This window comes from Pseudonocardia nematodicida (assembly GCF_040105385.1).
Taxonomy (GTDB): domain Bacteria; phylum Actinomycetota; class Actinomycetes; order Mycobacteriales; family Pseudonocardiaceae; genus Pseudonocardia; species Pseudonocardia nematodicida.
Genome location: NZ_JBEDNQ010000008.1, coordinates 1 through 115,343 on the forward strand (window position 1 = coordinate 1; position 115,343 = coordinate 115,343).

At 69.0% G+C, this 115,343-nt stretch carries 99 protein-coding genes and 4 pseudogenes (1 of these 103 running past the window's edge); 39 read left to right on the plus strand and 64 right to left on the minus strand.

What is annotated here, in order from left to right:
• Nucleotides 1-128 precede the first annotated feature (128 nt).
• Nucleotides 129-357, plus strand: a pseudogene (locus tag WIS52_RS19050) (transposase); the annotation flags it as partial.
• Between the two features lie 467 nt (nt 358-824).
• Here WIS52_RS19050 and WIS52_RS31720 read toward each other — a convergent pair.
• From WIS52_RS31720 to WIS52_RS31735, 8 genes are read right to left on the minus strand one after another with little or no spacing between them, the layout of a single operon-like run.
• The gene (locus WIS52_RS31720; RefSeq protein ID WP_379610614.1) at nt 825-1,352 is read right to left on the minus strand and encodes a MarR family winged helix-turn-helix transcriptional regulator; all 528 of its coding nucleotides are present in this window, start codon (nt 1,350-1,352) and stop codon (nt 825-827) included.
• 53 nt (nt 1,353-1,405) lie between these two features.
• Nucleotides 1,406-2,389 (minus strand): ornithine cyclodeaminase, encoded by a 984-nt coding sequence (locus tag WIS52_RS19055; protein WP_349299653.1) that lies wholly within the window; start codon nt 2,387-2,389, stop codon nt 1,406-1,408.
• An 8-nt stretch (nt 2,390-2,397) separates the two neighbouring features.
• Nucleotides 2,398-2,778, minus strand: a complete 381-nt coding sequence (locus tag WIS52_RS31725; RefSeq protein WP_379610616.1) for a Rid family hydrolase — start codon at nt 2,776-2,778, stop codon at nt 2,398-2,400.
• A 3-nt stretch (nt 2,779-2,781) separates the two neighbouring features.
• Complete coding sequence (locus WIS52_RS19060) at nt 2,782-3,693, minus strand: ornithine carbamoyltransferase (protein WP_349299654.1); 912 nt, start codon at nt 3,691-3,693, stop codon at nt 2,782-2,784.
• Entirely contained in the window at nt 3,693-4,616 is a 924-nt protein-coding gene (locus tag WIS52_RS19065) for a class I SAM-dependent methyltransferase (RefSeq protein WP_349299655.1), read from the minus strand. The genes WIS52_RS19060 and WIS52_RS19065 overlap by 1 nt, the downstream gene beginning before the upstream one ends.
• On the minus strand, nt 4,613-5,593 hold the full coding sequence (locus WIS52_RS31730) for a pyridoxal-phosphate dependent enzyme (RefSeq protein WP_379610619.1): 981 nt from the start codon (nt 5,591-5,593) through the stop codon (nt 4,613-4,615). Before WIS52_RS31730 ends, WIS52_RS19065 begins: the two co-directional genes overlap by 4 nt.
• Before the next feature lie 41 nt (nt 5,594-5,634).
• Nucleotides 5,635-6,444: a class I SAM-dependent methyltransferase gene (locus WIS52_RS19070; protein WP_349299656.1), complete on the minus strand. Its 810-nt coding sequence runs from the start codon at nt 6,442-6,444 to the stop codon at nt 5,635-5,637.
• 28 nt (nt 6,445-6,472) lie between these two features.
• Entirely contained in the window at nt 6,473-7,639 is a 1,167-nt protein-coding gene (locus WIS52_RS31735) for an MFS transporter (protein WP_379610621.1), read from the minus strand.
• Nucleotides 7,640-8,341: 702 nt separating this feature from the next.
• Here WIS52_RS31735 and WIS52_RS19075 point away from each other — a divergent pair.
• Nucleotides 8,342-9,088 carry a hypothetical protein gene (locus WIS52_RS19075; RefSeq protein ID WP_349299657.1) on the plus strand — a complete coding sequence of 249 codons (747 nt, stop codon included), beginning with the start codon at nt 8,342-8,344 and terminating at the stop codon, nt 9,086-9,088.
• Between the two features lie 27 nt (nt 9,089-9,115).
• Here the strand turns inward: WIS52_RS19075 and mobF are convergent, their stop codons facing one another.
• Nucleotides 9,116-13,501, minus strand: a complete 4,386-nt coding sequence (gene mobF, locus WIS52_RS19080; protein WP_349299658.1) for a MobF family relaxase — start codon at nt 13,499-13,501, stop codon at nt 9,116-9,118.
• 494 nt (nt 13,502-13,995) lie between these two features.
• Here mobF and WIS52_RS19085 point away from each other — a divergent pair, with 494 nt between their 5' ends.
• Together WIS52_RS19085 and WIS52_RS19090 are read left to right on the plus strand one after the other, a co-directional pair.
• A complete protein-coding gene (locus WIS52_RS19085; RefSeq protein ID WP_349299659.1) occupies nt 13,996-14,205 on the plus strand; it encodes a hypothetical protein in 210 nt (69 codons plus the stop codon).
• Nucleotides 14,206-14,455: 250 nt separating this feature from the next.
• Complete coding sequence (locus WIS52_RS19090) at nt 14,456-15,028, plus strand: hypothetical protein (RefSeq protein WP_349299660.1); 573 nt, start codon at nt 14,456-14,458, stop codon at nt 15,026-15,028.
• 228 nt (nt 15,029-15,256) lie between these two features.
• Here WIS52_RS19090 and WIS52_RS19095 read toward each other — a convergent pair whose 3' ends face one another.
• The 24 genes and pseudogenes from WIS52_RS19095 to WIS52_RS19205 form a co-directional block, all read right to left on the minus strand.
• Nucleotides 15,257-16,126 (minus strand): hypothetical protein, encoded by an 870-nt coding sequence (locus tag WIS52_RS19095; RefSeq protein WP_349299661.1) that lies wholly within the window; start codon nt 16,124-16,126, stop codon nt 15,257-15,259.
• A 475-nt stretch (nt 16,127-16,601) separates the two neighbouring features.
• On the minus strand, nt 16,602-16,796 hold the full coding sequence (locus WIS52_RS19100; RefSeq protein WP_349299662.1) for a hypothetical protein: 195 nt from the start codon (nt 16,794-16,796) through the stop codon (nt 16,602-16,604).
• Between the two features lie 71 nt (nt 16,797-16,867).
• Entirely contained in the window at nt 16,868-17,023 is a 156-nt protein-coding gene (locus WIS52_RS19105) for a hypothetical protein (protein WP_349299663.1), read from the minus strand.
• 570 nt (nt 17,024-17,593) lie between these two features.
• On the minus strand, nt 17,594-17,845 hold the full coding sequence (locus WIS52_RS19110; protein WP_349299664.1) for a hypothetical protein: 252 nt from the start codon (nt 17,843-17,845) through the stop codon (nt 17,594-17,596).
• A 185-nt stretch (nt 17,846-18,030) separates the two neighbouring features.
• Nucleotides 18,031-18,258, minus strand: coding sequence for a hypothetical protein (locus tag WIS52_RS19115; RefSeq protein WP_349299665.1), 228 nt, complete (start codon nt 18,256-18,258; stop codon nt 18,031-18,033).
• 186 nt (nt 18,259-18,444) lie between these two features.
• Nucleotides 18,445-18,627: a hypothetical protein gene (locus tag WIS52_RS19120; RefSeq protein WP_349299666.1), complete on the minus strand. Its 183-nt coding sequence runs from the start codon at nt 18,625-18,627 to the stop codon at nt 18,445-18,447.
• Nucleotides 18,628-19,054: 427 nt separating this feature from the next.
• A complete protein-coding gene (locus tag WIS52_RS19125) occupies nt 19,055-20,335 on the minus strand; it encodes a DUF1173 family protein (protein ID WP_349299667.1) in 1,281 nt (426 codons plus the stop codon).
• Between the two features lie 55 nt (nt 20,336-20,390).
• Nucleotides 20,391-21,344: a bifunctional DNA primase/polymerase gene (locus WIS52_RS19130; protein ID WP_349299668.1), complete on the minus strand. Its 954-nt coding sequence runs from the start codon at nt 21,342-21,344 to the stop codon at nt 20,391-20,393.
• 603 nt (nt 21,345-21,947) lie between these two features.
• A complete protein-coding gene (locus WIS52_RS19135; RefSeq protein WP_349299669.1) occupies nt 21,948-22,562 on the minus strand; it encodes a GNAT family N-acetyltransferase in 615 nt (204 codons plus the stop codon).
• Complete coding sequence (locus WIS52_RS19140; protein ID WP_349299670.1) at nt 22,559-23,323, minus strand: lasso peptide biosynthesis B2 protein; 765 nt, start codon at nt 23,321-23,323, stop codon at nt 22,559-22,561. Before WIS52_RS19140 ends, WIS52_RS19135 begins: the two co-directional genes overlap by 4 nt.
• Nucleotides 23,320-25,059, minus strand: a complete 1,740-nt coding sequence (locus tag WIS52_RS19145; protein WP_349299671.1) for an albusnodin/ikarugamycin family macrolactam cyclase — start codon at nt 25,057-25,059, stop codon at nt 23,320-23,322. Before WIS52_RS19145 ends, WIS52_RS19140 begins: the two co-directional genes overlap by 4 nt.
• 109 nt (nt 25,060-25,168) lie before the next feature.
• Nucleotides 25,169-25,276, minus strand: a complete 108-nt coding sequence (locus WIS52_RS19150) for an albusnodin family lasso peptide (protein ID WP_139319120.1) — start codon at nt 25,274-25,276, stop codon at nt 25,169-25,171.
• A gap of 447 nt (nt 25,277-25,723) precedes the next feature.
• A complete protein-coding gene (locus WIS52_RS19155) occupies nt 25,724-26,125 on the minus strand; it encodes a single-stranded DNA-binding protein (protein ID WP_349299672.1) in 402 nt (133 codons plus the stop codon).
• Nucleotides 26,126-26,511: 386 nt separating this feature from the next.
• Nucleotides 26,512-27,087 (minus strand): hypothetical protein, encoded by a 576-nt coding sequence (locus WIS52_RS19160; RefSeq protein WP_349299673.1) that lies wholly within the window; start codon nt 27,085-27,087, stop codon nt 26,512-26,514.
• A 77-nt stretch (nt 27,088-27,164) separates the two neighbouring features.
• Nucleotides 27,165-27,761, minus strand: coding sequence for a hypothetical protein (locus WIS52_RS19165; protein WP_349299674.1), 597 nt, complete (start codon nt 27,759-27,761; stop codon nt 27,165-27,167).
• A gap of 117 nt (nt 27,762-27,878) precedes the next feature.
• Nucleotides 27,879-28,352 (minus strand): hypothetical protein, encoded by a 474-nt coding sequence (locus WIS52_RS19170; protein ID WP_349299675.1) that lies wholly within the window; start codon nt 28,350-28,352, stop codon nt 27,879-27,881.
• 81 nt (nt 28,353-28,433) lie between these two features.
• Nucleotides 28,434-28,877 (minus strand): hypothetical protein, encoded by a 444-nt coding sequence (locus tag WIS52_RS19175; protein ID WP_349299676.1) that lies wholly within the window; start codon nt 28,875-28,877, stop codon nt 28,434-28,436.
• A gap of 293 nt (nt 28,878-29,170) precedes the next feature.
• Nucleotides 29,171-29,614, minus strand: a complete 444-nt coding sequence (locus tag WIS52_RS19180; protein WP_349299677.1) for a hypothetical protein — start codon at nt 29,612-29,614, stop codon at nt 29,171-29,173.
• A 100-nt stretch (nt 29,615-29,714) separates the two neighbouring features.
• Nucleotides 29,715-31,517, minus strand: coding sequence for a ParB N-terminal domain-containing protein (locus tag WIS52_RS19185; protein WP_349299678.1), 1,803 nt, complete (start codon nt 31,515-31,517; stop codon nt 29,715-29,717).
• A gap of 286 nt (nt 31,518-31,803) precedes the next feature.
• Nucleotides 31,804-32,061 carry a hypothetical protein gene (locus tag WIS52_RS19190; protein ID WP_349299679.1) on the minus strand — a complete coding sequence of 86 codons (258 nt, stop codon included), beginning with the start codon at nt 32,059-32,061 and terminating at the stop codon, nt 31,804-31,806.
• Nucleotide 32,062: 1 nt separating this feature from the next.
• Nucleotides 32,063-32,596, minus strand: coding sequence for a hypothetical protein (locus WIS52_RS19195; protein WP_349299680.1), 534 nt, complete (start codon nt 32,594-32,596; stop codon nt 32,063-32,065).
• Between the two features lie 1,147 nt (nt 32,597-33,743).
• Complete coding sequence (locus WIS52_RS19200; protein WP_349299681.1) at nt 33,744-34,949, minus strand: DUF932 domain-containing protein; 1,206 nt, start codon at nt 34,947-34,949, stop codon at nt 33,744-33,746.
• 291 nt (nt 34,950-35,240) lie between these two features.
• Nucleotides 35,241-35,603: a GNAT family N-acetyltransferase gene (locus WIS52_RS31740; RefSeq protein ID WP_379610630.1), complete on the minus strand. Its 363-nt coding sequence runs from the start codon at nt 35,601-35,603 to the stop codon at nt 35,241-35,243.
• Between the two features lie 502 nt (nt 35,604-36,105).
• Nucleotides 36,106-36,405 (minus strand): annotated as a pseudogene (locus WIS52_RS19205) (integrase core domain-containing protein); the annotation flags it as partial.
• Between the two features lie 185 nt (nt 36,406-36,590).
• Between WIS52_RS19205 and WIS52_RS19210 the strand changes: the two are divergent.
• Both WIS52_RS19210 and WIS52_RS19215 read left to right on the plus strand, forming a co-directional pair.
• Entirely contained in the window at nt 36,591-36,848 is a 258-nt protein-coding gene (locus tag WIS52_RS19210) for a type II toxin-antitoxin system Phd/YefM family antitoxin (RefSeq protein ID WP_349299682.1), read from the plus strand.
• Between the two features lie 3 nt (nt 36,849-36,851).
• The gene (locus WIS52_RS19215) at nt 36,852-37,136 is read left to right on the plus strand and encodes a type II toxin-antitoxin system RelE family toxin (protein ID WP_349299683.1); all 285 of its coding nucleotides are present in this window, start codon (nt 36,852-36,854) and stop codon (nt 37,134-37,136) included.
• 635 nt (nt 37,137-37,771) lie between these two features.
• Here WIS52_RS19215 and WIS52_RS19220 read toward each other — a convergent pair.
• The 10 genes from WIS52_RS19220 to istA form a co-directional block, all read right to left on the minus strand.
• Nucleotides 37,772-38,035: a hypothetical protein gene (locus WIS52_RS19220; protein WP_349299684.1), complete on the minus strand. Its 264-nt coding sequence runs from the start codon at nt 38,033-38,035 to the stop codon at nt 37,772-37,774.
• Nucleotides 38,036-40,124: 2,089 nt separating this feature from the next.
• Nucleotides 40,125-40,958: a hypothetical protein gene (locus WIS52_RS19225; protein ID WP_349299685.1), complete on the minus strand. Its 834-nt coding sequence runs from the start codon at nt 40,956-40,958 to the stop codon at nt 40,125-40,127.
• Nucleotides 40,959-43,960: 3,002 nt separating this feature from the next.
• Nucleotides 43,961-44,914, minus strand: a complete 954-nt coding sequence (locus WIS52_RS19230; RefSeq protein ID WP_349299686.1) for a ParB/RepB/Spo0J family partition protein — start codon at nt 44,912-44,914, stop codon at nt 43,961-43,963.
• Nucleotides 44,915-44,917: 3 nt separating this feature from the next.
• The gene (locus tag WIS52_RS19235) at nt 44,918-45,634 is read right to left on the minus strand and encodes a ParA family protein (protein WP_349299687.1); all 717 of its coding nucleotides are present in this window, start codon (nt 45,632-45,634) and stop codon (nt 44,918-44,920) included.
• Nucleotides 45,635-46,944: 1,310 nt separating this feature from the next.
• The gene (locus WIS52_RS19240; protein WP_349299688.1) at nt 46,945-47,355 is read right to left on the minus strand and encodes a DUF732 domain-containing protein; all 411 of its coding nucleotides are present in this window, start codon (nt 47,353-47,355) and stop codon (nt 46,945-46,947) included.
• 8 nt (nt 47,356-47,363) lie between these two features.
• A complete protein-coding gene (locus WIS52_RS19245) occupies nt 47,364-48,119 on the minus strand; it encodes a hypothetical protein (protein ID WP_349299689.1) in 756 nt (251 codons plus the stop codon).
• Between the two features lie 307 nt (nt 48,120-48,426).
• A complete protein-coding gene (locus tag WIS52_RS19250) occupies nt 48,427-48,630 on the minus strand; it encodes a hypothetical protein (RefSeq protein ID WP_349299690.1) in 204 nt (67 codons plus the stop codon).
• 23 nt (nt 48,631-48,653) lie between these two features.
• Nucleotides 48,654-48,815, minus strand: coding sequence for a hypothetical protein (locus WIS52_RS19255; RefSeq protein ID WP_349299691.1), 162 nt, complete (start codon nt 48,813-48,815; stop codon nt 48,654-48,656).
• A gap of 416 nt (nt 48,816-49,231) precedes the next feature.
• A complete protein-coding gene (gene istB / locus WIS52_RS19260) occupies nt 49,232-50,032 on the minus strand; it encodes an IS21-like element helper ATPase IstB (RefSeq protein ID WP_349299692.1) in 801 nt (266 codons plus the stop codon).
• The gene (gene istA / locus WIS52_RS19265) at nt 50,032-51,297 is read right to left on the minus strand and encodes an IS21 family transposase (RefSeq protein ID WP_349299693.1); all 1,266 of its coding nucleotides are present in this window, start codon (nt 51,295-51,297) and stop codon (nt 50,032-50,034) included. Before istA ends, istB begins: the two co-directional genes overlap by 1 nt.
• A gap of 2,197 nt (nt 51,298-53,494) precedes the next feature.
• Between istA and WIS52_RS19270 the strand changes: the two genes are divergently transcribed.
• Complete coding sequence (locus WIS52_RS19270; protein ID WP_349299694.1) at nt 53,495-54,442, plus strand: replication protein RepA; 948 nt, start codon at nt 53,495-53,497, stop codon at nt 54,440-54,442.
• Nucleotides 54,443-54,608: 166 nt separating this feature from the next.
• On the opposite strand, the gene WIS52_RS19275 is transcribed toward WIS52_RS19270, so the two are convergent.
• Both WIS52_RS19275 and WIS52_RS19280 read right to left on the minus strand, forming a co-directional pair.
• Complete coding sequence (locus tag WIS52_RS19275; RefSeq protein ID WP_349299695.1) at nt 54,609-54,743, minus strand: hypothetical protein; 135 nt, start codon at nt 54,741-54,743, stop codon at nt 54,609-54,611.
• A gap of 29 nt (nt 54,744-54,772) precedes the next feature.
• Nucleotides 54,773-55,921 carry an IS701 family transposase gene (locus WIS52_RS19280; RefSeq protein ID WP_349299953.1) on the minus strand — a complete coding sequence of 383 codons (1,149 nt, stop codon included), beginning with the start codon at nt 55,919-55,921 and terminating at the stop codon, nt 54,773-54,775.
• A 238-nt stretch (nt 55,922-56,159) separates the two neighbouring features.
• Here WIS52_RS19280 and WIS52_RS19285 point away from each other — a divergent pair.
• Together WIS52_RS19285 and WIS52_RS19290 are read left to right on the plus strand one after the other, a co-directional pair.
• A pseudogene (locus WIS52_RS19285) lies at nt 56,160-57,151 on the plus strand (IS481 family transposase).
• A 244-nt stretch (nt 57,152-57,395) separates the two neighbouring features.
• Nucleotides 57,396-58,118 (plus strand): FadR/GntR family transcriptional regulator, encoded by a 723-nt coding sequence (locus WIS52_RS19290; protein ID WP_349299696.1) that lies wholly within the window; start codon nt 57,396-57,398, stop codon nt 58,116-58,118.
• A gap of 73 nt (nt 58,119-58,191) precedes the next feature.
• Here the strand turns inward: WIS52_RS19290 and WIS52_RS19295 are convergent, their stop codons facing one another.
• The 3 genes from WIS52_RS19295 to WIS52_RS19305 all read right to left on the minus strand — a co-directional run bounded on the left by WIS52_RS19295 (nt 58,192) and on the right by WIS52_RS19305 (nt 61,099).
• Nucleotides 58,192-59,106, minus strand: a complete 915-nt coding sequence (locus tag WIS52_RS19295) for a dihydrodipicolinate synthase family protein (RefSeq protein WP_349299697.1) — start codon at nt 59,104-59,106, stop codon at nt 58,192-58,194.
• Nucleotides 59,107-59,116: 10 nt separating this feature from the next.
• Complete coding sequence (locus tag WIS52_RS19300; protein WP_349299698.1) at nt 59,117-59,902, minus strand: SDR family oxidoreductase; 786 nt, start codon at nt 59,900-59,902, stop codon at nt 59,117-59,119.
• A gap of 69 nt (nt 59,903-59,971) precedes the next feature.
• Entirely contained in the window at nt 59,972-61,099 is a 1,128-nt protein-coding gene (locus WIS52_RS19305; protein ID WP_349299699.1) for a mandelate racemase/muconate lactonizing enzyme family protein, read from the minus strand.
• Between the two features lie 240 nt (nt 61,100-61,339).
• On the opposite strand from WIS52_RS19305, the gene WIS52_RS19310 reads away from it, so the two are divergent.
• The gene (locus WIS52_RS19310; RefSeq protein ID WP_349299700.1) at nt 61,340-62,716 is read left to right on the plus strand and encodes a CitMHS family transporter; all 1,377 of its coding nucleotides are present in this window, start codon (nt 61,340-61,342) and stop codon (nt 62,714-62,716) included.
• The gene (locus WIS52_RS19315; RefSeq protein ID WP_349299701.1) at nt 62,713-63,117 is read left to right on the plus strand and encodes a nuclear transport factor 2 family protein; all 405 of its coding nucleotides are present in this window, start codon (nt 62,713-62,715) and stop codon (nt 63,115-63,117) included. Before WIS52_RS19310 ends, WIS52_RS19315 begins: the two co-directional genes overlap by 4 nt.
• A gap of 584 nt (nt 63,118-63,701) precedes the next feature.
• Here the strand turns inward: WIS52_RS19315 and WIS52_RS19320 are convergent.
• The 11 genes from WIS52_RS19320 to WIS52_RS19370 form a co-directional block, all read right to left on the minus strand.
• Nucleotides 63,702-64,766 (minus strand): Ldh family oxidoreductase, encoded by a 1,065-nt coding sequence (locus tag WIS52_RS19320; RefSeq protein ID WP_349299702.1) that lies wholly within the window; start codon nt 64,764-64,766, stop codon nt 63,702-63,704.
• A 52-nt stretch (nt 64,767-64,818) separates the two neighbouring features.
• The gene (locus tag WIS52_RS19325) at nt 64,819-65,073 is read right to left on the minus strand and encodes a hypothetical protein (protein WP_349299703.1); all 255 of its coding nucleotides are present in this window, start codon (nt 65,071-65,073) and stop codon (nt 64,819-64,821) included.
• A 5-nt stretch (nt 65,074-65,078) separates the two neighbouring features.
• A complete protein-coding gene (locus tag WIS52_RS19330; RefSeq protein WP_349299704.1) occupies nt 65,079-66,428 on the minus strand; it encodes a TRAP transporter large permease subunit in 1,350 nt (449 codons plus the stop codon).
• 84 nt (nt 66,429-66,512) lie between these two features.
• Entirely contained in the window at nt 66,513-68,015 is a 1,503-nt protein-coding gene (locus tag WIS52_RS19335; RefSeq protein WP_349299705.1) for a tripartite tricarboxylate transporter permease, read from the minus strand.
• Between the two features lies 1 nt (nt 68,016).
• Nucleotides 68,017-68,442: a tripartite tricarboxylate transporter TctB family protein gene (locus WIS52_RS19340; protein ID WP_349299706.1), complete on the minus strand. Its 426-nt coding sequence runs from the start codon at nt 68,440-68,442 to the stop codon at nt 68,017-68,019.
• 152 nt (nt 68,443-68,594) lie between these two features.
• Complete coding sequence (locus tag WIS52_RS19345) at nt 68,595-69,545, minus strand: tripartite tricarboxylate transporter substrate binding protein (RefSeq protein WP_349299707.1); 951 nt, start codon at nt 69,543-69,545, stop codon at nt 68,595-68,597.
• A 158-nt stretch (nt 69,546-69,703) separates the two neighbouring features.
• Nucleotides 69,704-70,888 carry an enolase C-terminal domain-like protein gene (locus WIS52_RS19350; RefSeq protein WP_349299708.1) on the minus strand — a complete coding sequence of 395 codons (1,185 nt, stop codon included), beginning with the start codon at nt 70,886-70,888 and terminating at the stop codon, nt 69,704-69,706.
• 88 nt (nt 70,889-70,976) lie between these two features.
• A complete protein-coding gene (locus WIS52_RS19355) occupies nt 70,977-72,473 on the minus strand; it encodes an aldehyde dehydrogenase (NADP(+)) (protein WP_349299709.1) in 1,497 nt (498 codons plus the stop codon).
• Nucleotides 72,470-73,375: a dihydrodipicolinate synthase family protein gene (locus WIS52_RS19360; RefSeq protein ID WP_349299710.1), complete on the minus strand. Its 906-nt coding sequence runs from the start codon at nt 73,373-73,375 to the stop codon at nt 72,470-72,472. Before WIS52_RS19360 ends, WIS52_RS19355 begins: the two co-directional genes overlap by 4 nt.
• Before the next feature lie 109 nt (nt 73,376-73,484).
• The gene (locus WIS52_RS19365; protein WP_349299954.1) at nt 73,485-74,216 is read right to left on the minus strand and encodes a GntR family transcriptional regulator; all 732 of its coding nucleotides are present in this window, start codon (nt 74,214-74,216) and stop codon (nt 73,485-73,487) included.
• A 1,340-nt stretch (nt 74,217-75,556) separates the two neighbouring features.
• Nucleotides 75,557-77,266 carry an IlvD/Edd family dehydratase gene (locus tag WIS52_RS19370; RefSeq protein ID WP_349299711.1) on the minus strand — a complete coding sequence of 570 codons (1,710 nt, stop codon included), beginning with the start codon at nt 77,264-77,266 and terminating at the stop codon, nt 75,557-75,559.
• A 50-nt stretch (nt 77,267-77,316) separates the two neighbouring features.
• Here WIS52_RS19370 and WIS52_RS19375 point away from each other — a divergent pair, with 50 nt between their 5' ends.
• From WIS52_RS19375 to WIS52_RS19400, 6 genes are all read left to right on the plus strand, one after another.
• On the plus strand, nt 77,317-78,153 hold the full coding sequence (locus tag WIS52_RS19375; protein ID WP_349299712.1) for an IclR family transcriptional regulator: 837 nt from the start codon (nt 77,317-77,319) through the stop codon (nt 78,151-78,153).
• Nucleotides 78,150-79,037 carry an SMP-30/gluconolactonase/LRE family protein gene (locus WIS52_RS19380; protein ID WP_349299713.1) on the plus strand — a complete coding sequence of 296 codons (888 nt, stop codon included), beginning with the start codon at nt 78,150-78,152 and terminating at the stop codon, nt 79,035-79,037. The genes WIS52_RS19375 and WIS52_RS19380 overlap by 4 nt, the downstream gene beginning before the upstream one ends.
• Nucleotides 79,038-79,070: 33 nt before the next feature.
• On the plus strand, nt 79,071-79,931 hold the full coding sequence (locus tag WIS52_RS19385; RefSeq protein WP_349299714.1) for a fumarylacetoacetate hydrolase family protein: 861 nt from the start codon (nt 79,071-79,073) through the stop codon (nt 79,929-79,931).
• 11 nt (nt 79,932-79,942) lie between these two features.
• Entirely contained in the window at nt 79,943-80,959 is a 1,017-nt protein-coding gene (locus WIS52_RS19390; protein ID WP_349299715.1) for a zinc-dependent alcohol dehydrogenase, read from the plus strand.
• Between the two features lie 11 nt (nt 80,960-80,970).
• Entirely contained in the window at nt 80,971-81,711 is a 741-nt protein-coding gene (locus WIS52_RS19395; protein WP_349299716.1) for an SDR family NAD(P)-dependent oxidoreductase, read from the plus strand.
• A 100-nt stretch (nt 81,712-81,811) separates the two neighbouring features.
• Nucleotides 81,812-82,435, plus strand: coding sequence for a TetR/AcrR family transcriptional regulator (locus tag WIS52_RS19400; RefSeq protein ID WP_349299717.1), 624 nt, complete (start codon nt 81,812-81,814; stop codon nt 82,433-82,435).
• 149 nt (nt 82,436-82,584) lie between these two features.
• Here the strand turns inward: WIS52_RS19400 and WIS52_RS19405 are convergent, their stop codons facing one another.
• Nucleotides 82,585-83,985 (minus strand): 4-hydroxyphenylacetate 3-hydroxylase N-terminal domain-containing protein, encoded by a 1,401-nt coding sequence (locus WIS52_RS19405; RefSeq protein WP_349299718.1) that lies wholly within the window; start codon nt 83,983-83,985, stop codon nt 82,585-82,587.
• A 760-nt stretch (nt 83,986-84,745) separates the two neighbouring features.
• Between WIS52_RS19405 and WIS52_RS19410 the strand changes: the two are divergent.
• From WIS52_RS19410 to WIS52_RS19460, 11 genes and pseudogenes are all read left to right on the plus strand, one after another.
• A pseudogene (locus WIS52_RS19410) lies at nt 84,746-85,882 on the plus strand (MFS transporter); the annotation flags it as partial.
• Nucleotides 85,883-85,935: 53 nt separating this feature from the next.
• Nucleotides 85,936-86,763 (plus strand): enoyl-CoA hydratase-related protein, encoded by an 828-nt coding sequence (locus WIS52_RS19415; protein WP_349299719.1) that lies wholly within the window; start codon nt 85,936-85,938, stop codon nt 86,761-86,763.
• Nucleotides 86,760-87,734: an NADPH:quinone oxidoreductase family protein gene (locus WIS52_RS19420; RefSeq protein WP_349299720.1), complete on the plus strand. Its 975-nt coding sequence runs from the start codon at nt 86,760-86,762 to the stop codon at nt 87,732-87,734. Before WIS52_RS19415 ends, WIS52_RS19420 begins: the two co-directional genes overlap by 4 nt.
• A gap of 16 nt (nt 87,735-87,750) precedes the next feature.
• Nucleotides 87,751-88,473: a nitroreductase gene (locus WIS52_RS19425; RefSeq protein WP_349299721.1), complete on the plus strand. Its 723-nt coding sequence runs from the start codon at nt 87,751-87,753 to the stop codon at nt 88,471-88,473.
• Between the two features lie 24 nt (nt 88,474-88,497).
• Complete coding sequence (locus WIS52_RS19430) at nt 88,498-89,649, plus strand: acyl-CoA dehydrogenase family protein (protein ID WP_349299722.1); 1,152 nt, start codon at nt 88,498-88,500, stop codon at nt 89,647-89,649.
• A 116-nt stretch (nt 89,650-89,765) separates the two neighbouring features.
• Nucleotides 89,766-91,337 (plus strand): acyl-CoA synthetase, encoded by a 1,572-nt coding sequence (locus WIS52_RS19435; RefSeq protein WP_349299723.1) that lies wholly within the window; start codon nt 89,766-89,768, stop codon nt 91,335-91,337.
• Nucleotides 91,334-92,113: an enoyl-CoA hydratase/isomerase family protein gene (locus tag WIS52_RS19440; protein ID WP_349299724.1), complete on the plus strand. Its 780-nt coding sequence runs from the start codon at nt 91,334-91,336 to the stop codon at nt 92,111-92,113. The genes WIS52_RS19435 and WIS52_RS19440 overlap by 4 nt, the downstream gene beginning before the upstream one ends.
• Before the next feature lie 23 nt (nt 92,114-92,136).
• Nucleotides 92,137-93,273 carry a CaiB/BaiF CoA transferase family protein gene (locus tag WIS52_RS19445; protein ID WP_349299725.1) on the plus strand — a complete coding sequence of 379 codons (1,137 nt, stop codon included), beginning with the start codon at nt 92,137-92,139 and terminating at the stop codon, nt 93,271-93,273.
• Between the two features lies 1 nt (nt 93,274).
• Nucleotides 93,275-94,096, plus strand: coding sequence for an SDR family oxidoreductase (locus WIS52_RS19450; RefSeq protein ID WP_349299726.1), 822 nt, complete (start codon nt 93,275-93,277; stop codon nt 94,094-94,096).
• A gap of 103 nt (nt 94,097-94,199) precedes the next feature.
• Nucleotides 94,200-95,348, plus strand: a complete 1,149-nt coding sequence (locus WIS52_RS19455) for a thiolase family protein (protein ID WP_349299727.1) — start codon at nt 94,200-94,202, stop codon at nt 95,346-95,348.
• A gap of 30 nt (nt 95,349-95,378) precedes the next feature.
• Entirely contained in the window at nt 95,379-96,140 is a 762-nt protein-coding gene (locus WIS52_RS19460; protein ID WP_349299728.1) for an SDR family NAD(P)-dependent oxidoreductase, read from the plus strand.
• A 181-nt stretch (nt 96,141-96,321) separates the two neighbouring features.
• Here WIS52_RS19460 and WIS52_RS19465 read toward each other — a convergent pair whose 3' ends face one another.
• From WIS52_RS19465 to WIS52_RS19480, 4 genes are read right to left on the minus strand one after another with little or no spacing between them, the layout of a single operon-like run.
• Nucleotides 96,322-97,932: an AMP-binding protein gene (locus WIS52_RS19465; RefSeq protein WP_349299729.1), complete on the minus strand. Its 1,611-nt coding sequence runs from the start codon at nt 97,930-97,932 to the stop codon at nt 96,322-96,324.
• Nucleotides 97,880-99,034, minus strand: coding sequence for a CaiB/BaiF CoA transferase family protein (locus tag WIS52_RS19470; RefSeq protein ID WP_349299730.1), 1,155 nt, complete (start codon nt 99,032-99,034; stop codon nt 97,880-97,882). The genes WIS52_RS19465 and WIS52_RS19470 overlap by 53 nt, the downstream gene beginning before the upstream one ends.
• Nucleotides 99,031-100,779 (minus strand): acetyl/propionyl/methylcrotonyl-CoA carboxylase subunit alpha, encoded by a 1,749-nt coding sequence (locus tag WIS52_RS19475; RefSeq protein WP_349299731.1) that lies wholly within the window; start codon nt 100,777-100,779, stop codon nt 99,031-99,033. The genes WIS52_RS19470 and WIS52_RS19475 overlap by 4 nt, the downstream gene beginning before the upstream one ends.
• 11 nt (nt 100,780-100,790) lie before the next feature.
• Nucleotides 100,791-102,326 carry an acyl-CoA carboxylase subunit beta gene (locus WIS52_RS19480; protein WP_349299732.1) on the minus strand — a complete coding sequence of 512 codons (1,536 nt, stop codon included), beginning with the start codon at nt 102,324-102,326 and terminating at the stop codon, nt 100,791-100,793.
• An 81-nt stretch (nt 102,327-102,407) separates the two neighbouring features.
• On the opposite strand from WIS52_RS19480, the gene WIS52_RS19485 reads away from it, so the two are divergent.
• From WIS52_RS19485 to WIS52_RS19535, 11 genes are all read left to right on the plus strand, one after another.
• A complete protein-coding gene (locus WIS52_RS19485; RefSeq protein WP_349299733.1) occupies nt 102,408-103,025 on the plus strand; it encodes a TetR/AcrR family transcriptional regulator in 618 nt (205 codons plus the stop codon).
• Nucleotides 103,022-106,225, plus strand: coding sequence for an acetyl-CoA carboxylase family protein (locus WIS52_RS19490; RefSeq protein ID WP_349299734.1), 3,204 nt, complete (start codon nt 103,022-103,024; stop codon nt 106,223-106,225). Before WIS52_RS19485 ends, WIS52_RS19490 begins: the two co-directional genes overlap by 4 nt.
• Before the next feature lie 96 nt (nt 106,226-106,321).
• Nucleotides 106,322-107,299, plus strand: coding sequence for a TetR family transcriptional regulator (locus WIS52_RS19495; protein WP_349299735.1), 978 nt, complete (start codon nt 106,322-106,324; stop codon nt 107,297-107,299).
• 258 nt (nt 107,300-107,557) lie between these two features.
• Nucleotides 107,558-108,745: an ABC transporter substrate-binding protein gene (locus WIS52_RS19500; RefSeq protein ID WP_349299955.1), complete on the plus strand. Its 1,188-nt coding sequence runs from the start codon at nt 107,558-107,560 to the stop codon at nt 108,743-108,745.
• A gap of 28 nt (nt 108,746-108,773) precedes the next feature.
• The gene (locus WIS52_RS19505) at nt 108,774-109,655 is read left to right on the plus strand and encodes a branched-chain amino acid ABC transporter permease (protein WP_349299736.1); all 882 of its coding nucleotides are present in this window, start codon (nt 108,774-108,776) and stop codon (nt 109,653-109,655) included.
• Between the two features lie 152 nt (nt 109,656-109,807).
• Nucleotides 109,808-110,746, plus strand: a complete 939-nt coding sequence (locus WIS52_RS19510) for a branched-chain amino acid ABC transporter permease (protein WP_349299737.1) — start codon at nt 109,808-109,810, stop codon at nt 110,744-110,746.
• Entirely contained in the window at nt 110,743-111,483 is a 741-nt protein-coding gene (locus WIS52_RS19515; protein WP_349299738.1) for an ABC transporter ATP-binding protein, read from the plus strand. The genes WIS52_RS19510 and WIS52_RS19515 overlap by 4 nt, the downstream gene beginning before the upstream one ends.
• Nucleotides 111,470-112,186 (plus strand): ABC transporter ATP-binding protein, encoded by a 717-nt coding sequence (locus tag WIS52_RS19520; RefSeq protein ID WP_349299739.1) that lies wholly within the window; start codon nt 111,470-111,472, stop codon nt 112,184-112,186. Before WIS52_RS19515 ends, WIS52_RS19520 begins: the two co-directional genes overlap by 14 nt.
• 55 nt (nt 112,187-112,241) lie before the next feature.
• Nucleotides 112,242-113,195 carry an LLM class flavin-dependent oxidoreductase gene (locus tag WIS52_RS19525; RefSeq protein WP_349299740.1) on the plus strand — a complete coding sequence of 318 codons (954 nt, stop codon included), beginning with the start codon at nt 112,242-112,244 and terminating at the stop codon, nt 113,193-113,195.
• A complete protein-coding gene (locus WIS52_RS19530; protein WP_349299741.1) occupies nt 113,192-113,989 on the plus strand; it encodes a crotonase/enoyl-CoA hydratase family protein in 798 nt (265 codons plus the stop codon). The genes WIS52_RS19525 and WIS52_RS19530 overlap by 4 nt, the downstream gene beginning before the upstream one ends.
• On the plus strand, nt 113,986-115,343 hold the 5' portion of the coding sequence (locus WIS52_RS19535) for an AMP-binding protein (RefSeq protein WP_349299742.1). 241 nt of this gene lie beyond the right edge of the window; 1,358 of the gene's 1,599 nt are visible here — the first part of the coding sequence; its start codon is at nt 113,986-113,988; the stop codon falls past the right edge of the window. Before WIS52_RS19530 ends, WIS52_RS19535 begins: the two co-directional genes overlap by 4 nt.

Sequence of the window (115,343 nt, forward strand, 5' to 3'; positions counted from 1 at the left end):
GCCCGCGATCAGCTCCACCATCGAGTCCAACGAGGCCACCCACCCGGCAAGATCCACCACGCGGTGATCATCACCGCCCGACCGGCCTCAGCCTCTCACGACACGCCCAAGTGCCGTTGCAGTACTACCCCGCCAGTCCCTGGCTGCGCGGCTGTAACGAGAACGCCAACGGGCTGCTCCGCCAGTACTTCTCGAAGGGCACCGACCTCAGCATCCACACGGTCGCAGACCTCGCCCGCGTCGGAGCAGCGTCTCAACACCCGGCCCCGCGAGCGGCTCGGCTGGCGCACGCCTCTGCAGGTCCTGGACAGCGTCGCCGACCACACCCCGGACACCGGGCTCGACGATCACATCTGACATCCTCGATGACCAGCAACGTTGCGACGGTCGCCCGAATCCACCGCTCGGTCAAAGTGACACCTTCAAGCCGCCGAGCCAAGATCTTCTCGGCCCGGTCGAAGGTGTCAGGCATCAGCCCGGAACAGACCGTCTCGGATCTACCCGGTACACACGCGGGTCAGTGCCTTGTAGCCCCCCGGACTCGGCCATTCCGAGCACCCCGTGGCCATCTGAACCGGCAGCCCTCGCCGGCCACCACCGCGCTCGCTTCGTAGATCCTCTTGGGGGCACCACCTTCCTTTGCCGCTCCGAGGTCCGGCGGTGGATCACCAGCTCGGCGATGCGCCGGTTCGCCGCCGTCAGCTCGGCCTTCTCGGCACTGGTCGGGCCCGGCCGCAGACGCTTGTCAATACGGTGCGAGTCGGCGGATCATGCTGTTGATCGCGGTCGTCCGCTCCGCGCCGGTCGCGCGCAGTGTCGGTTGGCTATGCAACTCCAGTGACGGGGTCGCCTGTACTCCTGATCTGCTCCCAGGGAGGGCACGGTTCACAGTTACGGCGGTTACACAGGCGACATAGGCGACGGAGTTCCTCGCTGTTCGTCACCGATGCCGCAAGAACAACGCCGAGAAGTTCAGCCAGCGTTGCTTGTTGTTCTTCGGAGAGAGAAGCGAGAATCCTAGTGATCGCGACATCTCGATCCTTCTGCATCGACCCAACCATCGCCGCCCCTTGGGGCGTAGGGAACAACATCACCGCCCGTCCAGAGGTCCTGCGTCGTTCCACCCAGTTCCGTTCGACTAGGCGATCAACGAGCCGAACGGTTCCGGGGTGCGTCAGCGATAGACTCCGGCGGAGCGTCTCGATGCTCATCGCGGGCTCGGCCACGATCGCAGATAAGGCCCCCGCCGCCTCTCCAGACATGCCAAGCCGATCGCTGGCGCAGCGTTGCACCGATGCGCTTACGACCTCGGCGAACGCCCCGACGAGGTTCGCGCCACGCTCTAACTCCATGACTCATACTATAGCCACGGTCCATACCCTAAACGGGTGATCCTCGCCAACCCCTACCCGCTGGACGCGCGGCGCAGGGCGTCAGCGACAGCTACATCCAGGATGCCCATGCCGAAGGGGTTACTGATGATGATGTCTTCCGGCGCGGCTCTCCCAGGGTGCTGCCCGACGAGCACCTGTCCCAGAGTGCAATCGACCGGTCGTGCGGCCGTGCTGGAACTTGATTCGCCGGCCTCGCTGGGGCGGACGATCTGACCTTGGGCGATCATCTTCCCCAGCACGCGCCCCTGACCTTGTTCGACCAGCCCCCAGTCGTCGACCACAAGCAGGTCGGCATCGAGGAAGACCTGCGGCATCAAATCGTCGAGTGACACGTGGGCGACAATACTTCCGGGGGCCAGCCACTCCGAAGGAATGTAACCTTGCGTCGATGTTGTGGTGCAGACTACAACATCCGCGTTTCTTACCGCGCTTTCCGCTGTCGGTGCGACGTCTCCGCCCGAAACGTCTGCAATGTTTGCCGCTACCTCCTCATTGAGGTCGTAGAACGTGAGCGACTCGACTTCTAGGTGTTCTCGAAATAATTCGGCGTGGCGGCGCCCAAGAACTCCACCCCCTAGAATAGCGACCTTGCTAAGGTTTGGAGCTCCCAACTCAGATACTGTGAGTAACGAGTAAGCTGCAGTCCGACTGGCCGATATCCAGCGTGCATCCAGCATGGCGACGGGGCGAGCCGTGTGGACGTCAAAAAGAAAGGTCCAACCCGACGCTCGCTCGATGCCCCGGTCGATATTTGCCAGACTGGCGTTCATTATCTTCAAGCCGACCGCGGGTGACTCACCCCATAGCGCGCCGGGAAGCGCGAGCGACCGAGCCGGCGCTCCAGCAGGCGTAGTCCAACTCATGTGGGCTTCCCGTGGAAGTGTAGTATAACCCTTCGCGTGAAGGATTAGTGCATCTCTAACCACGGCGAGCAAGTCAATCTGCTGTTCACGAGCGAGTATTTCATCGCCATCAAGTATTTCTAGCTGGCCCATTTTTGTCCCTAGGAGAGTGTGGCAATTGCCCGAATTTCGACGAGGGCCTCAGGGCTAATAAGTTCGGTGACCCCCAGAGCAGTCCAAGCCGGATAGGGGTGTTGAATAAATGCCGCCTTCACTTCAATGAACTTTTCCATGTTCTGTCGCAGGTCTACGTGATATGTCGTTAGCTCGACTAGATGGGCTAGCCTAGCTCCGGCCTCCGCAAGCGATTCAGACAAAGACAGAAACGCTCCTCGACTTTGAGATTCGATGTCACGGAGATCACTTTCGAGACCTGTAACTCCACTCACGAAGAGAAGTCCGTTTGCTCCGACTGCGTGCGACAAACCGAGTTGAGATTCCCACTGCGCAGTTCGTTTAACGGTATATCGAGAGAGCGCCACCGATTACCCCCTCAGCGTGCGATCAAGGACGGCAACTGCACTTGAGTACTTTGCCTGGACTTGATCCCAAACTAGCGACCGCGTTCCATCGATCACCGCACTCATGACCTCCTGGCCTCGATTAGCCGGCAGGTCATGCATAAACCAAGCCTTCGGACAATCAGCGATCAGCCGATCGTCTACCATGTAAGAGCGAAATTTTTCCCACCAAAGCGGATCTGATTTACTTGTGCCCGTTGTCTGCCAACGCGTTGTATAGATTACATCAGTATGCGATGCGATTTCGGCAACACTGCCAAGCGGCCGAAGCTGGAAAGATGGGCATTGGAGATCTTCGATCTGCCGGATAGTTCTTTTTGGAACGTCGAAGCCGGGTGGGCAGCACAGCTCCAACGTTGTGTTCTCGTAACGGCAGAGTGCAAGCGCAAGCGCGGCCGCCGTGTTATTGCCCTCGCCGACGTACGAGACGGTGATCCCGTTGAGCGATCCAAGCCGCTCGCGAAGAACGGTCAGATCCGCGATGGCCTGGGTAGGGTGTTCTTCAGCGGCCATCGCGTTGACCACGGGGACTCCAGATTCGTAGGCGAACTCCCGAAGCTCTGCCAACGGCCGGGCTGTGCGGATGACGATCAGGTCAAGCATTGTTCCGAGAGTTCGGGCAGTGTCCGGCCAGGACTCTCCGGTGTTGGTCTGTAGGTCCGAAGGTCCGAAGGTCACCAACTGTGCACCAAGCCGCAGTGCTGCAGTCGAGAATGCTGTTCGAGTACGAGTGGAGGTTTTAGAGAAGTAAATTCCGCATATCGCCCCGTCCAGTTTCCTTGAGGGAGAGCCGGACGAGCGAAATACGTCTATCGACACTTCGACGAGCTTGTCGATATCAGCCCGCGAGACGTCGGCGAGGCTAATGAAGCTCATTAGTTCCCCTCCTTGGAGAGCTTGACTTCGCCAAACAACGGGCGTCGATTATCGGAAACGATTTGCGAGGCCTGATGACGTGAGAGTTCAAGGGCCCAGAAACCTCCGAGGTCTTCGACCGCGTCCTCAACGGGACGTGACAAGTAGAACCTAGTGTGCAGATAACCTGTACGTTCTTCCACCGAAGCGTCGAGTCCAGCCTCGCGCAGCGTGGCCACCGTTCCATCACGCTCTTGCTTGCTAGAGAAGCGACGATGCGGAAAGAGAAATGGACTCGCCTCGGTCTTGTAGCCGTAGTCCGCGAATGCCATTGCTGAAGAGCGATAGTCTAGTGGGGTAAGAGCAAAATTGCCGATCCAACAGCGCCCAGGATCTTCAATCTGGTCTAAAATACGGCATACTGACCGCTCGGTAATATATCCATAGGCTCCACTAGATAGAATAAAGTTTGCTTGCTTTGCGACCTGGCAGTATTCGGCTGGAAGATCGTCGCGTTCTAGGTCTCCAGCCCAAGACCAACGCTGGACGCTCGTCCGCTGACAGAAATCAATTGCTGCAGCGCTCGGGTCAACGCCAAACACTTCAATCCCGGTCTTCCCGGTCGGGCTTTTGGGCGCTGTCTCCGGCCGATGGTGCCACAACTCTAGGTCAACCGTTGAAATATCATCATACTGGCGACCTTGCTGGAGCATAAGCGCGGATAGGCCATACGAGCATCCGATGTCAACGACTCGCGGCGTTGCTAACGCATGCCGAAGGGCAAGGCGATCAATCAGTCGCGCGACAAAGTGTTCGACGTGATAAGGAACGACATAGTCAAGATTTCTATACAGTTCGATCAATGGCACTGGTGATGACGAGCTGTAAACGTTACTGAAATCAAGCTTTGTCGACATGAAGTCCTCTGGGTCTGTCGCGTTCATAAGGACACCTCATCAATCGCTCTGTGCAATCTATCTTGCTGCGGGTAATGGGATCGTAGCCATGTACTGGAGTAGTGCAGATCAAGATATCGCTCACCGCCATCGGGCGATATTGCAACCACAGTACTTCCCGGCGGGATAACTGCAGCCATTCGTTCGCACGCGGCCAGAACTGTGCCCGTTGACGCACCGGTCAAGAGCCCAGTTCTTCGCGCAAGGTTGGAACACATTTCAATCGCATCAGATTCCGGTACGACCACGGCATCATCCGGGGCTGTCGGGTCGAACAGTTTGGGGGGCACGCCGGCCCCGATTCCTGGCAGGTGGCGAACAGCTTCTGGTCCACCGAGTGTCACAGACCCAACGCTGTCGACTGCGACGAGGTAAGTAGATGGCGACTCTTCCCGAAATCGTCGAGCACACCCGGCAAAGGTGCCGGCAGTCCCGAGTCCGATGAACAGATAATCTACCGCCTCGACGTTACGCAGGACAGCCTCTGCAGTTGTTTCGTAGTGGGCTGTGGAGTTCGCGCTACTAGCGTATTGGTTTAGCCACACAATATCTGGGCGAGCGTGGCATACAGATTCGACAAGTCTTAACCGCGCATCAAGCAGAGGCTGGCCAGTCCACGCTTGCTCGGCCTTGATTACCTCGGCGCCGTGCGCCTGCATCTGTCGGATGTGGGCGGATGTTGACTTCGAGTCCGTTACGCAGATGAATTGATAGCTTCGGGATGCGGCTACGATAGCCAACGCTACGCCCAGGTTGCCGGATGATGACTCGATAAGAGTGCCGCCCGGCCGTAAGAGCCCGGATCTTTCTGCATCATCGACTAGACCAACAGCTGTCTTCAGCTTGATTGAACCAGCGGGATTTAAGCCTTCTAGCTTAACGAGTAAGCGGGCATGCGGTATTATATTATTTACTTCGAGAAAAACTTCATCATGGACGATGAGATCTACTCGAGAGAAGATCATCTAAGAATAGTTTCCTGCTTCCGCGACGACTCGAAGTGCGTTTAGTTCTTATCGGCTACAACTATAAAGGTCATGGGAGGCCTTACCTCCAACGAGAGAAGTTCACGGTAACCGCTGTCAAGTTCGTGTTCGAACTCTTCGAACACCGTTATACGAAAGTCAGACGAAATCACCGCTCCAATGATGTCTGTAAGGTTGTAGTGGTACCAATATGTGATCTCTTCTCCATACTTTTCGTCGCCGTAGTAGTCGAGTCCAGCGGTCGATACAAACGGCTCGGACGAGAAGTAAGGGTAGTGCATCTTGATCTCTTCTCCCGGCTCTCTGTCCCTATCTAGCTTAAACATCTCAAGGAATGGGTGCGTCTCATACACTACGAGCTCGCCGCCAGGCTTTAGAATACGCCTTGCGACGTTAAAGTACTTAGCGAGATCCGGCATCCAACACAGAGCGCCTACAGTGACAAAAACAATGTCTGCAAATCCATCGAATCGACTTGGGATGTCGTAGACATTAGACTCGACAAACTCGGCATCAACATCGCAGACAGTGGCAATATCTTGCGCTTGTTGAATGAACTCGGCAGAAAAGTCGAACCCGACACCGTTTCGTGCTCCGAGCTGGAGCACGGACAGGAGTTCGCGTCCATTATTACAGTTCAGCTGGACGACGATCTTGTCGGCGATCTCACGGTCGGTCATGTGCCTCCGGAAGACCGGATCCAGGTACGCTGCCTCACCAGTCGCCATTCGCGACTTTGTTTCATCCAGATTGTGCTCTGCATGGCGTGCGGCAACTTCATTCCAGGCACGCTGATTCTGTGTCATCAGTTCATTGGGGTGAATGGACATGCTAAACCCTTCCGCCAGTGAGGTGATGTTATTTGGATGCGGTGGTGGTGCGACGCGTAAGCAATTGCCTCGCGAGCAGGACCATAACGAGAAATACGAGAGCTACAGCGGTTCCTAGGGCAAATCCTCCTGCGCCATGAACTTGCATTGAAGCACCCACTGCTGGACTGCCGAATAGTCCGCCGATTCCCCAAACTGCGCTGCAAGCGGCGGTCCCAGCAATCAGCAGGGAACCCGTAAATCTCTGGCCGAGCCATATGAGCGAAAGCGTGTAAATTCCGTAATAGAGCCCGCCCCAAGCGAACGATACGATCAGGGCCGGCACTACGCCAAGTTGGATAAAGTACATTGCCGAGAAAACGGTGGCCAACATTGCGCAAGCTACGATTAGCGCTATTCGATTGATCCGATCGGCGAGCCAGCCGATCGGATACATCAGGACAACACTTCCGGCGATCATTGCTACAAGTAAGGTGCTCGAGACTCCCTCTGAGAAGTTCCGGAGAAGTCCGTACAGCGGCAAGAACGACATTGCGGCTTGTTCGACATACGCAGCGACACCAACACAGAGTAGAAGCACTGGAGCATGTCGAAAGAACCGAAATATGGAAGAAGGTCGATCCCCGACAGCCGTAGGCAGAACTGATCTCGCCCATATTAAGGGAATCAACGAAGCTAAAGGTAGAAGCACAACAACGATAAACGGCACTAGCGATGTTGCGCCCGTGATAGCAAGTATCCCAGGGCCGACTGCAAATCCGATCGAGAGCAGCATGGAGTAAATGCCGACAGTCCGACCTCGGTACTCTTCGACGGCTAGATTGTTAATCCAAGTGTCGGTTGCAATGAAGATTGTTGCTAGAAAGACTCCAGTTACCAGTCTAAGCGGCGCCCAGAGCCAATGATTGTCAATGATTGCAATAAGCGACAAGCACACACTTACGCCGCTCAAACATACAACACACGTGCGATATAGCCCGACAGTCGCCACTATACGAGGCATTATGACCGCAGCAATCAACATACCTACCGGCATCATTGCCGAGTTAAGTCCAATTTCCCACTCTGGAACTCCTCGATTTGCAAGAAGAAGCGAGAGCAAAGGGTACGTGAGTCCCTGGACGACCGTATAAACGGTGGCGCTGATCATCACAGCTACTATCGCAACCGTCCTACGTGGAATCTTGGTCACCATGTTCTTGGCGGCACTCCATCTCGGACATGGCCGTTGACGTCTGGTGTTGAGTCGAGCTGTCGAAACGTCGGGTCGAGCCGTCGATACGTCGGATTGAGTCGCTAGTAGACATCATCTTGCGAGCATGCATGAGTCATGCATACCGCCACCTGGGTGATGAACTCGTTGTTAGACGCAACTGCGACGTGCGGATCGAATCAGTCATTGAAACGTTGTAGTCATGCTAAAGCTGACTTCTCTCGGTAGAGCGAAATTAGGAGCTTGCGAGCAGAATCGTGATTGAGAAGCAGCATGTCGACTGGGTGAGCGCCGTGTCGTGACCGGTAGTTGAAGTGGACGGCCCAGAAATCGATCGAACCCAGACCCGTGACGACGAGCTTCGCATGAGAGGGATGGTCATCGTGCGCGAGCCGTTGCTAGCCGAGTTCCGACGCGCCGCTGTCGCCGCAGCCAAGTCCACAACTAACAGTGCTCGTTCTGGCGCAGGCGCTAGCTGGCGAGCGTGCCAGTAGGTGTCGATCAGCGACAATGTCGCGCCACGTGACATTCTGGACATGTCAGATGGTTTCGATCTGCCCCATGATCTAACGCTCCAACTTGGATACTCGACAAGCCAGCGCGTCGAATATCGTCGGCTCTACGTCCGTTCGAGTAGTCTTAATCCCGCACGGCAGCAGTAATGGACGAGGAGGGCGATCTCCGGTGGCGCTACGAGGACTCCCGCCCGTTGCGTTCCAGCAGCGGACGAACAAGGCGGTGCCGCTGTTCTCCTACCCGCACGAGCAGCCCCCGCCCGGTACCCTCGATATCCAGGTGACCGCAGCACCGACCTTGTCGCTGCTCTACGACCAGCTCTCTGACGACGCCGCCGACGGCGATCTGGACGCACTGCGCGCTACGGTCGACATCGCGACCGATGCAACTGTGCGCCAGGCACAGCAGCTCGGCGGCTACGTCGCCCACGACCAGCGAGCCTGGCCCTGCCGGCTAGAGATCACCCCGATCATCCACCCGGTCGTCCCCGGCATCCCCGGCACCCGCCTCCATCTGCACCTGTTCATCGGGCCGACCGCGGTCGCAGTCAACGACGGTCTCCGTTACGAGATTGACCGTGGTGCACTCGACGACGTCCTCGACGATCTCTACAGCTGTTTCCGCGGTTCGATCGAGTACCACACCTCCGACCGATTCCGGCACCTTGAGCTGCACTGGGGCCCGCCCCGCGCATCCGCCCCGTTCGAGATCCTCAACCCGCCCTTGCATCACGGGTTGAGTTCCAACGACTACTTCCTCGAACCGTGCACCGGGCTGTGGGGCAACGACTACGAGATCTGGACCGCACCCAGCGCCGAGTACCGCAGCAACAATCTCGAACGCCAACGCCGGGCGGCGCAACGACCCTGGTCCGGGCCGGCGCACCCTGAGGAACGCGTGTATCCCTTCGGCTGATCCGCTGCGGTCAGCCGCGGCCGCAGCTCAGCTGTGACCGCGGCCCTGTCCCTGGTCGCGGGAGGTGTCCCGCTCGCGGTCCTGCCGGGCGCGGCGCGCGGCCTCCTCGGCCCGAGCCCGTTCGCCCGCGCGGGCGGCCACTCGTCCGCGGCCGGTGGCACGGCCCTTCCTCCGTGCGGCCTCGGCTCGAGCATCCTCGCGGGCTCGCCGCAGGACTTCCCGGGGATCGGAGGTGTCGCTCTCGCGCGCTGCAGCAGCCGGGCCGGCCGCTGCATCTCGGTGGATCGCCCCGTCCGCGTCCTGCCCCGTGCTCTCGGCCTGCTCTTGGCTGTCGTTGCCCTCGGCCCACGTCCTCGGTCGCGATTCCCCGCCAGTGCGTCCGGCGCTCTCCCCGGGGGTCCGGTCACCGCGGTCGGCACCGTCGAGAGGGATCTCGGCGAGCTGCTCGGGTTCGGGTTCGACACGCCAGTCGCGGCCGCGGCGCCGCAGTTCCTCCGCCGCCAGCCGCGCATCATCAGCGGCGTCGCGCACGCCGTCGTACCACTCGGTCCGGCGGGTGTGAGCCTTCGTCCATCCAGCGACCTCGTCGCGGGCGATGCGCACCATCGAGCCGGCTCCCTCGGCGCTGACCCCGCTCAGCTCACGCTCGACCTGCGTTGCCCTGCTGTTGTCGCGCTGGGCCCCGGTCAGCGTTGCCGACACCTGCGCCTCGTGCAGACGGGTGTGAGCACCGGCCAGGACGTCGGCGGCATACACCGGTGCGTTCGAGCGGGTCCGCTCCCAGGTTCGGATCTTCTCGGCGAGAGCGGCGTCGGACAGCGCGTAGTGGCGCGGCATCGCCGACTCTCCGCCCAAGGCGACCACGGCGCGGGTCCACCACGCCCGGGCGTGCACGTCATCCGCCGCTGGGGCCGGCCCCAGCGTCGTCGACTCGGCCGCGATCCCCGCGTACTCGCGGTATCCCGCCGCGATACCGGCCTTGCCCACCCAGCGCTGGTGGCCCTCGGGGTCCTGCGCGGCCTCGGGCGCGGCACCGAGGTGCTCGACCGCCCAGTCGGCCTGCTGCTCAGCGGCCTGCTCGCCGAGCTCACGGATCCGAGCGATGATCAGTGGGGCAAGCCGGTTCCGCTGAGCGGTGTAGACGTCGTCGCCGTCGACGGTCCAGGTGACGAACCGCTGCGCCGCGCCTGGATCGTCCGGTGCGCGGCTGGGCAACGTCTGCGCGATTCGCCACTGCAGCACGTCCGACACGCTCTCGGCCGAGCCCAGTTCGCGCCGACTCGCCACCGCCCGCAGCAGTCTCTCCGGGTCGTGCCCGTTCACCTCGGCCGCAGCGAGCACCGTCAGCAGCGACCCGCGCCCGGGCTCCTGCTCGACGCGGCGGGCCGTAGCGGTCCCGAGCCCGCGTTCGAGTATCGCCCCGGCCTGCTCGTCGCTGCGCGCGCGAGCGAGGTCGAACCAGTCCCCGGCCAACGTCACCAACGACCGCGCCCTGGTCTGGCCCTCTTCCTCGGTCGCCAGCGCCGAGACCTGCGCGCCGCTGTACTCCACGACCGCGGAGAAGCGGCTGCGCGCGGTCTCCCGCAACTCCTGCGGGTTGTGATCGTCAGCGTCACGCTCGGACACCAGCCACACGTGGTTGGACTCCCGCCCACGGCTGATACCCGGGTAGGCGGCCTCGCGGCTGGTGCCCTCGTCGGCCACGAAGTGACCCGTATCCACGGTCAACGATTGGGCGGCGTGCACCGTCACCGCGTAGGCGAGGGTGAGGTGTTCCTCGGCGTAGTCGAGCGGGAAGTGCGCGATCGCGCCGTGCCGGTCACGGCCCCGCAGCGTTCCGTCCCGGGCCGCGCCGACGATCGTGTAGACCTCCCGGTTGGTGACCGGCTGGACCGTCCCGGGCCGGCCGTCGGGTCGGATCGCGGCCTCGACCCGCAGCCCGCGATCGTTGCGGCGGGCCTGCACCCGGTCGCCAACCGACACCTTCTGCCCGCGGTGAATCTCGCCCACCGGGCGTTCCCCGACCCGCCCCAGCCGCAACAGCTGCTGACGCAGCTCCCGCGACAACTCCGCGGCCTGATCGTTCGTGCCGACGATCAGCAGTGACCGTTTTCCGGCCACGGTGTCGGCCAGCCAGGCCTGCCCGGCCTGAGCTTGCATCTGCTCCAGCGTCCCGGACCGCAGCCGACCGCGGGTCAGGTACTCGGCCACCGCCGCGGTGTCCCCGGCCCGCACCAGCAGGGATGCGGCCCGCTCCCACGACTCCTCAAACCGATGCACGACCCCCAGCTCCGCGACGCTCGCGGCGTGGCGGGTCAGATGCTCGAACAACCCGCCAGCCTCGATCGCGGAGAGCTGTTCGTGGTCCCCGGCGAGCACCACCTTCGCGCCCGCCTCGGCGGCCAGCCGCGTGATCAGGTGCAGATTCGCCGTCGAGGACATCCCCGCCTCGTCGACGACCAGCAGATCCCCCCGCCGCAGGTGATGGCGTACCTGCCCGTTCTCATCCGGGGTGAAGCGTCGCTCGAACACCGTCGTGTTGATCGCAGCAATCCCGTCACCGCGCAGGTTCTCCGCCGCGACCTGGGAGGTCGCCAACCCCAGCACCCGGCCGCCGACCTCACGCGTCCAGACCTCGGCCAGCGCGCCCACGGTGCGCGACTTCCCCGCCCCCGCGGGCCCGACCAACACATCCACGGCCACGCGCGAGGACAGCATCGCCGTGACCGCGTCGACCTGGTCGTGGCTCATCCCCTGCCCGGCCAGCTCTTCGCGCACCGCCGCTACCTGCCCCGCGGCCAACCCCACCTCCAAGGGGCTACTGACGCGAGCGACCACGGTCTCCTCCCGGCCCAGGTGCGCCGCGGAGGTGTAGCGCTCGCGGTGTGCACCGCGCAGCACATAGCCGCCATCGCCCATCGCCGCAGCGCCGCAGCCGGCATCGCTGGACCGGCGGCGCAGCCCGTCAGGCACCTCGACCGGCTCGGTCATCGACACCCGCACCACATCGGACCGGTCGATCGCGTCCCGAGCGAGGTCCTCGAGCGCGGCCGCGCGCTGCGCCGGCGTCGCCTCCCCCAGCCCGAGCGCCTGCCACCGGTCCCCGATCTCGGCCTTGATCGCCAAGGTCATATTCCCGACGTCCCAGACGGCGTAGCGGCCGGTGACCCGCTCGACGGCGGCCCCCAGCAGCTCGTCGTGATCGACCGGCTCTCCCCACCCGGCAGGGCGCTGCGTGGTCGCGGCCTCGACCGCATCCGACAGCGAGGCCCGCAGCTCGCGCGAGTGTGTCCGCGCCCAACGCCGCAGCGCCACTGGCCCGGCATCTGCCGACTTCGGACCGCGGGTGTCGAGCACCGCCATCCGCCCGATCCGGTGCATCGCGGCGGCGCTCGGCGCCCGGCCCGTGCGTGCCCGAAATTCCTCCACCAGCGCGCTCACCCGCGCATCGACCTGCTCGGTGCGGGTCGATGCCGCATCCATCAAACCCTGATCGATCCCCGCGATCTCCCGGGCATGGCCATCCGTGCGGTCTCTCCACGCCACACCCGACGCCGCGGTGAGCAGTTGCTCCAACGCCTGCTGATACACGGCGTCGACACCCTGCTTGATCCCACGAAACGACGCCCCGTCCAGCGCCGTGATCCGCTTATCGGCGGTCGCAGTCCGGTTCAACAACGCCGCGTGAGTGTGCAGCTGAGGCTCGTCTTCGCGGTTCGTCGAGTGCCCCCACAACGTCCATGTCGTGCCTTCGCCCTGCTCGAACGTACCCATCCCGGCCCGCGACCGCGGCCCGAAATGCCGCCCGGTCCGCGTCACCGCCACCCGCGCATCGGCGAACGACACCGCTGCCTCAACTGCCTGATCGTGGGCCTCACGAACCTTCGCGGCCTCATCGCTTGCACCCGCCGCGACCAGCGCCACGTAAAACACACTCACCGACTTCGGCGCGCTGAAAGTCCAGTCGTAGTACGCCACGCTCCGACGGGTATCGGCCTCAGCAGCCCGCCGGATCTCCTCGATCTGCTCCTCGGTCGGCGCACCCGACGCTCGCCCGATCGCCCGCTGCGCACGCTCCTCGGCTGACAGGTACTTCCGCGGCCGGTTCCCCAGATAGACGGGATCCTCCTCCGAGGAATCCGGGCGGCGAAGCTGCCCAAACACCGCCCGTACGTCGTCCGCGGCCACCGCCTCCCCCGACGCGAACGACAACCCCAGGGCCTCGATACCGGAGCCGAACCAGCGCCCCTCCGGTTCGCCGTGATCGACCGCCGACGCGTAGTAGCCCGGCCCCTCGGCGGCGTGCCCGGCTTCTTGAGCCGCGCCCTGCTCCGGACCCCGGTGCGCGGCACACCCAGAGCCGCGGAGCAGGTACTCGACCGCCCCCGCTCCGACCGTGTTGATCCGCAGCATGACCGCGATCTTACCGCACCAGACCAGAGATCATCAGTTGATGCATAGGTCTGTGGCAGATGGCAGCGAGCCTGGCGAGATGGCAGCATGCGCGAGAGGTAGACGAATCGGGAGCGCGACGGCTGCGGGTCGGGCCGACGAGCAGCAGCAGGAAGTGGAGCGGCGGATGCGCGACGGCGGCGAGCGCGAGGATGGACTGCGGCCGATGGGCGCCGGCGACCCGATCGGGACATTGCTGGCCTCGCCGGGCGTGGTTCGCGACGAGCGCACCGGTGAGGTCGCGGCGACCCTGACACTCGCGCTCAGCCGCGACATCTGGGCGGCCGATCCGCATCCGGGCGCGGAGCCGGTCAGCGTGCTGGTATCGGCGATGCTGGAGCGCGGCTGGGCGCTACTGACCGAGAGCCATCCGAGCGCGGTCCGCGGCCTCCCCCACCCGCCCGGCTGGTCCGCCGCACCCCGACGGACAGATCGCCATCGGCACCGCCGGCGAGGTGCTCTACGCCGGCGACCTGGGCCCGGCCGTCCCGTCGGGCTGGATATCAGCGATCCGGGCCCTCGGGGACCAGCTCGCGGTGTGCGTGGCCACCGACGTCGATCTGACCCGCCGCGATTTCACCGATCACCTGGCCCACGCGCGCAGCCGCGGGCAGGTCGCTGCCGCCGTCCTACCGGTGGCACTCAGCCGCGACCTGCTGAGCTAGGTGAGGGCCACGGCCTGCTCGACACCGCCCCCATCGTGACGGCACGGCGAGGTGTCCTCGCGTTCATCGCCGGGGTCACAGAGACCTACCCGCACCGACATCCACAGAGACCGCCACCGCCGACGCCCCGCGCTGATCCACGCACCTGTGACGTCTACTCAACGAGACTGATCGTCCTGAATTTCCTTTATGGTGTCGCGGCGGGCTGAACACACCCGCGCACGGAACGCGGAGTAAGGGGCAGGCAGTCGTGGCGAAACAGCGGATGCGGCAATCACGGCAGGAGCGCGACGACGTCGCGGCCATGGTGGCCAAGCGTGACCAGCTCGACCGGGACCAGGAGCAGCAGCGCCAACGAGAGGAAGCTGCATTCGCTCGCTACGCGCGTGCACAGCTTCAGATCGCGGAGATCGAACGCGAACGTACCGACACCGTCGCCGATCTCGACCAGCGCCGGGAGCAGGCGGTGGCCGACGCGCGCGAGCAACTCGACGCCGTTACGGCCGACCAGTGCACTGTGCTTGTCGAGCTGCACGTCGACGGCCGAGGTCGGCGCAGCGCCGAGGATCTTGCCGCGCTGTTCGACCTGCCGGTCAAACGTGTACGCGCGATGCTCAAGCGTGCTCGTTCTGCTGAACCGGCCGGCCAGAACTCAGAGACGACAGCACCTGAGGCACCCGCGCACCCCGGCGGCGAGCGCACCGGCGCCGCCACCGCAGCTCCGGCCGAGGACGCTCCGGCGGCCGACGCCTCTGCCCGTGAGGTGGAGGGGCCACCGGCCTCCTCCGTCGCAGGCCCTGCCGTCCAGCCGGTCGGCGACTGACCCTCACCAGGTGCGTCTGGGGGCGCGGCAACTACTTGACCCACGGCGACCGCGGCAGACCGGCCGGCCTGCTACGTCGTCGCGGGCGATGCTGTGCCGCCGAAGGCGGGTCCGCTCCACGCGCGGCCCGGCGCGGCCCTGAGCGCCACCGGCCACATCCCCCGGCCGCGCACAACCGGGCCGGTGGGGTCCGAACTGACGCCAGAGACCCCACCGGCCGCCCCGGACTTACACGCCCCGCGCCTCGCGCCAGTCGACCACGGCGAACTGGTCGCTCCGGCGCATCGCCCGCCAGTCACGGCGCATCCGGGCATCGCGCTCGGCCGGGCTGGTCGAAGTCGCTGCGATGTAGTCGCACCGGGCGAACAGGACCGCCCGCGCGTCCGCGTCTGCGGAAGGGATCGCGATGGCGGGGAGGCCGTCCTCGCGGCAGTCCTGGCACAGTCCGTCGTCGTTGGCGCGCCGCCGGTCAGTGGCCGACCGCTCCACCCCGCACGCCACGCACCCGAGCCCGGCCATCGGTGCCAGCGCGGCCCGGTCGTAGTCGATCCGGTCATCGCGCTGCGGCTCGTCCTCGTCGGTGCTCGGCTCGACCCGCTCGGCGAAGTAGCGCTGGGCCACGGTGTCGGACTCGACGGTGCGCGGGTCGCGCCGCCTGCGCGGGGTGTCGCGGCGGCTGGTCAGGTTCCGCGCGCGCCGGGCCTCCCAGCTGCGGTCCTTGACCCGGTTGTCCTGGGCGATGCGCGCGGCATCGCGGGCCTTCTCCGCGCTCCGCTCCGCGATCGGCGCGCATGCCTGCACCAGCGCGCGGCCGTCCTCGTCGGCATGACGCCACTCGTGGCGCAGCCGGTGAAGCATCGTCGTCGGGTGCTCGGCCTCCAGCGCATCGACACAGCGCACCATCAGAAGCCGGGTCGGCGCGTCGACGCTGTCGAGCAGCCGGGCAAGACGAGCACGGGCACCGCGCACCGCGCCACGCTCGATGATCTCGGCGATGACGCCCAGCTCCGCGGCCGCCGTCGCCATCACGGTGCCGGTGTCGTCGATGGTGTCGGCGCTGGTGGTCTCGGTGGTGGTGGTCTCGGTGGTGGTGGTCATCGCGGTGCCTCTCCGTCGCTGGTGGCGGGTGATCGGGTGGGTGGGGCTGCTGGCCCGTGAGGGGCAGCGGGCGTCGTCCCCGCTGCCGCTTCGCGGCGGTCGCCCGGCCTCCGAGGCTCGACGTCAAGGGCAGCCCGAAGGGCTGTCGCCGAAGGCGACGCGAAGCGCCCTTGATGTTGAGTGAGGCCGTGCTCAGCTCTAGGGCCGGCAGGCCCACCCCCGCCGAAGGCGGTCCACCGGGGTTCTCGGCCCGGCGCGGCCCTGAGCGCCCCCACCCAGCCGCGCTCGCGGCCACCCGCTGACACTCCGCCCGACTCGCGCGCACCACGCCGGGTCGCTACCCCGTGGTGGCCCTCCAGCCGTGGAGGTGTCCGGGCAGCCGCGTGCATTCAAACGCCCGGTGCGGTCTCGCGGACGACGACGATCATGTGGTCCCGTCGAGCCTTGAGGACGGCCCCTCCATCGAACACCACGGTCACCGGCTCGTGGCCATTGACCCGCGGATGCTCGTGTCCTGGTTCTCGACCGTGACCACTTGTGCGCAGCGGTTCGTGTCCACGCGCCCGGGCACGCCGTAGTAGTCGTGGCGGATCCGATCGATGGTGTCGATCGGCAGCAGGTCTCCCGGCCGGATCTTCGTGCTGTAGGTCTGGTGGATCTCGATCGGCATCAGCCGGGCCTCCTCACTTGCACACGGGAAGGGGCCCGCCCGGCGGGCGGGCCCCGTAGGGCCGACCGCCCTCAGAAGGGCGGCTCCTCGCCCTCGACGATGCCCCAGCCGTCGACCTCCACCGGGCCGGCGGACTCCCAGTCCGCGGCCAGCGCGTGGAAGATCTGGGCGTCGCGCTCGGTGTAGCCGTCGGCGATGTCGAGGGGGTCGGAGATGGCGGCAGGCATGGCGGTCCTCCGGTGGTCGGTGCGGCTGGAACGCGGCGCAGCCTCAGCACGCCCGGCGGGGGTCCCGAAGGGACAGCGGGGCCTACCGCTGGCCCGTCCGGGTGAGACTGCGAACTCGACCCCGGCTGACTCGGCCCGTCTCGATCCGGGACGTTGCGGCGCGACCCGGCCCGGCGAGGCCGAGCAGCTCGTGGCCGCCGCCACCGCAGGCAGCAGGCACCGCACACGGCCGATCACCTCGAGACAGCAGCCGCTGGCAGTCTCACCCGGACGGGCCAGCGGTAGGCATCGATGCTCCGCCCCTGCCGGGTGTGCTGACCTCCGGGCGATCCAGACGCACCGACCACCGGAGGACCAACCCGCACCACCACCCGGCCCCCATCCGGCGCCCTCACCGCACCGACCGGCACCGAGCCGGCGACCCAACCCACCCACCGGCACCGAGCCGGTGACGGGCGATGTCTGCCGCACCCGGCCTGGCGACCGGCGATGCCCGCCGGCACCGAGCTGGTGACCACACAGATGACCGGCACCGCCCCGAGCGTGCCGCCTGGCGGCACGCCTGGGATGTCAGTCGCCGGCCTCGGGCTCGGACTTGATCTCGGCGATGGTGATGTTGTGGGCGATCGGGACCGACAACGCCGAGCTGATCTCGTGCTCACCCGCGCAGTTCGGGCACGGCACACGCGCGCCAACCTCGTGCTCGCCGGGCACGATGCCCATCGCGTCGGTGCACCCGTCGCGGAACTCGACCATCGTCGCGTCGCTCAGCACCAGGCCTGCCTGGCTCCGGGGGTTGACGATCGGGAACTGCTTACTCATCACGGCCCTCCTCGCGGTTGCTGGGTGGTGGGCTGGTGTGACTGGAACGCGGTCTGCGTGAACCGGTGCGGCGGCTGCGTCGTTGCACCGGGTGCGGCTCGCCACGCCTCGGTGGGCTCTCTCACCGGGTGGCCAGTGATCCGTACTACTGCCCGGGTGAGGGTCGGGCCCGTGAGCGGTATGCCTCACGTGCCTTCGCGGAGCAGCTGCAAGGTCTGGCGGATCCCGGCCAGGCTCGCGCTATGCAGCTCGACCTGCTTCCCGTCGACCCAGGTCCGCACCCGCAGGGTGCGCAGGCCGACCAGCGCCCATTTGGTACGCCCCGCTTCCGGCCAGCGGCCGCGCTGGAAGGCGGTCTTCTCGGCCGCGGTCAGATCCCGAACGCGGTTGTCGTTGGCCTCGTCGGTAGTCATGTGGTGCCTCCGTGGTGTGGTCCGGTGCGGCTGGAACGCCGTAGCTCCTCAGCACGCCCGGATGGGCCGGACAGAGCGGCGACGGTTGAGGCCGCTGGCCCGCCCGGTGGCATGAGATCGGCCTGCACGACGAGAACGGTCACGGCCCGGGGTATGGCAGCTGCCCTACCCCGGGCCGCTCCCGGGCTACTCGGGCTTTCGCTCCTGCTCGTTGGCGTCGAGCCACCGCTGCATCCACCCGGGCGCCTGTTCGTCCCAGGCACCCTGACCGTGCTCGGCCACCGCCCGCTCCCGGGCCTCGCGCCCGGCTTCACGGCTGGCCTCGACCGCCTCGCGGAAGTGCGCCTGGATGCGCCTGAACGGGTTCATGTGGTCCTCCGGTAGTCGGTGCGGCTGGGACGCGGCGCAGCCCACAGCACGCCCGGCGGGGGTCCCGAAGGGACAGCGGGGCCTGCCGCTGGCCCGTCCGGGTGAGACTGCGAACTCGAGCCAGGCTGACTCGGCCCGCCTCGACCCGGGCCGTTGCGGCGCGACCTGGCCCGGCTTATCCCGAGCACGGCGCGGGCCGCCGCTGCCGCGTGCAACAGGCAGCGCACACGGCCGACTAACTCGAGACAGCAGCCGCCGGCAGTCTCACCCGGACGGGCCAGCGGCAGGCATCGGTGCTCCGCCCCCGCCGGGTGTGCTGACCTCCGGGCGATCCAGACGTGCCGACCACCGGAGGACCACATGAACCCGATGCGGTGGAGAGTCATCGACTGACCACCCCGCCGAACGGGCCGGTGCTGGCGGGGGTTCAGCTTCCGGGATGGAGGCGCAGGTCAGGGAGCCGATCGCGGACGTCCCACTCGATCAGCGGAGTGTCCGTGCTGCGGTAGTGGCTGATCTTCGCCTGTTTGCGGGCCGTGTAGTCCTCGCGGTCGAGCATCCCCCAGACCTCGACCATGGTCTCCGGATCGGTGTCGGTGAGGACGAAATCGGGCAGGACCGCGGCGGCACCGTCATAGCGCAGAGGTTTGATGAAGGTCCGTTTCGCTGCGGTGAGGGCATCTGCCATGACGACCTCGTGCGTGGAGTCGGCCGGGATGAAGTCGGCGTTGGTCAGCATCACCGCGGCGCCGACCGCGGACAGGTTGCCCTGGTCGCTGCGCGAGACCAGTGCGAGCATCACCTGCTCGCTGCCGGCCGGGCGCTGGTCGGTCATCGTCGACGGCGCGCCCCGGCGGATGCGCTCGTGCAGCGTGGTGGAGAAAAAGACCGGAGCCCGGTGATGGCGCAGTTCGCAGCGCTGTCCGTACCGCGTCGGGGTCCAGGAGCGGACCGCACCGAGCACCAGCCCCCGGTGCGTCATCCCGTTGCGCTCGACCAGGCGGTCGGTAAAACGCGTGAACGCTGCATCGTGCTGGTCAGGGTGCGCGGGGTCGAACGGTGGGATCACATAGCAGCACCAGCTCAGTGGAACGCCGGCTGAGGTCACCCCAGTCGTCGCAGCACGTACGAGTGGACTGCACCTGGCCCACCCACGCTGGCTGGACCTGGTGCTATCGGGCGAGGGCGAGCGGGTCAGATCGGCGCGTTCCCACAGGTAGTGCAGCAGTCCGAGCAGGCCCATCCGTGACCGTGCCGCCCCCGCAGCGCGGGGGCTCGGGGTGGTGCCTGCCGGCGCGGAATTCGTCGTGCGGACGTGTAGCGGCAGCGACAACGCCACGCTCGCACTGCCGTCGTCGGTCTCCTGCAACGCGCCGTCCTGGTACTGGTTCCGTCCGGACCACTGGCCGCCGGTGTTGTGGAACTCGCAGCCGCGGGCGTGCTCTTCTCCGCCGCTGGGCCAGCAGGCCAGGTAGTAGACCCCTGCGCGGTGGCGGATCACCAACCGTGGAGCCGGATCGCTGCACAGGCACCACGCGCAGCCGTCGGTGACCTTGGCCTGCTCGATCACCGCCCGGTACACACCGGGTGCGCGGCGTAGCTGCCACAACGCGACCTCACGCCCGGCCAGCCGCACCCGCGCACGAGACACCGCGCGCTGGCCACGCCGGTGCCCGGAGACCGAGCCTCGCCCGCGTCGGTAGGTCATACCGGCTCTCCCTACCTCATCCGCAGCGCGCTGTCGGGTAGTTCTGCAGCGCGGACTACATCTCGTGGACGTGGGTGCCGGTGCCGCGGTCGATGGTGCGCGGGGCGCGCATCCCAAAGGCCATTCCGCGGGCGATGGTGCGCTCGGCCTCAGCACGGGTGAACCCCGCGACCCCGATGTGTGCCTCAGCTGCGCCGAGCAGAGCCGCGTAGGCGTTGTCGGCGTCGAGCTCCCCGCCGCCGACCAGCTGACCGAAGACCCGGGCGGCGTCGAGCAGAGTGATCTGCCGCGTGCCCGCCTGGGCGCATTCAACCTTGTCCAGTTCGTCGGCCTGGATCGCGGCGATGTAGGCGTTCGCGCGCTTGGTCGACAACCCCTTCGTCGGTGTGGCCTGCGGGCTCGGTACCGGCGGCGGGGCGAGCAGGGTGGCCAGCCAGGTGGGGAGCTCGGCGACCCGTCCGTGTTCGGCAACCTGGTAGGCGCCTTCGGGGCGGACGCTGCCGGCGCCGACGACGAATCCACCCCCGGCGCGGGTGTCGATCAGCGGGCCGAGGCTGTGGCCATGCCCGCCGATCGTGTTGCGCAGCTGAAGCCCCTCGGGCACCCGGAAGTAGAGATGCTCTCCATCAGTCGGTGTGCGCACCGCGTAGGTGCGGAGCGGGGTGTCGCCGTGCCGGGCGGCGAGCTGGTCGAGAACCTCTCGTCCGGTGGTGGCCCCGCCCCACGCGTGGATCGGCTCGGTGCTGACGTCCAGGTCGATCACCACGAGCCCGGAGGGCCCGCACGCCACACCGACGTTCCATCTGGTGGTGTTCGACCACCAGCGCCGGATCTGCACGCGGTCACGGGTTGCGCGCTGTTCCCAGACGTGGTGCCCCTCGGCGCACACCCCACGGCGCCGGCACCGGGTGTCGCCGTGGAAGGCCGGGATCTTCGCGCCGGCCCGGACCGGGAACACGAACAGGCCGGCGGCTGCGGCGTCGAGCGCGACCTGACGCAGCCGCGCCACCTCACGCTCGAGGCGCGGACGAGCTCGTCGCGGCATACGCGCTGTGTCCTCCCGCCCGGTCCGGGCTCCGGTGTCGTGCGCAGCATCGCACCGCTCACCAGTGGTGTGGGCGCTGTCGGTGCTGGTCGTGATGGCCATGAGGTACTCCTCGCGTGGTCTAGGGACCGGTTCCCAGATGGACGGATGGGATCCGGGCCGGCCATCCCGAGGGCAGGCTGTGTGCCTGCCTTCGGGGGCCTCGCCATGAGGGCGTGTAGAGGCTCGCGGGTCCAGGGCAGCCCGCCAGGGCTGTCGCGCAGCGACGCGTCAGCGCTCTGGAGGTGTGAGGAGCGCGCCCGCAGGATCGGCCCGACTACCTCCAGGCTCGGTGAGCGGCGCGCGCAGCCGCTCTGCTGGTCTGCAGCCCGTGACGCGCTCGGCGCGGTTCCGGTCCGACATCCTGCTGGTCGAAGTACGGGCGAGCCATGAGAACAGCGGCGCCGTTGAAGGGCACTGTGCCGCGCCCTCCCGCCGACCGATCAGTAGCTCCACGCGGGCGACCTCGGTGCCGCTGTCCCGCGCTCCCGCGAAGGCCTGCAGCGGGCTGCGGCTGGGCCAGACCGGTCAGGCGGTGGCGAAGTGGGCGTCGGCGACGACGTCCATGATCAGCTCGTCGGCCTCGGCGCCGCGCCAGTACCCGGCGCGGCGCATCCGCCCGGCGTGGCAGAACCCGGCCTTCTCGTAGGCGGCGATCGCGCCGGTGTTCGGTTCGAGGACCTTGAGCCAGACCGAGCGCAGTGCGGAGATGGTGAAGGCGTAGTCCAGGGTCAGCCTGGTCGCCTCGGGCGCGAGGTTGCGGCCGCGGCCCTCGGCGCCGAGCAGGACGATGAATTCCGCAGTGCGCACGTAGTGGTCGATGCGCAGCGCGCTGGTCCCGACCGGCACCGGCCCGCCGTCACGGGTGAGGTCGTAGATGGTGAAGCGCGGGATGGTGCCCATGCTGCGGGCCTGGGCGTCATAGCCGGCCAGGCGGGCCTCGAGGGATTCCGGGGTCTGGCGGCCCATTCCGGCGATCACGGCGGGCTCGTTCTCCCACCGCCAGTACAGCTCGGCCAGCTCGCGGGTGAACGGGCCCAGCGCGGTGCGCTCGCCCCGCATCCACAGCAGCGGCGCTCCCACCTCCGGGCTGTCGGGGTGCTGGGCGCTGGTGTCGGTGTGGCCGTTGGAGGTCAGCGTCATGGGGTGTCTCCTCTCGCCGCCCGGTCGCGGCCGTGCGCGGGCGCAGCGGCGGGTTCGGGCAGCTGGAGCAGTGGTGTGAAGCGCAGCGTGGAGATGGGCTCGCCTACGGGGCAGCCGTCGAGGCGCAGCCAGGCGTGCAGCCTGATCGGATCCGCGGCGATCCCGTGGCACCACCCAACTCGCCGGCCGGTGACGGCCAGGGCGAGCATCGCCGCGACGGTTTCCTCCAAGCACGCTGTCCGGAACGGAGACACGCCTCCGATGACGCGTACACAGTGTAGGACCGCCACCACCTGGGTGTCGCGCGCCGGACAGCGCGCCACGCCGGCGGTGGCTCGCACGAGGCGCAGTAACCGCGAGAACGCGTGCTCTCGGCGCCCGATCGCGCGTACGAGCAGCACCGTGGCCAACGCGCACGCCGCGGCGGGTGCCCAGCCCGGGGACAGCGGCCCGCGGTTCGGCAGCGCGCCGGGCGCTTCCTGGGTGCCCCAGCTGGGCCCGGTCGCCGGGAGCGCGAGGATCGGCGTGGGTGCCTCGCCCGGCTGGGCCGGGCGCAGGAACCCGGCCGCCGACAGGCTCGCGGCCAGCGCCTCGGCATCAGTGCCGGGCGCCGCGACGCCGGCGGCATCCAGCGCGAGGAACGCCTCGCGCTGGGCACCGAGCAGGGCGCGCACGGCGCCGGTGCGTTCGTGCAGCAGCACGACGGTATGTCCGAGATCCGCGGCGTGGACATGGGCCGGGCGGACGTGGGAAGTGCTCATCGCGATACCTCCGATCGGTGACGGGTCGAGGCCCGTGCCGACGGGTCCTCGGTGGCGCTAGCCCATCTGGCGGCCGCGGGGGCCTGGCGCAGAGCGCGCATCCACACCTCGGCGGCCACCACAGGGTTGAGCTGGTGGAACCCGATGCCCGGTGCGCCGGCGGCGGCGCGGGTGAGCAGCGCCCGGTAGCGGATGGGGTCGATCAGGCCTCGGGCCGCCAGCTCGCCGTCGACGAGCCCGGTCAGGGCCTGAAGGTGACGGCGCAGACCCCGGTACTGGTCAGGGGTGAAGTCGCCCTTCGTCCGCCGCGCCGTCACCGTCTCGGGCAGCAGCCCGGCCATGGCTCGGCGCAGCAGCGGCTTGTAGTCGCCCGGGCCGGCGCGAAGGGGTCCGGGGACCACGAGTGCGGCGTCGACGACGCGGGGGTCGGTGAACGGGTTGTGCAGGCTGATGCCGTGCAGCTGTTCGGTGATCTGCGCGTCGGCCCGGGCGGTGCGGGCCACGACCCGCATCGCTGCGCGGGTCCGCGCCGCCTCGCCCCGCTCGCCGCGGACCGCGGCCGCGCGGGCCTGGGTCAGCAGCGGCCAGACCGCTGTGCGCCGCAGCCGGGCCCAGCCCAACGCGTGACGCACGAGCTCGGCCTGGGCGCGCACGGTTGCGGTAGCGGCGAGATCGGGAAGGTACCCGGGCTGCGGACCGAGCAAGGTGTCCCCGCCGTCGCCGGTCACCAGGTCACCGATCCCGCGGCCGGCCAACATCGCGAGTTCGGCGTCGAACCGGGCGATCGCGATCGTCGACGGCGCCGGCTCATCAGTAGCCGGGACAAGCTCGTCCATCCGGCCGTAGGGGACGTGCCCGTCGCCGAGGGCGCAGAGCAGGTGTTCCAGCGATTGGACCCGCCCGGTACGGGCGTAGTCGATGGCCGCGCGGGCGTAGTCGAGGTCGCCACCCGAGGTGATCCCGACCGGGTGCACCGTCACCGCGACCACGCCTGCGGCCGCGGAGCCGCCGCAAGGGCGGTGATGAGCCAGCAGCATCGCCAACGACGTCGAGTCCATCCCGCCCGAGCAGTCCGCCGCCACCGCGGCGCCGGTCCTACCCTCGGCGACACCGGCAACTGTGTCCTGCAACGCCGCCCGCAGGCTCTCGGCCGGCCGCGGCGACACCGCGCTGGTGGCTGTGGCCAGCGGACGGATCGTGATCTCCGACGACGTGATCGTCAGCCGCGCACCGGGCGGCACCGGGGTGATCCCGGCGAATGCCGACCGCTCCCCGGTACCGGGCTCGACGCCCGGTCCAGGGTGTAGGTGCTCGTGCAGCCACGTGTCATCGACATCGGCGCCGACCAGGCAGGCCAGCGCCAACGAGCTCGACCCCCATAGCGGGGCGCCGTCGGTGGTGGCTGCGGTGTAGATGGGCTGGATCCAGCCGGGATCGGTGAACACCACCGTCGCGTGCTCGGTGACCTCGACGATCGTGTAAGCCCCGGCCAGCGCGGTGGGTGCGGAGTCGGGGACCCCGTGGCGGACCCACCGCTGCAGTACCTCGGGTTCGCAACGGGCGCGGCCCAGGATCGTCACGGTCCGGCCGGGGCGCTGCGCGGTCGCGACCTGCGAACCCGGCCAGGCCCCGCACAGCCATGCCGCGCCGATGTCACTGGCGAGCGCGCGAGCACGGGCTGGGTACCTGACGTCGGTGTGGCCGGTGCCGCGGCCGCCGAACCATCGAACGCTCATCTCCTGACCTCCCAGGTCGGGGTTCTCGGCGCACCCGGGTGGGGTGCTGCAACGACGAGGGCCCGGCGAACGACGTGCGTTCACCGGGCCCTCGCGCCTACCGCCTGGATCAGGCGTAGACGTAGCGCTTGTCCTCCGACGTGCCGGAGCCACCGCCCTCGGTCAGGACCGCGGCGTCACCCAACTCGACCATCTCGGTCTCGTTGTGCTGCGACATGCAAGATCACCTCCTCTCGGGTTGTGCTCGGCAGCTGCGGGCTGCTGGCTTGGGGCCTCCACCGCCGGTTGCGGTGGGACGTGACTCGCCCGCACCCCGGGGGCCGCCGCGCCGGGGGCGCGCGCTCGCCCGACCGGTGTGACACCACCCCGCCCGCACTCAGCGGGCCGAGGGAGGAAGTCGGTGGTGTCACCCGCGTCGGGTGCGGCCGGCGCGGCATCGGTGGGAAAGGCGGGCCCACGGGTGCAGAGTCATCGCGTCCCCATCCGACGGTGGGGAGGTCTCCTCGCGACGTCGCTGCGGTAGCCGATCTGCACACCTGCAGCGACTCCGTGTCGCTGCCGCGGGTCATCACTGCCGCGGGTCGGGTCCCGCGGCAGTAGGCGCACCGGCCCGATGGGTCGGCGTAGTCGTGGGGGGCGCTCGGAGCACCGCCCACGACCGGAGTCAGGGGGCGATGGCCTCGGGCGCGGTGGTCGAGGCGGGACGCCCGTTCTTGTGGAGGGTCACCTTCGCGAAGCTGAGGTCAACCGCGACGGTGTCGGCGTGCAGCGTGGTGCGCACGACCCGGCGGGTTTCCCCGGTAGGTGTGAAGGAGTCGTCGGTGAGCCGGCCGGTCACTGTCACGCGGGTACCGGACTGCACCGAGTCGTAGACGTTCTCGGCGAGCCGGCCGAAGGCGGTGACCTGCTGCCAGACGGGCTCGGCGTCGCGCCACTGCCCGGTCTTCGGGTCGCGCTCGCGCTGGTTGAGTGCGAGGGAGAAGTTGAGGATCGCGGTGCCGTTGGCCTTGCCGTGGACCAGGGGCCGGATCTGGCCGATGTTCCCGGTCAGGGTGATCTCGTTCATGGGTGCCTCCCGGCGTGGTCGGTGCTGGTTGGTGACGCGGCTCTGCCTCAGCGCGGCGCGGGGCGGCCCCGCAGGGGGCGGCGGGTGGTTGGCCGCTGGCCCGACCGGGTGGGAACCCGCGAAGCGGGTCCGAGCACAGCGAGGCCCGTCCCACCCGGTCGGTGTCGACGGGCGTTCATCGCCGCGCACCGCGCCGTGCTGTGCTGACCTCCGGGCGTCTCCCAACCCCGGGCTCTGACCACGCGTGCGTGCACGTGTGCGACTGTCCTGCTCCGGCGCTCAGGCCCGATCTCATGCAGCTGGGGCGGCCCTGCAGGTAGCCCGGCCGCCCCATGTGGACGTGGAGGCCTGGTTGTCAAGGTCGTGCGCCGGAACGCCGGGGGCGGTCACGCGCTGCGAGCGACAGTCAGCAGCAGGCGGGCCGGTGTGCTGAACCAGGCGCGCACGACGTCGGTGGCGTCGTGATGGGCGAAGTGGTGGGCGAGCCGTTCGAGGGCTCCAGGGATCCGGCTCTCGACTTCGGCAGCGAGCGTGGCCACCGGGTAGTCCAGCCCGCTGGCGCCGTGTAGCTCGGCGTGCTCGGCCAGGGCGAGCTGCTGGAACAATTCCTCGTCTCCGAGGTTCTGCACGCGCGGCACTGCGTCGACCTCAGCCGCGGTGGTCGCCCCGGTGATGGTGCGCTGGTAGAGGAGGCCGTCATTGAGCATGACCCGCAGCGGCGGATCGTGCGGGTAGCGCTCGCCCAGGTCGGTGGTGTCGATCGAGACGTGCAGCGCCCCGTCGTCGCTCCAGTAGGCGAAGACCAAGGCGTCACCGACCCTCACCGCGGGCCGCTGATCGTCGCTGGTCTGAGGCAGGAACTCGGCAGCCCGGTTGAGCTGCTCGGGGCTGGCCGCGGCGCGCGGTTGCGCGTCGGTGGTCCGGTCGGCGTTGGGCCGGTGGGATGGCACGAGCAGCTCCATACGTCGGGGGGTCGGTCTGTTGATCGCTCCCGCGGGGCCGAGGTGGCGGTCGGGCCGCCGTCGTCGGCCGTGGCCGCTCATCCGGCCCAGGACAGGCCGTGATCGCCGAGTGCGGGGAACTGGTGCAGGAACAGGCTCTGGTCGCGGCTGGCACGGTCGCGCCAGTCCTGGGCGTCGTAGTCCCAGGTGGAGTAGCCACCGATGAACACGCACGGTGCGCAGGTCGGCCGGCCCGTGCGCTGCCCGAACGTGGCGGGCGGGCGGTCGCCGCCCGGGTGCGGGTCGCGGTGCTGGGCCATAACCTCGAAGACCGTCAGCATCCCGCGGTAGGCGGGCGACCAGACGGGCTGGTACTGCCCGAACCCGTAGGCCACGTCCGGGATCTCTCGCCATCCCTGCGTGGCAGCCACGTTCAGCGCCCGCACGACGTCGTCGGGCAGCAGCACACACGGTGCGCACCGCCCGCCGTGGCGAACGACCACGCGCACGTCGGCGTGGCTGATGGCCGGTACGTCCGCGATGTAGCGGGCCTGTTTGCCCAGGCGCAATTCCTGCTCCCAGTCGAGGTAGTAGGACAGCGCGGAGGCGACGGACCCCCAGTAGGACACGGTGTCGTCGGTCATGCGCTCGCCCCAGGCGGGGTATCGCGGGTGGCTGTGTGCGGTCGTGGTCATGCGTGAGCCTCCGGTCGGTCGTCGGCGAGGGACGGCAGCGGCGCGCGGCCGGCACCGGTGGGGGTGTGGTCACGGCGTCGGCCGGGCGCGGCACCGGCCCGCCCAGCCGCGGCGGGGTCAGCTGATGGCGGCCGGTGCGCGGTCGGCGATAGTCGAGAGCCGGGCGCTGATCAGGACCGAGTGGTAGGCGGTCAGGGCGTCGCCGAGGGTGCGTCCGTCGTCCTGGGCGTTCTGCGCGGCGCGGGCCGCGGCCGTCACGGCGTCGGGCAGGGCCGGGACGATCAGGAGGTCCAGGACGGCGTCGGCCATGGCGCCCTCGTGGTCGGCCAACAGGTGCAACGGCATCCCGGCGCGGTGCAGGGCGGCGCCGATCAGGCACATCGCCCGGTGGCCGTCGGCGCTGACGTAGCGGCACGACGGCACCCCGTTCTCGCCGCTGTTCTCGGCGAACAGCGGGTGCTGATCGGCGGGGTCGACGTAGGCCTCGGCATCGGTGTCGATGTCGGGGTAGGTCCAGTTCAGGCCGCGCTCACCGGCCACGGCGTGCAGCGCGGCGGTGAAATGGTCCTCGGTGATGGCGATGGTGGGCATGGGCGAACAACCCCTCTCGGGCGGTGGGCTGGCGGGGTGAGGGCGGCGCGGGGCCCCGCCGGGAGCGGGGCCCCGCGGTGGTCAGCGGTTGAGGCTGCGGCGGTGGTAGCCGGCCAGCACCGCGATAACGGGGGCGAGATCGGCGCCGGGCTCGCCGGCGTTCTCGAGCAGGGGCCACAGGTCGTGTCGGACGGTGTCGGCGACGACCGTGTCGGGGTAGCAGACCCCGACGGTGACCTCGTCCCCGGTGAACTCGCAGTCCTCGCCGATCTCCTCGTAGAGGCGGCCGGGGCCCACCGGGTGGGCCGAGTGCAGCACCACCGAGAGCCCGAACGGCGCCGCCGCGTTGCGCGGGCCGAGCCAGCGCATCTCCACCGCGCCGTCGTCGTCGGCGACGACCAGCCGGATCCAGTGCGGATCCGGCGCGACGCGCACCTGCAGGCCGTCGACGGCGGCCGGGCCGGTCTTCAGCCGGTCCAGGGTCAGTGCCGCCTCGGTGGCGGTCGGGGTGTTTGTAGTGGTCAACGGGGCCTCCGCGGGTCGGTGGGGCTTGCGCTGGATCGCGGCCTGCCTCAGCGCGGCGGGGCGTGGCCCCGCAGGGGGCGGCGGGTGGTTGGCCGCTGGCCCGACCGGGTGGGAACCCGCGAAGCGGGTCCGAGCACAGCGAGGCCCGTCCCACCCGGTCGGTGTCGACGGGCGTTCATCGCCGCGCACCGCGCCGTGCTGTGCTGACCTCCGGGCGATCTGGCACGAGCTCCACCGGGCCTGCGGCGGCGCCCGCCGAACCGCAGCGCCACGGTGTTCTGGCCCGCCGGTGCTTAGGCGTTGTCGACGGCGTCGAGGAGCCGTTGACGGAGCCCGGGGGTCTCCAGCGCTTCGGCCCAGACGATCCAGTCGGGAAACGCGCGGGCCAGCGCCCGCCGGTGCGTGGGCCCGGTGACCGCGATCAGCTGTCCCAGGGCCCGGCCCCAGGGCGACGGGATGATCCCGCGGGGAAGGCCGTAGGTGGTGAGCAGGCTCTGCAGCGCGTGCTGCTCGTCCTCGGCCAGGTCGTGGAGCTCGGCCCGGTGGACCCAGTCCTCGATGGTGTGATCGGGTTCGGCGGGGTGCCCGGGCGCGGGGGTGCTCGGGCCGCGGTGGGCGCTGCCGAGGCTGAGGGCTGCGGCGATATAGCGGGCCTGCTCGTGGTGCGAACGCCGGCGCCAGTGGTCGGTGTCGGTCTCGGCGAGGACGGCGGCGAGCAGGTCGGTGGAGGTGTCCACGAGGTGTGCTCCTGATGGCGTAGGCGAACTGCGGATACAGCGCGGCCGAGCGCAGGGCCGAGACGCCAGCGGGCGTCTCGCCCCTGCGGTGACCATGTGGTCAGTGGTTCGCGGCGGCCTCGCCGTTCGCGATGACCTCCGCCGTGGCTTCGGCGCCGCCCTCAGCGGTCGCCGCGGTATCGAGCTCGGTGGTGGCCGCTGCCTGGTCTTCGACCGCTACCCCGTCGGCGCTGTCGGTCTTGCTGCCGTCGTCGGCGGAGTCGGCCTCGTCTGCGGCGTCCGGCGGCGTGGTGCCGGTGGTGCCGGTCTGCTCGGTGATGACGAGCTGCTCGACGTCGGACAGGTCGTAGCCCCACTCGCGCAGCTGGGTGACGTAGCGCCGTGTGGTCGGGCTGGGGTTGCGCCAGCTGTTGCGGTGGGTGCCCTCCTCGAAGGCGGCGAGGACCACCGCGAGGGAGAGCATCGTGGCCCGGGCCGCGCTCGATGAGCCGGCGGCCTCGGCGATCGGGTGGGGCCGGCCGCTGTGGAAGCCGTAGACGCCACCGGCGGAGGCATCGCTGAGGCCCAGCAGGGTCGCGGCGAGAAAGTTGCGGGACTCCATCGCGCGGCGTAGGTCGTGATCGCCACGGGCGATCTCGGCGGCGACGAAGATCGCCGCTCCCTTCGGCGCCGCCTTGCGGGTGAACAGCTCGCGCAGCCAGTCACGACGCACGACCTGCGCGGAGTCCCACGCCTTGTTGTTCGCGATCACCGTGCGCCGCTCCTGGCGCGCGACTTCGCGCTCGCGGTCCTCGCGGGTCTGGCGCTGCTCGTCGGTTTCGCCGACCGGCGCGGCGGTCGTGGTGCTCGGCCGGGGCCGGTCGTAGAGCTCGGCATGGCCGTGCTCGGCGGGGGCCAGGCACATCCACACCGGCTGGGCGATCCTGCCTGCCTGCTCGAAGTCCCAGCGGGTCATGACGGTGGCGGCGTGACCAGGGCAGTCGCGGTGGGCCTGTTCGGTGAGGTCGGTGCCCGCCGGGTCGTCCGCGGTGGGCCGCAGCCGGGCGATCGCGGTCGCCGTTTCCAAGCCCTCGTCGTCACGGCCCAGGACGGTGACCCCGTCGGCGCGCAGCTGCTCCTCCACCTCCGCGCACAGGGCCCGGTCGGCGCGCGCGTCACGCAGCCGCTGCGCCTGGTGTGCGAGCTGCCCCGGCCGGGTCAGCGCGGTCTCGGTGAGCTGCTCGACCGCGGTGTCGTCATCGGCGAACTCGGCGATCACCGCCATCTGGACCAGGTCCAGGTCGTGACAGGACCCGACCTCGAGCGCCCGGGCGCTGCCGGCGACCGCGGTGGTCTGGCGGACCCGCTTGGCCGGGGTCCTGGTGGTCCGTGCGATCTGCCCCGCTGTCATGCCCAGCCCGAGCAGCTGCTGGTGTGCGGCGACCTCGTCGGCGTCGGAGATCCCGGCGCGGTGCTGGTTCTCTCCGAGCTGGTCGATGATGCGCTCGGCCTCGGCGGCACGCTGGGCCTGTTCGGGGTCCCCCGATGCCTCGGCGTCAGCGTCGGTGGCAGGGCTCTGGGGTTCGACCAGAACCCGCACACGGGCCAGACCGGCCTTGACCGCGGCCAGGGTGCGGCGCTGGCCCTTGCGCACGACCAGGGCGCCGTCGGCGGCGCGGCGGTAGACGTTGATGGGTTCGCGCACGCCGCGGTCGCGGATCGAGGCGCAGAAGTGCGGGTCGAGGTGGACGTCGGTGCGGGTGTTGACCTCGAGGACCAGCGTGGTGGGGTCCGCCCAGGCCAGTTCGCCGAGTTCGTCGACATCGTGGAGGAGCTCCGCGGTCACCGGCGCAACCGAGGTACTGGTCGTCTCGGGCTGGTCCTCGACGCGGTCGGTCGAGTCGGTGGCGGTGTGTGTGGTCATGAACAGCCCTCTCCCTGGCGGTGACCGCCCGACCCGCTGGTCGGGCGGTGCGCCCCCGCTGCCCGGGGGTGCGCTGCGCGTCCCGGGCAGCCCGGCCGGTGGGCCGGAGGGGAATCGGCTGTGGTCGCCCCGGTGTGGACCCGCCATGGCACTGCCGCAGCGCTCAGGTGTCGGCAGGGGCGGGTTCACCCGCGGGGGACCTCGCGGCCGAGGCATCTCCGGTCCGCCGGTCGGGATGCCAGCGTGTGCCCGCCCCTGGCCGGGGCGGATACACGGCGAGACCTGCCTACAACGCCGTCTCGCCGGCGAAGTTGTTGATGCCGCTGCGCATGACTTCGCCGGCGTCCCAGCCGGCCTCGGCCACCAGGTGGAGAAGGTCGGTAATCAGATCGGCCACGCCTTCGGTGGACTGCTCGTCCAGGGCGGCGATCTGCTCGGGCGTCTGCCCGTCCGGGCAGTACGCGCGCAGCGCCGCCAGGGCATGCTCGGCAGACTGGCGGGGAGTCAGCCGATCGTTGGACCGCCAGGCTGCGAGGTCGTCCACCTCAGCCCTCCCACGTGCGGGTCTGGCCGAGCAGGTCGGGACGGCTCGGTGCGACGGTCACCAGGGCCTCGTAGTGCGCGTGCTCGGACGGTCCGCACGAGTGGCCATCACCGCTCTCCGGCCGGACGACATCGTCGAACCACTCCTCCACGCCCTCGCCGGCGCGGGGCGCACGGATGACCGCGGGGTGCTCGGACTCGTGTCCGCACGAGTAGGTGCTCTCGACCCGGACGGTGATCATGCCCATGCCTCCTGCCCTTCCGGTGTTGGCCTGGGGGTGAGCGGTCCAGCCGCCCGGCTCGCCGTGGTCGGTGTGGTCGTGCCCGAATCTGCACTGCGGCTCGTGGGCGTGCGGGCACTGGTGGGCGGGCACCGAGGTGATGTCCGATGCCCAGCCGAGCACGGCGAGGGCTCGGGACAGGTCGAGTAGCAGCCGTGGGTGCACCCGCAGCCGGACCTCGGTGTAGCTCGGGAACTGCGCGTTGAACTGGCCGGCGCGGATCTCGTGGCGCAGGGAGGGCTCCACGACGTGCACCAGGTCGATGGGACCGGTGTGCGGGTGCTCTGAGCGCAGCCGTAGTGCCCCTCGGCCGCCGTGCTCGCCTTGTGACACGAGCGTCGGGAGGCCGGAGAGGTTGGAGCGGACCTCGGCCAGGATGGCCTGCTCGGCGGCGGCGCGGGCGTCCGCGGCGCGCCGCCAGTCCCGTGCGGCCGGGCGGACGTGGCGGTACGGGGTGACCAGCCGGCGGTGCAGGTCTGCGGCGATGCGGGCCGTCGGGCGGTCGGATCAACTGTGGCTCGGGCTTGCAGCGCGTCGGCACCGGGCACGTCCCGCGCGTCCGGCGGGGGTTCGCAGACCACGAGCAACCGGCCGGACCCCGGTCCGTGGCGGGCGATGCGGACCCGCAGGGTCGCACCGTCGGTGGCGGTGAGCAGCATCCCGTTCTGGTGCGTGCTCGTCGCCCAGGCGTGCTTGTCGATCGCGGTCAGGGCATCGGCCACAGCTTCGGCGATATCGCGGTTCCCCAGCCGCGCTGCGCCGGTCACGACCGCACCTGTCCTCGGTGGTCCGGCCCGGTGTCGGCCTGGTCGGCACCGGTGAGCAGGGCCGGGGCGATGCCCTGCCCGTGAAGTCGCCGGTGGATCTCGGACAACGTGATCATCGGTGGTCCCTCATCTCAGCGGTGTGCACAGGACGAAGCCCCGGCCGGGCGATCTGCCGCGCAGGGCAGGCCGCACCGGCCAGGGCTCAGGTGGTGGGGTGGGAGCTCGGTGGCGTCGGCTCGACGCGCGCGAGGTCAGGGGCGGGCGGCGTGGCGGACCGACATGACCTGCCACCAGCCGTAGGCGATCTCGCAGCACGGTGCGTGGCCCCGGGTCGGGCACCACCCGCAGGGGCAGTGCTCCGCCACGCGCCGGCGGCAGACGCTGCACTCGCCGGGCGGATAGCGCGTCATCATCAGGTGGGACGGCCACACAGGCGAGGACGGCGGCGAGCAGTTGCACCGCCGGCCACAGCTGCTCATCGGTGGCCCCGTCGTGCAGCACCCGCTGCGACACCGCCTCCCAGCGCTGGTCGTGCCCGACCAGCCGGGCGGCGGCGCGAGACGCGGCCGCGCACTGGGCCAGCGTTGGCGCGCTGTAGTGGTCGAATGCGAGGGGGTTCACCGTCTGCGGTGTGCTCACGCGCCGCGACCGGTCGTGAACGCGGCGGAGAGCCGCATGGCCTCGATACCGCGGGCCTCGACCTCGTAGGCCTCGTCGACGTCGACGAGGCGCTGCGCGGCCGCGGTGACCGCGTGCAGTACCCCACCGGAGGTGCGCAGGCCGCCGTCGATGAAGTGGGACAGGATCGAGTTCTGGGCATCGGTAGAGAACCGCAGCTTCTTGCTGACGTGCTCGATGGTCTGCTGCGGGCGGGTTACCTCGATCCCGGCGTCGGCCTCGATCTCGGCGATCCGCTCGGCGACCCAGTCCTGGTCGAGGAACGATCCGATCGCGTCGCGGGTCATCTTCGTGACCAGCTGCAGGCTCGCGGCCTGGGTGTCGGAGGACCAGTTGATCTGGCCTGCGGCGAGGCGCCCGCCGACGTGGACCTCGTCGATGGCGTGACGGGTCAAGGTCATACCGTTGTTGCAGATCTGCACCGTCAGCTGCGGGATGAGCCGGAACTTGCCCTGCCCGGTCTCGGAGTTGGTCAGCACGAATCCGGCGAACACCGTCGGGTTGTCCGCGCCGCGCGCGCCGGAGAACGGGGAGGTGTAGCCGGCCAGCAGCGCCGGGGCCATCGCCGCGACCTCGGTCGAGCGGATCTTGACGTACATGCGGGACTCCGACAGGTCCGCCGAGACGATGTCGACCGGGTGCCCGGCCGCGTGGACGCCCTCCAGGGCGGTCATCAAGACGTCGAGGTTCTCGATCGGGCGGTACCGGTCCGACAGCAGCGCCCGCATCACCCCCTGCCCGCCATCGCCTGCGGTGAGGCCGCGGACCAGGAACCGGCGGTTCTGGTCGTGGGTGAGCCAGCCGTTGACGTTGGCGTCGTAGAGCTCCACGTTCTGCTCGCGGGTCCGCCGCAGGTAGGCGGTGGGGATGCCGAGCTTCTCGGCGATGCCGTAGTCGGCGGTGCGGGTCGGGGCCAGGGAAAGGTCACCGCTGGTGACCCCGTCCATCGACAGCTCCACCGGGCCGGCGCCGCGCACGACCATCCGGCCGGCCCGGGCCTGCAGGGCCGACGCGGCGACGACGTGGTCGGACTTCGCGGCCTGCTGGGTTCGCAGCAGCTCGACCATGTCGCCCAGGTCGGCGTTGCGGGTCGTCAGCGCCACCGGGCTCTGTCCGCCCTCGTTGTCGGCGCGCGAGGTGCTGTGCTCGATGTTCTGGCTCATGACACGAGTTCCGTTCTGTGCGGCGTTCGCACCGGCCCCTGGGGAAGCGGGGCCGGTGCGGTCCCGACCGCTGCGGTGGGACGTGACTCGCCCGCACCACGAACTCCGGCGCGACGGGGCCGCGCGCTCGCCCGACCGGCGTGACACCACCCCGACCGCATCAACCGGCCGGCCGACGACACAGAGCCGAGTGGTGTCACCCGCGTCGGGTGCGGCAGGCGCGGCATCGGCGGGCAAGCCGGAGAGCGGGGTGCAGAGTCACCACGGCCCACCCCAGCAGCGGCGGTGACCTCACCGGCGCTGCTGCCTCCCGCCAAGCTCCCTCACCTTCTGGAAGCCGCCGAGTCGGTGATCCGCGGGCCAGGATCGGGTGAAGGTATGGAGACGGTCGATCGGGAGGAATCCATACCGCCGGTAGAGGGCGGTGGCTGCCGTGCGGTCGCACGCGGTGCCGGGCTCATCGTCACTGACGTAGAGCACAGCCTGCTCGGCTCCGGCGCGCTGGACACGTTCCAAGCCCGCCCGAAGCATGAACCTGCCGAGCCCCGCACCGCAGTGGCCAGGTTCGACCTCGAGCCACGCGATAGCCGGTCGGCGTCGACAAGCGAGATCGACGCCCCGTCCGCGGCGTCTCCCGGTGGCCGCCCAGTACATACGTCAGCTCGCCTGGGCGGGCAGGAACCGTGCGACGCCGGCGGCTGCCTCGTCGACCAGGACGCTGCCGCGCCCGCGGTCGGACAGGTAGCGCGCCGCGGCGCGAGGCCCACGGGTGCTCAGCAGCTCGATCGAGGCGAAGCGAGTGACTTCGAGGACCTCGTCGGCCCGTCTCCCGACAACAGCACCTCACAGCCGAGCTCGGCTGGGCGCGCGGCAACTCTGGCGTTCGGCCGCGGGAGAGCGTCGAGGCGGTGCCCGACTGCAGACCATGCGCACTCAAGCGGGCCGTGGTCTCGACGACTTGGAGCTCGCAGCCCCGCTGGAGCCTGGCGATGGGCGTAGCAGCGACGGCGGCGGCCGAGCGGCCCGGTCGTCGATGAGGTCGATGGTGAACGCCACGACCCGCCGCCCCGGGCCTGCGGCAGGCTTCGATAAGGACGGCCAGGCTGTCTATGCCGCCCGAGTAGCTGAACCGGCCTGGATCCGTCGGAGGCTGGGATCAGGCCACCTCGGATGTCGAGGCGGCCGGTGTGGCCTCACGGTAGCGCTGTTCGAACTCAGCGGGTGGGACGTGTCCGAGCGCGGAGTGCAGCCGGTCGGTGTTGAACCAGTGCACCCACTCCGCGGTCTCCTTCTCCACCTCGGTTCGTCCGGTCCAGGAACGCGGGTGACGCTCGATGAGTTGGGTCTTGAACAGACCGATGGTCGATTCCATGAGCGCGTTGTCCAGGGCATCGCCGACCGAGCCGGCCATCTTCGCCTCGCGCAGCGCCTCAGTGGACGCCAGCGAGGTGTACTGCAATTCTGGAGCCGGTGTCCGGTTCAGCAGGGAAGCTCGTACACCTCTGCTAGCGACCGCAATCTCGTCCAATAGGTCCCGTGGCCGCGTGGTCCGCGCGCGCTGGCCGACTATGCTTGCTCTTCTGGAGGATCGTCCGGCCGCTCGGGCTGGACAACCCAACGCTCAAAATGTACATTTTGTGCATGGCCGCTGCAGAGATGTCGTCGACCGAGGCGCGGAACCACTTCGCCGATGTGGTGGGCCGCGCGCAGTACGCCGGTGTCACGACCGCGATCACCAGCCACGGCAAGCGGGTCGCGGCGATCGTCCCAGCCGAGGTCCTGGACCTGCTCGACGAGCTGGAGGACCGGGGCCTGTCCCGCATGACGCGTGAGGCCAAGGCCGAGGTCGGCGAAACCATCGACCACGCGGACCTGCTCGCCGAATTCCACCAGCGCTGACCCGTGCCCGACGCTCCCCACTGGCACATCACCTGGACCGCACCAGCAAGCAAGGCCCTACGCAAGCTCGACCCGCAGGTAGCCCGCCGCATCCTGGCTGCGGTGAGCAACCTCGGCGACGATCCGCGCCCGGCACCGCCGACTGGTAAGCCGCTCAAGGGCGAACCCGGAGCCTGGCGGCTCAAGGTCGGCGACTGGCGAGTGGTCTACGAACCGCAGGACGACCAGCTCGTGATCCTGGTCGTCACTCTCGGGCATCGCCGAGAGATCTACGACCGACTTGGCTGAGGCGTGGTACGGAATTGCATCGCGGCATCGCGTCGTCACCCCATGAGTCAGCGGTACCGTCGGTGTGCCAGCGGATGTGCTGGGCGGCTGGTTCGTCGTTGTCGAGCTCGTCGGTGGAGTCGCGGTAGGCGATCTCGTTGAGGACCCGGCGGGCGTGCTGAACCGCCTGTTCGGTCTGGTCGGCTTCCGCGACCCTCACGATGTCCTCCCTGGTTTGGACGGGCCACGCACACACGCACGCCCTCCCGCCCGGCTCCGGTGGCCTGTCGGCAGGGGCGGGGCGGTCGAGTCGGTGGTTCGACTCCTACCGTCCCGGGTTCGACCTTGTGTTCGGTCTTGCCAAGCGCGGGGCCGTGACTCGGTACGCGCTGACGTGGGTCGCACTAGTCCCCGGGGTCGGCAAGATATGCGCGCTGTACGCCTGGTTCCCTACACAGCGACGATTATGATGTGCGAGCGACGGGTTCTCGGCCGGTAGGAGTACACAGCTCACGCAACGGTGCCACTCTGAGGCGCCACGAGGGTGGCGATCGCGGTCCGGCTGCGGCGACGGTGGGGACGCTGACGTTCGGGGAAGAGCTGCCCCCAGCGGTGCGGGCGTGAGCTGGCCGAGGGTACGCCTCCGGTTCGCCGAGTCACTCGGTGCCGGCTGCGCAGGCCGTGTTCTGGTGGGTCCTGTCCTCGCCGTCGTCGCAACGCTCGGGGGGCTTCGGATCCGCCAGGTCGGGGGTGGTGATCGGGGTGGGGCGTCGATCGAACTCCGCGGCGTGGACGCGCGCGTGCTGCGTGAGGCCTTCGGTCAGGACCAGGGCGGCGCACAATGGACAGACCATCACCGCGAGTACACCGCGAGTGCAGAAGATGCGGTGGATCGCTGGCTGGCTGTGTGGATGGGTCATGGGTTGCCTCCATGGGGCGGTCAAGAGCCCGGTCGTCGTTGCAGCGTCGATCGGTTCGCTCAGGACAGGTGATCATCGGGTGCGTTGGCGTCGTGCGTGGCGAGCCGGTGTGGGGTGCCAGGGCCGGTCGTGGCTGCGGCCACGGGGATCAGTGGTGGCGGCCGGTAGAGGGCTGCGGTGCTGATCTCGCGGATGCCAGCTGTTCACCGGATCGGTGATGGCGGCACCGGCGTCGTCGTCGATCTCGGCACGTCGTACTGAGATCGGTCTTGGGGTGGGCGTACTGCGGTGCAGCCAACCCGTTCTTGCAGGTTTGGACTCGACTACGTGTTGATCGAGTACTCGCGTGTCCAGTCTCGGAGTTGGCCGACACCAGACCCGGGAGTACGACGATGTCGACGAAGGCGTCGTCGCCGGGCGACGGCAAGACGTAGCTGGCCCGGCGGGCGTCAGCGCGGGTGTGGCGATCTCGCGGGATCTGATGCTCACATGTGTCTGGGACTCAGGGAGATCGGCCGGGACCTACTCCGGACATCGCGGTTGTCGACCGGCACTGAGGAGGCGCTCGCGGGACGTCGTGGCTATGCCGGTTCGACGAGGCTGCGCAGCAGGAAGCGGCGCGCGGGTCCGCGGGCCGGCCAAACGTTGATGTGGCGTCGTAGAGGTCGCGGGTGTGCCCGCGCAGCCGGCTCTGGTGGGCGAGGGCGACGTCGAGTCTGGCGGCGATGCCGTTCTCCGCGAATCGGGTCGCCTTCACGACGGCGTCGGGACAGATGACGGGCGTTGAGGCCGAGATCGGTGGCCCTCGGCTCCGTGCATCGTGGCGTCGTGGCCGCCCTGCGGTGAGGGTGACGGCGTCGGGAACCGGGGCGTGTCGGACCAGGAGATCGCGCAGGTCACCGAACGAAGTGCTGCCGGCGGTGATGGTGAGGTCTGGGGTCACGTCGGATCTCCTGAGCTGGTCTCACGCCGGCTGGCGGCGCTGCGGTCACGGTCGTGGCGGTTCCCACCGGGCGGGTGGGATGCGACTCGTCCGGCGGGGCGGCCCGGGGCGTGGCGGGGCCCGCGCTCGCCCGACCGGTGTGACACCACCTCTGTGGTCAGGGCGGAGCGCGGCGACCAGGGCGGTGGTGTCACCTGCGTCGGGTGGGTGGCGAGGCATCGGTGTTCGCCCTGGGATGGCCCGCAGAGTCAGTGCATCCCACTCGCCCGGCGGGGACCGACACCGGCGCGATAGCCCCTCGTGCACGCCCGTGCTCCGCTGCTGGTCGTGGCGGGCATCGCAGCGGTGTCGCGAGAGGTCGGCTGTGCGGTGGGGTGACGGCCCCGGTCCGGGGCACGGGAGCCGGCAAGTCCCGGGATCGTCGCGGCGGTGTCGCGGTTGGCATGCTGTGGAGCACGAAGGCTCCTATGAGGGCGATCGCGCCGAAGAGGCCGCGCCCGCGGTTCGGCAAAAGGCGGTCGTGTCGCGCGGCGGCCTACGTGGGCGTCGTGTCGTTCGCGTCGAGCACGATCATCCCGCGAGGCCGTGATCCGGCGTCTGCGCAGTCGGCTCGGATCGCGTTGTACCGACTGTGCGGTGCGCACCTCCCGCGCCAGGGTCGGCCGCTTCGTGACACCCCACAAGGCGCTGCCGGCATCACAGCACGGTGATGGTCGGCGGGCGTAGCTGCTGTCGAGGTCGCGAATGCCGCGGCCGAGACGGACTGCGTGCATCGCGGGTCGCGGCGCCGTCGGCAGTGATCGCCGCAGGGCGCAGGCCGCCCTGGTTGATCCGGAAGAGACAGAAGCCTCGGTGATGTGGTCCGTCTCCGAGAGGATTAAGAACTGTTTCGGGGTGGCTGCCCTCCGGGGGGTGCAGGACGAGGCGGACCAACTGCTGACGGCTCAACAGTCAAGACTCGACCGTTTGTTCGATATCAGACGATGGGCGGGAGACTCGCCCGCTGTTCTTGCGTCGTCGGGTCCGATGACGCAGCGGCGTAGTAGGTAGAGGCGGCGGTCTTGCGCTGGTGAGCAGAGTTGGCCGATGCCGATAACGATGCCGTTGCCGATGCCACTGGTGCGACGCCTCTGCTGGACGCGTCGTTTACAGGGTTCCGGCCTTCGTCGCGGCGAAGGCCGCTCTCAGATGATCGAGTTCGGCAAGGGCGGCGGGGAGTCGGTGGCGCTGGTGCAGTCCCAGAGCGCGGGGATGGCTTCGAATCTCAGCTGTGAGCAGACCGGCGACGGCGAGGGTCGCGGGGGTCAGGGCGTCCTGCTCGTAGTCGGCGCGCAGTTCGATGAGCCAGTCTTCGATGTCGGAGGTAGAGTCGCCGTCGACGTCCTCCAGATCGTCGATGGCGTCCTGGGCCTCGTCGGTGGGGGGACGAGCGCTGTCGTGAGTGTCAGGCTCTGCTGGACCGTTGATGGCCTGAAGGAAGCGGTCGGCCTGGGCGATGAGCCCGGCTATCGCAGCGCGGACTGTTGCGCGATGGCGCTCGATCCAATCCTGTTGCGGGTCGCGGGTGTGTGTGGCGCGCCGGGCGTCTCGGGTGAGTTGTTCATCGGGGCGGTCGTGAGCCAGTAGGGCCTCGAGACGGTCCAGGCGGTCGCGGAGGCCCTGTCGGGACCGGATGCCGAGTGGGGCGCCGAGTTCGGCGGCCGATAGGCCGAGTTGTAGGCCCTGACGCAGCAATCGGCGTTCGCGTCGGCGTTCCTCCCACCAGCACCACGTGTTCAGTAGCACGGCGTCGTGGTGGTCGGCTGCCGAGACTGCTGTCGGTACGCCGGCGGTGCCCCGGTCCAGAACCCAGCTGATCACGTCCCGAGCCTCGGTTCCTAGCTCTGACCTGCGGGGATCGTCGATACGGATGTGTCTTTCAGTGACGCGGGTGATCGCGGCATCGCGTTCGACACTGGTGATGCGGGGAGGGGTGGCCACTGTGACAGTATTTCACTGACGGTTAATCGGACACGGCTTGGGCCGTTGTCGTGTTCGGGATGCTCCCGCGTGACCATCTGGTTCGTGAGCCGGCGCCGCAGAAGGCCCACGTAGTGGACTTGGCAAGGACGCGGTCGGACGGGCGCAGCGACGGCCTCGGCACTGCGGGGTCCTGAGAGTGGGGCCGGCGCATCTGTGTCCGAGGTGAAGCAGGTGCTCTTCACTAGAGGTAGCCAGAAGACTACTACTGAGGCGGTACAGCGCAAGTCGGCCGGGTCGTGGCTACGGAGTTGGGCAGACGGCTCTGTGGGGCGCGGGCGTATCCTGTGCTGCGATGCCAGCCGTGACGCGAGCGCGATCTGGTCGGGGCGCGCCGGCGCCGGCGCCGTGCCAAGACGGACAGTCGTGCTGCGGTGGTGACACCTGTCGTGCCCGCTCCCGCCCTCCACCGCAGCGGTCGGTGTTTTCGCTTTCGCCTCGCTCACCACGACAACCTGATGCATGTGGTGCAGGGCCGGAGGAGCAACCGGCATCGCGCGGCTCGCGTTCCGTGCGTTCCCGTCCGTGCCGGGAGTCCTGTTGTGCTCGAACAGCCGACTTCGCGAGTTCTTAGGTCGTGGGGTCATAAACGCCGTTTACACCGTCCCCACAACCGCGGAGTCCTGGTCGTGTGTGGTGATGCGCGCGGCCTTCGATGTTGACGTGGTCCGGCATCCCGCAACAGTTCTCGAACGGACTCATTACTTGCCCCACGGCCTGCGTAACGCGGGACGGTGGCAAGATCTGGCTTCCGCACGTGAGCCATCGGACCGTGCCCATGACACGAGCGTGGGGTTTCGTGCGGCAGCTACTCCGCCTCGACCACGTTCAGCCCTTGAGTACCCCGCGCGCTGATCCGGCCTCCATCACGGGACACCAGGTGTGAGTCGGCACCGCGCATGTCAACACAGAGCGATTGTGTTGCGCAGGCAGGTGGAGACGATGGTGGCCGCGACAGGTGGCAGGTGCGAGCGCCGGGGGGCCTCGAGCCGGGCTGTCCTCCACAACCGGTCGAACGTCTCTCCCGAGATGTCAGCTGTTGCAGGCGCCTCACCACACCCGCCGCGGTACTCGGCATCAGATGGGCACCCTGCGATAGCTCCATTGGCCACGAGCGGCGGAGCGGATTCACCGTGCCGCTGAGGTCAGCAACGGTCGCATCCCACCGGTACCGGTTGGGTGGGCCGACCCGGGCGACGCGTCGGCCAAGGAGCCGGTCCAGATCCGGGTGAGGTCCGCTCTGTCGTCGACCATGCTCGACCCGCCGGCGGCGTCAGGCGTAAACGGCGTTTACACCTGTTCTCTGCTAGTTATCGCCGCCACAGCTTCCGACGCAGGGCGGTGCTCGGCTGCCCGTCGCGGATGTCGAGCGAATCTGAGCCACATGTAGCTACTTGTGGCGACCGACGTCGCCGCCCACCGGCCAGCTCTTCCACGCGACCACCACGACACCGGCCGCATGGGAGAACCGTGGAAGTAAACGTCGTTTACGCAAGTCTGCGGTCCAAGGGTTCCAAGCTCGAGCGAGACCGAAACAGGTCCATCGGCTGGACTGAGCAGACAGAGGTGGACGACGACCTCGTGCCCGGGAGTGCAGGTCCGGCCCGAGCGCAAGCCAGTCCCGGTGTAAACGCCGTTTACGCTCAGCCGACTCGTCGGCGCACTCGCCAGTCTCGCAACGGCATCGCTTGACGCAGTTCTCCCTCCGGATAGCCCTGCGCCCGGGGTATCCGAGAGGATGTGCTGCGAGTTTCGGGTGTTCAAGTGTGCGGTCCCGGGGATGAGGCGTCGGTTCGGCGCCGGAGTCGTAGCTGGAGCACGAGGATGTGCCGATCTCGGGGCTTGAGATGGCAGCGGCGATTGCCGACGAAGGCCAGCGTCAAGAAGCATAGGCAAGGCTGGGGGGGCAGGAGCAGGGCGTGGTCGGCGCGCAACCTGGCCTACGAATGCTGCCGAGAGGGCTCTGCTCATGTTCACGACGGGCGCTGTGAGCGCCGGGTGTAAACGTCGTTTACACCCGGCGCTGCTGGGGTGCCCCGGCCGCACCTCGACGCTCAGCTCCGCTGTCGCCGACGAGCTCCGGCATACAGCGTCATCTGCGATCGCTACCCGGCTAGTTCCGACAGGCAGCGCTGCTTGCTTGATCCGGAGGCGCCGTGCACGCCTTCGCTCCCGACAACGGATCGCCCCTGTGGCGCGTGCGGCCGCGGGGCCGTGGGGCCGTGTCCGGAGTTGTCTCACAAGGGCGTCACCGCGGACGCCAGACAACAGCGGCGCCGGCCCAGTCGGCTCCTCGCGAGTCGTACGGGCCTGATGTGGAGTGCACTAGGACCGAGGAGTACCACCGCACGAGGGCACCGGCACCGGATCGCCCGGCACGTATGCGCCTCCTGGTCGGCCATGTTCTTGAGATACCTGTTGAAGCTGCACGAGCACCGTCTGAGGCGTACCCGCGTCCTGCAACAGCGTTGAACTGCAGCAACTCGCCGCGTCGGGTGTTGGGCAACTGAGGTCTGCACGGACTCAGCGCAGACACCGGCGAGAACCGGTGGCGGACAGCCCGCTGGGTGATGTTCGGTGCGGTACAGCGTCCGGCCTGGCCGGAGCGAAAGCGACGGGGGTAAACGCCGTTTACAGGTCGGGCGGCCGGTGAGCCTCATTCTCAGCACTGCTCAGGGAGAGGCTCGGCGGCGCTAGCCGACGGACTTCGGGAGTACGGGGTACCCGGGGGGTAAACGCCGTTTACGTCAACCGGCCCACGACGGCGTCGATGCGAACCCACGGTGTCATGGCCTCGGGACTGCTCGTCCGTCGACGAGAGCGGGTGACACTGAGCGGAATTGCAGGAGACTTCTGGTCACAGTCAGCTTGACGCTGGAGGAGAGCGGACACCGTCATGAGAACGGCCCGTCGACGTAAACGGCGTTTACGTCGACGGGCCGCGGTGTAGGGATGGTTGCCAACTATCCGGCTTGCCTGGCGGCTTCTGCATCGTGCGGCTCGCGGGATGGGGCGGTCTGCGTCGAGGCCTCAGACAACAGTCGGATGAGCTCGACGCGCTCGGTCTCGGTGAAGACCTCGCAGATCGACGCCGCGGCCCGGGCGGGGCTGGAGACCGCGATGCTTCGTCGGGTCCGCCGTGGCATCTCGGTGACATGGTCGGTGTTGATGCTCGGCTGCTTTCGGAAGGGCGGGCCCGCGGCAGCGATGGCCTCCTGCTCGTCCTCGGGCAGCCCCCCGAACTGGCGTCCCTGCTCGACCTTGAGGGTGCCCTGCTCGAGTGCTTCGCGTAGGGCTGGGATGAGGCCAAGTAGTGCCATCCGCTGGCTGACATACATCGGGGTGCGTCCGATTCGACCGGCTAGTGCGCGCTGGGAGATGCTGGCTTCACTGAGAAGGCGTTGCATCGCTTCTGCTTCGTGCAGGGGCCCGAGCGCTTTGCGGTGGCTGTTTTCTACCAGCATGACCTCGTACATCGAGGACACGCGGTCGTCATTGACCAGCGCCGGCATCCGGGTAAGTCCGGCGACCGCGGCGGCACGCAATCGACGGTTGCCGATCAGCGCCACCCACTTGCCGTCACCGAGGGCGGCTTCATGACCCGGGTAACGGCTGACGAACGCGTCTGCAGAGCAGACCACGATTGGCTGCAGCACGCCGTGGCCTCGGATGGTGGAGACAAGTTCGTAGAAGTCAGCGTCGTCCATGTCGTCGGCGGCGCGCTGGTTGAGCGGGTTGGCCACGATCTCGGAAATAGTGAGCATGGAGGTCTCGGGTCCGGGCTCCGGGGTCGCGCCGGACGAGACCGCGCTGGGAGCGACTTCGCGGATGGGGGTGGGCTCGCGTTGGGGTGGCGGGGTGTAGTCGCCGGGTACGTCCTCGTTGGCGAGCTCGGCGAGGTTGACGCGCTTACCCATGGCTCACTCCCCGGTCTCGGTGTAAACGCCGTTTACATCGGTCGAGTGGCGCGGGCCTTGTCCACGACTGCCCAGGACTTCGAGGGCGAGGCGGAAGAAGTCCTGCCGGGCCTCGAGGGCGGTTCGGTTCTTGGCGTACTGCACGACCGTGACGCCCTCAGCGGAGGCGCGGGTGTGGAGCTTGTAGTGGCGGATCACGGTGTTGAAGGTCGGCCAGCGCCGAGCGGCTACGAACTGCCGAGTCTGGTCGAGATCCCCGGAACCGTCGCGGGGGTCCCAGTTGTTGAGCAGCACTCGCCACGGGACCCCGGACGGCTCGATCACCCTCTGGATCGAGCGGGTCGCCGGGGAGAACGACATGGGCTCGGGCTCCAAGGGCACGATCACATCATCGGCCTGGGTCAGGACGGTCTGCAGGATCGACTCGTCCTCCAGGCTGCCCGGAGTGTCGACGAAGATGTGCGAGTACTGCTTGATCTCGCGCAGCTTGCTCAGCAGCGTCGGGTTGTCATGGCACTGCTCGAAGTCGAAGGGCAGTTCGTCGCCTACTCGCTGAGCCCACTCCAGCATCGAGGCCTGCGGGTCGGTCGAGACCCCGAGAACCGGTGAGGAGTCGGCGGTTCCACCGAGTGTGTCGGCGACCACCGCTGCAAGGTTCACAGTGACGGTGGTCTTGCCGACCCCGCCCTTCTGGTTGGCGATGACATGCACGCGCGCCATAGAGAACTCCCGTCTGCTTCCCACCTGGCTGGTGGTACTTCGGATCGGGGGTATCTTTGCAGATCAGCATCGTGTACTGGTGGCGTCGGTGGGTGTTCGGCGTGCCGCGAGCTCCCTGCGGCAGAGGCGTAAACGGCGTTTACGGCTAGCGTCGTCGCTATCGGGTTCGAGTGGGTCGCACCGTCTGAGCGATCGTCTAAACGGCGAAGCCGTGCACTCGAAGAGCTTCGGTTGGCGGCGCGGACCGGTCGCCTCGTACCCCCGAGCATCGCACTTCGCACGGTTGTTCTCTTTTCGAGCTGCTGCTTGTTGGTGTGGTGGCGAGCAATTGGTTCTGAGGGGCCATCGTTGTGTGGAAAGCTTCTCCTCGAGAAGGCGTACAAATCCCTCCTATTTGGTGCAGACCACCGGAACAGCCAAAACTGAGTTATAAAGAACATACGTTCGATAGTTGATGTAGGGGCAATACGGTAGCCGGCTCCGCCGAAGGTGACCTTGTAGCCGATCGAGTAAGCCCGCGAGCGGTGTAGGTGCGGGCGACGCAGATGTTGAAGTGGCGGCCCTACGCGACCAGGCGTCGGCCGCGTGCAACGAGGCCGCGTCGGCCGCCGGCAGGTCGGGTGCCCGGGTAGTAGCCCGCGGATCGGAAGCGAGGCCGGCGGGGGCGCCCAGTGCTGCCCCGCGGCTGAAACCGGGTGGACGGTCCTTGAGCGAGCGTGTGAACGCGCCGGGGGTGATGGCATCGCCGAGATCGCCTCGACATCCCGCGGCGGTCACGTGACCCGGTGTCGTCGTCCGGGTCGGCGAGGCCGCCGGCGGGTGCACCGGTCACGGTTCCAGCGTTGAGGCCGTCGCCGACGGTGGCTGGATACGCGCCGGTCCTCGAACCCCACCGACTCGGACCGAAGATCACCAAGGGGCCCGTGCCAGCCAGCTATACCACCATAGACCGCCGCCTCCGTCATATCGGGAGAGATGTGACGGTCGGCCAGTGCGCGGCTGCATCCTTGATGTTCACGGCGGCGAGCACGGACCACGTGCTGATCCTCGGAATGACATCCGTGCCGGCGCCGTGGTGTTCGGAGCGCTGGTGTTGCTTGGCGCCATCCGGACGGACCGCGCGAGATGCGCCTTCGGCTGAGTCGGCTACGCCCGAGCCTCGCCGTCGTGCCGGCGGGTGCTCGATCGTGAGACGCAGCGCGGGCAGGCGGTCCAGCGCAGGTCGTCGGCGGGGCTGGACGCGACGACGGCGCGGCATGGCCAGCAGACGGCGCCCACCGGATAGGGCGAGGCGGTGTCGCTTTCGGTGGTCACGGCGCCGTGCCGGGGCAGAGTCGCGCGTTGGCGTGGTGCATGAGGGTCGCCGTGTCGTAGGTGTCGAGGCCGCCCCAGCGGGACTGGAGTCGGTCGATCTGCTGGGCCTCGGGCAGGCCCTCGGTGTTCATGTCGCACACGGTGAGGCCGATCTCCAGCAGGGCGTCGTCGGTCCAGATGCCCCGGCCGTAGAGGTCGGTGCCGGCGTTCTGGGTGAAAGCCGCGACCTGCATCGGGTCCGGATTCTCCGGGGCGGAGGGCGGGATCAGAAGCATCGCGAGGGTGGTCACCGTCGCGGTGACGATCGTGGCGAGCGCGGCGGCGAGGACTGCCCGGGGCCAGATGCGGCGCGTGGGCTGCACCCACGGCTGGAGTTGGTGGTTCGGGTACGGCGGCTGCATGGTCATCGTCGGTCTCAGCTCTGCGCGGTGTAGACGTGGTGGCGGCCGTCGGAGCCGTAGATGTCGAGGCTCACGAACTGGTCCTGCGGGATGTCGAAGGTCTGGACCCCGCGATAGGTCTTGCCGGGCTGGGTGTTGTAGCCGCCCGGCAGCTCGTCGCCGCAGTCCGGCGCGATGATCCCGGCGTTGTCGTGGGTGATGCCCTCGGTGTCGGTCCACTGGGTGCGCACGAAGATGTGGTCTTCTCCGGGCAGGTAGAGGTCCGAGGTCGTCATCGTGACGTTCATCCGCAGGTAGGGGCCGCACCAGTCGAGGCTGTCGATGGTCCAGTTGGCGGTGTCCTCTCCGCCGTAGTTCAGGGCGTTCGGGATGCCGAGGGCGATCGGGGACGCCGTGGTCGGCGCCGCGGTGGTTTCCGTCGCGGCCGGATCGGTCCCAGTGCCGGGCAGGGGCGCGAATGCGTTGCTGGTGTCGGTGCCGAGGACGTCGCAGTAGCCGCGGGTGATCTCGACGTAGGTGGCGTACTGGGGGGTGGCGTCGGACTCGGTGGTGTTGACGGTGTCCAGGGCGCCGGGTACCGAGCACATCATGCGGCCGGTGGCGAGGATCTGTTGGTCGGAGGCGCCGGAGTTCTCCTGGTCGGACATCGCGCCGCGCATCTCGCTGATGTAGCGGTCTTCGTTGTGCGGGGTGGAGCAGGCGGCGCCGGCGCCGGCGGCGAGGGTGACGCTGACGACGAGGCTGGCGAGCGTGCGGGTGAGGGTGTTCAAGGCGCATCCCGACTTGGTTGACGAGGTGGTGTCGCCTGTGCTGTCGATGCGCCGTGTGCCGCGTTATCGAGGGCCGAGTGGGGTCATCACTTCTGCGTAGGCGGTGATCGTGTGCCCACCGGGTCCGGTGCTTCCGTCTGGGTCCTGCTGTCGGTCGGGCGTGCTCCACAAGGGCCGCGCCGGTGGTGGTCGGTGCAAGGCACGTACTTCGCCTTGGGCGGCAGCCGCTGGTGTGGCATCTCTTTCAGGGCGACCGGGCGCCACCCCTGCTGGAGGGAGGGACGGAGCGCGGCGGTGTCGCTGTCGGTCAGCTGGTGTCTTGCTGCTGGCGGTCGGCCAGGGTGCGGATGTGCTGCCACCAGCGCAGCGCCTCCGCGTGGTCCTGCTCGGCCCGGCGTTGCTGCCCTTCCCGCCATGCGGCGCTGGCCGGGTTTGCAGGGGCGGGGTAAAGGGTTTGGCGGGTGCCGTCGGCATAGCGGCGGGCGAGCTGGATCGGCGGATCGCGGGGCACGCCGAGAGCCCAGGCGGGGGCCGTCACGGGCCGTAGCACCAGCACGGAACGGGCGTGCCGGTCTGGGCGGGGGTGCCGAGGGCCCGCCAGTCCGGCTCGGTCGGCGGATCCTGGCCGGCGGCGGCGTACAGCGCGGCCCAGGACTCCGCGCGGGCCCCCGGCGGGTGTCGGCGCCGACCCGCCACCCGTCAGAGCCCATCCCGCGACGCGCAGCGGGCGGCATCAGCGCCCAGCTGAATCGCAGGTGTTGCCGCCACGCCGAGCGAGCCGGTCCGGGTTCTCGGCCAACGGTGGGGTGATACCAGCGACCTAAACGACAAAAGCCTGCTTCTCTGCCGTCAAGACCGGCGGTGGGAGCTCAGCGCTGGCCGGTGCGGGCGGCGGACGCAGATCAGCCGCTGACCAGAAGCAGCAGGAGAGCGAGTACGGCGATGCCTTGCACCATGGCCACCTGAGCGATCCTTGCGGGTGGTCTGATCCATACGAGATTGAGAGCCGTCTGGGCTGTGACAATGGCGGTGTTCCGACAGCGTGTCAACTCCGGCTGAACTCTGACCCGGCGTGGTCCGGCTGAAAACTGACCCACTTTGGTTGTTGATCTTTAGCTGTCGGTCTTGCCGGCGGTGGGGACGCGGCCGAGGTCGCGGTCTTTGAGCCGGTAGCTGTCGCCCTTGAGGGAGATGACCTCGGCGTGGTGGACGAGGCGGTCGATCATCGCGGCGGCGACGACGTCGTCACCGAAGACCTCGCCCCAGCGGCCGAAGGGCTTGTTCGAGGTGACGATCAGCGAGGCGCGCTCATATCGGGAGGACACGAGTTGGAAGAACAGGTTTGCGGCCTCGGCTTCGAAGGGGATGTAGCCGACCTCGTCGATGATCAGCAGCGGGACCCGGCCCAACTTGACGAGTTCGTCTTGGAGGCGGCCGGCGTGGTGGGCCTCGGCCAGGCGGGCGACCCATTCGGCGGCGGTGGCGAACAGGGTGCGGTGCTCGGCTTGGCAGGCGCGGATCCCGAGCCCGATTGACAGGTGGGTCTTCCCGGTTCCGGGTGGGCCGAGGAACACGACGTTGTCGCGCGCGGTGATGAAGTCCAAGGTCCCCAGGTGGGAGATCGCGTCGCGTTTGAGCGAGCGTTGGTGATCGAAGTCGAAGTCCTCCAGCGACTTGCGCGCAGGGAACCGCGCCGCCCGGATCCGTCCCTCGCCGCCGTGGGATTCGCGGGCGGCGACCTCGCGCTGCAGGCAGGTGGCCAGGAACTCCTCATGGGTCCAGTCCTCGGCCCGGGCTCGTTCGGCCAGGCGCTCGACCGCCCCGGCCAGCGACGGCGCCTTCAGCGCCCGGGTCAGATAGGCCAGCTCGGAAGCCACGTTCCGACCGGAGCCGGTGGTCTTGGTGGCCGCCATCAGGCACTCACCGCCTCAGTCGCGCCGCTGCTCTGCAGGTCGGGCTGCGGGTCGGCGAGGCCGAAGACGCGGTCGTAGTCGGCCAGGTCGCGGTGCTCGACACCGGTGTCAGGCCCGCGTCGGGCCTGAGCACGATGCGCGCTGCGCAGCCGGCTCGCCGCGGCGACGTGGACCGGGTCGGTGATGCTCTGGTGCCGCGCCCAGCACCTTCGGTGACGGGCGACCTCGACACCGTCGCAGGTGACCACGACCTGCTCGAGGTCGGCGAATAGATCGACACGACGCCCGATGACCTGCGGGTGGACCGAGTAGTCGTTGGCGTCGCAACGCAGGTAGTGATCGCGCGCCAGCCGAGTCGAGAACCGCCACCCCAGACTCGGCGCGACCGGCGGCAACGCCAACATCGCGGCCCGATCGCTGTCCCAGCGCTCGCTCGGACGTGCGCCGAGCCGGCGGTGCCGGCGGGCATTGGCCAGCGCCAGCCAGTCGGTGAGCTGGAGGTTGAAGTCCGCCGGACTGGCGAAGGATCGACCAGGCAGAAACGAGGTCTCGAAGTAGCCGTTGACCCGCTCGACCAGCCCCTTGGCCTCGGGGTCGCGCGGCCGGCACTGAACCACCCGGATCCCCAGCGCGCCCCGGAAACCCTGCATGGCCTCGGTCAGCTGCGGCCGCCCCGCTCGCCAGGACCCGATCGCGGACTCGTTGTCCCAGACCAGCGATCGCGGAACCGAGCCCCAACCCGAGAGCAGCGCCCAGTGCCCGGCCAGCAAATCCTCGCCCTGGCGCGAGGGGATCATCCGGGCAGTGATGATCCGGGAGTAGCCCGAGACCATCACCAGCACCGGCGGGCGCACCACCTGATCGAACCCGGCCGGGACGTCGACCGGCGGGAACCACAGGTCGCACTGAGCCAGCTCGCCAGGCTGATACTCGGTGCGCGAGACCGGATCCGGGACCCGGAACAGCGGGCGGAGCTCGGCGATCCGGTCGAACAGCACGGTCCTGCCTCGCCTCCACCCGATCCGCTCGGCGATCACCGTCGAGGGCATACCCGGGAACTGCCCCAACAGGTCCCGGATCGCCGGCTCGACCGCATCGACGATCGAGCCCTTCGCCGGCCGCCGATACGTCGGCGGGACGTCGCTGCCCAGCGCCTTCTTCACCGTGTTCTTCGAGATCCCCAGATGCCGCGCGATCGCTCGGATCGGCATCTGCTCGGACCGGTGCAACCGGCGGATCTCCGCCCAGTCCTCCACCCTCAACACCTCACGATGGTCAGAGGTGGGTCAACGTTCACCCGGAACCAGAGGGTCAGGATTCACCCGGAGCCGACACAGCGAGAGCTGGTGGAGGTCTCCAGGCCCGCTCCTACCGCTCCGGCACCTCGACAAGACGCAGTCGCTGCAGTATCCACGCCTCGGTTCCGACTCTCCCCCACTGCCCTCAGGTCTTGGGCCTCGTGGCACATCGCGCTCTCGCTTCGAAGTTGCGGTGTGTCTGTTGGGCTCGATCTAGCCTCCGACTGATGCGTGACTGGATGTGGGGCAACTGCTGGTTCGTGCCGACCACGATGCTGCCTGTCGTGCAAGGGCTCGAGGCCGAGTTCGAATTTCCGGGGGCAGCGCAGCCGTTCCGGGCCGATCGGGCGCAGCAGGGTCGCCTTCGCACGGCTCGTCCGATTGGACTACAGGAAACTTCTACAGGAAGAACTACAGGGGGGTACGGAAATGCCGGGTTGACCTGCATGTTTCCGGGGGCTCGGGTCGGCTAGGTATGCGTAGGAGGTCGGCGATCTATGCGTGAAATGCTGGTATCCAGTCGGCCGCTTATGCGCCACGTCCTGGTTCTCGCGAGCCTAGTTTGGTGATGCAACAGCCTCGCTACTCTGTTGGTCGGCAGGTTATGCGTGGACGCGGTGCATGTTACGGACTAGCTCGTCAACCAGTGGCGTTGCGACTGAGAAGCCAGTTGTCCTCGCCCCGCGCAGTTGCTGCAGGTCAGGTGGGAGTCTCCGGTCAGCGTGTCGCGGACGCCGGTTGCCGTGCGCCCATCCGTGATCTGCGCGAAGCGGCCTGACTCTCCGGGCGGGGTCGGCGAAGTATGCGTATGGCTCGGTCGCACCGGGTCGGCAAGATATGCGCGTACTGGCGCGGTGTCGGTGTCGACGTGGTCGAACCCAGCCAGCGACACCGCAACATCGAGGGGCGTCCTGGGTCACAAGGGCGCCGTGACCTGCGCTGATGCCGGAGGTCGGCCTCTTATGCGCGGCGAGCTGATCATCGTGTCGAGCTGCGGTCGCACCATGCTTTGCAGGTCATCCACACATCCTTCGCCGGCCCAGTTCGCACGGGGTCGGCAGCTTATGCGTGGACTGCGGCTTCCGAGGCAAGGACGGGAACGATGCTGGTCGGCAATCCATGCGTGGATGGAGCCCTGAGGTCGGCAGGCTATGCGTGGATGCGGGCCGCGGGTTGCATCGCGACCTGGATCGCCTTCGCCGAGGCCATCGCTGCTGAGCCCACGCTCGACCGTACGCGACGGAGCACGTCGCGACGGGGTTTCCGCTCGTGGTCTCTCGTCTTGGCCGTTGTGGGCCGAAGCAGCGTGGGGGCTTCGGATACTCCATGCGAGAGTTCCCCGGCCCTTCTCGCTGTTGCCTCGCCTCGGGATGTCGGGACTGGTGGCGATCGGGCTAATCGTCCGAACCCCTAGCTCAGAGTCGTCGTACCGACCTGGCGGTAGAACTACGCAGGAGAGGCGCTGTACCGGCGCTCCTGTCTGCGACCTGAACGGATCGTGGTCGGCAACCTATGCGCTGAGCTCGCCTTGTGCCCGGGTAGGAACCGGGGCGGTCGGCCTTCTATGCGTAGTGGGACGGGTCGGCCGGTTATGCGTACGCCGCGGGTGCCATCCGGGCACCTGTCCTGCTCATGGCTCGGTACGGGCGATCACCAGGCCCGTTGTTCGGTCGCGGCACGTCTCGGGCGTGCGACGGTGCGCCCGGTGACCAGGTGGTCGCATGCGACCGACGGCTCCGGTTGGTCACGGTGTGTATGCGGTTGGACGATGCTCTGGCCCTCCGGAGCTTGCGGGTCGGCGAATTATGCGTGGCGCTGCCGGCTTGACGAGAGTGGTCGGCGACCTATGCGCTTGATCGGTCGTTGCGGCCAGCCGCCGCGAGTTAACTGCAGCTCAGCCAGATTTTGAGGTGCGAACTCGTGGGGGCGACTGCTCTCGTGGTCCGCCGGAGGGGCCCGTGGGTCGGCATGCTATGCGTCCCTTATCACGTGTGGATCACTGCCGGTGGGTGCAGGCGACACATGGTGGTTCGTGCGGCTTGCCGCATGGGTCGGTGACTTATGCGTGGACAGTCTCGTCGGGTCGGCGTGTTATGCGTGGACAACACTCCGGTGAAGCGCCTGCTCAGACTCTGGTTGACATGCGCGTGGCATGCTCTGCGCCATGGCGGGCACACCAAGTCGAGACTTGCGTCTGTTGCGGGCGGCGGCTGAGCTCTGGGACCAGGATGAGCAGGAGATTGGGTTCCTGGCGAGGTTGTTCACCCAGACGTCGCTGCCCTATCGCGACCCTGGCGACAAGCCCCGCTGGGAGCGACGTAACGGCGACCTGACGCTGAGCGTGCGGCCCGGCTCGACAGGTTACCCCTATGGCGCGATGCCACGGCTGCTGTTGAACTGGCTCTCGACCGAGGCGCTCCGCACGAAGAGTCGTGACTTGGTCCTAGGGCGCAACCTCAGCGACTTCATGCGCCAGCTCGGGCTGACTCCCACTGGCGGCAAGAACGGTACGATCACCCGGCTGATGAAGCAGAGTGATCGCTTGTTTCAGGCATCGCTTGCTGTGCGGTGGGAGGGTGAACACCGTGTCGCCGGTGGTCAGATGAACGTTGCCAGCGAATACAATTTGTGGTCGAGGCCCAGTGATGACCCCGAGGCGCACACTCTGTTCCCGTCTGTCGTGCGTCTGTCGGGGGATTTCTTCGACGAGGTCACCAACCACCCGGTCCCGATAGATCTGGGGGCACTGCGTGCCCTTCGTGGGAGTGCTCTGCGGCTGGACATCTACTGCTGGTTGACCTACCGGATGAGCTATCTGCGTCGGCCCTCGACGGTCTCGTGGGAGACGTTGCGTGCACAGTTCGGGTCGGAGCTCGCTGACACCAAGCAAGGGCGAGGACAGTTCCGCCGGGATTTCGCGAAGCATCTGCGGGAGGTCCTGCTTGTCTACCGCGACGCGAACGTGGAAACCACGGAAGTGGGTGTGACGTTGTCTCCGAGCCGTACGCATGTGCCGTTCAAGGGTCTGCGCGATATCGCCCGCAGCCCGTACGAGCTGCAGTCGCCGAAGGATCAGATTCTGGGAATCGGGGGCGGGCTGGCAGCGCCCTGAGCCCAATGCGTCGGCGCGTGCGAGCTGCTGGACTGATGACGGCGTCACGAAGCGCAGGCTTGCGAGGTTGGCGCCGCTGCAGCAGGCGGGTCCGCCTCCGACCAACGCTGTCGGCCATAGCGTGAACAACTCCCCGATCGGGCACTAGTACTGCAACGGCAGTTGATCAGTCCGGTGGTCGTTCGCCGCGGCGGCGGTAGTGGCAGGTGCGGGCCTGGTGCTGGCGTTCGCGGCGCCATCTCGACCAGTGCATGACGTGGTCGATGCAGGTCAGTGGGGTGAAGGCGAGGCGGGCGAGCACTCTGCGGATCTCGTTGGCGGAGAGCCGGATCAGTGGACGGCGACCGGCTGGGGATCCCCCTTTTCGGCCTCCCGGGCGCGGGTCGCGGCGAGGTAGGCGGCGGCGAGCATGGCCAGGGTGATGTGGGCGTGCCAGGCCCGAAACGAGCGGACCTGGTAGTGGTCGAGCCCGGCTTCGTTCTTCGCGGTCTGGAAGCATTCCTCGATCGCCCATCGGGCCCCGGCGACTCGGACCAGCTCTCGCAGCGGCGTCGCTGCGGGTGCGGCGCAGCGATAGAACGCCAGTTCACGCACCTGCTTGCCCTCGGCGGGCTCGGTCTGGCGGCGGACCAGCAGCCAGTGCCCCCACCCGGCGGGCATCCCGGTGGTGTCGAGGGCGACCGCGGTCCAGTCATAGACGCGTTCCCCGTGTGCGCCGGCGCCGACCGAACGGCGTTCCCATCCGGCCTGGCCGGTGTCGGGGTCACGGGCGCCGGCGATCGTGGCCAGGACCTTGGCTTGGCGACTTTTCCCGTCGGGGCTGGTCAGCATGTCGTCGTTGCGGGTCGCGAGCACGAACGGGATTCCTCGCTCGGCCAGCCAGGTGCGGAAGGTCGGGTTCTGGCCGTAGGCCTCGTCCGCGCTCACCCAGGACCGGCTACTCAGCAGTCCGGCGTCGCGGGCTCGGGCGAGCATGGCCAGGCCCAGCTGTGGTTTCGTCGCGAACCCGACCTCGCCCGGGACGCCGGCCGCGGCGCAGCGATCGCGGTCCTCGGTCCACGAGGTCGGCAGGTAGAGCTCCCGGTCGATCAACGCCCGCCCCCTGTTTGAGGCGTAGGCCAAGAACACCCCGAGCTGACAGTTGTCGATCTTCCCGGTGGTGCCGGTGTACTGGCGCTGCACCCCGGCCGAGCGCACACCCTTCTTGATGAACCCGGTTTCATCGACCACGAACACACCGCTGGCCTCGTCGCCGAGCTCGTCGATCACATAGCCGCGCAGGTCATCACGGACACCGTCGACGTCCCACTCCGCGGTCCGCAGCAGCCGCTGCATCCCATCCGGCGACACCGCCCCGGCGTGCTCGGCCAGCGTCCAACCGTTCTTACGCTCCAGACCCGCCAGCAGCCCACGAAGATAGGTCCCGACCCGCCGACGCGGCTCGGACCTGCCGAAACGGCCCGCGATCAGCTCCACCATCGAGTCCAACGAGGCCACCCACCCGGCAAGATCCACCACGCGGTGATCATCACCGCCCGACCGGCCTCAGCCTCTCACGACACGCCCAAGTGCCGTTGCAGTACTAGCTGTACTGACCAGAGACGTTGGTCGAGGTCGTGTGACAACACGATCTAGCTGATCTTGAAAAGGTGAGGACCTCCTGCGGAGGGTGTGGAGCTGTCGAAGGCGCCCACACCCCGCACCACAGGAGGTCCTCGTGGTTCACGCTAACGCCCCGCTGACCGAGAAGCACCGGCTACGCCTGGCCCGGTTGATCGTCGAGGCCGGTATGCCGGTCGCGCAGGCTGCCGAGCGGTTCCAGGTGGCCTGGCCGACCGCGAAACGCTGGGCCGAGCGCTACCGCGCCGAGGGCGAGACCGGGATGGGTGATCGCTGCAGCCGTCCGCATCGCAGCCCGACCCGCACCACCCCGGCCCGGGTCCGGGCGATCGTGCGGGACCGGATGAGGTTGCGTCTGGGCCCGATCGAGATCGGTGCCCGTCAGAACATGCCGGCCTCCACGGTGCATCGGGTGCTGGTGCGCTGCGGGCTACACCGCCTGACCCACGTCGACCGGGTCACCGGTGAGCCCGTGCGCCGCTACGAACACCCCGCCCCCGGCGACCTTCTGCACGTGGATGTGAAGAAGCTGGGCAACATCCCCGACGGCGGCGGGTGGCGCTATGTCGGGCGCGCGACCGGTAACCGGCACCGGGCCGCGACCCCGGGCAAGCCGCGCAGCGTCCACGGCGACAAGAAGATGGGCACCGCCTATGTCCACACCGTGCTCGACGACCACTCCCGGGTCGCCTACGCCGAGATCCACGACGACGAGAAAGCCGCCACCGCCATCGCCGTGCTGACCCGGGCCACGGCCTGGTTCGCCGAACGCGGGGTCACCGTGTCCCGGGTGCTGTCGGACAACGGCTCGGCCTACCGCTCCCATGTCTGGCGCGACACCTGCCGCGACCTCGACATCACCCCGAAACGGACCCGGCCCTACCGCCCCCAGACCAACGGCAAGATCGAACGGTTCCACCGCACCCTGGCTGAGCGGTGGCCTTAGCCCGCCACTACACCGGCGAGTCGCAGCGCCGAGAAGCTCTACCGGGCTGGCTGCACGAGTACAACCATCACAGGCCCCACACCGCCATCGGACGTCGGGCACCGATCAGCCGGTTAACCAACGTCCCTGGGCAGTACAACTAGCGGCGACCCAGCCGAAGGGGTGGCGGAGTCCGGGCCGAGCACCCGACCCGGCTCTCCGTCGGAGTCCCGCTCGTGACACGGGTCCCGTACAGCACATAGATCTCGGCTCACGCGGGTCTCGTCCGGTGGCTCCCTGGCTGGGCGAGACCCGCGTGGGTCCGTTCAGGGTGGCATTCGGGAGGCCGGAGTTCGGTCGGGACGGTCGCTCCGGACCGTCGTGCGAAGCGCGGAGTACTCTGGGTTGGTGAGCTGGGATCGTCCCGTCGTCGAGAGCGGGGCTCGACGCGTCAGCCGCCCCGCACACATCGCCGACCATCTCTACGAGCAGATTATGAGTGGCGGTTTCCGGCCTGGCGCACTGTTGCCCGGCCAGCGGGAGCTGGCGTCGCAGTTCGACGTGTCGATGGCCACCGTCCGCTCGGCAATCGGCTCGCTCGCGGCGGCTGGGTTGATTGAGGTGCTTCCCGGGAAGGGATCCATCGTCCGCAGCGTGGGAACCGGCACCCCACAGTTCGAGGCGTGGCTCGGCACGGCCGACTCCGCGCAGGAGATGCTCGACCTGCTGGAGGCACGACTGGTCATCGAACGCCATCACATCGAGAAGGCGACGGCGACAGCCGGCCCTGCGGATCTGGACCGGCTCCGGCGAGCCTGTGACGATCTCGCCGCCGCAGCCGACGACCCGGTCGCGTTCGAGGTGGCCGACTATGCGTTCCACCTGATGCTCGCCGAGGTCGCCGACAACAGCGTGACGGTGCGCGTGTTGCGGGCCATCAGTGAGCCGATGCGACGGACGTTGCGACTGACGAACCACGGTTACATCGCGCAGAACGGCGACCTGGCGAGCAGCGTCGCGCCGCATCGCGAGATGGTCGAGTTCATCGCGACCGGCGACGTGCAGGCGGCCGTCGGCAAGCTCGAGGGCATGATCGAGCGGTCCCAGGCGACGGTGCGCCTGACGTTGTGAAGCTGTGCGGGCTCCGCAGGTGCGTGGAGCCCGCACAGCTCATCGTCTCGGTTCGTCGAGCGTCGGCCCGCTGCTACGCGGAGGGCATCAGTCGCGCGATGAGGTGGTCCACCTCCGCGCGGCTCTGCTCGCTCAGGGCGACGGTCGGGACGCGCTGGGCCGCCGATGCGATCGCGCCGCGCCGGTGGAGCACATACTTGCGTGCGGCCAGCCCGATGCCGGGTTGCTGCTCGTAGCGCAGATAGGGGAGATGCGCGTCGAAGGCCTCCTGCATCGCGTCGAACTCTCCCGCGAGACCACGGCCGACGACCTCGACCAGCAGTTCGGGGAAGGCGTACCCCGTCATCGCTCCCGATGCCCCGCGCCGCATCTCGCAGTCGAGGAACGCACCTCCGAAGCCGGTGAGGATCGACACCTGCGGCATCCCTCCCGAGTCGATCAGATTCCGCAACGCCGTGATCTTGTCGAGGCCGGGCCAGTCCTCGTGCTTGAGCACCACCGCGTTGTCGTTGTCGGAGAAGATCCGTGCGAGCACGGTCGTGCTGATACGGACGCCCGAGTTGAGCGGGAAGTCCTGCACGACGACCGGGGTCGACGCGCCCACGGCCGAACAGGCGTTGGCGAAGTACTGCGTGATCTGCTCGTCGGTACTCAACGTCGCCGCGGGAGCAATCATCGCTCCCGCGGCTCCCGCAGCCATGGCGTCGTCGCTGAGACCGGCCATCTGCCGGAAGCCCGGTGCGGAGACACCGACGACGACGGGCAGGTCACCCGCTGTCGAGACGAAGCGGCGCACCACCTCACGGCTCTCCTGATCGGTCAGCTTGGCGACCTCGCCGAGCAATCCGAGCACGGTGATCCCGTCGACCCCGGACCTGCGGTAGAACTCGACCAGAGTCTCGATGCTGGCGTGGTCGACCTCACCGGACTCGTCGAACGGGGTGGGCGCGATGGCGTACACACCCCTGGTCGTAGGTGTCAGACCCACGAGATCCTCCTCAGATGCTGGGGACGTAGCCGCCATCGACCCGCACGACTGAGCCGGTGATGTAGGAGGCCTGCTCGCCAGCCAGGAAGGCGACGGTCGCGCCGTATTCCTCGGGACGTCCGTACCGGCCGGCGGGAATCGCCCGCAGGCTCTCGGCGACGACGTCGTCAACCGGCACGCCGAGCCGCTCGGCCTTCTTTTGGTCGAGGAAGCCGATCCGATCGGTGGCGATGCGGCCGGGCAGAACGACGTTGCTGGTGACCCCGTCGCGCGCGACCTCGGCCGCCAGCGTCTTGGACCAGCCCAGGAGCGAGGTGCGCAGCGCGTTGGAGAGCCCGAGATCGGGAATCGGGGCGATGACGCCCGACGTGGTGCTGGTGATGATCCGCCCCCAACCCCGCTGGCGCATGCCGGGCAGGACCCGGTCGGTGAGGGTGACGATCGAGAGGATCATCATCTCGAAGTTCTGCCGCCACGTCGCCGGGTCCTGTCCCGCCACGGGCGACGGGGGCGGGCCACCGGTCATGTTGACGAGGATGTCGACCGGACCGACCTCCGCGATGATCCGGTCGACGGTCTCGATGCCCGCCTCGATGTCGGCGAGGTCCCAGGTGTAGAGGTGGGTGGTTCCGCCGGTCGCGTCGATGTGGTCGCAGGTCGCCTGCGCCTGTTCCCGGCTGCGGTCGGCCACCACGACGGTGGCCCCTTCCGCCGCGAGTGCCGTGGCGATCGCGCCGCCGAGGCCGCCTCCGGCGCCGAGTACGAGCGCGACCCGGCCCGTGATTCCCAGATCCATGATGTGTTCGTCCTTCGTCTCGCGGTGTGACGCGGTGTCCACCGGACCAGCTGCCGCGTCAGGGGGTCGTCAGGCTGTGTGGACGTTCTGCTCGATCGTGTAGCGATCGAGCTGCGCGGGGTTCCACTCGATCCCGACGCCGGGAACGTCCGACGGGCGCAGGCACCCGTCGTCGGTGACCTCGCGCGGGTTGTCCATGAGGAGGTCGAGGACCTTGACGCCGGTTCCCTCGAACTTCTCGAGGATGCTCACCTCGGGCGTGGCCGCGGCCAGCTGGGTGTGGACGTCCCAGTGGTAGTGCGGCGCCACGGAGACGCCGTTCGCGCCGGCGATCGTCGCGATCTTGCGCCATTCGCTGATCCCGCCGCAGGACGTGGCGTCCGGCTGGAGATACGACAGTGAGCCTTGCTTGACGAACTCGTTGAACTCCCACCGGGTGGCGCCGTTCTCACCGGTGGCGAGCGGGATCGAGGTCTTCTCGGCCAGACGTCGGTACGCCTCGACCATGTCGATGGGCAGCGGCTCCTCGAGGAAGTAGATGTCGAGATCCTCGACGAGGCGGCACAGTTCGAGGCAGGAGTTGACGTCGCGGTAGCCCTGCGTGGCGTCGAGCATCAGCTTGCGTCCGGGGCCGAGCACCTCGCGCGCGAGTTCCGCTCGCTTGGCGTCGGTGGCCGCGTCGAGGGCGCCGACTCTGATCTTGACTCCGTTGTAGTTCTTGTCGACGTAGCTCTGCACCTCCCGGCGCAGCTGGGGGAAGAGCTCCTCGCCCGGGTAGTAGTAGCCGCCCGAGGCGTAGCAGGGGATCTCCGTCCGGTACCCGCCGAGGAGCTTGTGCAGGGGCATTCCCGCGAGCTTTCCGTGGTGGTCCCAGAGCGCGATGTCAATGGCCGAGATGGCGTGTGCCATGTTGCCCCTGCGCCCGGCCCGGACCGTGAGGTAGTACATGTCGCTCCAGAGCGCCTCGATGTCGCGCGGGTCGCGGCCCAGGAGCATCGGCACCAGCAGCTCGTCCATGGCGGCCTTCGCCATCTTGCCGCTGATGTCCTGCAGGCAGCAGCCGACGCCGACATGGCCCTCGTCCGACTCGATCTCGACGAAGAGGTGCTCGCGCCAGTTGATCGTCTTGATCGACCAGCCGACCGGCTTCTCCAGCGGGACGCGGACCCAGCGGGTCGTGACCTTCTCGATCTTCATGAGACCTCCGTGGCTCTCGTGGCGGTCGACGGGGTTGTCCGTCACCCGCCGTGGGATGTCGGCGCAGGTCGATCCGGGAAGCCCTTGACGTGCTCTGTGCCACGGTCGTAACGTGCGCCACTGTTCAGAACAGTTGTTCCGAACAGTAAGCACGTCGATGTGCGGGTGTCAATCGGCCGGCGTGCTGCCGTCATCGGTTGTCGCCGGGGCTTCGAACCGGCCCACAGCAGGGAGGTATCTGTGCTGGCACTAGCCGGATTCGTGGCTTTGATGATCTTCGTCGCCCTCGTCGCCTCGGGGCGGGTCCACGTACTCGTCGCGCTCGTCCTGGTCCCGGTCGCGGCCGCGCTCGTCGTCGGCGACGGATCGTCCCTCGGCGAGATGGTGAAGGACGGCGTGCTCACGGTCGCGCCGACCGGGATGCTGATTCTTTTCTCGGTGCTGTTCTTCAGCACGATGATCGACACCGGGTTGTTCACGCCGCTCGTCGACGCCATCCTGCGGCGCCTCGGCGAGGACCCCCTGAAGATCACCCTTGGGACGGCGTTGCTCACGCTCGTGGTGTCCCTCGACGGCGACGGCACGACGACGTTCATCATCGTGACGCTGTCGCTGTATCCGCTCTACCGGCGCTGCGGAATGAGCCCGCTGGTGCTCATGGCGCTGACGACGATCGGTTTCTACATCATGAACAGCTCGCCCTGGGGTGGGCCGACCACACGCACCATGGCGGTTCTCGATCTCTCCGTCAGCGAGGCGTTCGTGCCGTTGCTGCCGGGTCTCATGGGCGGCATCGTCTTCCTCTTCGTCATGGCTGTGATCCTGGGACGTCGTGAGCGGGCTCGCCTCGGATGGTCCGCCGGTGTACTGACGCGGGTGGAGGAGGGAAGGGAGGAGGCTCTCGTCGCCGCGGGGCGGGTCGCCCCGGGTGCCGGGCCGGTCGCCGCACAGGACCAGGTCGACGAGTTCGTCGCCGGGTCGGGGGATGACGAGGATCTGCTGCGGCCCCGGTTGCGGCTCCTCAACCTGGCACTGACCGTGGTCGTGATGATCTCGGTGATCTTCGAGATCCTCCCGCCCTACGTCACGTTCCTGATCGGATTCGTCGTGGCGCTCCTGGTGAACTTCCGTGCGACTCAAGTCGAGCGCATCATCCGCAAACACGCCGGCAACGCCCTGTGGGCCACGGTCATCATCTTCGCCGCCGGGGCGTTCACCGGGATCCTGACGGGGACGGGCATGATCGGCGCCATGGCGACGTCCATCGTGGACGTCGTACCGGACGCCCTCGGTAATCAGCTCGCGCTGATGACCACGTTCCTGAGCTTCGCCAGCACGCTCGTGATGAGCCCCGACGCGTTCTACTTTGGCATGCTGCCGGTGCTGGCCGAGACCGGTGTGGCCTACGGGCTCGAGCCCGCCGAGGTGGGACGGGCGGCGTTGCTCGGTCAGGTCGGCTACGGCCTGAGCCCGCTGGTCGCCGCGCCGCTGCTGTTCGCCTCGCTGCTGAAGGTCAGCTACATCAACCACCAGAAGTTCACCATCGGCTGGGCGTTCGGCTGCACCCTGGCGATGCTCCTGGTGTCGGTCCTCGTCGGGGCGGTGCCGGTGATATGAGCGTTCATGGTCATGACGACGTGTCCCGACGAGCGACCGTCGAACGTCTCGAATGCGTCCGCTTCGATGCGGTCGTCGACGGGGACTGGGACCGCTTCGAGGAACTGTGCCATCCGGACCTCGTCTACGTACACAACACCGGGGTGGTCGACACGCGAGCCACCTACCTCGCCAAACTCCGCTCCGGGCACTACGACTACGAGGTCATCGAGCATCCCGTCACCACCATCGTCCTCACAGCGGATGCGGCGCTGGTCTGGGGTCGGATGCGGGCGGAGCTGCGGGCGGGCACGGTCCACAAGTCGATCGACAACCTGACCCTGTCCGTCTGGGTGCACGATCACGATCGCGGCTGGTTGCTCATCGCCCAGCAGCCCACCCCGGGTACCGGTCCGCTTTGACGGCGGCACCTGAGGATCCCCGTAGCCCCCGTGTCGTCTCGAAGCTCCGTCTGCTCCGTGCGGAGCCGTGCCGGCGCGGCACGTGGTGCCCGCGAGGCGGGACATCCGTGTCCTGCTCGACGTCGATGTACCAACCGTGCGCCGCACCGAGCCGCGGTGGGGCATGCTCGCCGGCCGCGCGAGAGCTGATCGACGCCGTGACCACAGTGTATGTCCGGCCCGGCGAGACGATCCGGGTGTCCGGTGACCTCCACCTCGACCGCAAGGGTGAACGTTACCGTCTGGGAGACGATCACCGCAGTGACACCGAACTGTCGAACGGGCACGCCGCAGTGACCGGCCGGACGCCTGTCCGTTGGAACGGCGAGCGAGGCGCTGCAGGCCGCCTGTCCTTCCTGGGGCTGGCTAGGGCAGAAGTGCTTACCGACATTCTCCGTCTCGGCATATGCGTGGTCGCATGATTGCGGGGCCCGCGGAGTCGCAGGCGGTCCAGCCGATCCGTGATGGCCGGTCCGGTGCCGCCGGCGAGTGGACACGGTGCCGTCCATCGCACCCCGATATCCCGCGACCGGCATCGGGGTGCATCACAGGGGTGTGGGGAGAGGTGTACTGCTGCGGTTCGCCCGGGGAGTGAGCCGAGCGAGGACCTCGGCCCCGATCACGACACCGTCGCGGATCTGCTGGCGCCGGGCGGCCAGTGCCCGTTCCCCCGGCAGCCTGATGGTGGCCCCGGCGGCACCGGGATCGTCGCGGACGGACCCGACCAGGTGGTCGATCTCGTCGAGGAAGGTGTCCGAGCCGGCGAACCGGCCGGGGTCGAGCACCTGCAGGAAGACCCCCTGGCCGAACCGGTCCGGGCGGCTCCGGCGCCCGTAGCCGGGAAGAGCGATCGACAGGGCCTCGGACATGAGACCGAAGCCGAAGCCCTTGTAGCCGAAGTCCGTCTGGCCCAGTGACTGGATCGTCCCTGGCGGGTCGGCCCGCAGGACGGTCGGGTCGTCGGTCGGGATGCCGTCGGCACCGACCAGCCACTTGCCGGGGAGGCGTTCCCCGCGTACGGCGTACCCCTCGAACAGGGCGTTGCTCCCGACCGACGTGCACTGATCGATGAGGATCGGGTCCGCCCTGGTCGGAATGCCCATCGCGATCGGGTTGCTGGTGATCACGCCGCGGGTGCCACCGGGTGCGGCCACCGACGCCACGCCGGGGTTGGTGGCGGTCAGCGTCACCAGCAGCCCACGTTCGGTGAAAGGAAGCAGGTAGCTCTGCAGGCAGCCGATGTGGGAGCAGTCCGCGACGGTGACGGTGGCGACCGCGCGGTCGGTGATCCGGTCGAGCAGTAGGTCAGTGGCCTCGCCCATCACCCATGCGCCGGGGAGGCGGTTCGCCCGCCAGGCGGCGGTGGCACCGTCGTCGTGGAGTGTCTCGAGCTCGCCACCGCTGCCGATGTGGCCGCCCTCGATCCGGTCGAGATAGGTGGGCAGGAACGCCAGCCCGTGGGTGCGGTGCCCGAGCAGGTCGCCGTCGATCATGCGGGCGGTCATCGCCCTCGCATGCGCCTTCTCGATGCCGGCCTCGTGCAGCAGACTCTCCGAGAGAGCCGTGAGGCCCTCGACCGAGTAGCGCGCGGTCGTGGGGTCGGTACTCATCGTTCTCCTCCGAGGTGGTGCCGGGCCGGCAGGCGGCTCTGATGGTCGGGACTCATGCCGTCTCTCCGTCCTTGCTCTCGTCACCGAGATAGGTGCGGAGGAAGGCCGCGATGCCTGCGACGGCCGCGCAGAGAACGGCGGGAGTGTTCAGCATCGCGTCCGGCCACTCGACGACCCGCGGATCGGTGCTTGCCAGCCCGATCGTCTGGACGGCGACGATGGTGGTGCCCAGACCGAGTGCTGCCACCAGGAACAGGACGAACACGGTGTCCAGGATCGACCCGGTACGACGTCGTGCAGTGCTCACGGAAATCAGCCTCCGGTCGGAACGGGGAGGACACCCAGGCCCACCAGGATCGTCATCAACAGGACCGGCAGCAGGTAGTAGCCGATCAACGGCGTGAACAGGGATTGCGGTCTGGTGCGGGCGAGAGCCGCGGCGATGAAGATGGGTGCCGATGCCGGCGGGGACTGGCCCTCGGTGGATGTGGCCATCAGAACCACGATGACGGCGATGACCGGATCGATCCCGGCTGCGATCAGCGTGAGCAGCGAGACCTGCCCCAGTGTGGCCACGGTGGGTGCGCCGGTCAGCGGCCCACACACCACGGCCAGGGTGACCGAGACGATCACGACCACCAGCCACGGTGGCAGGTCCGCGGCGCCGAGCACGGCCTCGACGTCGCCGGCCAGCCCCAGCTCGACGAACACGGTGCTCGCGGCGATGGCGAAGAAGAGCAGTGCGCCGATCTGGGACAGCGGCTGCATCGCCCCCCGCACCAGCTCGAATCCCTGTGACCGGGTGCGGGGCAGGTTCTTCCGGCCGACGAGGCACGCGATCACGATGATCAGCGTCGGGATCCAGACCATGATCGAGACAGAGCCGAGGGCATCGCCGACGGCCGTGCGCTCGCTCAGATGGTTCGCGATCGGGCCCACGGTCAGTGCGACCGGGATGACCGCACCGAGGTAGACGGCGATCGACCGCCAGCCGAAGCGCCAGCTCGTCGCCAGTGGGTGGATGTCGGAGGGATCCGCCCGTTCGATCCCGTCCCTGCGTGCGAAGTACGCCACGAGCAGGAAGCGGTAAGCCAGCTGGTAGATCCCGGAGACGAACAAAGCGATGTACACCGAGCCGGACGCCGCGATCCCCGAGGCGAACCCGAGCATGATGACCATGGAATTGCTCGGCGGCAGCGCGGCTCCCATGGCGGAGTTCCCGGCCACGATCGTCGCGGACCGCTTGGGGGAGAACCCCGACTCGATCATCCACGGGGTGGTGACCGCGCCCGTCGCCGCGGCGTTGCCCGCGTTGGAGCCGGCCAGCGCGCCCATGACGCCCGAGCCCACCGTGTCGACGTAGGCCGGTCCGCCACGGACCCGGCCGAACATCGAGTTGAGCAGGTCGAGGATCCGTTTCATGATCCCCAGCTGGTCGATCAGGTAGGCCATGAACACGAACCCGACGGCGGCGTAGACGACGACATCGGATGCCGAGGACCGCAGGCCCGCCACGGCGAGGGCGAACGCGTCGGTCCCGCCGAACAGGCACACGGTGACGAAACCCAGGAACATGGCCTCGGCCATGGATCGTTTGACGAGCACCGTCCAGGCGATCAGTACGCCGATGAAGCACAGCAGGGCGACCAGTGCGGTCGGCATCGATACTCCTCATTGAGTCGGGACGTCGGGCGGCGGGTCGTCGACGGGTGACGGCGACCCGCCGCCCGGTGGAGAACTTGCGGTTCAGCCGATGCGGCTCGCGGTGTTGGACGGGAGAGAGCGGACGGCGCGCTTCCGGCTCCACACGGCGCAGCCGATCACCGTCACCGCGGCGAGCAGGAAGATCGCGGACGCCGGCCGGGTGACGAACGGCGCGTAGTCGCCCTCCGAGGTCATGACCGCGCGCCGGAAGTAGGTCTCGACGATCGGGCTGAGGATGTAGCCCAGCAGCAGGGGGCTCAGCGGGAGTCCGGCCCTGACCAGGACGTAGCCGACGATCCCGAGGAACACCATGAGCCACGTGTCGGCGATCTGGTAGCTGCCGGCGTAGGCGCCTACGGCCATGAACGCCACGAGGATCGGGAACAGGTACCGCCGTGGTACGCGCAGGACGAGCGGGAAGATCCGCATACCGGCGGTCTGCAGGGCGAACACGATCACGACCGCGATCGCGAAGTAGACGAAGATCGTCGAGACGATGTCGGGGTTGTCGGTGTAGAGCAGCGGCCCGGGCTGGATGCCGTGGATGATCAGTCCGCCGAGCAGGACCGCGGTGACGCCGTCGCCGGGGATGCCCAGTGTCATCATGGGCACCAGCGCTCCGCCGGAGGAGGCACTGTTGGACGACTCGGGGGCCCAGATCCCGTCCGGTGCGCCCTTCCCGAATGTGTCCGGTTCGGGGCTCGCCTGCTTGGCGCGTGCGTAGGCGACCAGGTTCGCCGCCGCGCCGCCCATACCGGGCAGGACACCGATGACGATGCCGATCGTCGACGAGCGAACGATGTTCCACCAGCTCCGGGTCAGGTCGGCGAGCTTCAGCCCGAGGCCGACCCCCCGGTAGCGGACGTCGACGGTCGGGATCGCGCGGCCCTCGTCCATCGTCACACGGAGCATCTCGCTGATGGCGAAGAGCCCGATGACCAGCGGGAGGATCGCGATTCCGCCCCAGAGATGCTCCCAGCCGAAGGTGAACCGCTCGGTGGCGTCGATCGGGGCGAAGCCGATCGACCCGCCGAGCAGTCCAAGGAAGCCTGCCGCCAGCCCCTTGGGCATGTTGTCGCTGGACAGCACCGCAACGAGCGTCAGGGCCAGCGCGGTGATCGAGAAGTACTCGAACGGACCGAGCCGCAACGCGACGTTCGCCACGAGGGGGGCGAGTGTGATCAGGCCGATGAAGCCGAGGATCCCGCCGAACAGGCTGGCGGTGACGCCGATGCCGAGTGCCCGGGTGGGCTGGCCCTTCCGGGCCATCGGGTAGGCGTCGAAGGTGGTGGCGATGGACGACGGTGTCCCGGGCATCCCCAGCAGGGTCGAGGAGACGAGTCCACCGGCGATGCCGCCGATGTAGCAGCCCAGGAGCAGGGCGATGGCCGCGCCCGGGGTCATGCCGAAGGTCAGCGGCAGGAGCAGGGCGAGCCCCATCATCGCGGTGAGCCCCGGCACCGCGCCGATGACCAGCCCGATCGCGGAGCCGACGGCGACCGCGGTCAGCGCGTCGACGGTGAGGACCGAAAGCAGCGCGTCCACCTCAGAAGACCCCTTCCGGCAGGACGACGCCGAGGCCGGCGTTGAAGATCAGGCCCACCGCCACGGTGACCAGCGCGGCGGTGATGACGGCCGGGAGGACCACTCGCTCCGTGCGTGTGCTGAAGAGCCAGAAGGCGGTGATGATGAAGGCGGGCGTCGCGATGTAGTAGCCCACGACACCGAGCAGCCCGACGTAACCGACGACGACGGCGAGGAAACCGGCCGTGAGGTGACGCTGGGTGCCTGCCCGGGACACTCCGGACGGCCCGGGACGGACGACCATGGCGAGGCCACTCATGCCGAGTCCCGCAGCGGCCAGCCCCGGGACGATGTGCGGACCGGGATCGTCGTTGAGCTCGGAGACGTCGAGGCTGAACAGATGGACCAGCGCTGCGACAGCGAGCAGAATCAGTACGGATCCGGTCACCCGGTCCCCGGACCGCGCCGGGCCGCGCGGGCCGGTAGGCGGGCGGTCCGACTGTGCAGCGTGTCCGTCCGGGACCGGGCGAGACGGGCAGGCGTCGCGTTCGTCGTCCATCGGCGTCCTTGCGTCAGGTGGTGGCGGAGTTCCGTGGCCCGTCATCGGGTGCCGTCGAGCAGTCCGGCGAGCCGGTCGACCTTGTCGAACGACGCCCGGAGCTGGTCGGGGGTCTCGACGGAGGGGACACGGACCGGCTCGGCGAGCATGTTCATCGCCTCCCGGTAGGCCGGGTCCGCGAAGACGGCGTCGAGCGCGGCATCCCACTCCCGGACCACCGAGTCGGGAGTGTCCGCGGGCCCCAGGAGGGTCGACATGGTCGGGAAGACCACGTCGTACCCCTGCTCGACGGCCGTCGGGACGTCGCTGATGTAGGGATCCCGGTCCTCGCTGGTCACCGCGAGCGCGACGAAGTCTCCCGAGCTGAGGTACTGCTCGGCGACCGACGTGCTCCCGACGATCAGGTCGAGCTGGCCGCTCAGCAGGCCCGCCACCCGCTCGGGCTCGTTGCCGGTGTCGAGCATGCGCAGGTCGATGTCGCCGGCCGCCCGCAGCATGGCGCCGCTGTACTGGGTGGTCCCCCCGAAGCTGACCCCCATCGCCATCCGGCCCGGAGACTCCCGTGCTGCCGTGACGAAGTCGTCGAGGTCGGTCCAGCCCGACTCCGCCGAGGCCAGGAGGAACTGGTGCTGACGATCGACGACCCCGATCGAACGGAATTCGTCGAAGCGCTGGCGGACGGTGCCCTGCTGGTAGCCGGTGTGCATGGCCTCGTGGAAGAACAACAGCGAGTAGCCGTCCGGCCGGGCCTTCGCGACGGTGTTGACCGCGAGCGCCCCGCCGCCGGCGGCCTCGTTCACGACGACCACGTTGCCGGCGAACTGCTCGGGCAAATGCTCGATGAGCAACCGCGCACTGGTGTCGGTCGCACCCCCCGGGGACAACGGGACGTAGAGCTTGACCGGTCGGACGGGGTAGGCGTCCGGGTCACCGGCACACCCCGCGAGCAGCGCGACGGCCAGCGCCGCCGAGAACAGCGCGCCGACTCGCACCCGGTACCGAGGCCAGCGTGACGGCGTGATGGGGCCGGTGGATTGGTGGTGCCGCATTGCACCCACCTCCTTGGATCGTCGTCCGTACCCCGCCGGGACCCCGCCGTGCGTCCCGGACGGTGATGCGCGGAGGCGGGGCAGGACGGAGGGGTTGCTGGTCAGTCCCGTCCGGTGACGGTGACCGTGGCGGTGGCTCGCTCGGCCACCAGCTCGGCGTCGTAGGTGACACCGATCCCCGGTCCCGAGGGCACGGCGAGCGTGCCGTCCTCGGCGATCGAGGTGTAGGCATCGGAGTAGCCGCAGGTGTAGATCTCCGGCGACGGGTCCTCCAGGTGTGGCGAGACGTTGGCGACCTCGTAGAGCGAGGTGGCCTGCATCGAGGCGACCAGGTGCCGGTGGATGGGACCCGGGCCGTGCACCTCGACGTTCACGCCGAGCGACTCGGCGAACTTGATGGTCTTGAGGCAGCCGGTGATGCCGAGGTCGTAGTGGGCGTCGACCCGGAGCAGATCGGTGCCACCGGCGAGCAGGAAGTCGGCCTTGGCCTCCGGGCCCGGCACGTGCTCGGTCTGCAGGATCGGGATGTCGAGGGCCTCGCGCAGCTGCCGGTGCTGGAAGGCCCCGTTGCCCAGCGGGCGCAGCGGGTCCTCATACCAGCGGAAGCCCGCCTCCTGGCAGGCCTTGCCCACGAAGATCGCATCCGACATCGAGTCGAAGACGCACGCGGGATCGAGCATCAGGTCGGTGCGCTCGCCGAGCGTCTCGCGCATGTACGCGACGTTCTCGGCCTCCTCCCACTTGTCGCCCTCGTGCCAGCTGTGCATCTTGAACCCGGTCCAGCCCAGCTCGCGCAGGGAACCGAAGAACGCCGACACCTCCTCCTTGGTCGTGAGGCTGCCCTCCCGGTCCCCGTTCACCGAGGACGCGTAGGCACGCACCCGCTCGCGACCGCCGCCGAGCAGCTCGGTCAGCGAGGCGCCGTAGACCTTGCCCGCCAGATCCCACAGGGCGTTGTCCAGCAGGCACAGCCCGTAGGAGTGGGCGGGCCGCGACAGCCGCCGTCCGGTGCGCAGAATCTGCTCCCGGGCGTGCCAGGGCCGTCCGACGGCGATCCTGGCGACGTCCACGGCCTGCTGGGCGGCACCGGTCGGGGCGTGGTTGGCGTACTCGCCGACGTGGCCGTCGGTGGTGTACACGCGCACCAGCACCACGCCGCGCCGACCCGTGACGCCGGGCTGGTAGTACCAGGAGCCGCCGCGGGCGTCGACGTCGAAGGTGCGGGTGTAACCGGGGGTGTCGACGTCGAACTGGACGACCTCGACCTTGTCGATGAGCGTGCTCACGGGTGTTCCTCTCGTGCTCGGGGCAGGGGGGACCGACCGAGCGGCGGCGGTCGCATGCCCGGCTGGACGAATCGGTGGGAACGGGTGGTCAGACGGGCGGGACGAGCGCGCCGTCCACCCGGCGGGGAACGGGACCGGGACCGTCGCGCAGCTCCTCGGGGAGTAGGTGCTGCGGGGCGGACTGCCAGGCCACCGGGCGCAGGAAGCGGCGGACGGCCGTGGCCCCGACGGAGGTGTGCAGGGTGTCGGTCGAGGGCCAAGGGCCCCCGTGGTGCTGCGCCCAGGACACGGCGACACCGGTGGGGTAGCCGTCGAACAGGACCCGACCGGTGCGACCACACAGGACCGCGGCCGCGGCGTCCCGCTCGGGATCGTCGGAGCTGCCGCCGTGCACCGTGGCCACCAGTGATCCCGGGAGGCGGTCGAGAAGGGCCGGCAGCTCGTCCGGCCGGTACCGCACTATCACGGCGAGCGGCCCAAAGACCTCCTCGAGCAGGGCGTCGTCCAGCCGGTCGGTGACCACCGCGGTGGGCCGCACGCCGAAGCCTCTACCGTCGGGCGCCGCGCCGTCGAGCAAGGTGTGGCCCCGCAGACCGGCGAGGCCCTTCGCGTAGGACTCGGCGATGCCCCGGTTCAGCAGCACCGGCGGGGAGACCCGGGCGAGCGCGTTGCGCACCGCCTCGATCAGGGCGTCGCCGTGTGGGTCGGCCGGGACCAGGACCAGACCGGGCTTCGTGCAGAACTGCCCACCGCCCAGGGTGAAGGAGCCGACGAGTCCGGTGGCGATCTCGGAGGCGCGCTCCGCCGCGGCGAGCGGGGTGACGAGCAGCGGGTTCACGCTGCCAAGCTCGCCGTAGAACGGGATCGGCGTGGGTCGCTGCGCGATGAGCCGCTTCAGCGCCGAGGCGCCGCCGTGTCCGCCGGTGAAGGACACCGCGGTGATGTGCGGATCGGCCACCAGAGTCTCACCGGCCTGGCGACCGAACACCACCGAGATCGTGCCCACCGGCGCCCCGGCCCCGGCTGCCGCTTCCGCCAGGATCTCGCCGCACAGCGCGGAGGTCAGCGGGTGGCTGCTGTGCGCCTTGACCACCACGGCGCACCCGGCGGCCAGCGCCGCCGCGGTGTCACCGCCTGGAACGGAGAACGCCAGCGGGAAGTTGCTCGCGCCGAAGACCGCCACCGGGCCGGTGGGCACCAGCATCCGGCGCAGGTCGGGCCGTGGCCCCATCGGCGTGTCCGCGGCGTGGTCGACGGTGGCCTCGAGGTAGGAACCCTCGGTGATCACGTCGGCGAACTGGCGCAGCTGGTACGCGGTGCGGGTCAACTCGCCGTTCAGCCGCGCCGTGCCCAGGGCGGTCTCCCGGTCTGCGGTCGCGACCACGTCCTCGCGCCGGTTCTCCAGCCCGTCCGCCATCGCGGTGAGCAGCGCGGTGCGGAAGGGACGTCCGGCAGCAGCCAGCCCGGCACCGGCCTCCGCCGCCGCGGCACAGAAGGCGGCCACGTCGGCCGGGTCGGTCTCCCGCAGGTCGGTGTCGGCCGGAACGCCGCTGCGCGGGTCGACGGTGCGAACAGGGGCGCTCACCGCACGCCCCAGGCGGCGAGGATCTTCTCGACGGCGCCGCGCGCATCGGCGTCGAGCCGCGATGCCGGTGGTCTGACGTCGGCGCGGCCGTAGCCGAGCTGGTGCAGGGCCTCCTTAACGACGCTGACGTTGTCCGCGTTGTCCCGTGCCGCGCGCAGGTGCTCGAAGTCGCGGATCGCGTCCCAGACCTCCATGGCCGCCGGGAAGTCCGCCGCGGCGAGAGCCCGGTGCATGCGCAGCGACAGCTCGGGCGCCACCGCGACCAGGCCAGACGTGAAGCCGGTGGCCCCGGCCGAGGCGTAGGACGGCGCCGACAGCTCGGCCAGCCCGGCGATCCAGGTGAAGCGGTCCAGACCCGCGCCACGGGCGACCGCGGCGAACTTCGCCGGGTCGGGAAGCGCGTACTTGACACCCACCACGTTGGGCGCCGCGTCGGCCAGCTCGCTGAAGTCGTCGGCGGTGATTCGGGAGTTACGCACGTACGGGATCACCGCGGTCTCGGGTACCGCGGTGGCGATGGCGCGGTGGTATTCGACCCAGCCACGACGCGAGACGTAGGGGTGCACCGGCTGGTGCACCATGACGGCCGCCGCGCCACGCGCCGTGGCGTAGCGGGCCGAGTCGACGGCCGTGGCGACGTCGAATCCGACCCCCGCCACGAGCAGCGACCGTTCAGGCACGGCCGCGGCGGTCAGGTCGACCAGGGTATGGATCTCCGTGGGGGTCAGGGTGTAGAACTCGCCGGTGTTGCCGTTGACGGTCAGCACGCGCACGCCGCCGTCGACCATCCGGCCGACGATCCGCTCGAAGACCGGTTCATCGATCGTATTCTCGGCGGTGAAGGGCGTCGGCGTGATCGCGACGACATCAGCCAACCCGGCCCGGATCTCGTCGAAGTTCATCTCGCTCCTCGGTTGTAGGGCAGGAGGTATCGCCTCCGGAGCCGGACGGCGCCGGAGCACACGTGTGCTCGGAGGATGTGTCGGGTGCGGGAGAGCGGAACGAGCCGGCTCAGCCGGCCGCGGGCTCCACGGCCTCGTTCGGGTCGGCGGGATCGACGGTGCGTCCGAGCCGGGGCAGGACCCGTTCGACGAAGCCGGTGATGTGGTCGCGGAGCGCATCGGCGGCACGGGCCGCGTCACCTGCACGGGCGGCCTCGAGGATCGCGCGGTGCTCGTCGGCCTCGGTGCGCCAGCCACCGGCGGCCAGCCATCCGGACACGCTCACCAGCGCGGCCTGGTCCTTCAGCCCGTCGAGGGTGGTGACCAGCAGCGGGTTGCCGCAGCCGAGATAGAGCGACCGGTGGAACTCGCGGTTGGCCAGGCTCATCCCCACGGTGTCGCCGGCCTCGCCCGCCTCACCGGCGCGATCCAGCGCGTGCGACGCGCCTACGAGGTCGCCGCCCGCGATCACCGTCCGCCGGACCGCCTCGGGTTCGAGCAAGACGCGGAGGTCGTAGATGGCGGCGGCCGCGTCGGTGTCCAACTCTCGGACGACCGCGCCTTTGTAACGGCTCAGGCTGACCAGGCCGCTCCCGACGAGGGTCTTGAGCGCCTCGCGCACCGGTGTCTTCGACATCCCCAGCATCTCTGCGATCTCGGACTCGACGAGCTGCTGCCCCGGGCGCAGCCGACCGGTGAGGATGCCTCGCTTGACCACCGAAAGTGCGCGGTCGGTGCGGTTGGCCAAAGGATCGTGGTCCGCGTCGGCCAACGACAGCCGCACGGCGGTCTCGGCATTCATGGGGTTGCTCGTCATCGGGCTCCCGTCGCTACTCTCTCATATACGATACATGAGGACTGTAGGTGTCGATCTCGATGTGGTCAACCGTCGTAACGTGACGAGGGCGCTGTTGGGCACTGCCTGTCCGGACTGCTGTCCGCGCGAGCCGAGTGAGCTCACGGCGGGGACCCGCCTCGGTCACCGTCGCGACTCGATGTCACGGTCCGTGAACGGGAGGAGGCGCCGGAACTGGGCGACCTCGACGTCCACGGCGACCATCGTGAAGTACCAGCTATTGGTGTATCTGGTTGTCTGTGCGGTCAGGTTCTCGGCCTTCGGCCTCTCGCCGACCCGACGACATTGCCCTGTTATCGAGTTGTTGACGGACGACGACCTCCGAGCAGGCAGGTGGCACCGGCACCTCTCGCGAACCGGTGCGCCCATCAGATGTCGGACGCGACGTCGGCAATCGCGATGACGGTGTGGAGCGCCGGGTCGCCACTCACGAGCGAGCACCGACCTCATTTTCGCGCGACTTCCCAGGTCGATCGGGCGATACCCCGGACCGGGCACCGAGATGAACCGCACCTGCACGAGACCTCGCCGCTACCGGAACGCCTTCCCCATCACGTCCATCTGGCTCGTCGCGGGTACATGGCAGGATCCCGCATATGGCGGTGTCCGTGAGGGCCGCCGGAGCCAAGACGGTCCGCTTGCGCACGAAGCTCGCTGTCAACGTGCGCGATCAGGCGCGGTGACATCGTTGTTGAAGGGAAGTCGAAGCCCACAACGTCTTTGGTGCCACCGTAAATGGGGCTTGTCTGATTGCGATCCTGGCAATGAGGTACTCGTGGCCGCATAAGCACGGGGCACCGCAGTCGTGAACCGACAAGGCACGCGACGTGCCCGACCTTGTCGGCATCATTTGTGACCTACGAAGGAGACCCGGGCCGAGGTTCGGTACTTGATTCGGTCTCGATGCAGGTTGTCGGGTGACCCCGGCTGTGATCGCTCGCATGCCGAAGAACGAACGATCGTCACAGCAGCTGAAAAGAGGCGACTTTGCCACCTTTGACATTGGGTCGGCCGATATCTCCGATACCATTGCTTCAGTTAAACCGACTGCCCCGGGCGGATCTCGAACCGTTTCTCTAGGCCGCGTGGGAATGGCGCCGTCGAGACGGATGTTTTTACCGTTTATAATTGAGTTGGTAACGATGTAAGGGACCAGAGCGGCGAACTCCACAGGATGACTGCGGCGTAGCCCCCTGGCGTACGGAGCTGCGGTTTCGGTGACGAGACTCTTCTCATCCCGGTTGAACTGTATCGAATCTGCCGACCAACCCTCTGTGGATCGGGGTCTAATGTGACTCTCGACCGATCCCTGATCCACTTGAGCCGACGAGGAAGTCCAGGTCGGCGCCGGTGTCGGCCTGTTGGACATGGTCGACGTAGAGACGCGTCCAGCCACGTCGAGGTGCCGCAAATCCTGCAACGCAGATGTCGTCGGGATGGCGGGAGGCGAGTTCGCCGTCGGGAACCTCGACGTCGATGCGGCGTGCGGCGACGTCGAGACTGATCACATCGCCTGTACGCACCCGCGCGAGCGGGCCATCTGCGGCAGCCTCCGGAGTGACGTGCAGGACGACGGTGCCGTAGGCGGTGCCGGACATGCGCCCGTCGCAGACCCGGACCATGTCCCGGACTCCCTGCTGCAGCAACTTTTTCGGTATCGGCATGTTCGCGACCTCAGGCATCCCCGGATAGCCCTTGGGACCGCACCCGCGCAGCACGAGCACCGAGCCGGCATCGATTTCGAGGTCCGGGTCGTCGATGCGGGCGTGGAAGTCCTCGACCGAGTCGAAGACCACGGCTCGCCCACGGTGCTGTAGCAGATGCGGGGAGGCCGCGGCTGGCTTGATCACCGCGCCGGACGGCGCAAGATTGCCCCGCAGTACGGCGATGCCGCCGTGCGTGACCAGCGGCTCACGCCGTATCCGGATAACTTCGGGATCCCATATCGGTGCGTCATCCAGGTACCCGACGAGGGGCTCGCCGGTCACCGTGAGTGCCGTGGGATCGAGCAGGTCCCGTACCTCGGCGAGCACGGCGCGTAGCCCGCCTGCGCGGTGGAAGTCCTCCATCAAGAAGCGGCCGGCAGGAAGCAGATCGACCAGCACCGGGACCTCGGAGCCGATCTGGTCGAAGTCGTCGAGTGTCAGCTCGACACCCAACCGACCGGCGATCGCCAACAGGTGCACGACGGCGTTGGTGGATCCGCCGACCGCGGCGAGGCACACGATCGCGTTTGCGAACGACGCCCTCGTCAGCAGTGTGGACGGTCGACGGTCGGCCGCGACCATCTCGACGGCGAGCCGACCGGTGCTGTGCGCCGACTCCAGGAGGCGACTGTCGGGAGCCGGGGTGCCGGCGAGGCCAGGGAGAACCATACCCAGGGCCTCGGCGACCAAGGCCATCGTCGAGGCAGTCCCCATGGTGTTGCAATGGCCACGGGAGCGGATCATCGCCGATTCGGACTGGGTGAAGTCTTCCTGGGACAGGCTGCCGGCGCGGACCTCCTCCGAGAGTCGCCACACGTCGGTCCCGCAGCCCAGCGGGGTTCCACGGAACGTGCCGGTGAGCATGGGCCCGCCAGGGACCACCGTGGCCGGCAGGTCGACCGAGGCCGCCGCCATGAGCAGGGCCGGGATCGTCTTGTCACAACCTCCGAGGAGAACGACCCCATCGACCGGGTTGGCGCGCAGCATCTCCTCGGTCGCCATAGCGGCCATGTTGCGCCACAGCATCGCGGTCGGCCGGACCTGCGTCTCGCCCAGGGAGACGACCGGCAGCTCGAGGGGGGTACCGCCGGCCTCGTAGATCCCGTTGCGGACGGACTCCGCCACCTCGTCCAGATGGCTGTTGCAGGGGGTCAAGTCGGATGCCGTGTTGGCGATCGCGATCTGTGGGCGTTCGAAGGCGTCCCGCGGCGCACCCCGGCGCATCCAGGCCCGGTGTATGTACGCGTTGCGATCAGTACCCGAGTACCACTGTGCGCTACGGAGGTTCATCGGGGACAGCCTTCCAAATGACGACAACATAGTCTAGCTTTCGGAACGCGATGAAGACTACAGACCCGGAGCCGAACACGGGGAGGCCGGGGACGGTCACACCCGGCGGCCCCGCCGCCGCTACCGACGAGACCCGCCTGGTGGGCGCCGATCGGGTCCTCGCCGTGCTCAAGGAACTCGCGTCCCATCCCGACGGTGCGGGGCTGGACCAGCTCACCCGGGCCATCGGCAGCCCCAAGCCCACCGTGCATCGAGCGCTGAGGTCCCTGCGCCGGGCCGGTCTCGCCGACCAGGACGACACCGGGCGTTACGTGCTGGGCGACGAGTTCCTGCGTCTGGCTTTCGCCCATCACGAGGTGCGTCCCGAACACGTCCGCATCAGGCCGGCCCTGGAAGCGCTGGCCGTGGAGTTCGGGGAGACCACGCACTACGCGGTTCTCGACGGCCGCGACGTCGTGTACCGGGCCAAAGTCGATCCGCCGGTCGGGGCGGTCCGGCTGACGTCGACGATCGGCGGCCGCAACCCGGCTCACAGCACCGCGGTAGGAAAGCTGTTGCTTGCGCACCGTCTTCGCACGCGGGCCGACGTGGCCGGGTGGTCGCGAGGACACGAACTGGTGGAGCGGACCTCGCGAACCCGTTGCACAGTCGATGCGATCCATGCCGAGTTGCAGCTGGCGCGCTCGCGTTGCTTCGCCACCGACGATCAGGAGAACGAGGTCGGCGTGAACTGCCTGGCCGTTCCCGTGTTCAGCACCTCCTCCGAGGTGCCCTCGGGCGCGGTAAGCGTGAGCGCGCTGGCCTACCGGACACCGCTGAGGAACCTCGTCGATGCGGTAGGCGAGATACGCGCGATGTTGGGACCTGTCGCGGATACTCCCCGATGAGCAACTTGAAGCCCGCGACCGATCAGGCGTTCCGGCTTGCTGAGGGGCCCGTCTGGGACGCCGTCCGGAATCGGCTGCTGTGGGTGGACATCCTCGACGGCGTGGTCATGCAAGGAGTTCTCGACGCCGACGGCCGCATCCAGGCCGGTCCGATGTGGCGGTCCCGAGACATGATCGGCGCAGTCGCGGTCGCCGACGACGGGCGGATCGTGGTCGCCGCGCGCGAAACCATCGCCGTCCTGCGGCCGGACGGGTCGATGATGGATGGACCTCGAGTCATACCCGCCGGAGCCCGACGGCGGCTGAACGACGGCGCGATCGATCCCGGCGGGCGCTTCGTCGTCGGAACGCTGTCGCTCGACAAGCCTTCCATGGGTGAGACTCTGGTGCGCTGGGAGGACGACGGCAGCCTCACCGTGATCGATGGCGACCTGACACTCTCGAACGGAGTGGCGTGGTCGGCAGACGGACGCGTCATGTACAACGTCGACACGATGCGCGGTGTGGTCTTCACCCGCGAGTACGACCCGGTCTCCGGTGCCGCGGGGCAGCGGCACGTTCACTTGCGGCTCGACGGCGGTCACCCGGACGGGATCGCTGTCGACGCCGAGGATCACCTCTGGATCGCGATGTGGGGAGCGGGCGAGGTCCGACGCTTCTCGCCGCATGGTTCACCGATCGGACGGCTTCGACTCCCGGCGCCGCACTCCTCGAGTGTCGCCTTCGCCGGGCCGGACCTGCGAACCCTCATCGTAACGACCGCCCGTGCCGAGCTCACCGCCGAGCAGCTCCGCGCAGCCCCCGACTCCGGGCGCCTCTTCTCCGCCCGAGTCGACGTCCCCGGGTTACCGGTGCCGGCCTGGTCAAGGCCCTCCACCCTCTGAACGCTGCCCTGCCCCCGATCTCGTGGAGCCCCCGTGTACCTCATGCGCATCGGTGCCTTCGGCGCCGAGAAGCCCGCCGCCCGCCTCGACGACGAGACCTATGTCGACCTCTCCGACGTGGTTCACGACTTCGACGAGGCGTTTTTCGGTTCGGACGGTGTCGCCCGCATCCGCCCGCTGGTCGCTGAGCGCGCCGCGGCCGGCCAGGTGGCGTCGGTCGGCCGCCAGCGCATCGGGGCACCGATCGCCCGTCCACACCAGATCCTGTGCATCGGCCTGAACTATCGAGACCACGCCGCAGAGACCGGGCAGCCGGTTCCGGCGGAGCCGATCCTGTTCACGAAGTCGCCGAACACGCTCATCGGGCCGGACGACGACGTCCGCATCCCACGCGGATCGACCAAGCCGGACTGGGAGGTCGAGCTGGGCATCGTCATCGGCCGTCGAACCTCCTACCTCGACTCGCCCGAAGACGCTCGTGCCGTCATTGCGGGATATCTGGTGGTGAACGACGTCAGCGAGCGAGCGTTTCAGCTGGAACGCGGAGGCCAGTGGACCAAGGGCAAGTCGGCGGAGACGTTCAATCCCGCCGGTCCATGGCTGGTGACTCCGGATGAGATCGCGGATGTTCTGGCACTCGACATGTGGCTGGACGTCAACGGGGTGCGCCAGCAGACCGGGAGCACGAAGACAATGATCTTCAATCCCTATGTCATCGTTCATCACCTGAGCCAGTTCATGGTTCTCGAGCCGGGAGATCTGATCAACACCGGTACGCCGCCGGGAGTGGGCATGGGACTGCAACCGCCGGTCTGGCTGCAACCCGGCGATGTGATGCGACTCGGCATCGAGGGACTGGGAAGCCAGTGCCAGAACGTGCTGGCTTCCCGATGAAGGGGGCCACTATGCGAGCGCTCGTGCTGCCCGGCCCGGGCGAGGCCGAGATAATGGAGGTGCCGGCCCCCAAGGCGGCCAACGGTGAAGTCGTCGTCGACGTCGAGCGGGTCGGGGTCTGTGGCACCGATGTCGAGTTCTTCACCGGTGAGATGGCCTACCTGCATCAAGGGCATGCCGCCTACCCGATGCGCCCGGGGCACGAATGGGCGGGGCGGGTGTCCGCCGTGGGGACCGGTGTTGATCCCCGGTGGATCGGCAGGCTGGTCATGGGCGACACGATGCTCGGAGACGGCACCTGCCGGCGCTGTCGACGGGGTCGTCAACACTTGTGCGAGCGCCGCGAAGAGGTGGGGATCCGCGGTGGTCGGCCCGGTGCCCTGGCCGAGCAACTCGCGGTGCCTGCGTCATCGCTGCATCCCCTGCCCGACGAGATGGACGCCGCGCTCGGGGCGCTCGTCGAGCCCGGCGGAAACGCCTTGCGGGCCGCGCGCGCGACCCGTGTCGGCCCCGGAGACCGGGTGCTGGTGCTCGGACCCGGCACGATCGGCCTGCTCGTCGCGATGTTCCTCCGGGCGTCCGGTGCGCAGGTGCATCTGATGGGCCGCAGTGGCGGATCGCTCGAGTTCGCCCGCTCCCTCGGATTCGCCGACACGTGGACCGGCGACGACCTCCCGCAAGCGCCCTTCGATGCCGTGGTCGAGGCGTCGAACGCGGTCCACCTGCCCGCCCTCGCACTCGACCGCGTCGAGCCGGGTGGCCGGGTGGTCTACATCGGACTGGCCGGCGAGCCCAGCACCATCGACACCCGTACGCTCGCCCTCAACGACGTTACCGCCGTCGGCGTGCTGTCCGCCTCGCCCGGACTGGCCGACACCGTTGCCGCCTTCGCCTCCGGCGAGATCGACCCGCGTCCGCTCGTCGCAGCGACGGTGGGACTCACCGGAGCAGGGGATGTGCTGGCGGGCCGCAGGCCGGAGGGCGCAGCGCCCGGACCGAAGATCCACATCGACCCGCGACGGCAATGAGGAGTGTCCGCATGAAGGACTTCGAGGGGCTGACCGCTCTTGTCACAGGTGGCGCCAGCGGCATTGGTGCGGACACGGCGCGCCTGCTGCACCGGCGCGGTGCCCGGGTCGCCGTGCTGGACCGTGATGTCACCGCCGTCGGTGCTGAGTTCCTGGCACTTACCTGCGACGTCGGTGAACGAGCCGCGATCGAGGCCGCCGTCGCCGAAGTGGCCGACCGGTGCGGTGGTCTCGACATCGTTGTCGCCAACGCAGGCATCGGCGCGGTGGGGGACGTGGCCGCGAACGATGACGCCGAGTGGTCTCGAGTGCTCGACGTCAACGTCACCGGGATCGCACGTGTCGTCTCGGCAGCGCTCCCGCACTTGCGCCGATCGACATGCGCCGCTGTGGTCACGACCTGCTCGGCCGTGGCATTCGTCGGTGTGCGTCATCGCGCGCTCTACAGTGCTAGCAAAGGCGCAGTGCACGCCCTCACGATCGCGATGGCCGCCGACCACGCCGACGCCGGCATCCGGGTCAATGCGGTCGCGCCGGGCACGGCCGATACGCCCTGGATTACCCGGCTGCTCGAGTCGGCCGAGGATCCGGCGGCGGCGGCAGAGTCGTTGCGACAGCGACAGCCGAGCGGCCGGCTCGTCACCTCCGACGAGGTCGCCGAAGCACTCGCCTTCCTGGCGTCCCCGATCTCGGGATCGACCACGGGCACCGTCCTTCGTGTCGACGGCGGTATGACGACTCTCAGACTGTGATCCGGGCGGTCGGCCGGCCTCGCGAGGCTTCGCCGCGGCCCGGGGCCAGGCAAACCAGTCGGGAGTGACTGCTTTCCTGTTCCGGGAGTACCATTCCCGCGTGGCACCTACGCCGGCGGCCCGCACCCGCCGCGAACAGCGGTCGGTCGATGGCCGGGCCCTGATTCTCGAGGCTGCGGTCAAGTGCCTGATCGAGGAGGGGTTCGGCGCCACGACGACGCTGCGCATTCAGGCCGCGGCGGGCGTGTCGCGTGGTCGGCTTCTGCATTATTTCCCGTCCCGGGAGGCGCTGCTGGTCGCCGCCGCGGAGCATCTCGCCGGAGAGCGGGTGCGACTGTCCATCGAGAGTGTCGAGCACGCTCTCCTCGACGCGCCGCACGACGGCGACCGGGTAACACGCGTCGTCGAGCACATGTGGTCCACGTTCCACGAACCCCACTTCTGGGCGGCACAGGAAATGTGGACCGCGGCCCGGACCAACGACGGCCTTGCCGAGGCGCTGCTGCCGGGGGAGCGACGTCTCGGTGGGGTGATCCGTTCCGGAGTGGACCGCATGTTCGGGCCGGAGCTCGCCGGACACCCCCGGTACACCCACGTGCGCGAGTTGCTGCTGACCGGGATGCGTGGTGTCGCGCTCACCTATGCCTTCGATCGCCGCGATCCGCGTCGGGACCCCCACCTCGCCCAGTGGGTCGACCTGGCCCGACTGCTGCTCGAGATCTGAGGTGGGTCAGGCCCCGTCTCCGGTCGGTCGGCGTGCTCAGCGATCCCGAGGGCGGGCCGGCGAACGGGAGGCATCGGGCGGAGACGGTCCGTGCGATCCAGACGTTCCGGTCCGACCCACGGGATCCGGACCGGGACGTCTGGATCGCGTCACAGGCCGGCGAGGCCGCGCACGTAGTCGACCGCAGCCGACGGGTCGTAGGACCGGACGATCTGCATCTTCTCGGCTTCCAGGGAACCCTCCGCATGCGTGGCGAGGACGCTCTGATAGCCGCCGTAGTCGCGGGCGGTGAGATCGCCGACGAGGTTCAGAATGCGGAGCCGCTGCTCGGCGGGGACCGCCGCGGCGTAGTACTTCTCCAGAACCGCGCGGATCGGAGGAGACCCCCAGTCCTCCGCGCCGGGTCCGGTGACGAGCAAGCCGCCCGCCAGGTCGATGAGCGTGGCCGTCGCCTCGTGGTACCCGTGGGCGAAGGTGTACTTCGCCATATTGACGGCGAGCGGGTCGGGCATCCACACGCCCTTCGCACCTTCGCGGGCCCGCATCGCCGCCAGTTCGGCGAGACCGCGCACCGTCTCGGCCCACGCAATCATCCGTGCAAGCTTGTCCCGGACGTGGCCAGCGCGGGTGATGCCGTTCGCCTCAGCGACGAGGTGCGCTGCGCCGATGAGAATGTCCAGCAGCGGTAACTTGTAGTTGATCGCGGTGAAGCGGTGGTAGTCGACGAACGCGATGGCCAGCGGCCCGGCCAGCTCGTACCGTCGGTCGAGGAACACCCGGTCGCGAGGCACTCGGACGTCGTCGAACACGGTGAGGGATTCCAGCAGCTTGTGCTTCGACGAAAGTGGGAAGCTGAACCCGTCTCGCTCTCCCGCGGCATACGGTGAGACGTAGAGGCTCAGGCCCGGGGTGTCGACGGGCAGCGCGAAGGACACCGCATAGTCCGCGTCGCCCGGGCCCATCGCACGGGTCGGCAGCACGACGATCTCATCGGCATTGGCCGAGAACGAGGTGTGCGTCTTGGCCCCGCGGACTGTGATGGAATCCTCGTCCGACGCGACGACCCGCAGGTAGAGGTCAGGGTCAGCCTGCTTGGACGGTCCCAGTGACCGGTCACCCTTCACATCGGTCTGGCCTACTGCGAGTGCCAGGTCCTCCGACAGGCAGTGCCGATGAAAGGCCTGAGCGTTCTCCAGCCCTTCGTCCTCGGTGGCGCGTAGCAAGGCGAAGAGCGCGTCCGACCCGACCTCCTTCAGCACGATCGTGCCGGCCCCCCGCCGGGATACCTCCTCGATCAGGGTGCCGCGCTCGCGAAGATCCTCCGGGGTCCGGGGCAGGTGATAGAAGCTCGAGTAACTGCCGATCTCCTCGTCTCGGCGGACCGCGATGTCGGGCCGGTCCTCGGACATCGAGTAGGCCAGCGACGAGTGATCCACCGCGGGACGCAGCTCGGGATGCGCGACGACGTCTGACACCTGCCGGCCCCGATAGAACACCCGCCGCCCGTCGGCGAGGCCCTCCCGATACTCCTGCGCGCTGCGCACGGCCATGCGTCACCTTTTCCGAAGAGCGAATGCGGTGGTCCACGATGCTGCCCACCGAGGTTCTGGAAGAACGCTCGATCGGTGTTGCCGCACCGAGCGGATCTCCACTCTGCAACGTCCCAGCCAGTGTGGTCAAGCATCCCGCTCGCCAGGGGCGCTGGTGTTCGTTAGAGCTAAACAGCGCCGAAGCCTCGCCCGAGGATCGGCCAGGTGGGGACCGTGGCGTGCGGTAGTTCGTGCCACGCCGTACAGGTGGACGGGACTCATCCTCGCTGGCCCCGTTGTGTCTGACGAGATCTCGTGCGACCCGCATGAAGCGGTCAGTGTTGACTGTTTGGCGGTGGTGCCTCTAGGGTCGGCTCATCTCGCCGCTGGACCAGTTCCGGCCGTGGCGCCTGCGCTGCGGAGACTTTCTCGGAGGACGCCTACGGGCTCGATCGATCACATCGGCCGTGTCCACGCGCTCTCATCAGTTCAGTGTCGACCGACATCGCGCCGTGGTCTTGCACCGCGGTCTCCTTCCGGGAGAGATCCATGCAACCAGTGTCTGCCGGGACATCCCCCGCAACCTCGCCCCGTCGGTCGGCCCGCGCTTCCTTCGCCGCGGCGGTCGCGACCTCGCTCGAGTGGTACGACTTCTTCATCTACGCCACCGCAGCGGCCCTCGTGTTCAACACGACCTTCTTCGCCACCGACAGCACGGTGGTGTCGGCGTTGAACTCGTTCGCGACCGTCGCGGTCGGGTTCATCGCGCCCGGTCGGCGGTGTCGTGGCAGGTGCGCTAGGAGACAAGTACGGGCGCAAGCCCGTGCTCGTCGGCGCGATGGTGCTCATGGCCGTTGCAACGACCCTGATCGGGTTCGTGCCCGACACCGAGATCGTCTGGCTCGCCCCCACCATCCTGGTCGTGCTGCGGTTGTGCCAGGGGCTCGCGGTCGGTGCCCAGTGGAGCAGCGCCGTCCTCGTCGCCACAGAGAACGCGCCCGCGCACCTGCGTGGGTTCTACGGCAGCTTTGCTCAGCTCGGCATCCCGATCGGGGCGCTGCTCGGCAACATGGTGTTCCTGGCCGCGACCTCCGCCGCCTCTCCGGAGGCCTTCGTGGCCTGGGTGTGGCGAGTTCCGTTCTGGATCAGTCTGGTCATGCTCCCGATCGCCTTCGCCATTCATCGGTACCTGGAGGAGACCCCGGAGTTCAAGGCGGCCGCGGCCCGAGCCTCGGCGACCGTGAAGCCTGCGGCCGGCCGTTCCTTCCTCTTCGAAGCGGTGCGCCGCAATCCCGGCGCGATCCTGACCGCAGCCGGCGCCAACACCGGTGGGATCGTCCTCTACCAGGTGACGATGACCGGCTCCGTGCAATTCGTGACCACCTATCTCGGTGTATCCCGGTCCCAGGTCCTGACCTGGGTCCTGGTTGCGTCCCTGCTCATGATTCCTCTGGTGCCGTTCATGGGCTGGCTGTCGGACCGCGTCGGACGCAAGCTGGTGTTCGGCCTCGGGTCGGTCGCGATGCTGGTGTGGGCGGTGCCCATGTGGCTGTTGATCGCCTCCGCCCGGCCCGATCGAATCTGGCCCTTCGCCGTGGCGGTGATCGGCGCCGTCATCGCCATGGTGTTCCAGACCGGGACGCAGGGCACGCTGCTGGCCGAGCTCTTCCCCGCGGAGATCCGCTCGTCCGGCGCCTCGCTCGGCTACCAGATCGCAGGGATCATCGGCGGCTTCGGTCCCTTCATGACCGTTGCTCTGATCAACGGTGAGCCGGCGAACGCGTGGCGCGTCGGGGTGTTCATGGTCGTGCTCGCCCTCGTGGCCCTGATCTGTCTCTGGCTGATCATTCGCCGCAACTATCACGCTGCGCCCACGCGTACCGCCGCCGTCGGATCGGGGAACGCCGCCTCTTCCTGACCGCACACCACCCACCCGTCCCGCCAGTCCTGTACCAAACCTGAGGAACGGTGATGACCACATCCACGACCCCTCCCGATGTCACCGACCGTGTCGAGCTGCACCGTCAGGGGCATGTGCTGGTGATCCGGATGCGGCGTACCGCCGCGCGTAACGCCATCGACGCACCGATGACGGCAGCTCTGGACGCGGCGCTCAACGAGATGGACGACGACCCCGAGCTCTGGTGCGGTGTGCTCACCGGCGACGCCCAGGTGTTCTCCGCGGGCACTGACCTGGCGGGAGGCGCAGGTGAGCCCACGGCCCGTGGGGGGCCCTATGGTGTCGTCGGACGACGGCGGTCCACTCCATTGATCGCAGCGGTGGAGGGGTTCGCTCTCGGCGGCGGATTCGAGCTGGTGCTGGCCTGTGACATGGTCGTCGCCGGCCGTTCGACGCGCTTCGGGTTGCCCGAGGTCTCCCGGGGCGTGGTGGCAACCTGCGGGGGGATCTTCAGGTCCGCCCGGCCCCTGCCGCTGACGATCGCCAAGCAGATGCTGCTCACCGGGTTGCAGCTGCCCGCGCCGCGTGCCTATCAGCTCGGGCTGGTCAACGAGCTGGTGGACGACGGGGACGCTGAGATCGCAGCGGTCGCGCTGGCCGAGAGGGTCTGCGACAACTCGCCGTCGGCTGTGAGCGCCACCCTTCGTGCTCTGGACGAGGTCGTCGCCGAGGCCGACGAACTCGGCTGGCGGGCTACCCACGAGGCGTTCGCGACCGTGCTTGGTTCGGCGGACCACCACGAGGGCGTCGCCGCGTTCCTCGAGAAGCGCCCACCTCGCTGGACCGGTCGCGCATCCACAGCAGGCAACGCCCCCCACCGACCGGGAGGAACCGGATGAGACGTGTGATCTGCTCGGAGTTCGGTAGTCCGCTGGATCTGCGGATCGCCGAGGGGCCGATCCCTGAGCCGCAAGCGGGTGAGGTGCTCGTCGAGGCAGTGGCGGTGGGTGTCAGCTTCGTGGATTCGCTGATCGTCCGTGGCGAGTACCAGGTGCGGCCACCACTGCCCTTCACTCCCGGCAGCAGCGTGGCTGGTCGGGTGGTTGCGGTCGGGAAGGGGGTCGAGGAGGCACTCGTGGGCACCGACGTGGCGACCGTGCTCCCTGCATTCGGAGGGTACGCCACCCACATCACCGTCCCCGCGCCGCTGGCGGTCCCGCTGCCCGCCGCAGTCACGCCAGGCACTGCGGCAGCGGTGATGGAGAGCTACCTGACGCTGGTGTTCGCCGTCACCCACCGCGTGAAGATCACGCGCGGTGAGCAGGTGGTGGTTCTCGGTGCAGGCGGCGGGATCGGTCAGGCAGCGGTCGATGTGGCACGTGCCGCCGGCGCCCGCGTGATCGCCGTTGCGTCCACCGAGGACAAGCGCGCCGCAGCCGAGGCCGCCGGAGCCGAGGTCACCCTCGGTTACGACAACCTCAAGGACGAGATCCGGACGGCCACCGGCGGTGGTGCCGATGTCGTCGTCGACCCGGTCGGCGGCGACGCTGCGGAGAGCGCGCTGCGGGCGCTGGGGGCCGACGGCCGCTACTGCGTCCTCGGCTTCGCCTCCGGCCGGATCCCGCGGTTGCCGGCCAACGTGGTGCTGCTCCGCAACCGGTCGATCGTGGGCATCGACTGGGGCGACTGGTCCCGCGCAGCCGGGGGGGCGACCGGTAACGCCGTTCTGCTCGCCGACGTCCTGGCCAGGGTCGGACGTGGCGAGCTGATGCCCGGGTCTCCCACGATCGCGCCGCTCGCAGACGCCGGCCGGACACTGCAGCTCATCGCCGAGCGGCGGGCAGTCGGCAAGTACGTCCTCACCCCGTGACCCGGACTGTCAACCGATGCTTCCGCAGAGGAGCCGTGTGAGCACATCTACATCACCGAGCACTGTTGCGGCCCCGGGCGGGCTACGAGCGCTGCTCGAGCTGCGCTGGAGTTGCCGCGCCTTCCTTCCGGAGCCGGTTCCGGACCACGTGATCACCGAGATGTTCGGGATCGCCCAGCGCACCGCGTCGTGGTGCAACACGCAACCCTGGCACGTCTACGTGACGAAGGGGGAGGGGACACGTCGCTTCGCCGAGCGCCTGACCGAGCATGCGCGTGCCCACGAGCAGGTCGCGGACTTCGCTCCACCCGCCGGGTACCACGGCGTCTATCGCGACCGCCGCCGCGAGTCGGGCCTGGCGCTCTATGCCAGCCTGGGCATCGAGAAGACAGACGCCGAAGCGCGCACTGCGCAGACGATGCGGAACTTCGACCTCTTCGGTGCACCGCACACCGCCGTGATCACCACCGACCGGGACCAGGGTGTCTACGGTGCGATCGACTGCGGTGGCTACATCGCGAACCTGATGAACGCGGCCACCGCGCTGGGCGTTGCGACGATCCCGCAGGCCGCCATCGCCTTGCACTCCGGGCTGGTGCGCGACCATTTCCTGGTGCCCGACGACCGTCTCGTCGTGTGCGCCGTGTCGTTCGGCTACCCCGATGTGGCCCACCCGGTCAATCAGTTCCGCACCAGCCGCGCCGACCTCGCCGACGTCGTGACGACTGTCGACGAGTGACGCGCTGCCAACCAGGAGACCCCCGTGAAGCGCACTCTCTACGACGATGACCACGAGGTCTTTCGCGCGTCGTTCCGGAAATTCGTCGAGAACGAGATCGTCCCGAACGACGCGGCGTGGAGCCAGGCCGGCATCGTCCCCCGTGAACTCTTCGTCCGCGCCGGCACCAACGGATTCCTCGGTATCGACGTTCCCGAGGAGTTCGGGGGCGGCGGAGTCGCCGACTTCCGGTTCAACGCGGTGATCATCGAAGAGCTGATGCGATCAGGCAGCGGCGGTGTGGGACTCGGCCTGACGCTGCACAACGACATCTGCATGCCCTATTTCCTCAGTTTCGCCGACGCGGCGCAGCAGAAGCAGTGGCTGCCGGGGATCGTCGCCGGGGAGCGGATCACTGCTGTCGCGATGACAGAGCCGGGCATGGGCTCCGACCTGGCTTCGATGGCCACCACGGCGCGCCGCGACGGCGAGCACTACGTCGTCAACGGCGCGAAGACCTTCATCACCAACGGCATCAACTCCGACCTGGTGATCACCGCGGTCAAGACCGACCCCACCCAGCGGCACCGGGGCATCTCCCTGCTCGTGCTGGAACGCGGGATGAAGGGCTTCGAGCGTGGCCGCAACCTCGACAAGCTGGGCCAGCACGCCCAGGACACCGCAGAGCTGTCCTTCACCGATGTCCGGGTGCCCGCGGCGAACCTGCTGGGCGGCGAGGAGGGCCAGGGGTTCGCCCAGCTCGTCGCCAAGCTGCCCCAGGAACGGCTGTCAATTGCCGTGGCGGGAGTGGCCGCGGCCCAGTCCGCGCTGGACTGGACGCTCGACTACGTCACCGGACGCACGGCATTCGGTCAACCGATCGGCTCGTTCCAGCACTCAAGGTTCGTGCTCGCCGAGATCGCAACCGAGGTGGACCTGGCGTGGCACTACATCGACGACTGCATCCGTGCGCTCAACGCGGGTGAGCTCACGGCGGTCGACGCGAGCAAGGCGAAGTACTGGTGCACCGAGCTGCAGGGTCGTGCGATCGACGCATGCCTCCAGCTGCACGGCGGGTACGGGTACATGAGCGAGTACCCGATCGCCCGGGCCTTCGCCGACGCCCGAGTGACGCGGATCTACGGCGGGACGACCGAGGTCATGAAAGAGGTCATCGGCCGGTCCCTGGGCCTGTGAGGGCCGTCCGTCCCGCAGCATCGCCGACACCGCCGCGGCAGCACACCTCGCCGACCTCGGTGCCTAGCCGACGTCGTGCGCCGTCCCGACCCGACCCGACCCGATCAGAGGAGATCATGTTCCCGGGTGCCCACGCCACTCAGTCACCGCATCGGGCCGCGGTCATCATGGCCGGCAGCGGCCTCCGGCTGACGTACGGACAGTTGGAGGAGAGCTCGCGCCGACTCGCGCACCGGCTCAGGGATAAGGGTTTCCGGCGCGGCGACGTCATCGCCCTGCTATCCGGAAACGACCCCCGCGTGTTCGAGGTCTACTGGGCTGCTCAACGCTCGGGCCTGTACATCACAGCCATCAACAAGCTCCTCGGAGCGGACGAACTGCACCACATCCTCGCTGACAGCGGCGCGCAGGCGTTGTTCGTCGGTCCGGGGGTCGGAGAGGTGGCTGCGCACACGGCGGACTACGCGGACATCCGCTACGCGGTCGCCATGGACGCAGCCCCCGATGGCAGCGGTGAGTGGCACGATTACGCCGCCGAGCTCGCCGAGGGGTCGACCGAGCCGCTCCTGGACCAGCCGCGCGGCGGCGACATGCTGTACTCGTCGGGGACGACGGGCCGGCCGAAGGGAATCCGGCCACCGTTGCCGGAGCGCCAGGTGGACCAGGCCGGCGACGCCATGGTCGATCTGTTCGGGAAGCGGATCACACTTGGCCCCGACACGGTCTTCCTGTCCCCGGCGCCGCTCTACCACGCCGCACCGCTCCGGCTGTGCGCCACCGTGCAGGCCCTCGGCGGCACGGTCGTGATCATGGAGAGGTTCGACGCCGAGCAGGCGCTCGCCACCATCGAGCGCTACCAGATCTCGCACGCCCAGTGGGTTCCGACCATGTTCGTGCGCCTGCTGAAACTGTCCACCGAGGTCCGGGACCGCTACGACCTGTCGAGCATGCGAGTCGCGGTGCACTCAGCGGCTCCCTGCCCGGTGGAGGTCAAGCACCAGATGATGGACTGGTGGGGGTCGATTCTGCACGAGTACTACTCGTCGACCGAGGTCGCGGGAATGACCTGGATCGGTCCCCAGGAATGGACCGCCCATCCGGGCTCGGTCGGGCGGTCGATCCTCGGTGTGCTGCACGTGTGTGAGGACGACGGGCACGAACTTCCCACGGGTCGAGTGGGCACCGTCTACTTCGAGCGCGAGACGCGCCCCTTCGAATATCACAACGATCCCGAGAAGACGAGGGCGACCCAGCACCCACATCATCCATTGTGGACGACCGTCGGGGACATCGGCTTCCTCGACGACGACGGTTACCTCCACCTCACCGACCGCAAGGCCTTCATGATCATCTCAGGCGGGGTGAACATCTACCCGCAGGAGATCGAGGACACCCTGGCCCTGCACCCCGCAGTATCCGATGTCGCCGTGATCGGCGTCCCGGATGAGGAAATGGGCGAACAGGTCAAGGCCGTCGTGCAGACCGCACCCGGACAGGAGCCGAACGACGAGCTGGCCGCGGTGCTCTTGGCGCACGTGCGGACCAGGCTCGCCGGTTACAAGGTCCCCCGCACGATCGACTTCGTGGACGAACTGCCGCGCACACCCACCGGCAAGCTCGTCAAAGGCCCGCTCCGCGACCTCTACCGCCGGCCTGGTCCGGCCATCAGCGCAGGGGACGACGCGTGAGCGCGGTGTACTACGAGCAGAACAGCGGTGTCGCGCGGATCACCTTGGATGCGCCGGAACGGGGCAACCCCCTGAACCCGACGTCGGTGGCAGAGCTCGCCGACGCGGTGCGCCGGGCTCGGGCCGACGACAGCCACGTCGTCGTGCTCTCGGCCACCGGCGACACCTTCTGTGTCGGCGGGGACCTGACGGCATTCGCCGGTGCGGACGACGTCGAGCACATGATCGACGATCTCGCGGAGGCGCTGCACCGGGTCATCAGCGACCTTCACCGGATTGCTGCGGTAGTGGTGTCGGTGGTACAGGGCACCACTGCCGGAGCGGGGGTGCCCCTCGCCGCAGCCGCCGACCTCGTGCTGGCGTCCACATCCGCCCGGTTCACTCTGGCTTACACCGGGGTCGGCTTGTCTCCGGACGGGGGGACCTCGCTGCTGACGGCCTCGCTGGGACTGCACCGGACGTTGCGGCTGGCACTGCTCAACCCTGTCGTGACCGCCGAGGAAGCCCATGCGCTGGGACTCGTCGCGGAGGTCCACCCCGACGACGAGCTCGACGCCGCGGTCGAGGCGACCGTCGCCGGCCTGCGTCGGGGATCGCGCTCCGCGCAAATCGCGGCCAAGCGCCTGCTGCGGGAGGCCGCCACGCCGGGGGAGGAGGCGGCCCTGCGCCGGGAGACCCTCTCCATCCGCGCCCTCGCGGCCAGCCCCGATGGCCGTGAGGGCGTCGCGGCGTTCCTCGCCAAACGCGCCCCCGGCTATCCCAGCAGCTGTGCGTGACCCGACGAACTCAGGAGGAACACTTGGCGCACACCGCCGGGCCGCTCACCGGCCTCCGGATCATCGAGCTGGCTGGAATCGGGCCGGGACCGCACGCCGCCATGGTGCTTGCGGATCTGGGTGCGGACGTCGTCCGCATCGATCGCCCCGCCGGCGGCCTGCAGCTGGCTGATGCAGACGCGCCGGACACCCTGCAGCGCGGCCGACGCCGGGTGGCGGCGGACCTCAAGACGGCGCGGGGCCGCGATGCGGTGCTGCAGCTTGTCGAGCAGGCCGACGTCTTGCTGGAGGGGTACCGGCCCGGCGTGACCGAACGACTCGGGGTGGGGCCGGCCGACTGTCATGCACGTAATCCCCGTCTGGTCTACGCCCGGATGACAGGGTGGGGCCAGGACGGCCCGATGGCCCCGCGGGCCGGACACGACATCAACTACATCTCGTTGACGGGGGCGCTGCACGCGATCGGCAGGACGGGGGAGCGCCCCGTGCCACCGTTGAACCTCGTCGGCGACTTCGGTGGTGGGTCGATGTTCCTGGTGACCGGTGTACTCGCCGCGCTGTGGGAGGTGCAGCGATCCGGCGAGGGACAGGTGGTCGACGCAGCCATGGTCGACGGGACCTGCGTGCTCGCTCAGATGGTGTGGAGCATGCTTGGCCAGGGGGAATGGACCGACGAGCGGGGGGCCAACCTGCTCGACGGCCACGCGCCCTTCTACGACACCTACGCCTGTGCCGACGGTGAGTACATCGCGGTCGGGGCTTTGGAGCCCCAGTTCTACGCGATCCTGCTGACCGGTCTGAGGATCGATCCGGGTGATGTCCCGGCACAGTACGACCGCGAAGGGTGGCCGCTGCTGCGCCGCCGCTTCGAGGAGGTGTTCGCGACCCGTAGCCGCGACGAGTGGGCCACGGCGTTCGACGGGACCGATGCCTGCGTGACCCCGGTGCTGTCGTTCGACGAGGCCGCTGAGCACCCGCATCTGGCCGCTCGGTCGACGATCATCGAGGGCGCCGGAGGACGTCAGGCCGCCCCCGCTCCCCGCTTTTCCCGAACGGCTCCGGACCTGCGTGGCCTGCCCGGCCCCACGGAGGACGTCGATGCGGTCCTCGCCGGCTGGGCCCGCTCGGGCGCAGCTACTCCGACCACGCCAGGAGGCTGACGTGACGTCATTGAAGAACCGAACGATCGTGATGTCCGGCGGAAGCCGTGGAATCGGCTTGGCGATCCTGGTCGCGGCCGCGCGCCAGGGCGCCAATGCGGTCCTGCTGGCCAAGACCGACCACCCCGATCCGCGTCTGCCGGGAACGGTGCACTCGGCGGTGGAGCAGATCGAGACGGCGGGAGGCGAGGCCGTCGCCGTGGTCGGCGACGTACGCGCAGAGGACGACGTCGCGCGGGCCGTCGCGACCGCCGTCGACCGGTTCGGCGGTGTGGACATCGTGATCAACAATGCCTCGGCACTGAACCTCTCCGGAACCCTTGACCTCACCCCGAAACGCTACGACCTGATGCAGCAGATAAACGCCAAGGGCGCCTTCCAACTGTCCCGAGCGGCTCTCCCGCATCTGTTCGCCAGCGACGACCCCCAGATCGTCAGCCTGTCCCCCCCGATCAACCTCGCCCCGCGCTGGCTGGGGAGGTTCCCGGCCTACACGCTGTCGAAATACGGCATGACGCTGCTGACACTGGGCTTCGCCGCTGAGTTCGCCGAGCGGGGGGTCAGGGCAAACTGTCTGTGGCCGCAGACCACGATCGCGACGGCCGCCGTGGTCAATCTGCTCGGCGGCCGGGATGCGGCGAGCCGCGCGCGCCGCCCCGAGATCATGGCCGATGCGGCGGTAGCCCTGCTGTCCGACCCGGCGCGACCCTCCGGTGAGGTGTTCCTCGATGTCGAGGCGCTGGCCAGAGCAGGGGTTCGCGACCTGTCGGGCTACGGCGGCACCGACGACCCGGAACTCGACTTCTTCGTCGACGAGCTCTGAGCTCGACCGACCGTGAGAGGACATCGGAACAGTCGTTCCCGACTGTTCGGTCGCTGAGACGGACCGGGCATCCGCCCGGACCCTGGAAGTGAGGAGTCACGCCGTGCGCGATGCGGTGATCGTGGAAGCGGTGCGTACGCCGGTCGGCAAGCGCAACGGAGCTTTGTCCGGTGTCCACCCGGCGGATCTGTCGGCGGGCGTCCTGACGAGCCTGGCCGCGCGCAGTGGAGTCGATCCGGCCGTGGTCGACGACGTCGTGTGGGGATGCGTGACCCAGAGCGGTGAGCAGACCTTCGACATCGCCCGGACCGCCGTGCTCTCGGCCGGGTGGCCAGAGACGGTTCCCGGTGTGACCGTCGACCGGCAGTGCGGGTCCAGCCAGCAGTCTGTGCACTTCGTGGCAGCCGGGCTCATCGCCGGACAGTACGACGTCGCGATCGCCGGTGGGGTCGAGTCGATGTCGCGAGCACCGATGGGGTCCTCCCTGGGCGATGCCAGGCCGTACGGCACGGGCTTCGACACCCGCTACGGCGGTGTGTTCCCCAACCAGGGGATCGGGGCCGAGATGATCGTCGACAAGTGGGGCATGTCGCGGGCCCAGCTCGACGAATTCGCCCTGAGCAGCCACGCGAAGGCCGCCGCGGCGCAGGACGGGGGACATTTCGACGGTCAGATCGGCCCGGTCACACTGCTCGACGGGACCGTCGTCGAACAGGACGAGGGCATCCGCCGCGGTGGCACCGTCGACGGGCTGGCCACGCTCAGGACGGTCTTCCGTCCCGAGGGCGGCCGCATCACCGCGGGCAACTCGTCTCAGATCTCCGACGGCGCCGCTGCGCTGCTGATGACGACGTCGCAGAAGGCGGCCGAGCTCGGGCTCACGCCTCTGGCCCGGGTGCACACCGCGGTCGTCGCGGGTGCCGATCCCATCGTCATGCTCACCGCGCCCATTCCCGCCACGGCGAAGGCACTGCAGCGAAGCGGCCTGTCGATCAACGAGATCGGGGCATTCGAAGTCAACGAGGCCTTCGCGCCCGTGCCACTGGCCTGGCTTGCGGAACTCGGCGCCGATCCGAAGGCGCTCAACCCCCTCGGTGGCGCCATCGCGTTGGGCCACCCGCTCGGCGGCTCCGGCGCGCGGTTGATGACGACGTTGGTACACCACATGCGCGACAACGGCATCCGCTACGGCTTGCAGACGATGTGCGAGGGCGGCGGCCAGGCCAACGCCACGATCCTCGAGCTGCTCTGACTCCCCGACCCGAACGACGAAAGGACCCTCATGGACATCTCAGGATCAGTCGCAGTGGTGACCGGTGGTGCATCCGGCCTCGGGCTGGCCACCGCTGAGACGCTGCTGGACGCAGGTGCCGACGTCGTGCTGCTCGACCTACCCGGCTCCGACGGCGCGGCAGTCGCGGACAAGCTCGGTGGGAGGGCGCGCTTCGTCGCCACCGACGTGACCGACGCGACTGCGGTCGCCGCGGCGCTGGACGTCGCTGCGGAGCTGGGACCGCTGCGTGTGGCCGTCAATTGCGCGGGGATCGGCCCGGCCGCCCGCACCGTGGGCCGGAAGGGCCCGTTCCCCCTGGACCTGTTCACGACGGTCGTGATGGTCAACCTGATCGGTACGTTCAACGTGATCCGCCTGGCCGCCGAGCGGATGGCGGCCGCCGAGCCGACGGGCGACGAACGCGGAGTGATCATCAACACCGCCTCGGTGGCCGCCTTCGACGGACAGATCGGGCAGGCCGCCTACTCCGCGTCCAAGGGCGGTGTCGTCGGGATGACCCTGCCTATTGCCCGAGACCTGGCAGATTCGAAGATCCGCGTCGTCACCATCGCACCCGGCCTGTTCGAGACCCCGCTGCTGGGCACCCTGCCCCAGGAAGCGCGTGACTCCCTCGGCGCTCAGGTGCCACACCCCGCCCGGCTCGGGCGGCCGGCGGAGTACGGCTCGCTTGCCGCGCACATCGTTGCCAACCCCATGCTCAACGGCGAGGTGATCCGGCTCGACGGCGCGATCCGCATGGCTCCACGGTGAGCGCCGCTCAGGGTGCGGTGACCGGCGATGTCGAGCCGGCGCCGCGACGACCGTCCATCCGCCCGGCACGACGGTGCTGACCACGCTGTCCCGTCCCCGACGAGACGGCCGGGCTCCCGCCCCCACCGCCTGCGATCACCCGGCGCGTGGCGGGGGCCCGGAGCCCGGCCCCCCGTCCCCGTCAGGAGGTGGCGGGTGTCCGGCGTCGCGGCTGGCCCGCCTCGCGGTCCCACGTCGCCGGGCTGATTCCGGCCGCCCGCAGCTCCACCTTGCGGACCTTCTGCGTCGGTGTCTTCGGCAGGGATTCGACGATCTCCACGTAGCGCGGCACCATGAACCGCGCCACCCGGGAACAGAGGAACCCGACGATCTCCTCCGGGGTGGGCGTGGCTCCCGGCCGAGCCACGACAACGATCTTGATCTCGTCTTCGCCGTGCTCTGACGGAACAGCGACCGCTGCGCTCTCGAGTACGTCGGGATGGGCGTTCACCTCGTGCTCGACTTCGGCCGAGGAGATGTTCTCGCCACGTCGCCGGATCGCGTCCTTGATTCGGTCCACGAAGTAGAAGTTGCCGTCGGCATCGCGGGTGAACCCGTCGCCGGTATGAAACCACAGGTTGCGCCACGCCTGCGCCGTCGCCTCCGGCTTGCGCCAGTACCCGGCCATCAGGGTCCACGGTTCGTCGGCGCGAAGCACCAGCTCACCGAGTTCGCCGGGACCGAGCTCGTTGTCGTCGGCATCGACGACGCGGGCCTGAAAGCCGGAGCGCAGGCGGCCGCAACTGGTGTCGTTCGCCAGGTCTCCCACATCCGACAGAATGCAGCAGGCGGTCTCGGTCATGTTGAACGTCGTGCGCACCCGCAGCCCGAAGCGGCGGGCGAAACCCCCGACGTCGCCCACGAGAGGGAGCAGCAGCGCGTCGCGCAGCGGCGAGCCGGCGTCGTCGGGATGCTCGGGCTGCTGCCATAGGAAGTTGGCCATGGCACCGAGCAAGATCGTCGTCGTTGCTCCGTGCGTCCGGATGTCGTCCCAGAAGCGGGCGGTGTCAAAGCGCCGGCGCATGATCACCCGGGCGCCGAGCAGCGCTGTGGCGTACAACGGGGACTTGCCGCTCATGTGGAACATCGAGAACGGCGAGTAGAACGCGTCGGTCGAGCCGAACAAGTCCGTCGGCATGATGCCGGTGGCCGTCAGCTCAGCCTGCCGCCAGGTGACGAGCACGCCCTTCGAGGCCCCGGTCGTGCCGGAAGTATAGATGATCGAGGCGATGTCGCGTCCGGTCGGCGGGTCGACCGCGGTGGACCCGGCGGCCGTGGCGAGGAAGTCCTCCGCCCGCACGAGATGGAACGCCGTGTGCGGGAGCGCCCCCTCCGCTCCCACGACGACGATCGTCTGCAGCGTCCGGGTCCTGGCCGTTCCGGCGGTCGCCTTCTCGATCTCCGGGAGGTGCTCGGCGTGCGCAACCATGAGGCCGGCCTCGGAGTCCTCGATCACGTACCGCAGCATCTGGCCGAGGTAACCGGTGTTGATGGGCACTTCCATGGCCCTCAGGCGGGCCAGTCCGATCCACGCTGCGACTGCCTCGGTGCACGGCGGGAGCATGATCAGTACGGTCTGACCCTCGCGGACGCCGGCGCCGGCGAGCGCCGCGGCCCATCGGTCGGCATCGGAGTCGGCGTCGGCGTAGGTCCAGACCACGCCCGTCTCGGCGGAGACCACGTAGGGCGCGTCCGGTTGTTCAGCGGCCTTGCGGGCCAGCAGTGCGGGCAGAGTGGTCTCGGCGTTGGGCACTGGACGTCTCCTCCTGGTTGTCCCAACCGGCTCGGGCGACCGGTCGCGAGATCCGTGGCGGCGGTGCGGGCGCGGGTGGGGAGGTGCGCGAGAACCGTGGCGCGGGCGCGGCCTGGACCACCCCGTCGAGAGTGGGGAGCGTTCCGCGGGCCACGAGGTGCGGATGCCGGGTTGCCTCGCCGAAGGTGAGGACCGGGGTGACGCAGGCGTCGGTCCCGGTGAAACGGGAGGCCCACTCGTCTCGGGTGCGGGTGGAGACCACGGCCGCGAACCGGTCGCGCAGAACGGGCCAGCCGACCCGGTCGAGCTGGTCAGGTAGCTCCGCGTCGGCGAGTCCCAGCCCGCGCAGCAGCGCCGCGTAGAACCTGGGCTCCAGCGCGGCCACCGCGATGTGCCGCCCATCGGCACAAACGTAGGTGCCGTAGAAGGGTGCTCCACCGTCGATGAGATTGTCTGCGCGCTCGTCCGACCAGCCACCCGCTCCGCGCAGCGACCACACCACCTGAGCCAGCGAGGAGACCCCGTCGACAATGGCTCCGTCGACGATCTGGCCGCGGCCGCTGTGCGCCCGTTCCAGCAGCGCGGCGAGCACCCCGATCACGAGATAGGCCGAGCCGCCACCGAAGTCACCGACGAGGTTGAGCGGCGCCACAGGGGTTTCCGGCGGACCGATCGCGTGCAGCACACCGGTGAGCGCGAGGTAGTTGATGTCGTGGCCGGCCTCAGCAGCGAGCGGACCGTCCTGACCCCATCCGGTCATGCGTGCGTACACCAGACCCGGGTTGGTGGCGTGGCAGTCACTCGGCCCGATCCGGAGCCGTTCGGCGACACCGGGTCGGAAGCCTTCGACGAGGACATCGGCGCCGTCGGCCAGTTCGCGGACCCGGGCGAGATCCGCGGGGTCCTTCAGGTCGGCAGCGACCGCCCGTCGCCCGCGCAGGAGCTGGTCGTACGTCCCGGGTGGGTGCACGTCGAGCCCGCCGGTGGGACGCTCGACACGCAGCACGTCCGCCCCGAGGTCGCCGAGCAGCATCGCGGCGTGCGGGCCGGGCCCGATCCCGCCCAGCTCCAGCACACGGACTCCGGTGAGCGGGCCCGTCACGACGCCGTCCCGTCGACCGTGGCCGCAGCGAGGACGAGCAGGATCTCACCCGCAGCGACCGCCTGCCCGAGCCGGACACACACCGCTTCAACCACGCCCTCGGTCGCGGCGTGTACGGGGTTCTCCAGTTTCATCGCCTCCACCCTTGCGACGATCCGGCCGGCGGTGACGCGCTCGCCGACTGCAACCTCGATCCCGCTGACAACCCCCTGCATCGCGCTCGATATCAGCCGCCCGTCACCGGTGCCTGCCGTGCGAGGGGCGGCGCGGCCGCGGCCGGGGCCGGACCGTGCGCCACGCTGGGGCGCTGGATCCCGGAGCCTGCCTGGCTCTACGCCGGGGCGTGGCTGCTGCGGGACACGGTGGAAGCGTCCCGCGATCCACGCCCCGCCGGCCTCGCGGGCCGCTCCGGCAGGTTCCGGTTCTTCTGCCAGGGTCGGGGCCACGACGTCCTCGAACCAGCCGGTCGTTACCGGACCGCTGGTGAAGCCCGGGTGGGCGAGGACTGCTGCGGCCGCGGGAGCGGTGGTCGGCACTCCGGTGACGACCACGGCCGCCAGCGCGGTGCGGGCGCGGTGCAGCGCGGCCGAGCGGCTCGGGCCCCAGGCCACCAACTTCGCGATCAAGCCATCGTACTGCGGTGGAACGGTGTCGCCGGGCTCATAACCGGTGTCGAAGCGGATCCCCGGGGCCCAGGGGACCGTCAGTTCACGCACCTGTCCAGCGACTGGCAGGAATCCGTTGCTCGGATCCTCGGCCACGATCCGGCACTCGACGGCGTGTCCTCTCGGGAGCGACGGCAGCGGTCCCAGCCGCGCACCCGCAGCGATCCGGAGTTGCTCGTGCACGAGATCGACACCGAATACCAGCTCGGTCACGGGGTGCTCGACCTGGATCCGGGTGTTCATCTCCAGGAAGTAGAAGCTGTCACCCTCCACGAGGAACTCCACCGTCCCCGCCCCGCGGTAGCCGACCGCACCGGCCAATCGGCAGGCGGCGGCCGCCATCGCGGCGCGCATGCCGTCCGCGAGGTCCGGCGCCGGGGCCTCCTCCACGAGCTTCTGGTGCCGCCGCTGCACCGAGCAATCGCGATCGCCCAGTACCGCGACCGTGCCGTGGGCGTCGGCGAGCACCTGCACCTCGACGTGGCGGGGTCCTGCCAGGTATCGCTCGGCGTAGACCGTACCGTCGCCGAACGCGGACCGGGCCTCGGCCGTGGCTGCGGTCAGCGCGGTCCCTACCTCGGCCTGGCCGCGAGCGAGACGCATGCCGCGCCCACCGCCGCCATGAGCGGCCTTGATCAGGACCGGCCAGCCGTGCTCGGCACCCAGCGCGCGCACGGCCTCGGGGTCGGACGTCGTCACTGCCGGCAGCACGGGGACGCCCGCCGCGCTCGCCAGCTCCCGCGCCACCACCTTGTCGCCCATCGCGGCGACGGCCTCCGCGGGTGGCCCCACGAAGACCAGCCCGGCAGCACCGACGGCCCGGGCGAACGCCGCGTCCTCCGCGAGAAATCCGTACCCCGGATGCACCGCATCGGCTCCGAAGCGCAACGCCGCATCGAGGAGGGCATCGCGGTCGAGGTAGTCGGCCACGGGCACGGCCTCGTCGGCCAGGCGAACGTGCATCGCGCCCGCGTCCGGTGCTGTGTGCACGGCGACGCTCTCGATGCCCTGCTCCGCGCAAGCCCGCAGTACCCGGACTGCGATCTCGCCGCGGTTAGCGACGAGTAGTTTCGTGAGCATTCCGTCGCTCCTCAGATCGGGGAGATCCCGTGCCGCTTGGTCACGGCCGCCGCGGTCCGCCGCTGCGGGGCGCGGGACAGCGCGTCGATCAGCGCGGACCGAGTCTCGGCCGGCTCGACGACATCGTCGACACCGAATCCCTGTGCGGCGAGGATTGGATCCACCCGCTGCCGGAACCCGCTCACCAGCTCCGCGCGCCGGGCTGCCGGGTCAGGGGCCGCCGCGATGTCGCGTCGGTAGGCCACGTCGACCGCGCCGTCCACCGACATCGCGCAGATCTCCGCGGTCGGCCAGGCCAAAGCCAGGTCGGCGGAGAAGCTCCGGCCGCCGCACATCGCGATGTAGGCGGCGCCGTAGCCCTTGCGCAGAACCACGCTGAACCGGGGCACGGTGGCCTGACCCAGCTCGAACAGCAGCCGTCCGCTGCGCCGGGCAAGCTGGGTACGGGCCGATTCGGAGCCCACGAGAAAGCCGGGAACGTCGATCAGGAACAACAGGGGGACGCCGAACGCGTCGCAGACCGACACGAAGTGTGCGGCCTTCTCGCACGCCGGGCTGTCGAGCGACCCGCCCAGGTGCAGGGGCTGATTCGCCACCACGCCGACGGGACGGCCGTCCAACCGCACCAACGCGGTGACCACGTTGGGCGCGTGCTCGGCCCTGAGTTCGAACACGGTGTCCGCGTCGGCCAGTGCGCCCACCACGTCGCGCACGTCGTAGGCGGTCGCGGCGCCCTCGGGCATCACGCCACCGGGGTCGGTCACGGGGGCGCGCGGCTCGTCCAACGGCAGCTCCTGGTCCGCCCGCGAGGGCAGGAATCCCAGATACACACGCAGCGAGTCGAGCGCCTCCGCCTCGGTGTCCACGGCCAGGTCCGCAACACCCAAGCGGGCCTGCACATCGGCGCCGCCGAGCTCCTCGGAGGAAATGCGCTCACCAGTGGCCGCTCGGACCAAGGCAGGTCCTGCGATCCCCATAGTCGCGGTCCCGCGAACCATCACAACGAAGTCGGCAAGTGCCGCGAAGTTCGACGGGCCGGCGAAGCCCGGGCCGAGCATGGCCGCAACCACGGGGACAAACCCGGACAATTCCACCATCTGCTGGAACACAGTGAAACCGTGGGCGAAGTGATGGCTGTCGAGCCCTTCCTGGATCCGGTGGCCTCCGCCGTCGAGCAGCATCACCAGCGGGGTTCCGTCGCGCATGGCGCGCTCGCAGCAGCGAGCGACCTTGAGACCGCCGATAGTGCCGTTGCTTCCGCCGTAGACGGTGAAGTCGAACGACATGACCACCACCGGGCGCCCGTCTACCTGTCCGGTGCCGGTGACAACACCATCGGCCGGCGCGTGCAGCTGCTCCTCGCCCGGTGCGCTGCGCACCGCGTCGACCAGGCCGCCGAACTCGCGGAACGTACCCTCGTCCAGCAAATGCGTGATGCGTTCGCGCGCCGAATCCTTGCCCAGCGCGTGCTGGCGGGCGATCGCGTCGGCGCGCGCGTCGTCAAGAGCTGCGGCGCGCCGCCTTCGCAGCTCGTCGACCGGCGTCATGACCACAGGGACTCCTCTCCGAGACGGATTGACAGTAGTGTCAATCCCGGTCGGACAGCAATGCTACGAAGGGATCGGCTCATGAACGCCGCTGGCAGGCAGCCATGGAGCACACGTACGGCCCACGACCGGTCCGACAGCGCCACCCATGCCGCGGTGCTCGACGCGGCCGCCGCTTCGTTCGCCGAGCAGGGCTATAAGCAGTCCTCTATCGCCGGCATCGCCGAACGTGCCGGCGTCTCGCGGGCCACGTTCTACGTGTACTTCTCGTCGCGTGAGGAGGTCTTCCGAGCGCTGACGGAGCGCGTGCGCGACGAACTTGCCGAGGTACAGCGCGCCGCGGGCCGTTCCGGTGACCCGCGCACCGTGGTGGATATCGCGATCCGCGCCGCGGTGCGCGTGTACGCCCGCCACGCCCGCTTCATCACCGTCATGCAGCATCAGGCCCTCACCGATCCCGATGTGGCCCTGCTGTGGGACGAAGTGCAGGCGGCGCCGTCGCGGGTCAACGCGGGCTTCATCGAGATGCTGCGCCGCGAGCACGGTGCCCGGCCCGCCGCGCCCCCCTCGACGGTGGCCGAGACGGTCGCGGCCGCCCTCGTGCACCTCAGCGGCCGGGCGAGTGACCTCGACCGGCTCGCCGACGAGCTCGTCGCGGTCTACCTGCGCCTCGTCGGGCTGCCGGAGGAGAACCGATGACCACACTGCTCGTCGCCAACCGTGGAGAGATCGCTGTCCGCATCCTCGCCACGGCGTCCCTGCGTGGGCTTCGCACGATCGCGGTGTACCCGGCCGACGATGCAGACAGCGCGCACGTCGCCGCCGCCGACGAGGCCGTGTTGCTTCCCGGCGCAGGGCCGGCCGCCTACCTCGATGTCGCCGCCGTGGTGGAAGCGGCCCGCTCCACCGCAAGTGACCTGCTCCACCCCGGCTATGGATTCCTCGCCGAGAGCGCCGCGCTGGCCGCGGCGTGCGCCGCGGCGCATGTGCACTTCGTCGGGCCCTCCCGCGAGGCTCTGCAACTGTTCGGGGACAAGACCGCCGCCCGCGACCGGGCCCGGACGCTCGGAATCCCGGTGCTGGAGGGCACGGCCGCGCCGACCGGGTTACGCACGGCGCAGATGTTCCTCGCTGGGTTGGGGCCCACCGGTGCGGTGATGGTCAAGGCGGTGGCGGGTGGCGGCGGGCGAGGAACGCGGCCGGTTAGGGAGGCGGACGATCTGCCCGAGGCGATGCGCAGGTGTTCGGCCGAGGCAGAAGCCGCTTTCGGTGACGGAGCGCTCTACGTCGAACAGCTGCTCAGTCCTGCGCGGCACGTCGAGGTTCAGGTACTGGCGGACGGCAGCGGGACCCCTGTGGTGCTGGGTGACCGGGACTGCTCACTGCAGCGTCGCCGCCAAAAGCTGGTGGAGATCGCACCGGCACCCGGCCTCAGCGCGCCGCTGCGCTCGCAGTTGCACGCCGCCGCAGCCCGGTTGGTCGCAGCGGTTCCCTATCGCGGGTTGGCGACGGTCGAGTTCCTCGTCGGCAGCGATGCGTTTGCCTTTCTCGAGGTGAACCCCCGGCTGCAGGTCGAGCACACAGTCACTGAGGAGGTCACTGGGCTGGACCTGGTCGGGCTGGCACTCGACGTCGCCGGGGGAGCGACGCTGGCCGAGCTGGGCGTGGTTGCGCCACCTGCCGATCGGGGCGTCGCTGTCCAGGTGCGGGTGAACGCCGAGTTGCTGCGACCGGACGGGAGCGTCGAGCCGGGCGCCGGGATCCTGCACCGGTTCGCGCTGCCCGCGGGGCGGGGGGTCCGCGTCGACACTGCCGGCTATCCTGGGTACCGGATCGGGCCCCGCTACGATTCCCTTCTCGCCAAGGTCGTCGTGACGGGAGCGGACCTCGGTGAGGCGACGGCGCGCGCGCAACGTGCGCTGGCTGCGTTCGACATCGATGGCGTCCCGACGACGATCGGCCCGCTCCAGGCGCTGCTGACCGACCTCGCCGACTCCGCAGTGCTGGACATCGGGTATGTCGACGCCCATCTCGACCGGCTGGCGAATGCCGTGCCGTACCACGTGATCCGCCGCGTCGCACCGTCGGACGCGACGTTGGCCGATGCCGATGCGGCCGTGGCGGACGAACCGGTCATGGAGGGGGCGAGCGCGGTCGCCGCGCCCCAGGCCGGAGTCGTCGTCGCGGTCATGGCCGAGCCGGGGGACGACCTGCCCGCGGGCGCCGAGCTGATGGTGCTCGAGGCGATGAAGATGCACCACGCCGTGATCGTTCCTGGCGGTGGCCGGGTTGAGCAGGTGCGGGTTGCGGTGGGTGACACGGTGGAGCAGGGGGTGGTGCTAGCCGTGTTGTCCGGCACGGGGGCGCCGGACGAGAACCCTCCCGGCGCAGGCGCCGATCCCGACCACATCCGCACCGATCTCGCCGAGGTGCTCGAGCGGCGCGGCGCGGTGCGGGACGAAGGGCGCGCCTGCGCCGTCGAGCGGCGGCGGGAAGCGCGGCGCAACACGGCCCGGGAGAACGTGTCGGGCCTGGTCGACCCGGGCAGCCTGGTGGAATACGGAGCTCTGACCATCGCCGCCCAGCGGCGGCGGCGCGAGCTCGCCGACCTGATCCACCGCACCCCGGCCGACGGTCTGATCACCGCGACGGCCACGGTCGGAGGCGCCCCGGTCGCGGTGATGGCATACGACTACACCGTGCTCGCCGGCACACAGGGCGTGCACAACCACCGCAAGACGGACCGCTTGCTCGCCATCGCCGACGAGCGCCGACTGCCGCTGGTCGTGTTCGCCGAGGGCGGCGGCGGGCGGCCGGGTGACACCGACACATCCGCGGTCGCCCAGCTCGACGTACCGACCTTCCGGACCGCCGCGCGGTTGGCCGGCCGGGTACCCACTCTCGCTGTCGTATCCGGATACTGTTTCGCCGGCAACGCGGCGCTGGCCGGGGTCTGCGACGTCATCATCGGCACGGAGGGCAGCAGCCTGGGCATGGGCGGCCCGGCGATGATCGAGGGTGGCGGACTGGGGGTGGTCGCGCCAAACGAGGTGGGACCGATGGCGGTGCAGACCGCCAACGGAGTGGTCGACCTGCTCGTGCCTGACGACGCTGCTGCGGTGGCTGCGGCGCGCTCCTACTTGTCCTACTTCACCGGGCCGCACGATCCCGGACCGGCCGCCGACCAGCGGCTCCTGCGCCACATGGTGCCAGAGAATCGGGTGCGCGCCTACGCGGTGCGTCCGGTGCTGGAAACGATGTTCGACACCGACACCGTTCTGGAGCTGCGCGCCGGCTTCGGCCGAGGGATGGTCACCGCACTGGCCCGGCTGGGGGGACGCCCTGTCGGTGTGCTCGCCAACGATCCGGGCCACCTCGGTGGAGCCATCGACGGCGACGCCGCCGACAAGGCGACCCGGTTCCTGCGCATGTGTCAGGCCCGCGGACTGGCCGTGGTCACGCTGTGCGACACACCCGGCTTCATGGTCGGCCCCGAAGCCGAGCGCGACGGCGCCGTACGCCGCTTCGGCGAGTTCTTCGTCGCCGGTGCGCACCTCACTGTGCCACTCGTTACCGTCGTGTTACGGAAGGCGTACGGGCTGGGGGCGATGGCGATGGCCGGCGGCTCGGTGCACACGCCCGACCTGACCGTCGCATGGCCGACCGGAGAGTTCGGCGGCATGGGGCTGGAGGGCGCGGTGCGGTTGGGCTTCCGGAGGGAGCTCGAGGCGATCGAGAACCCCGTGGCCCGGCGGCAGCGCTTTGAGGAGCTGGTCGCCGACTACTACGACCGCGGCCGGGCCCTGTCCGTGGCGACCGTCTTCGAACTGGACGACGTGATCGACCCGGCCGACACAAGGAAGGTGCTCACCCAGATCCTGGCCGTTGTGGCCCGCTGAGACCGTCCAGCGAAGCCGATCGCTGTTCAGTTTTGCTGAACACTCCGCGACGTTGCGGCGTCGGGCCGGACGTGCCTTCTCGACTATCGTGACGGGATGGCGCCTCCCGGTGTGCCCCCCGTAGAGCTATCGGGACCCGACGTCGCCGACAACTCTCGGATCGGCCGACGCATACGCCAGGCGCGCGTGCGCAGCGGGATCTCGTTGCGCACGCTCGCCGAGCGGCTCGGGGTCAGCCCGGCGACGATGAGCCAGGTCGAAACGGGCAAGACCGGACTAAGCGTGCGACGTCTGGCCCGCATCGCCGAGGCCCTCGATGTCGCCGTCGGGGACTTGGTCCCGGCCCCGGCCCGGTCCATCTCATCGACGCCGATACGTCCCGTGCCGGGGCCCGGTCCCGACGCGGCACATCTGCGCAAGCGGGCCGATACCATCGCCCGCGTCCTGGCGGGGATCGGGCCGAACTGGCGCGCCTACCAGCCGCTGCACCTGGACCCCGTCCTGCGCGCCGCTCTGGCGGTCTTCGCCGAGCGCGGTTACCACGGCTGCTCGATGCGCGACATCGCCGCCGCCGCAGACATGTCAGTGCCCGGGCTGTACCACCACTACCCGAGCAAGCAGGAGATGCTGGTGGTGCTCCTCGACGTCGCGGGTGCGGAGTCGTTCCGGCGGGCAGAACTCGCACGGGACGCCGGGCCTGGGGATACGGAGCCGGCCACCGCGCGGTTCTGCAGGCTGGTGGAATCACTCGCGTTGTACAACACCCATCGCCTGGACTTCGCCAGGGTCGGTGTCGCCGAGCGGCGCAGTCTCGCGCCGGAGAACCGCGAGCGCCTGACCCAGGTCCGTCGGCGTATCCAGAGCCTCCTCGAGACCGAGATACGGGCCGGCGTCGCGACGGGTGAGTTCGCCACGGCTGCGCCCGGCGACGCCGCACGGGCAGTCGCGATGCTGTGCACAGGTCTGTCCAACTGGTTCCGGCCTGGTGGTCCCATCGCTGCGGAGGACGTGGCCCACACCTACACCGGCTTCGCCCTCGGTCTCGTGCGGATCAGCGACACCCCGGTCCGGTAGCTCCCTGATCTGCCAGGTCGGCACCGTCGAATCCGACCAGCCTTGACACTTGTGTCAACGCCTGTTGTGATATGCCCCATCCCACCGAGTGATCACTCGGGACGCTGGCCTCAACACTGGGGTCCAGGGGTCGCGAGGCGGTCGATCGCGGCTGTTCGGGCGCTGTGGTCGAGCACGTGGACCACACCTGGACGAGCGGCACCTCAACCGTCCGACGAGATGCAGTCGCAGAGAAGCGAAGGACAGCAGATGCAGAGGATGCACCGCATCGTGGCGGTACTCGGCGTCGCAGCCCTGGCCGCGGCCGGGTGCGCCGGCGGCGAGGGCAGCGACGGCGAAGGATCCGTCATCCGGATCGCCGGGCTCATGCCCCTCACCGGACCCACCGCCGACACCTACGGAGCGTCGATGGTGGCGAGCATCGAGGCCGCGTTCGACGATGTGAATGCCGAGGGCGGCGTCGAGGTTGCCGGTGAGCGGCACCCGATCGAGTTCCGCGTGTTCGACGACCAGTGCAAGCCGGAGGCGAGTCAGTCCGCCGCGCAGAGCGCACTCGATGAGGACTACGAGATCTTTATCGGTCCGATCTGCTCCGGGGCGGCGTCCGCCGTGCAGCCGACCATGGCTCGCTCAGAGGCGTTCTGGGCCATTTCGGTGGCTGTCGACGGGCCGACCCAGCTGCCCAACGTCTTCCGCACCATGCCGCGGATCGGGGCCTACACCGATGCGACGGTCGGATGGCTCGCCGAACACCCGGAGTTCCAGCGCATCGCGATCATCACCGACCAGAACCACACCGGGCTGGTCGCCGCGACCGACGGTCTCGTCGAGGGCATCGAGGGTCTCGGCCGCGAGATCGTCGCCAACCAGCAGTACCAGTCCGGCGACACCGACTTCCGCGCGCCGGTCACCGAGGTCATCGCGGCCGACGCTGACCTGTACCTCCAGCGGGCTTATCCCGCGGAAGCCGCGCTGCTGCTGCAGCAGACCCGCGAGCTCGGCGGCCGGATGCCGGTGATGTGGAACGCCGGGCTCACCAACGACAACGTGGAGAGCCTGGTGCCCGACCTGTCGCTGATGGATGGCGTCTACCAAGCCGCTCCGCTGTTCAGTCTCGACACCTTCCTCGCCGATGGGGATCCCCTCGCGGAGGAGGTCGCAGAGTCCGTAGGAGACCGGGCGGGCACCTACACCGCACAAGGCCACGACCTCGCCACGATCGTGCTCGCGGCGCTCTCGCGCTCCGAGGACACGACCCCGGAGGCGGTGCAGGCGGCCATGACCGACCTGCAGGCGAGCGAGCTCGAGGGACGCACGCTCAACGACTACCGGCCCTTCGATGACGGCCGCCTCTTCCGCGAACGCGAGGTCGGTCTGCAGGCGGCCGTCGCGAGCTGGGAGCAGGGCACGGGCTGGGTCGCTGTCCCGGCCGGTCCCTCGTCCTGATCCCCGTACGCCACGGAGGCGACCGACGATGGACGTACTACTGCAGCAGATCACGAACGCACTGGTGCTCGGCGGCGCCTATGTCCTCGTGGCACTGGGCCTGTTCCTGATCTTCAGCGTGCTCGACATCCCCAACTTCGCCCACGGCGAGATGTTCGCGGCCGGGGCGTACATACAGTTCCTCTTCTCGGTCCAGATCGGGCTGCCCTTCGTGGTCGGTCTGATTCTCGCGATCACGATCACGGCCGGGCTCGGTGTGGTCCTCGAGCGGCTGGTCTTCCGCCGGCTGCAGGGGGTCGGCCTCTTTCCGGTGCTCATCGCGTCACTGGCGCTGGGCATCGTGCTCCAGCAGGTCATCGCCCTGATCTGGGGCACAAGTCCGGTGACCGTGCCACCCCCCGTGGAGGGGGTGACCGCGTTGGGGCCCGTGCTGATCTCGAACTACCGGCTCCTCGTGGTCGCTGTCGTGCTCGTGGCCGCGGCGGGCACCGCGTGGCTGGTGTACCGGTCGGCATTCGGCAAGCAGCTGCGGGCACTGGCGCAGAACCGGCCGCTGGCCGAGCTGTCCGGGGTCCGGGTGGCCCGGGTGGGCACGCTGACCTTTGCCATCGGGTCGGCGCTGGCAGGGCTCGCGGGCGGGTTGCTCGCTGCTGCCGGTCCGATGAACCCCTACATGGGGTTCCATCCGATGCTCGTCGCCTTCGTCGTCCTGGTCGTAATGGGCGCAGGCGGTCGGCTGTCCGCTGCGGTGACGGGCGGCCTGACCGTCGCGATCGTGGAGACACTGACCGCGGGCTACGTGTCCAACGCCTTGCGGCTGGCGGTCGTCTTCGTCGCCCTCGTCGCATTCCTCGTGTGGCGTCCGGAGGGCGCCATCCGGCAGGCTTCGGCAGAAAGGGCTCGACTGTGAGCACGGGAGACGCGAAGACCGGATCACGCCCCGCCGTCCCCGCCGCGGAAGCGGGACGTGCCACGCCGTCTGCCGTGGCGGCCCGGGCCCGCCCGGGGATGCCGTTGTGGCTACGTATCGCCCTCACCGTCGCCGTTCCTGCGGTGGCCGCGATGGTCGCGCCAGAGTTGCGGAACTCGACCGTTCACCTGATCACCGAGATCAGCATCTGGGCGTGTGTCGCGGTGAGCTTGCACCTCGTTGTCGGCTACGCCGGCCAGCTGAGCCTGGCGAGCGGGGCGTTCCTCGCGCTGGGCGCCTACATCGGAGCCCGCGCGACCGGATTCTGGGGCTGGCCGGGACTGCTGACGATCGCTGTCGCAGCGGTCGTGGCCGCGTTGCTCGCCCTGCTCATCGCGCTGGTTATCTTCCGGGCCCGGGGGCTGTACTTCGCGCTGCTCACAGCCGGGATCTCGCTCGTCGCCCACGGCGTGATCGTCAATTGGTCGTCGGTCACCGGTGGAGCGGGCGGGATGTCCACCGGCGGTCCGCTGGCCGACGGTGGTCTCCCGGGCGCGCTCACCCTGGGACCGGTCGCGATCGAATCCGCAGACGACTACCTGGTCGCGGCGGTCGGGTTCCTGGCCGTGCTCGTGCTGGGACTGTCCGTGCTCATGCGACGCCGTGTAGGCGAGTCCTGGAAGGCCATCCGCGAGGACGACGTGCTCGCCGCTTCCGTCGGTGTCGACGTCGTGCGGCAGAAGCAGGCGGTGTTCGTCCTGTCCAGCGTGCTCATCACCCTGTCCGGGGTGCTCTACGCCCACTGGATCGGCTTCGTCAGTCCAGAATCGTTCACTTTCGCCCACGCCGCCTTCGAACCTATCGCCATGATCATGATCGGCGGTCTGGGCACGGTCGCCGGACCGATCGTGGGCGCCGCCGTGGTCGCCGGGCTACCGGAGATGCTGCGCGATGCCGAGCACTACTCCGTGCTCGTCTACGGAGTGTTGCTGCTCGCCGTCGTCATGGTCGCCCCGCGCGGGATCGTCGGCCTTGTCACGACAGGTCTGGCGGCGGTCCGCCGGCGGCTGCGTCGAGGGGAGAACTCGTGAGCACCACGACAACGATCGCCGCGCCGCTGCTGGCCGCTGAGGACGTTGAGGTCCGCTTCGGGGGCCTGACGGCGCTCAGCGGGGTTTCGCTGCAGGTGCCCGCGGGCGCCTCGGTCGGGTTGATCGGACCGAACGGCGCCGGCAAGAGCACACTCATCAACGTGCTGTCCGGCATGGCGGCACCGACCGCCGGGCGCGTGCTGTGGCGGGGCAGTCCGCCGAGACAGTGGCGGCTGGGGGCCGCGACCCGGCTCGGTGTGGCCCGCACATTCCAGGCAACGCGGGTCTTCCGCGAGTTCAGCGTCCTGGAGAACGTACGGATCGCTGCGCTGCACGCACGCCGGTCCGTCGATCCCGCCGAGATCCTCGACTCACTCGACCTGGACCATCGACACCACACGCTCGCCGCCGAACTGCCCTTCGGCGAGGCCCGGCGACTCGGTGTCGCCCTGGCTCTCGCCACCGCGCCCGAAGTGCTTCTGCTCGACGAGCCCGGTGCCGGTCTCACCGGCCGGGACCTGGACGCCCTGGGAGCTGCCATCCGCGGAATATGCGCGGGGGGAGTGGCCGTGCTGCTGGTCGATCACAACATGCGCTTCGTGATGGGCGCCGTCGACCGCGTCGTCGTGCTGGAGGGCGGCCGGGTCATCGCCGATGACACTCCGGCGGTGGTCCAGGCCGATGAGCGGGTCAGGGGCGCGTACCTGGGACGGAGGTCCGGCGATGCTGGAAGTTGAGGGTCTGTGGGTTGGCTACGGCGATCGCGACGTGCTGCGCGACGTCTCGTTCTCCGTCGGCGGCAGCGAGGTCGTCGCCGTGCTGGGCACCAACGGGGCGGGGAAGAGTACGCTGCTGAACTGCCTCGCCGGACTGATAGCTCCGGCTGCGGGCGCGATCCGCTTTCGGGGGGAGGACATCACCGGTCGCCCGGCGTGGTCGCGTCCGGCCTCGGGCATGGCGCTGGTGCCCGAAGGTCAGCAGTCCTTCCCGGCCATGACGGTGCAGGAGAATCTCTGGGTCGGCGGCCGAGTCTCGGCTGCCGTCGCGTCCCGATATGCGCAGAACCTCGATCGGGTCTTCGACCTCTTTCCCCGGCTCGCCGAGCGGCGCGACCAGGCGGCGGGGACGCTGTCGGGCGGTGAACGTCAGATGCTGGCTGTGGGCCGTGCGCTGGTCGCCGAACCCGCGCTGCTGATGCTGGACGAACCGTCGCACGGCCTCGCGCCACTGGTCATCGAGCGGATCGCGGACATGGTCGACCTCATCGCCGAGACCACGGCCCTGCTGGTCGTGGAGCAGAACCTGCTCATCCCCAGCCAGTGCGCCACCCGGGTTCTCGTGCTGGAGGAGTCGCGGATCGTGAGCTCGGGAGCTGCGGCCGAAGTGCTCGCCTCCGATCTGGTCGCTGCGACCTATCTCGGCACCGAGACAGGCCGGTGACCACGGTGCGCCGGCCCGGGTACCGCAGCGCGTCCACCATTGAACAGGGAGATCAGTGAACGACACCGACCCTCCACCCGCTCGAACTTCTGCGCCGACCTCGCCGGTCGAGATCGGAGTTCGCCTGCCGACATCGGATCCGTTCGGCACGGGTGCGTTTCCCGTGGTCGACACGGCGACCCGGGCGGACGCGGCGGGTCTCGACGCGGTCTGGATCGGCGATCACCTGTCCTTTCACGCGCCAATGCTCGATTCCCTCGTCACCCTGGGAGCGGTCGCTGCGTCCACCACCCGTACCCGGGTGGGTCTCGCGGTGCTGCTGGCGGCGCTGCGCGAGCCGGTCGCACTGGCCAAGCAGCTCGCAACCCTCCAGATCCTCTCCGGCGGTCGCCTGCAGCTCGGCATCGGGGTCGGCGGCGAGAATCCGGCCGAGTGGGCTGCGGCAGGCGTCCCGACCACCGAACGCGGTCGCCGCACCGATGTCCTGCTCGACGCCCTGCCCGACTTGTTGGCCGGCCGCCCCGTCGACCTGCCTCCGCCCTACGACCGCTCGGTGCCCGCCCTGACCCCGGCCGTCGCCGCGCCGCGCCTGCTCATCGGTGGGCGCAGCGACGCCGCCCTGCGCCGCACCGTGCGCCACGACGCGGATTGGCTCGCGATTTGGGCGAGCGCGGACCGCGTGCGCCGTGCACGCGAGCGCCTCGACGAGCTGGCGGTGGGCGCACGTCGCCCGCGGGTAGTGCTTGACGTGTTCGTCGCGCCCGGCGCGACCGCCGAGGACCGGACCGAGGGCGAGCAGTTCCTCGCGCGTACCTACGGAGCCGCGGCCGCCCCGGCCGTGGCCCGCCACCTGCTCGACGGCTCCCCGGACGCGGTGGCGACCGCACTCACGGTGCTGCATGTTGCCGGCGCCGACGCGTTCGTGCTCACCCCGGCGGCTCTGGATCCACTGCGGGCACTCGACCACGTCGCGGCCGTCGTGGGCCGGACCCGGGAGGTGCTGCCGTGAACCCGGTCCTCGTGGAGCGTCGGGGCGCGACGCTGCTGATCACCCTCAACCGCCCGGAGTCCCGCAACGCCATCGACGCAGACGTGTCCGCGGGAATCGGTGCCGCCTTGACCACTCTCGACGAGGATCCCGGCTTGCGTGTCGGCGTGCTCACCGGCACTGGAACTGCGTTCTGCGCCGGCGCGGATCTCAAGGAGGTGCTCGCCGGCCGCGCCCTGGATGACCCCGAGCACCCGGAGTGGGGACTGGGCGGACTCACCCGCCGTACCGTTGCGTCCCCGCTCATCGCCGCGGTTAACGGCCCGGCGCTGGGTGGAGGCACGGAGCTGGCGCTGGCGTGCGACCTCGTCGTCATGGCCGACGACGCAGTTCTGGGGCTGCCCGAGCCGCGCCGGGGCCTCATCGCCGGTGCGGGCGGGCTGCTGCGGCTGGGCCGCCAGCTCCCTCCGAAGGTCGCTGCCGAGATCGTTCTCACCGCGGCGTCCCTGCCGGCGTCGGAGGCGTACCGCCTCGGCCTGGTGAACCGCGTCGTCCCTCGCGAGGAGGTGGTGGACACCGCTCTCGCTCTGGCCGCGGAGATCGCCGAGAATGCCCCGCTCGCCGTGACGACGTCCAAACGGCTGCTCGGCCTCAGCACGGACGGCGACGAGGACCAAGACGCACTGTGGCGGTGCAACGACGCCGCAGTGGCCACCATCCTGGCCAGCGCGGACGCCGCCGAGGGGACCACGGCCTTCGTGCAACGACGCCGCCCGCGGTGGTCCGAGGGCGCGCGAGAAGAGGAGAACCCGTGACCGGCATTCCCCCACTTCACGAGCGCACGCTCGGTGCGGCTTTCGACCGTGTGCTCGCCGTCCGTCCCGATGACGAGGCCCAGGCCGATGAGGCTGGTCGTTACACCTTCGCCCAGGTCCACGACCGCTCGCTGCTGCTGGCCGGCGGTACCAGCCGGCTCGGTGTGGGGCGGGGCGATCCGCTCGCGTTCATGCTCGACAACCATCTCGACGCAGTGCATCTGTGGTTCGGTCTCAACCTGACGGGCGCGATCGAGGTGCCGATCAACACCGCCTACAAGGGCGCGTTCCTCACCCACATCCTCAATGACTCCGGCGTCCGGGTCCTGGTTCTCGAGGAGCGCTACTGCGAACGTGTCGCCCGGGTCCTGCCGGACCTGCTGCACCTCGATACCGTCGTGGTGCGCGGTGGTGACGGCGCCGCACTGACGACATCCCGGCTGCGGGTGCTGCGGTTCGAGGAGCTGTCCGCCGGGGCGCCGGCGCCCCGCGTGGACGTGCGGCCCGACGAGGTGATGGCCTACATGTACACCTCTGGCACCACGGGTTTGTCCAAGGGCGTCGAGGTCACCCAGGCGCACGGCTACACCTACGGCTCGCGCGAGGATTCCGCACGTCCGCATGACCGTGACCGGATCCTCGTCGTGCTGCCTACGTTCCACTTCGCCGCCCAGGGCTTCGGGATCTACCAGGCCCTTGTCGCACAAGCATTCGTCTACGTCGCCCCGGGCTTCTCCGTTCGTGGTTTCTGGCCCCTGGTGCGCCGGGAGCGGATCACGGTGGCGACGATGCTCGGGGCCATCTCCGAGCTGCTTCAGCAGCAGGCGCCTCGGCCGGACGACGCCGACAACCCCCTGGAACTGGCGATCATGGCCCCATTGGCCAGTGACCTCGACTCTTTCCGGACGCGGTTCGGTGTCGAGGTGGTGGCGGTATACGGGATGACCGAGACCGGCTGTGTGATGGTCTCCGAGCCCGATGAGGTGGTTCCCGGCGAAGCGGGGCGGGCCCGGGGCAACTACGACCTGAGACTCGTGGACAACGCGGGACAGGACGTCCCCGATGGCACGACCGGCGAACTCCTCGTCCGGCCGCACGTGCCGCACACCGTCATGGTTGCCTACCACAACCTGCCGGAGAAGACGGCCGAGACGCTAAGGGCTGGCTGGGTGCACACAGGTGACGCCTTCATCCGCGCGACCAACGGACACTACCGGTTCGTCGACAGGATCAAGGACGCGCTGCGCCGGCGCGGTGAGAATATCTCGAGCTTCGAGGTGGAGGCTGCGATCAACCAGTTCCCCGACGTCTACGAGAGTGCGGTCGTCGGCGTCCCGTCGCCGGAGTTCAACGA

Coding starts and splice junctions, on each gene's coding strand:
- WIS52_RS31720 (WP_379610614.1), bottom strand. CDS start 1,352: ATGGAGTTAGAGCGTGGCGCGAACCTCGTCGGGGCGTTCGCCGAGGTC.
- WIS52_RS19055 (WP_349299653.1), bottom strand. CDS start 2,389: ATGGGCCAGCTAGAAATACTTGATGGCGATGAAATACTCGCTCGTGAA.
- WIS52_RS19060 (WP_349299654.1), bottom strand. CDS start 3,693: ATGAGCTTCATTAGCCTCGCCGACGTCTCGCGGGCTGATATCGACAAG.
- WIS52_RS19065 (WP_349299655.1), bottom strand. CDS start 4,616: ATGAACGCGACAGACCCAGAGGACTTCATGTCGACAAAGCTTGATTTC.
- WIS52_RS31730 (WP_379610619.1), bottom strand. CDS start 5,593: ATGATCTTCTCTCGAGTAGATCTCATCGTCCATGATGAAGTTTTTCTC.
- WIS52_RS19070 (WP_349299656.1), bottom strand. CDS start 6,444: ATGTCCATTCACCCCAATGAACTGATGACACAGAATCAGCGTGCCTGG.
- WIS52_RS31735 (WP_379610621.1), bottom strand. CDS start 7,639: ATGGTGACCAAGATTCCACGTAGGACGGTTGCGATAGTAGCTGTGATG.
- mobF (WP_349299658.1), bottom strand. CDS start 13,501: ATGCTGCGGATCAACACGGTCGGAGCGGGGGCGGTCGAGTACCTGCTC.
- WIS52_RS19095 (WP_349299661.1), bottom strand. CDS start 16,126: ATGACCACCACCACCGAGACCACCACCACCGAGACCACCAGCGCCGAC.
- WIS52_RS19100 (WP_349299662.1), bottom strand. CDS start 16,796: ATGCCGATCGAGATCCACCAGACCTACAGCACGAAGATCCGGCCGGGA.
- WIS52_RS19105 (WP_349299663.1), bottom strand. CDS start 17,023: ATGCCTGCCGCCATCTCCGACCCCCTCGACATCGCCGACGGCTACACC.
- WIS52_RS19110 (WP_349299664.1), bottom strand. CDS start 17,845: ATGAGTAAGCAGTTCCCGATCGTCAACCCCCGGAGCCAGGCAGGCCTG.
- WIS52_RS19115 (WP_349299665.1), bottom strand. CDS start 18,258: ATGACTACCGACGAGGCCAACGACAACCGCGTTCGGGATCTGACCGCG.
- WIS52_RS19120 (WP_349299666.1), bottom strand. CDS start 18,627: ATGAACCCGTTCAGGCGCATCCAGGCGCACTTCCGCGAGGCGGTCGAG.
- WIS52_RS19125 (WP_349299667.1), bottom strand. CDS start 20,335: ATGACCTACCGACGCGGGCGAGGCTCGGTCTCCGGGCACCGGCGTGGC.
- WIS52_RS19135 (WP_349299669.1), bottom strand. CDS start 22,562: ATGACGCTGACCTCCAACGGCCACACCGACACCAGCGCCCAGCACCCC.
- WIS52_RS19140 (WP_349299670.1), bottom strand. CDS start 23,323: ATGAGCACTTCCCACGTCCGCCCGGCCCATGTCCACGCCGCGGATCTC.
- WIS52_RS19145 (WP_349299671.1), bottom strand. CDS start 25,059: ATGAGCGTTCGATGGTTCGGCGGCCGCGGCACCGGCCACACCGACGTC.
- WIS52_RS19150 (WP_139319120.1), bottom strand. CDS start 25,276: ATGTCGCAGCACAACGAGACCGAGATGGTCGAGTTGGGTGACGCCGCG.
- WIS52_RS19155 (WP_349299672.1), bottom strand. CDS start 26,125: ATGAACGAGATCACCCTGACCGGGAACATCGGCCAGATCCGGCCCCTG.
- WIS52_RS19160 (WP_349299673.1), bottom strand. CDS start 27,087: ATGGAGCTGCTCGTGCCATCCCACCGGCCCAACGCCGACCGGACCACC.
- WIS52_RS19165 (WP_349299674.1), bottom strand. CDS start 27,761: ATGACCACGACCGCACACAGCCACCCGCGATACCCCGCCTGGGGCGAG.
- WIS52_RS19170 (WP_349299675.1), bottom strand. CDS start 28,352: ATGCCCACCATCGCCATCACCGAGGACCATTTCACCGCCGCGCTGCAC.
- WIS52_RS19185 (WP_349299678.1), bottom strand. CDS start 31,517: ATGACCACACACACCGCCACCGACTCGACCGACCGCGTCGAGGACCAG.
- WIS52_RS19200 (WP_349299681.1), bottom strand. CDS start 34,949: ATGAGCCAGAACATCGAGCACAGCACCTCGCGCGCCGACAACGAGGGC.
- WIS52_RS31740 (WP_379610630.1), bottom strand. CDS start 35,603: ATGTACTGGGCGGCCACCGGGAGACGCCGCGGACGGGGCGTCGATCTC.
- WIS52_RS19210 (WP_349299682.1), top strand. CDS start 36,591: ATGGCCGCTGCAGAGATGTCGTCGACCGAGGCGCGGAACCACTTCGCC.
- WIS52_RS19220 (WP_349299684.1), bottom strand. CDS start 38,035: ATGACCCATCCACACAGCCAGCCAGCGATCCACCGCATCTTCTGCACT.
- WIS52_RS19230 (WP_349299686.1), bottom strand. CDS start 44,914: ATGGGTAAGCGCGTCAACCTCGCCGAGCTCGCCAACGAGGACGTACCC.
- WIS52_RS19235 (WP_349299687.1), bottom strand. CDS start 45,634: ATGGCGCGCGTGCATGTCATCGCCAACCAGAAGGGCGGGGTCGGCAAG.
- WIS52_RS19240 (WP_349299688.1), bottom strand. CDS start 47,355: ATGACCATGCAGCCGCCGTACCCGAACCACCAACTCCAGCCGTGGGTG.
- istB (WP_349299692.1), bottom strand. CDS start 50,032: ATGGCGGCCACCAAGACCACCGGCTCCGGTCGGAACGTGGCTTCCGAG.
- WIS52_RS19270 (WP_349299694.1), top strand. CDS start 53,495: ATGGCGGGCACACCAAGTCGAGACTTGCGTCTGTTGCGGGCGGCGGCT.
- WIS52_RS19280 (WP_349299953.1), bottom strand. CDS start 55,921: ATGGTGGAGCTGATCGCGGGCCGTTTCGGCAGGTCCGAGCCGCGTCGG.
- WIS52_RS19300 (WP_349299698.1), bottom strand. CDS start 59,902: ATGGATCTGGGAATCACGGGCCGGGTCGCGCTCGTACTCGGCGCCGGA.
- WIS52_RS19305 (WP_349299699.1), bottom strand. CDS start 61,099: ATGAAGATCGAGAAGGTCACGACCCGCTGGGTCCGCGTCCCGCTGGAG.
- WIS52_RS19315 (WP_349299701.1), top strand. CDS start 62,713: ATGAGCGTTCATGGTCATGACGACGTGTCCCGACGAGCGACCGTCGAA.
- WIS52_RS19320 (WP_349299702.1), bottom strand. CDS start 64,766: ATGAGTACCGACCCCACGACCGCGCGCTACTCGGTCGAGGGCCTCACG.
- WIS52_RS19330 (WP_349299704.1), bottom strand. CDS start 66,428: ATGCCGACCGCACTGGTCGCCCTGCTGTGCTTCATCGGCGTACTGATC.
- WIS52_RS19360 (WP_349299710.1), bottom strand. CDS start 73,375: ATGAACTTCGACGAGATCCGGGCCGGGTTGGCTGATGTCGTCGCGATC.
- WIS52_RS19365 (WP_349299954.1), bottom strand. CDS start 74,216: ATGAATGCCGAGACCGCCGTGCGGCTGTCGTTGGCCGACGCGGACCAC.
- WIS52_RS19370 (WP_349299711.1), bottom strand. CDS start 77,266: ATGAACCTCCGTAGCGCACAGTGGTACTCGGGTACTGATCGCAACGCG.
- WIS52_RS19375 (WP_349299712.1), top strand. CDS start 77,317: ATGAAGACTACAGACCCGGAGCCGAACACGGGGAGGCCGGGGACGGTC.
- WIS52_RS19380 (WP_349299713.1), top strand. CDS start 78,150: ATGAGCAACTTGAAGCCCGCGACCGATCAGGCGTTCCGGCTTGCTGAG.
- WIS52_RS19390 (WP_349299715.1), top strand. CDS start 79,943: ATGCGAGCGCTCGTGCTGCCCGGCCCGGGCGAGGCCGAGATAATGGAG.
- WIS52_RS19395 (WP_349299716.1), top strand. CDS start 80,971: ATGAAGGACTTCGAGGGGCTGACCGCTCTTGTCACAGGTGGCGCCAGC.
- WIS52_RS19405 (WP_349299718.1), bottom strand. CDS start 83,985: ATGGCCGTGCGCAGCGCGCAGGAGTATCGGGAGGGCCTCGCCGACGGG.
- WIS52_RS19415 (WP_349299719.1), top strand. CDS start 85,936: ATGACCACATCCACGACCCCTCCCGATGTCACCGACCGTGTCGAGCTG.
- WIS52_RS19420 (WP_349299720.1), top strand. CDS start 86,760: ATGAGACGTGTGATCTGCTCGGAGTTCGGTAGTCCGCTGGATCTGCGG.
- WIS52_RS19425 (WP_349299721.1), top strand. CDS start 87,751: ATGCTTCCGCAGAGGAGCCGTGTGAGCACATCTACATCACCGAGCACT.
- WIS52_RS19435 (WP_349299723.1), top strand. CDS start 89,766: ATGTTCCCGGGTGCCCACGCCACTCAGTCACCGCATCGGGCCGCGGTC.
- WIS52_RS19460 (WP_349299728.1), top strand. CDS start 95,379: ATGGACATCTCAGGATCAGTCGCAGTGGTGACCGGTGGTGCATCCGGC.
- WIS52_RS19475 (WP_349299731.1), bottom strand. CDS start 100,779: ATGCTCACGAAACTACTCGTCGCTAACCGCGGCGAGATCGCAGTCCGG.
- WIS52_RS19480 (WP_349299732.1), bottom strand. CDS start 102,326: ATGACGCCGGTCGACGAGCTGCGAAGGCGGCGCGCCGCAGCTCTTGAC.
- WIS52_RS19485 (WP_349299733.1), top strand. CDS start 102,408: ATGAACGCCGCTGGCAGGCAGCCATGGAGCACACGTACGGCCCACGAC.
- WIS52_RS19490 (WP_349299734.1), top strand. CDS start 103,022: ATGACCACACTGCTCGTCGCCAACCGTGGAGAGATCGCTGTCCGCATC.
- WIS52_RS19495 (WP_349299735.1), top strand. CDS start 106,322: ATGGCGCCTCCCGGTGTGCCCCCCGTAGAGCTATCGGGACCCGACGTC.
- WIS52_RS19500 (WP_349299955.1), top strand. CDS start 107,558: ATGCACCGCATCGTGGCGGTACTCGGCGTCGCAGCCCTGGCCGCGGCC.
- WIS52_RS19505 (WP_349299736.1), top strand. CDS start 108,774: ATGGACGTACTACTGCAGCAGATCACGAACGCACTGGTGCTCGGCGGC.
- WIS52_RS19510 (WP_349299737.1), top strand. CDS start 109,808: ATGGTCGCGCCAGAGTTGCGGAACTCGACCGTTCACCTGATCACCGAG.
- WIS52_RS19520 (WP_349299739.1), top strand. CDS start 111,470: ATGCTGGAAGTTGAGGGTCTGTGGGTTGGCTACGGCGATCGCGACGTG.